Annotated in this window: 91 protein-coding genes and 8 tRNA genes; 27 read left to right on the top strand and 72 right to left on the bottom strand. The window is 30.6% G+C overall.

Annotated elements, in window-relative coordinates; translation table 11 throughout:
- Positions 1–142: 142 nt before the first annotated feature.
- Entirely contained in the window at positions 143–304 is a 162-nt protein-coding gene (locus tag LGK95_RS14235; RefSeq protein WP_226125446.1) for a DUF1540 domain-containing protein, read from the bottom strand.
- Between the two features lie 249 nt (positions 305–553).
- Here LGK95_RS14235 and LGK95_RS14230 point away from each other — a divergent pair, with 249 nt between their 5' ends.
- From LGK95_RS14230 to LGK95_RS14205, 6 genes are all read left to right on the top strand, one after another.
- Positions 554–1,102 (top strand): hypothetical protein, encoded by a 549-nt coding sequence (locus LGK95_RS14230; RefSeq protein WP_226125445.1) that lies wholly within the window; start codon positions 554–556, stop codon positions 1,100–1,102.
- A gap of 39 nt (positions 1,103–1,141) precedes the next feature.
- Positions 1,142–1,726 (top strand): 2'-5' RNA ligase family protein, encoded by a 585-nt coding sequence (locus tag LGK95_RS14225; protein ID WP_226125444.1) that lies wholly within the window; start codon positions 1,142–1,144, stop codon positions 1,724–1,726.
- Positions 1,680–2,165, top strand: coding sequence for a dUTP diphosphatase (locus LGK95_RS14220; protein WP_226125443.1), 486 nt, complete (start codon positions 1,680–1,682; stop codon positions 2,163–2,165). Before LGK95_RS14225 ends, LGK95_RS14220 begins: the two co-directional genes overlap by 47 nt.
- 56 nt (positions 2,166–2,221) lie before the next feature.
- A complete protein-coding gene (locus LGK95_RS14215; RefSeq protein WP_226125442.1) occupies positions 2,222–2,650 on the top strand; it encodes a DMT family transporter in 429 nt (142 codons plus the stop codon).
- Positions 2,651–2,727: 77 nt separating this feature from the next.
- A complete protein-coding gene (locus LGK95_RS14210; RefSeq protein ID WP_226125441.1) occupies positions 2,728–3,921 on the top strand; it encodes a S8 family serine peptidase in 1,194 nt (397 codons plus the stop codon).
- 170 nt (positions 3,922–4,091) lie between these two features.
- Positions 4,092–4,601 (top strand): ferritin, encoded by a 510-nt coding sequence (locus LGK95_RS14205; protein ID WP_226125440.1) that lies wholly within the window; start codon positions 4,092–4,094, stop codon positions 4,599–4,601.
- Positions 4,602–4,726: 125 nt separating this feature from the next.
- On the opposite strand, the gene LGK95_RS14200 is transcribed toward LGK95_RS14205, so the two are convergent.
- From LGK95_RS14200 to LGK95_RS14190, 3 genes are all read right to left on the bottom strand, one after another.
- Positions 4,727–5,956: a competence/damage-inducible protein A gene (locus LGK95_RS14200; RefSeq protein ID WP_226125439.1), complete on the bottom strand. Its 1,230-nt coding sequence runs from the start codon at positions 5,954–5,956 to the stop codon at positions 4,727–4,729.
- A gap of 70 nt (positions 5,957–6,026) precedes the next feature.
- Complete coding sequence (locus LGK95_RS14195; RefSeq protein ID WP_226125438.1) at positions 6,027–6,974, bottom strand: phosphoglycerate dehydrogenase; 948 nt, start codon at positions 6,972–6,974, stop codon at positions 6,027–6,029.
- A gap of 38 nt (positions 6,975–7,012) precedes the next feature.
- Positions 7,013–9,943 carry an insulinase family protein gene (locus tag LGK95_RS14190; protein WP_226125437.1) on the bottom strand — a complete coding sequence of 977 codons (2,931 nt, stop codon included), beginning with the start codon at positions 9,941–9,943 and terminating at the stop codon, positions 7,013–7,015.
- Positions 9,944–10,517: 574 nt separating this feature from the next.
- Here LGK95_RS14190 and LGK95_RS14185 point away from each other — a divergent pair.
- On the top strand, positions 10,518–10,862 hold the full coding sequence (locus tag LGK95_RS14185) for a protease inhibitor I42 family protein (RefSeq protein WP_226125436.1): 345 nt from the start codon (positions 10,518–10,520) through the stop codon (positions 10,860–10,862).
- A 130-nt stretch (positions 10,863–10,992) separates the two neighbouring features.
- Here LGK95_RS14185 and LGK95_RS14180 read toward each other — a convergent pair whose 3' ends face one another.
- From LGK95_RS14180 to proC, 3 genes are all read right to left on the bottom strand, one after another.
- Positions 10,993–11,856 (bottom strand): methionyl aminopeptidase, encoded by an 864-nt coding sequence (locus LGK95_RS14180; RefSeq protein WP_226125435.1) that lies wholly within the window; start codon positions 11,854–11,856, stop codon positions 10,993–10,995.
- Positions 11,857–12,228: 372 nt separating this feature from the next.
- Positions 12,229–12,528, bottom strand: coding sequence for a hypothetical protein (locus LGK95_RS14175; protein WP_226125434.1), 300 nt, complete (start codon positions 12,526–12,528; stop codon positions 12,229–12,231).
- Between the two features lie 404 nt (positions 12,529–12,932).
- The gene (gene proC, locus LGK95_RS14170) at positions 12,933–13,742 is read right to left on the bottom strand and encodes a pyrroline-5-carboxylate reductase (RefSeq protein ID WP_226125433.1); all 810 of its coding nucleotides are present in this window, start codon (positions 13,740–13,742) and stop codon (positions 12,933–12,935) included.
- Positions 13,743–13,931: 189 nt separating this feature from the next.
- On the opposite strand from proC, the gene LGK95_RS14165 reads away from it, so the two are divergent.
- Positions 13,932–14,078, top strand: coding sequence for a small, acid-soluble spore protein, alpha/beta type (locus tag LGK95_RS14165; protein WP_226125432.1), 147 nt, complete (start codon positions 13,932–13,934; stop codon positions 14,076–14,078).
- Positions 14,079–14,229: 151 nt separating this feature from the next.
- Here LGK95_RS14165 and LGK95_RS14160 read toward each other — a convergent pair whose 3' ends face one another.
- From LGK95_RS14160 to LGK95_RS14095, 14 genes are all read right to left on the bottom strand, one after another.
- Positions 14,230–15,111 carry a DegV family protein gene (locus tag LGK95_RS14160; RefSeq protein WP_226125431.1) on the bottom strand — a complete coding sequence of 294 codons (882 nt, stop codon included), beginning with the start codon at positions 15,109–15,111 and terminating at the stop codon, positions 14,230–14,232.
- Between the two features lie 129 nt (positions 15,112–15,240).
- On the bottom strand, positions 15,241–16,191 hold the full coding sequence (locus LGK95_RS14155) for an acetyl-CoA carboxylase carboxyltransferase subunit alpha (RefSeq protein WP_226125430.1): 951 nt from the start codon (positions 16,189–16,191) through the stop codon (positions 15,241–15,243).
- A 43-nt stretch (positions 16,192–16,234) separates the two neighbouring features.
- Complete coding sequence (gene accD, locus LGK95_RS14150; protein WP_226125429.1) at positions 16,235–17,095, bottom strand: acetyl-CoA carboxylase, carboxyltransferase subunit beta; 861 nt, start codon at positions 17,093–17,095, stop codon at positions 16,235–16,237.
- A gap of 118 nt (positions 17,096–17,213) precedes the next feature.
- On the bottom strand, positions 17,214–18,560 hold the full coding sequence (locus LGK95_RS14145) for an acetyl-CoA carboxylase biotin carboxylase subunit (RefSeq protein ID WP_226125428.1): 1,347 nt from the start codon (positions 18,558–18,560) through the stop codon (positions 17,214–17,216).
- 51 nt (positions 18,561–18,611) lie between these two features.
- Positions 18,612–19,058, bottom strand: coding sequence for a 3-hydroxyacyl-ACP dehydratase FabZ (gene fabZ, locus LGK95_RS14140; RefSeq protein WP_226125427.1), 447 nt, complete (start codon positions 19,056–19,058; stop codon positions 18,612–18,614).
- A gap of 69 nt (positions 19,059–19,127) precedes the next feature.
- Complete coding sequence (accB, locus tag LGK95_RS14135; RefSeq protein ID WP_226125426.1) at positions 19,128–19,643, bottom strand: acetyl-CoA carboxylase biotin carboxyl carrier protein; 516 nt, start codon at positions 19,641–19,643, stop codon at positions 19,128–19,130.
- A 2-nt stretch (positions 19,644–19,645) separates the two neighbouring features.
- Complete coding sequence (fabF, locus tag LGK95_RS14130; protein WP_226125425.1) at positions 19,646–20,887, bottom strand: beta-ketoacyl-ACP synthase II; 1,242 nt, start codon at positions 20,885–20,887, stop codon at positions 19,646–19,648.
- 127 nt (positions 20,888–21,014) lie between these two features.
- A complete protein-coding gene (gene fabG / locus LGK95_RS14125) occupies positions 21,015–21,755 on the bottom strand; it encodes a 3-oxoacyl-[acyl-carrier-protein] reductase (protein WP_226125424.1) in 741 nt (246 codons plus the stop codon).
- Positions 21,756–21,823: 68 nt separating this feature from the next.
- A complete protein-coding gene (gene fabD / locus LGK95_RS14120; RefSeq protein WP_226125423.1) occupies positions 21,824–22,759 on the bottom strand; it encodes an ACP S-malonyltransferase in 936 nt (311 codons plus the stop codon).
- A 74-nt stretch (positions 22,760–22,833) separates the two neighbouring features.
- Positions 22,834–23,766, bottom strand: coding sequence for an enoyl-[acyl-carrier-protein] reductase FabK (gene fabK / locus LGK95_RS14115; RefSeq protein ID WP_226125422.1), 933 nt, complete (start codon positions 23,764–23,766; stop codon positions 22,834–22,836).
- A 176-nt stretch (positions 23,767–23,942) separates the two neighbouring features.
- The gene (acpP, locus tag LGK95_RS14110) at positions 23,943–24,173 is read right to left on the bottom strand and encodes an acyl carrier protein (protein ID WP_226125421.1); all 231 of its coding nucleotides are present in this window, start codon (positions 24,171–24,173) and stop codon (positions 23,943–23,945) included.
- Positions 24,174–24,192: 19 nt separating this feature from the next.
- A complete protein-coding gene (locus LGK95_RS14105; RefSeq protein ID WP_226125420.1) occupies positions 24,193–25,176 on the bottom strand; it encodes a beta-ketoacyl-ACP synthase III in 984 nt (327 codons plus the stop codon).
- Between the two features lie 16 nt (positions 25,177–25,192).
- Positions 25,193–25,645 carry a MarR family winged helix-turn-helix transcriptional regulator gene (locus LGK95_RS14100; RefSeq protein ID WP_226125448.1) on the bottom strand — a complete coding sequence of 151 codons (453 nt, stop codon included), beginning with the start codon at positions 25,643–25,645 and terminating at the stop codon, positions 25,193–25,195.
- 146 nt (positions 25,646–25,791) lie between these two features.
- Positions 25,792–26,865: an NAD(P)H-dependent flavin oxidoreductase gene (locus LGK95_RS14095; protein WP_226125419.1), complete on the bottom strand. Its 1,074-nt coding sequence runs from the start codon at positions 26,863–26,865 to the stop codon at positions 25,792–25,794.
- A gap of 413 nt (positions 26,866–27,278) precedes the next feature.
- On the opposite strand from LGK95_RS14095, the gene LGK95_RS14090 reads away from it, so the two are divergent.
- Positions 27,279–27,773, top strand: a complete 495-nt coding sequence (locus LGK95_RS14090) for a TspO/MBR family protein (RefSeq protein WP_226125418.1) — start codon at positions 27,279–27,281, stop codon at positions 27,771–27,773.
- A gap of 140 nt (positions 27,774–27,913) precedes the next feature.
- Positions 27,914–28,561 (top strand): tRNA-uridine aminocarboxypropyltransferase, encoded by a 648-nt coding sequence (locus tag LGK95_RS14085; protein ID WP_226125417.1) that lies wholly within the window; start codon positions 27,914–27,916, stop codon positions 28,559–28,561.
- A 42-nt stretch (positions 28,562–28,603) separates the two neighbouring features.
- Here the strand turns inward: LGK95_RS14085 and LGK95_RS14080 are convergent, their stop codons facing one another.
- Positions 28,604–28,918 (bottom strand): demethoxyubiquinone hydroxylase family protein, encoded by a 315-nt coding sequence (locus LGK95_RS14080; RefSeq protein ID WP_226125416.1) that lies wholly within the window; start codon positions 28,916–28,918, stop codon positions 28,604–28,606.
- 155 nt (positions 28,919–29,073) lie between these two features.
- Between LGK95_RS14080 and LGK95_RS14075 the strand changes: the two genes are divergently transcribed.
- Entirely contained in the window at positions 29,074–29,970 is an 897-nt protein-coding gene (locus LGK95_RS14075; RefSeq protein WP_226125415.1) for a radical SAM/SPASM domain-containing protein, read from the top strand.
- 89 nt (positions 29,971–30,059) lie between these two features.
- Here LGK95_RS14075 and LGK95_RS14070 read toward each other — a convergent pair whose 3' ends face one another.
- Together LGK95_RS14070 and LGK95_RS14065 are read right to left on the bottom strand one after the other, a co-directional pair.
- Positions 30,060–32,609: a YhgE/Pip domain-containing protein gene (locus LGK95_RS14070; protein WP_226125414.1), complete on the bottom strand. Its 2,550-nt coding sequence runs from the start codon at positions 32,607–32,609 to the stop codon at positions 30,060–30,062.
- 187 nt (positions 32,610–32,796) lie between these two features.
- The gene (locus tag LGK95_RS14065; RefSeq protein WP_226125413.1) at positions 32,797–33,360 is read right to left on the bottom strand and encodes a TetR/AcrR family transcriptional regulator; all 564 of its coding nucleotides are present in this window, start codon (positions 33,358–33,360) and stop codon (positions 32,797–32,799) included.
- 341 nt (positions 33,361–33,701) lie between these two features.
- Here LGK95_RS14065 and LGK95_RS14060 point away from each other — a divergent pair, with 341 nt between their 5' ends.
- On the top strand, positions 33,702–34,346 hold the full coding sequence (locus LGK95_RS14060) for an undecaprenyl diphosphate synthase family protein (RefSeq protein ID WP_226125412.1): 645 nt from the start codon (positions 33,702–33,704) through the stop codon (positions 34,344–34,346).
- Positions 34,347–34,564: 218 nt separating this feature from the next.
- On the opposite strand, the gene LGK95_RS14055 is transcribed toward LGK95_RS14060, so the two are convergent.
- The 5 genes from LGK95_RS14055 to LGK95_RS14040 all read right to left on the bottom strand — a co-directional run bounded on the left by LGK95_RS14055 (position 34,565) and on the right by LGK95_RS14040 (position 37,968).
- Positions 34,565–34,780: a hypothetical protein gene (locus tag LGK95_RS14055; protein WP_226125411.1), complete on the bottom strand. Its 216-nt coding sequence runs from the start codon at positions 34,778–34,780 to the stop codon at positions 34,565–34,567.
- A 190-nt stretch (positions 34,781–34,970) separates the two neighbouring features.
- Positions 34,971–35,645 carry a nitrite/sulfite reductase domain-containing protein gene (locus tag LGK95_RS14050; protein WP_226125410.1) on the bottom strand — a complete coding sequence of 225 codons (675 nt, stop codon included), beginning with the start codon at positions 35,643–35,645 and terminating at the stop codon, positions 34,971–34,973.
- A 62-nt stretch (positions 35,646–35,707) separates the two neighbouring features.
- A complete protein-coding gene (locus LGK95_RS14045) occupies positions 35,708–36,370 on the bottom strand; it encodes a hypothetical protein (RefSeq protein WP_226125409.1) in 663 nt (220 codons plus the stop codon).
- 213 nt (positions 36,371–36,583) lie between these two features.
- Positions 36,584–36,709, bottom strand: coding sequence for a hypothetical protein (locus LGK95_RS22455; RefSeq protein ID WP_264174567.1), 126 nt, complete (start codon positions 36,707–36,709; stop codon positions 36,584–36,586).
- Positions 36,710–36,771: 62 nt separating this feature from the next.
- Positions 36,772–37,968, bottom strand: coding sequence for a peptidoglycan DD-metalloendopeptidase family protein (locus LGK95_RS14040; protein WP_226125408.1), 1,197 nt, complete (start codon positions 37,966–37,968; stop codon positions 36,772–36,774).
- Between the two features lie 230 nt (positions 37,969–38,198).
- On the opposite strand from LGK95_RS14040, the gene LGK95_RS14035 reads away from it, so the two are divergent.
- Positions 38,199–39,185, top strand: coding sequence for a DnaD domain protein (locus LGK95_RS14035; protein WP_226125407.1), 987 nt, complete (start codon positions 38,199–38,201; stop codon positions 39,183–39,185).
- Complete coding sequence (locus tag LGK95_RS14030) at positions 39,178–40,158, top strand: ATP-binding protein (RefSeq protein WP_226125406.1); 981 nt, start codon at positions 39,178–39,180, stop codon at positions 40,156–40,158. The genes LGK95_RS14035 and LGK95_RS14030 overlap by 8 nt, the downstream gene beginning before the upstream one ends.
- A gap of 173 nt (positions 40,159–40,331) precedes the next feature.
- On the opposite strand, the gene LGK95_RS14025 is transcribed toward LGK95_RS14030, so the two are convergent.
- The 7 genes from LGK95_RS14025 to LGK95_RS13995 all read right to left on the bottom strand — a co-directional run bounded on the left by LGK95_RS14025 (position 40,332) and on the right by LGK95_RS13995 (position 40,993).
- Positions 40,332–40,406: transfer RNA gene (locus tag LGK95_RS14025), tRNA-Thr, on the bottom strand.
- Between the two features lie 5 nt (positions 40,407–40,411).
- Positions 40,412–40,488: transfer RNA gene (locus LGK95_RS14020), tRNA-Asp, on the bottom strand.
- A 5-nt stretch (positions 40,489–40,493) separates the two neighbouring features.
- Positions 40,494–40,569 (bottom strand) — tRNA-Val (locus tag LGK95_RS14015).
- Between the two features lie 14 nt (positions 40,570–40,583).
- A tRNA-Glu gene (locus LGK95_RS14010) sits at positions 40,584–40,658 on the bottom strand.
- Between the two features lie 90 nt (positions 40,659–40,748).
- Positions 40,749–40,825: transfer RNA gene (locus tag LGK95_RS14005), tRNA-Asp, on the bottom strand.
- Between the two features lie 5 nt (positions 40,826–40,830).
- A tRNA-Val gene (locus LGK95_RS14000) sits at positions 40,831–40,906 on the bottom strand.
- A 12-nt stretch (positions 40,907–40,918) separates the two neighbouring features.
- Positions 40,919–40,993 (bottom strand) — tRNA-Glu (locus LGK95_RS13995).
- A 339-nt stretch (positions 40,994–41,332) separates the two neighbouring features.
- On the opposite strand from LGK95_RS13995, the gene LGK95_RS13990 reads away from it, so the two are divergent.
- Entirely contained in the window at positions 41,333–42,562 is a 1,230-nt protein-coding gene (locus LGK95_RS13990) for a BaiN/RdsA family NAD(P)/FAD-dependent oxidoreductase (RefSeq protein ID WP_226125405.1), read from the top strand.
- 200 nt (positions 42,563–42,762) lie between these two features.
- Here LGK95_RS13990 and LGK95_RS13985 read toward each other — a convergent pair whose 3' ends face one another.
- Positions 42,763–43,512: an acyl-[acyl-carrier-protein] thioesterase gene (locus LGK95_RS13985; protein ID WP_226125404.1), complete on the bottom strand. Its 750-nt coding sequence runs from the start codon at positions 43,510–43,512 to the stop codon at positions 42,763–42,765.
- 149 nt (positions 43,513–43,661) lie between these two features.
- Between LGK95_RS13985 and LGK95_RS13980 the strand changes: the two genes are divergently transcribed.
- Positions 43,662–44,252, top strand: a complete 591-nt coding sequence (locus LGK95_RS13980) for an ECF transporter S component (RefSeq protein WP_226125403.1) — start codon at positions 43,662–43,664, stop codon at positions 44,250–44,252.
- Positions 44,253–44,283: 31 nt separating this feature from the next.
- Here LGK95_RS13980 and LGK95_RS13975 read toward each other — a convergent pair whose 3' ends face one another.
- From LGK95_RS13975 to LGK95_RS13950, 6 genes are all read right to left on the bottom strand, one after another.
- A complete protein-coding gene (locus tag LGK95_RS13975; protein ID WP_226125402.1) occupies positions 44,284–44,469 on the bottom strand; it encodes a DUF1858 domain-containing protein in 186 nt (61 codons plus the stop codon).
- A gap of 251 nt (positions 44,470–44,720) precedes the next feature.
- Complete coding sequence (locus LGK95_RS13970) at positions 44,721–46,007, bottom strand: adenylosuccinate synthase (RefSeq protein WP_226125401.1); 1,287 nt, start codon at positions 46,005–46,007, stop codon at positions 44,721–44,723.
- A 142-nt stretch (positions 46,008–46,149) separates the two neighbouring features.
- Positions 46,150–47,562, bottom strand: coding sequence for an NAD(P)/FAD-dependent oxidoreductase (locus LGK95_RS13965; RefSeq protein WP_226125400.1), 1,413 nt, complete (start codon positions 47,560–47,562; stop codon positions 46,150–46,152).
- A gap of 250 nt (positions 47,563–47,812) precedes the next feature.
- The gene (locus tag LGK95_RS13960; protein WP_226125399.1) at positions 47,813–48,025 is read right to left on the bottom strand and encodes a DUF3006 domain-containing protein; all 213 of its coding nucleotides are present in this window, start codon (positions 48,023–48,025) and stop codon (positions 47,813–47,815) included.
- A gap of 29 nt (positions 48,026–48,054) precedes the next feature.
- On the bottom strand, positions 48,055–49,017 hold the full coding sequence (locus LGK95_RS13955) for a 3'-5' exoribonuclease YhaM family protein (RefSeq protein WP_226125398.1): 963 nt from the start codon (positions 49,015–49,017) through the stop codon (positions 48,055–48,057).
- A 463-nt stretch (positions 49,018–49,480) separates the two neighbouring features.
- Complete coding sequence (locus LGK95_RS13950; protein WP_226125397.1) at positions 49,481–50,638, bottom strand: SH3 domain-containing protein; 1,158 nt, start codon at positions 50,636–50,638, stop codon at positions 49,481–49,483.
- 598 nt (positions 50,639–51,236) lie between these two features.
- Between LGK95_RS13950 and LGK95_RS13945 the strand changes: the two genes are divergently transcribed.
- On the top strand, positions 51,237–51,395 hold the full coding sequence (locus LGK95_RS13945) for a hypothetical protein (protein ID WP_226125396.1): 159 nt from the start codon (positions 51,237–51,239) through the stop codon (positions 51,393–51,395).
- Positions 51,396–51,913: 518 nt separating this feature from the next.
- On the opposite strand, the gene LGK95_RS13940 is transcribed toward LGK95_RS13945, so the two are convergent.
- The 17 genes from LGK95_RS13940 to LGK95_RS13860 form a co-directional block, all read right to left on the bottom strand.
- Positions 51,914–52,510: a sugar O-acetyltransferase gene (locus tag LGK95_RS13940; RefSeq protein WP_226125395.1), complete on the bottom strand. Its 597-nt coding sequence runs from the start codon at positions 52,508–52,510 to the stop codon at positions 51,914–51,916.
- A gap of 138 nt (positions 52,511–52,648) precedes the next feature.
- Complete coding sequence (locus tag LGK95_RS13935; RefSeq protein ID WP_226125394.1) at positions 52,649–52,801, bottom strand: hypothetical protein; 153 nt, start codon at positions 52,799–52,801, stop codon at positions 52,649–52,651.
- A gap of 157 nt (positions 52,802–52,958) precedes the next feature.
- Positions 52,959–53,034 (bottom strand) — tRNA-Thr (locus LGK95_RS13930).
- Positions 53,035–53,062: 28 nt separating this feature from the next.
- Complete coding sequence (locus LGK95_RS13925; protein ID WP_226125393.1) at positions 53,063–53,392, bottom strand: zinc-ribbon domain and TM2 domain-containing protein; 330 nt, start codon at positions 53,390–53,392, stop codon at positions 53,063–53,065.
- Positions 53,393–53,536: 144 nt separating this feature from the next.
- A complete protein-coding gene (locus LGK95_RS13920; RefSeq protein WP_226125392.1) occupies positions 53,537–53,914 on the bottom strand; it encodes a hypothetical protein in 378 nt (125 codons plus the stop codon).
- Between the two features lie 2 nt (positions 53,915–53,916).
- Positions 53,917–54,972, bottom strand: a complete 1,056-nt coding sequence (locus LGK95_RS13915) for a ParM/StbA family protein (RefSeq protein WP_226125391.1) — start codon at positions 54,970–54,972, stop codon at positions 53,917–53,919.
- 346 nt (positions 54,973–55,318) lie between these two features.
- On the bottom strand, positions 55,319–56,650 hold the full coding sequence (locus LGK95_RS13910; protein WP_226125390.1) for a replicative DNA helicase: 1,332 nt from the start codon (positions 56,648–56,650) through the stop codon (positions 55,319–55,321).
- A 97-nt stretch (positions 56,651–56,747) separates the two neighbouring features.
- On the bottom strand, positions 56,748–58,646 hold the full coding sequence (gene lonC / locus LGK95_RS13905) for a Lon family ATP-dependent protease (protein WP_226125389.1): 1,899 nt from the start codon (positions 58,644–58,646) through the stop codon (positions 56,748–56,750).
- A 70-nt stretch (positions 58,647–58,716) separates the two neighbouring features.
- Positions 58,717–59,160: a 50S ribosomal protein L9 gene (rplI, locus tag LGK95_RS13900; protein WP_226125388.1), complete on the bottom strand. Its 444-nt coding sequence runs from the start codon at positions 59,158–59,160 to the stop codon at positions 58,717–58,719.
- Positions 59,160–61,151: a DHH family phosphoesterase gene (locus tag LGK95_RS13895; RefSeq protein WP_226125387.1), complete on the bottom strand. Its 1,992-nt coding sequence runs from the start codon at positions 61,149–61,151 to the stop codon at positions 59,160–59,162. The genes rplI and LGK95_RS13895 overlap by 1 nt, the downstream gene beginning before the upstream one ends.
- Positions 61,152–61,164: 13 nt before the next feature.
- Positions 61,165–62,172, bottom strand: coding sequence for a DUF2232 domain-containing protein (locus tag LGK95_RS13890; protein WP_226125386.1), 1,008 nt, complete (start codon positions 62,170–62,172; stop codon positions 61,165–61,167).
- 15 nt (positions 62,173–62,187) lie between these two features.
- Positions 62,188–62,502, bottom strand: a complete 315-nt coding sequence (locus LGK95_RS13885; protein WP_226125385.1) for a MazG-like family protein — start codon at positions 62,500–62,502, stop codon at positions 62,188–62,190.
- 330 nt (positions 62,503–62,832) lie between these two features.
- Complete coding sequence (rpsR, locus tag LGK95_RS13880) at positions 62,833–63,096, bottom strand: 30S ribosomal protein S18 (RefSeq protein ID WP_165411833.1); 264 nt, start codon at positions 63,094–63,096, stop codon at positions 62,833–62,835.
- Between the two features lie 25 nt (positions 63,097–63,121).
- Positions 63,122–63,562 (bottom strand): single-stranded DNA-binding protein, encoded by a 441-nt coding sequence (locus LGK95_RS13875; protein WP_226125384.1) that lies wholly within the window; start codon positions 63,560–63,562, stop codon positions 63,122–63,124.
- An 11-nt stretch (positions 63,563–63,573) separates the two neighbouring features.
- Positions 63,574–63,861: a 30S ribosomal protein S6 gene (rpsF, locus tag LGK95_RS13870; RefSeq protein ID WP_226125383.1), complete on the bottom strand. Its 288-nt coding sequence runs from the start codon at positions 63,859–63,861 to the stop codon at positions 63,574–63,576.
- Positions 63,862–63,954: 93 nt separating this feature from the next.
- A complete protein-coding gene (locus tag LGK95_RS13865; protein WP_226125382.1) occupies positions 63,955–64,176 on the bottom strand; it encodes a DUF951 domain-containing protein in 222 nt (73 codons plus the stop codon).
- A gap of 46 nt (positions 64,177–64,222) precedes the next feature.
- Positions 64,223–64,483, bottom strand: a complete 261-nt coding sequence (locus LGK95_RS13860) for a putative Se/S carrier-like protein (RefSeq protein WP_226125381.1) — start codon at positions 64,481–64,483, stop codon at positions 64,223–64,225.
- 306 nt (positions 64,484–64,789) lie between these two features.
- Between LGK95_RS13860 and LGK95_RS13855 the strand changes: the two genes are divergently transcribed.
- From LGK95_RS13855 to yyaC, 3 genes are read left to right on the top strand one after another with little or no spacing between them, the layout of a single operon-like run.
- Positions 64,790–65,944 carry an aminotransferase class V-fold PLP-dependent enzyme gene (locus LGK95_RS13855; protein WP_226125380.1) on the top strand — a complete coding sequence of 385 codons (1,155 nt, stop codon included), beginning with the start codon at positions 64,790–64,792 and terminating at the stop codon, positions 65,942–65,944.
- A gap of 10 nt (positions 65,945–65,954) precedes the next feature.
- On the top strand, positions 65,955–67,007 hold the full coding sequence (gene ytvI, locus LGK95_RS13850; RefSeq protein ID WP_226125379.1) for a sporulation integral membrane protein YtvI: 1,053 nt from the start codon (positions 65,955–65,957) through the stop codon (positions 67,005–67,007).
- A gap of 50 nt (positions 67,008–67,057) precedes the next feature.
- Positions 67,058–67,660: a spore protease YyaC gene (yyaC, locus tag LGK95_RS13845; protein WP_226125378.1), complete on the top strand. Its 603-nt coding sequence runs from the start codon at positions 67,058–67,060 to the stop codon at positions 67,658–67,660.
- Between the two features lie 227 nt (positions 67,661–67,887).
- Here the strand turns inward: yyaC and LGK95_RS13840 are convergent, their stop codons facing one another.
- The 12 genes from LGK95_RS13840 to rpmH form a co-directional block, all read right to left on the bottom strand.
- Positions 67,888–68,391, bottom strand: a complete 504-nt coding sequence (locus LGK95_RS13840; protein WP_226125377.1) for a DUF4446 family protein — start codon at positions 68,389–68,391, stop codon at positions 67,888–67,890.
- A gap of 39 nt (positions 68,392–68,430) precedes the next feature.
- Positions 68,431–69,279 (bottom strand): ParB/RepB/Spo0J family partition protein, encoded by an 849-nt coding sequence (locus LGK95_RS13835; RefSeq protein ID WP_226125376.1) that lies wholly within the window; start codon positions 69,277–69,279, stop codon positions 68,431–68,433.
- 6 nt (positions 69,280–69,285) lie between these two features.
- Complete coding sequence (locus LGK95_RS13830; RefSeq protein WP_226125375.1) at positions 69,286–70,053, bottom strand: ParA family protein; 768 nt, start codon at positions 70,051–70,053, stop codon at positions 69,286–69,288.
- 162 nt (positions 70,054–70,215) lie between these two features.
- The gene (gene noc / locus LGK95_RS13825) at positions 70,216–70,995 is read right to left on the bottom strand and encodes a nucleoid occlusion protein (RefSeq protein ID WP_226125374.1); all 780 of its coding nucleotides are present in this window, start codon (positions 70,993–70,995) and stop codon (positions 70,216–70,218) included.
- 182 nt (positions 70,996–71,177) lie between these two features.
- Complete coding sequence (gene rsmG / locus LGK95_RS13820; protein WP_226125373.1) at positions 71,178–71,897, bottom strand: 16S rRNA (guanine(527)-N(7))-methyltransferase RsmG; 720 nt, start codon at positions 71,895–71,897, stop codon at positions 71,178–71,180.
- Between the two features lie 23 nt (positions 71,898–71,920).
- The gene (gene mnmG / locus LGK95_RS13815) at positions 71,921–73,813 is read right to left on the bottom strand and encodes a tRNA uridine-5-carboxymethylaminomethyl(34) synthesis enzyme MnmG (protein WP_226125372.1); all 1,893 of its coding nucleotides are present in this window, start codon (positions 73,811–73,813) and stop codon (positions 71,921–71,923) included.
- An 8-nt stretch (positions 73,814–73,821) separates the two neighbouring features.
- Positions 73,822–75,198, bottom strand: coding sequence for a tRNA uridine-5-carboxymethylaminomethyl(34) synthesis GTPase MnmE (gene mnmE / locus LGK95_RS13810; RefSeq protein WP_226125371.1), 1,377 nt, complete (start codon positions 75,196–75,198; stop codon positions 73,822–73,824).
- 217 nt (positions 75,199–75,415) lie between these two features.
- The gene (jag, locus tag LGK95_RS13805) at positions 75,416–76,042 is read right to left on the bottom strand and encodes an RNA-binding cell elongation regulator Jag/EloR (RefSeq protein WP_226125370.1); all 627 of its coding nucleotides are present in this window, start codon (positions 76,040–76,042) and stop codon (positions 75,416–75,418) included.
- A 46-nt stretch (positions 76,043–76,088) separates the two neighbouring features.
- Positions 76,089–76,754: a membrane protein insertase YidC gene (yidC, locus tag LGK95_RS13800; RefSeq protein ID WP_226125369.1), complete on the bottom strand. Its 666-nt coding sequence runs from the start codon at positions 76,752–76,754 to the stop codon at positions 76,089–76,091.
- Between the two features lie 20 nt (positions 76,755–76,774).
- Positions 76,775–76,984 carry a membrane protein insertion efficiency factor YidD gene (yidD, locus tag LGK95_RS13795; protein ID WP_226125368.1) on the bottom strand — a complete coding sequence of 70 codons (210 nt, stop codon included), beginning with the start codon at positions 76,982–76,984 and terminating at the stop codon, positions 76,775–76,777.
- On the bottom strand, positions 76,956–77,315 hold the full coding sequence (rnpA, locus tag LGK95_RS13790) for a ribonuclease P protein component (protein WP_226125447.1): 360 nt from the start codon (positions 77,313–77,315) through the stop codon (positions 76,956–76,958). Before rnpA ends, yidD begins: the two co-directional genes overlap by 29 nt.
- 64 nt (positions 77,316–77,379) lie before the next feature.
- Entirely contained in the window at positions 77,380–77,514 is a 135-nt protein-coding gene (gene rpmH / locus LGK95_RS13785) for a 50S ribosomal protein L34 (RefSeq protein WP_071614800.1), read from the bottom strand.
- A gap of 543 nt (positions 77,515–78,057) precedes the next feature.
- Here rpmH and dnaA point away from each other — a divergent pair.
- The 7 genes from dnaA (at position 78,058) to gyrA (ending at position 87,204) form a co-directional block, all read left to right on the top strand.
- Positions 78,058–79,410, top strand: a complete 1,353-nt coding sequence (dnaA, locus tag LGK95_RS13780) for a chromosomal replication initiator protein DnaA (RefSeq protein WP_226125367.1) — start codon at positions 78,058–78,060, stop codon at positions 79,408–79,410.
- Positions 79,411–79,680: 270 nt separating this feature from the next.
- Positions 79,681–80,787, top strand: coding sequence for a DNA polymerase III subunit beta (gene dnaN / locus LGK95_RS13775; protein ID WP_226125366.1), 1,107 nt, complete (start codon positions 79,681–79,683; stop codon positions 80,785–80,787).
- Positions 80,788–80,832: 45 nt separating this feature from the next.
- Positions 80,833–81,039, top strand: a complete 207-nt coding sequence (locus LGK95_RS13770) for an RNA-binding S4 domain-containing protein (protein WP_226125365.1) — start codon at positions 80,833–80,835, stop codon at positions 81,037–81,039.
- Between the two features lie 140 nt (positions 81,040–81,179).
- Complete coding sequence (gene recF, locus LGK95_RS13765) at positions 81,180–82,271, top strand: DNA replication/repair protein RecF (RefSeq protein WP_226125364.1); 1,092 nt, start codon at positions 81,180–81,182, stop codon at positions 82,269–82,271.
- Positions 82,272–82,307: 36 nt separating this feature from the next.
- The gene (remB, locus tag LGK95_RS13760; RefSeq protein WP_226125363.1) at positions 82,308–82,571 is read left to right on the top strand and encodes an extracellular matrix regulator RemB; all 264 of its coding nucleotides are present in this window, start codon (positions 82,308–82,310) and stop codon (positions 82,569–82,571) included.
- Positions 82,572–82,591: 20 nt separating this feature from the next.
- Complete coding sequence (gyrB, locus tag LGK95_RS13755; protein ID WP_226125362.1) at positions 82,592–84,496, top strand: DNA topoisomerase (ATP-hydrolyzing) subunit B; 1,905 nt, start codon at positions 82,592–82,594, stop codon at positions 84,494–84,496.
- Positions 84,497–84,639: 143 nt separating this feature from the next.
- Entirely contained in the window at positions 84,640–87,204 is a 2,565-nt protein-coding gene (gyrA, locus tag LGK95_RS13750; protein WP_226125361.1) for a DNA gyrase subunit A, read from the top strand.
- Positions 87,205–87,730: the final 526 nt, after the last annotated feature.

The raw sequence follows: 87,730 nt of genomic DNA, 5'->3' as shown, positions 1-87,730 counted from the left end.
CAACTAAAAACAAAACTGACACCATATGAAAAACGGTGTCAGCTTACGTAAATTCAAGATATTCTATGGTAGGGGTTTATTTTTAGTGTCCATTAACCATGGTTCAGTTCAATATCACGGGTGATCTTTTATATTGTTTTAACTATTGCATGCTCTTAAAACTTCCACAGTCTGTACACTCTGTTGTTTTAGCAATATTTTCATGTTTAACAACTTCAATTTTGTTTAGAGTACAAAAATTATCATCCTTACAATGAAATTTACACTCACTAACTACACAACCTATACTGTCATTATGATTCATCGAAAAAGCACCTCCATTTATTAATTACAACTATTATTATTATTAGCATAAATAAAATAGTTATGCGCATAAACAATAAAAAATAATTAAACCACCTGTATTTAATTTATATAAATGTTAAATCGCATTATTGATACAAAATTTTACATATAAAATACAAAAGTTAAATATTATGTTATAATACTCTTATAATTTATTCGTAATAATTAATAATCAATATTGGTTATTAATTTCGCTTGGAGGAGAAATATGAAATATTTTTTAGTTGCACTATTTGATGATTTATCTAATTCTACAGTTCAAAATATACAAAGAGATATTTGTAAAAAATATAAACTATATAAGAGCTCGCCTAGTCTATATATAACTATAAGTGCTATAACAAATCCCGATATTGAAAAATTAGATGTAGTTATTTCTAAAATCTTAGTTCCTTATAAAAAATTTAAGGTGGGCATAAATAATAGTGTTGTTTTAAGTGAAAATCTTAGTCAAGTCAACCTCAAAGTTGAGGACAAAGGATATATATTTCGACTTGCAAGAAATATAACAGAAACTTTAGATTTACATAGTTTTAACGTTAAAACCGATGATGATAACATTGATTTGCGTATTCTACTTGCTAATGCTAATCACATAATCAAAAAGTCTTATAATGGTGGTTCAATTCATATTGATGATACTTTAAATATGGATGATTTTTATAAATTTGTAAAGGTTTCTAGACTTGAATTGTGGAAGCAAGTTAGTAATAAAAAAGAAATGTTAGTTAAAACTTATGCATTAAGAGAATACTAAAAACTATATATACATGTTTTAGGTTTGAGGGGGATGGCAATGGTATACTATTTAGTCGGCTTATTTGATGAAGTTTCTTATAAATACATGGAGTCTATTCAAAAATCACTCTGTAAAAAATATAACCTATACAGCTCTGACGCAAATTTACCTAAACTTCATATAACTCTAGAAATAATAACTGATCCTAATCTTTATGATCTAGATATTTCATTAAAAACTATTCTTAAGGAATATACTAAATTTGAGTTTGAATTGAATGGTGTAATATGTTTTGACCCTCCCTATAAATCTGTAAACCTAAATATTAGAAACGCAGGTACTATATATGAATTATCTAAAACGATAAATTCCAACTTAAATGTACAGGGCTTTGATGTTAGAAAGCATATTGAAAATTGGAATTTACATATTTCATTAGCGAACACTACCTTTGCAGATAGGGAATGGTCTAATAGCGAATATTTAGCGGCATGTAATTTAGCTAAAGATGAAAATTTCACAAGAACTATAACTATTGATAGTGTAGAGCTTTGGAAACCTATAAATAATAATGATGAAATGGTGGTTAAACAATATGAACTTACAAAATTTATTTCAGATGCAAAGCACCTTAGACAATAGAATTCAAGCAGAACATCACCTTGAAGGAGTACCATTATTAAACAAAAAAATACTATCACTTCAGGTAGAACTCGGTGAGCTAGCCAATGAAACCCGTTGTTTTAAATTTTGGAGTAACAAAAAACCATCAAACGACAATGTGATTCTTGAAGAGTATGTAGATTGCCTTCACTTTATATTAGGTTTAGGAATCGAAAAAAACTTTCAAGACATCACTTTAGATGTTAAAGATATTTCTTGTGAACTATCTCAGCAGTTCTTAAACATATATATATATGTTTCAGATTTTACTAGTTGTCCATCTATTGGTAACTATTTAAACATTTTTCATAATTTTTTAAGTTTAGGTAAAAATTTAGGTTTTTGTGAAGATGATATAGAAAGTGCCTATTTATATAAAAACAAAATAAATCATGAAAGACAGGACAATGGATACTAATTTTTTAATATTGCAATGCATTCTGGGTAAACTAACCTAGAGGAGTGTGATTGTAATTGGGTGTGATATTTTCTATAATTGCAGGAATATGTATGAGTCTTCAAGGTGTTTTTAATACAAGGGTAAGTGAAAAAATTGGGCTTTGGGAAACTAATGTATTTGTTCAAGGTACTGGGCTAATTCTAACCTTAATAATACTACTAATAGCTGGCAATGGTAATTTCAGAGCGATAAAAGAAGTTAATAAATTGTATTTATTAGGTGGAGCTTTAGGTGCTATCATTATATTTTCTGTTATGCTAGGAATATCGAACATGGGACCAACTTGTTCTATCGCAATTATATTAGTTGCTCAGTTACTAGCCGCTGGTGTAATTGATAGCTTTGGGATGTTTGGCGCCGATCAAATTAAATTCGCCTTATCTAAATTTATAGGTATTGGCATAATGATTGTAGGTATAATAATATTCAAATTGAAATGCTAGTTTTTTTGTAAATGCATTAACATATTTTAATAATTTGCATATACTATAATATTGTAACAATACACTAGGAGGCATACATGTTTTCCTTCAAAAATAAATTGGACCCTACCTTAAGACACGCTTTGCAATGTAATCTATATGAAAACTATAGGGTAATAATACATTGCAAATCTCTTGAGGATAAAACTATTAATAAAATTAAATCTTTAAAATGCGATATTATACGAAATATTCCTTCAATAAGCTGTATTTGTGCTATTTTAACTTCTACTGCTATTAATAGACTACTAGAATATCCTCAAACAGCATATATTACTTTTGATTCTTATGCACATTTGTGTGGCAATAGTGTATTATCATCCAATGGCATATCCTTCCATACAAACTACGAACTATCTGGAAAAGGTATTGGTGTTGGAATAATTGACAGTGGTGTGTATCCACATTGTGATTTAATAAATCCCAACAATAGAATTAAAAAATTCATAGATGTAGTTAATAATTTAAACTATCCTTATGATGATAATGGACACGGCACCTTTATTAGTGGATTAATTTGTAGTAGCGGTTATGGATCAAGAGGTATGTACAAAGGGGTTGCAATAAATAGCCATCTTTATATGATCAAAGCCTTTAATAGACTAGGGAAAGGTTTCATATCCGATATCTTATTTTCTTTAGAGGCTTTAATTAATGAAAGTAAGGAATTTAATATAAAAATTATCTGTCTCCCTTTTGAAACTCTAGAGACTAATGAATTTACACTTTCTTTATTCTCAAATCTTTTTGACCTTGCAATATCAAAAGGGATAGTGATAATTGTCCCAAGCGGTAGCAATCAAAATATTAAAAGTTCTATAAGAGGCATAGCTACACTTAGTAATTGCATAACTGTTGGTGGTTATAATAGCACAAGCGATGCTAAGATTTACGAATATTCCTCCTGCGGTCCTTTTCAAAAACTTGATAAACCAAACTTAATTGCTGCCTGTGTTGATATTTGTTCCCTTATTTCTGATACGCAATTCATATCGGAGAAAAATGGCGTAAAGCTCTATCCTCAATCCATAACTAATCTATATACGACCTACACGGGAACTTCCTGCTCTGCTGCTTTTATAAGTGGCATATGCGCTCTTCTCTATGAGAACAATATAAATTTATGTTTCAAGGACATATTAGCCCTACTAAAAGTATCTTCGAGTTTAATAAATTTTCCTAAATATATGCAAGGTTCAGGTATTTTGGACATAGAAAAATTATTACCTTGATCAATTGATTAAAAATACTTATTAGGTGTATAATATATATATATTGTTAAATATTGATAATTACTTAAAAACTATTATTAGTATCATTTAATATTATAAACTAATAAAAACTGCATTTCTAAGGGTATAATTATTACTTTGTGTGCCTGAAGAATAATAGGAGGATTAATATGATAAGCGAAAGATTGTTCACTGAACTAAACAAACAAATGAACTTTGAATTTTATTCTGCACACCTTTATTTAGCTATGGCAGCTTATTGTGCCGCAGAAGACTTTGATGGTTTCTCAAATTTCTTTAAAGTACAAGCTGAGGAAGAAAAGTTCCATGCTATGAAATTTTATAATTATGTAAATGAAATGAATGGACGGGTAACTCTAGATGGAATGCCTGAACCTCAAAATAATTATAAAACGCTTCTTGATGTTTTTAAAATAGCATATGAACATGAAAAGATTGTAACTAGTAAAATTTATAATCTTACTGACATTGCTACAGAGGAAAGAGAGCATGCTACTATCAGCTTGCTTAAATGGTTTATAGATGAACAAGTAGAGGAAGAAGCTACTTTTAATGGTCTTATAAAAAGACTTGGAAGAATTAATGATGATCCTACAAGTATTTATATGCTTGATAATGAACTTGCAACAAGAGTTTTCATTCCACCTATTACTAAATAAATTATATATATTCATTCAAAAACATATAAAATTTTAAAGGCACATATCAATATTGATATGTGCCTTTAAAATTTTATAATCATGTCTCTTCTTTGAATTATCATGAATCTTTTAATACTTAAAAGCTATAATAATTCTCTCCTAAGTAAATCTAGTAGCTGCATAGTTGCTCTTTCTCGTATTTTCTGCCTATCCCCTACTAATTTAAGCATCTCAGTTTTAACTTTCCCATTTATATATAACCCTACATATACAAGTCCAACTGGTTTATCTTCGCTTCCACCATCTGGACCTGCAATTCCAGTGGTCGAAATTCCAATATTAGTTCCTGCAGCTTTTGCTATACCTTCTGCCATTTCTCCCGCCACTTCACTACTAACTGCACCATATTTATCTAAGGTTTCCTGCTTAACTCCTAATCTTTTAACTTTAGCTTCATTGCAGTAAGTCACTGCGCCCTCAACAAACGCAGAAGATATACCAGGATAGTTTATAAGCCTTGCTGCTACCATTCCTCCTGTGCAAGATTCAGCTGTAGCTATAGTTAACTTTTTATTTACTAACATTTCTCCAAGTACATGTTCTAAAGTAATATTTCCTTCTCCATAAATATTACTGCCAAGTCTTCTACGTATTTCTTTTTCCATAGGCACAATCAGTCTCGTGCCTTCCTCCTGAGTATTAGCTTTTGCAGTAATTCTAAAGGTTACTTCCCCTTCTTTAGCATAAGGTGCTACTGTTGGATTGGTTTGATTATCCATTATATCTTCTAATATACTTGCTGCCTTGCTCTCACCCACTCCAATAACTCTAAGAACCTTTGACACTAACACTCCTTGCTGAAACTTTTTAAGATAAGGAACTACAGATTCCTCAAACATAGGTTTCATTTCCCAAGGTGGTCCAGGTAAAAGTGCAACTATGTTTCTATCTTCATCTATTATACATCCTGGTGCTGTACCATTATTATTTGGAAGAATTACAGCATCTACTGGGAAATAAGCTTGTTTTTTAACGCTTTCTGTCATTTGTCTATTTGTGTCTTTATAATATTTCTCAATACTTTGCAGTGAAGGTTCATGCACCACACTTTGTTTTTTAAAATACTCAAAAGCTACTTCCTTAGTCAAATCATCCTTTGTAGGTCCAAGTCCCCCTGTAGCTATAACTAAATCAGCCCTACTAAACGCTAAATTATATGCCTCTAAAAGTCTTTCTGGATTATCTCCAACTACTGACTGATGATAAACTGATACCCCTAAATCTGCGAGTCTCTTAGCGATATATTGCGCATTTGTATTGATTATATCACCAAGTAATATTTCTGTTCCTACTGCTAATATTTCAGCTTTCATAATAAATTCCTCCTATTAGTTATTTCCCATGTGACTTTTCCAGTTAAATATTCATAATTCCACATAGCATTTAGTAACCTTTTTTTAAATCTACTACATTTACCAATTCTTCGCAAGCTGTATACCTTCTCATATTTTCTAATATGGTCACGAATCTTCTTTTATTTTTCATCTCTGATACCCATGAATTATGGGAAGTTAATATAACATTATTTAAATCCCATAATTGATTATGCTGCTTTAGTGGTTCTTCTTCATATACGTCTAGTGCAGCCCCTGCTAACTTACCATTCATTAAGCTACTAATTAGAAACCTCTCATCGACAATACTTCCTCTAGCTACATTTATAAAATAACTTCCATCCTTCATTTCACTGAATGCATCTTCATTAATTAAATGATAAGTTTCCTTAGTATATGGTAACGTAACCACAACCACATCACATAACTTAAACATTTCAAAACGTTCACCCATAGAATAACATCTATCGAAATGCTCGATATTTCTACCATTAGTATTTACACCTAATATGGTTACCCCAAAACCTCGAAATCTTTTAGCAGCCTCTAGTGCTATGGTACCTGTTCCTATAAAACCTATAGTTTTACCATATAACTCATGAATGCTTGTATCTATTTTCCACTTTCTATTAACTTGGTTTTCATATAGCCCCTTACTATTTTTTAAAAGCTCTAGCGTTTTTAATACAATCCACTCCCCCATAGGTATACTATACCCACCATTATTATTTGTAATTATAATAGAATTGTTTTTAACATACTCCACTGGCAGTTGGTCAATTCCTATGCTAGATAATTGAATCCATTTTAGCTTTTTCATTTTTTCTATCTGTAGCGTTTTAAAAGGATCATAACAAACTAAAACTTCTACGTCTGCAAGTTCTTCAGAATAAAATAGATTTTGCTCTGGTATAAGCTTTATATCATATCCAAATTCCTCTATAGCTTTTCTTTTATCTCCTCCGTAGTTATATGTGAAAAGTGCCTTGATAGTCATTCCTTTCCCCCTTTGAAAAAAAGGTGCCATAAGGCACCTTATTTAAATACATTTACAATGCTTGTAAATATATCTTTGTTATCTTTAAGTTTAGTTTCATTTCCTAAAATGCAGAAGCAATCCTCATTTATAATATCACTTAATAAATCGTTGAAAGCCTTAATGTCTTCAGGCTTTGTACTTAATACTTCTTCCCTTTCCTTTTGTCTTTGAGCTTCTGTAATACCTCTTATATAATATGCTGTAGCGCGCTCGCCCTTCATAGAAGGCGTTAATGGCGAATCAAGATCACTAATAGTTCCTATAATGTATTTTGTCATTTCCCTTTCAGATGCCTCAAAGCTCCCTATATAATCACATATTCCATCATATGCTTTCAAAGTCTCTTGAACATTAGGATCACGATAAGAAACAAAAACTATGTTACCACTTCTTGCTAAGTTTGCAAACCCACCATAGGCTCCACCTTGCACACGAACTCTGTTCCATAGATAGTCAAGACTTGCTATAGTTTTAAGTACTAGCATCTTGCCTGAATAAGTATAGCCTTTCTTAATGAAATTATAGCCTTTAGCTACATACTGAACATCTGATGAAGTTAATAGTCCTTCATTGTCTTTGCTTAGCTCGAAATCATATGAAGCATCTGGCAATTTTTTATTTTCTAAAATATTTATGATTTTAGGAAGTTCAGCTGCAAAAGTAGTATATATATCCTCTTCTCCTGTAACACTTATAATAAGATTATTCTTGTTAAATATAAGCTTTGATACCTTATTTAGATTTTCAATAATCTCTTCGAATTTATTGTCAAAATCCATTTCAATTTCGTTTATAAATTTATAAAAAGATATTCCTGTTGTTTTTTCAATATATGCTGATGCTGGTGAAAAATAAGAAGTAAGTCTTCCAGCTGCTACCATATGTCCTCGATCAAGAATTTTCATTTCATGCCTTGATTTTAGTTGTTGAATTAATTCCTTCACACGCTTTTTTTCATCAAACTTAGTAGTGCCTATTATCTCAGCTATAATATCAAATAATTTAGGAATTTTTTCAGACAATGCTTTAGCTTTTATTACTAATTTAGGACTATATTTTTCAAAATTTTCATTTTCACCATATACATCTGTAGTAAAATGAATTCCACCAGTATTAATGTTAACTTCATTAGATAAATCGGAGTAGTTAGTCTTTTCAGTACTTACTCTTCCTAAAATAGTTGATAGTAATGTTATATAAGGTATTAACTTCATATCTACTTTTTTAGCGTCAAACAATATATTTATATAAGCAATCTTATTAGTAAATATATCATGGGATAATACCTTTACTCCTTGCTCCTCTTTTTCCTCTATTGGTAAATGTTCTACATTATTTTCAATATCTGAAAGTTCAAGTAGAGGGATAGTTTCAAGCACTTCTTTCTCATCTGGTGTCATTTGTCTTTTTTTAAGAGATTTTGTTTCTTGTATAATCTCATCTATCTGTTTTTCAGAAAGACTTGCCTTAAACTTTGCTAGTTTCTCATCTGCTGCCTTAGATTTTAGTTCTGCCAAGCCTTTTTTACCATTTAAAATCACCATAGAACTATGGGTATTATTTAATAGATACTTCTCTATAAGCTCTTCAAAATAATTAGTAGTTAAAGCCGCTTTTATTTTACTTAAATAACTTTCATACTCTAAATGTATAGTAGGATCTTTGTCATAAAGCCAACTATCCATACTAGTTATATAATAGTATAATCCCTTTGGAAAACCACCTAGGTCAGCTTCTCTTAATTTAAATTCAGTAATATTAATGCAGGCTTCTATTAGTTTCTTGTCTATTCCCTCTTTAACTATATTTTTTAAAGTTGTAAGAACGACGTCTTTAAATTTTTCTTTTTCACTTTCATTAGAGTTTTTTACTACTATACTAAACACTGGTTGCAATATACTATTATCAAAACTTCCAAATACATCTTTACCTATCTCAGCGTCTACAAGTGCTTTCTTTAAAGGTGCAGCCGCACTCTCGAGTAATAAATATTCTAAAATTTCAAATGCTAAATGTAATTCTGGCTGGCTAATATTATCTCCTGATACAAAGTTCAAACTTAAGAAGGTTTTTCCCAGTTCATCATCATCGCAGGAAATAGGATAATCCATCTTAACTTCTTTCATTTTGCTAAATGGCTTTTGAAGCTCAATAGCTGATTCTACTGAAATTTTATCAAAATTATTTAAATATTCATCGCTAATAAATTGTAACTGCTTATCAATATTTCCATCTCCATATAGGAATATATAACTATTCGACGGATGGTAATATTTCTTGTGAAAATCTAGAAATTCTTTCTGAGATAATTCTGGTATACATTCAGGGTCTCCACCGGACTCTACACCATATGAAGTATCTGGAAATAGCGATTCTTGAATTTTTCGCATAAGGCAACCCTCAGGGGACGAAAATGCACCCTTCATTTCATTATAAACTACACCTTTATAATTTAGTTTGTCATCTTTGTTCTCTAATTCATAATGCCACCCTTCTTGCATTAGTATTTCTGGTTGCGTGTATATATTGGGATAGAAAACCGCATCTAAATACACATTCATAAGATTAAAAAAATCTTTCTCATTTTTACTAGCTAGAGGGTATATTGTTTTATCTGAAAAAGTCATAGCATTTAAAAACGTATTTAAAGATCCCTTTATTAGCTCAACAAAAGGCTCCTTTGTTGGAAATTTTCGAGAACCACAAAGTACCGAATGCTCAAGTATATGTGGGACTCCTTTACTATCTTTAGGGGGTGTTCTAAACCCTATAGAAAACACCTTATTATCATCATCATTTTGTAAATGCAATAGTCTAGCTCCGCTTTTCACGTGTTCAAACAATCTTGTCACTGAATTTAACTCTTTTATATTTTTTTCCTCGATTAACTTAAAGCCATGATATGTACTGCCAATCGTAAATTTCATTTGTCTCCTCCTCATACTTTCATTGAAAGTTTAAAACACTTATTAGATGTTTCATTTCCTTAAATCTTGCTAGATTAACTATGAATAACATCATATAACAGTAAAATTTCCCTATTATATTAATTATACACCATTTTATTCCTGGTTACTAATAACACAAGTTATTATATATACATATATTCTTCCTTATTTCAATTTTCTCTATACTATAATTAACCTAAAAATTTAATTGTATTTTAACTATTTAATTGAACTACGATTATGTATATGTACAAATCAGTTTTTTCATTATACTTTTAAATAATTTATTGAATGCTCTTAAAAGAAACGTTTTTCTTAAGCTACACTTAATTATACTAAATAATTATAATTTACCTATTTCCAAATAACCCATCACATATTACTGATAAAACTAAATTTGTAATACTGTTGTTGCATGAATAAAAAGAAATATTAAAGAAACAATAGTAACTATTATATATATTTATAATTATTGTTAATTAATGTGTTATGTATTCTAACTGCTAAATCTATAACGTATTTCTTATATAGCTATTATAAAGGTGGTGATTACTTGACTGATGAATATGAAAATTCTAAATTAAATGCTACTGTTTTGAGCCATGATTTTATAAATGTGATGACACTACAAGAACATATGCTTATTGAATTAGATGAGTCTCCATCGACTGGATATTGTTGGTACTACAATATATCAGATCCTTCCATCCTTGATTTAGATTTTAAAAAAATATTTGATTTTAACAAACCAAATATAATTGGAGGAAGTAAGCAAATCATTTGGAGATTTAAGTGCTTGAAACACGGAGAATGTAGAATACAATTTGCTTACTATAAAAGCTGGAAAAGAGAGAATTGCTCCTTAGATGAATACACATATATAATAAAAGTAGAGTAGTAATTCTTATTAATATAACACTAAAAAACACCCCCATTTCTGAGAGTATTTCATTATATAATTTGCTTTTAATACCCATTACAAAAAATAACAAGCTATTTATACCAGCTTGTTATTTTTTTACGCGAGTCTACGTTAGTATTTCATATCCGGTTTGAGTAACAAGTATAGTATGTTCCCATTGTGAAGACAATGAACCATCTGTTGTCACAGCCGTCCAATCATCATCAAGTACAGCCGTATCAGGACTCCCGATGTTAATCATAGGCTCAATAGTAAATGTCATGTTAGGAAGTAATATTGTACCTTCTCCCTTATTACCAATATGCGCTACAAATGGTTCTTCATGAAACTCTAGACCAACACCATGACCACCATAATCGTATACTACTGAATATCCAAGACCTTCCGCATGTTGTTGAATAGCATACCCTAGATCTCCGAGTGTATTGAATGGTTTTACCTGTTCTATTCCTTTTTCTAGGCATTCCTTTGATACACGTACCAAGTCTACGGCCTCTTTAGAAGCTTCCCCTATTATATACATTCTGCTAGCATCGCCATAATAGCCCTCTAATATGCAGGATACATCTACATTAACTATATCGCCATCTTTTAAAACTGTATCACTTGGTATGCCATGACATATTACATCATTAATTGATGTGCATACGCTCTTAGGGAAGTCGCCATAGCCTAATGGTGCTGGATATGCATTATGTGCAACTGTATATTCATGCACCCAAGTATTAATTTCGTCTGTGGTTATTCCCACCTTTATTTTCTCGCCAACCATTTCAAGTACATCATGAGTTAATTTACAACTTTTTCTTATACCTTCAACTTGTTCATCTGTTTTCATGATATCTCTAGGAATACTATAACCTACTTTTTCTTCTATATTACTTATAAACGCATCTTGATCCATATGACATTTTTTATATTTTTTACCACTGCCACACCAACAAGTATCATTTCGTGATAGTTTGTTCATTATATATCCTCCCATCTAAAATTATTCAAAGCATAAATTTGACTACAATTAACTACAAATTAATAATAAGGCATCCTATACTTGTTATTCTTTAAGGTGCCTAAGTATATCTTTATTTTTAATGAATCTTGAATTTTAAAGTTCATATTGTATATTTATGATTCACCTTACATTATAGTTCATAATTCTAAGTATTCAACATTATTTCCAAAACTCTTTTTAAATGTAACCTTATATCCGTAATTTCAATAAATTATATTTAATTAAATATGCAATAAATAAATTAGATATATAGCATTTTAATTACATGTTTCTTAAACGTCTTAAAGGACATTCTTAAATTAAAGAATGTCCTTCTATACTAAAAGTATACTAATATGACTTTATCGAATTTATTTCCTGCATATCATTTACTATATAATCCCTTTTAAGATACTCATATTTATTAGTTCCTGCTTTAACTACCAAATTATTATTAGCTATCTCTGTGGCTTCTTCTATATTTTTAGCCTTAAATATTATAGTGCCACCATTTCTATTATACATTCCCCCGCAAATTAAATATTTAGAAGAATGATTAACCTTATCTGTATTCGTAGTATAAGTTATTGCTAAACTGTCATTACCTTTTTGCGAATAATTAATCTTAACTAATAAATCTTTTGTTTCCATTTATTTTACCCCCAGTTAAATAATATACTAAACTAGCTTTTAACTACTCTATTAATTTTTTCAAATGCAGTTTAGCTGTAAAATAAAGCTGCTAGTAATGAGATTTTTATATATTTTTAAATACTTTACAGGTATTTTGTCTTAATATGTTGTATTTATATTGTATCGAACATTTGTTCGTAAGTCAACAGATTTATTATATATTAGAGTCTTAATATATGCATATGTTATGTATGCAATTTTTATTACTCGTAATATTTATAAGGCATAATATTTAAATAAATATTATGCCTTATAAATGGGTACAAGCTTTGAGTTATTTTTACTCTAAACTTGTACCCAGTCACCCCAATATATTTCTATGTATTAGGATATTCCTTATTATTTAATTTTTATATAGCTAATCATTTTTTACCCATTTTAATTGCCTTCTGAGTGCAACTCTCCATAGCTGAAATTACTGATCCACGAAAATTATTCTTTTCTAATGAATATACTGCCTCTATAGTAGTTCCCCCTGGTGAACATACATCATCTTTAAGTTTTCCTGGGTGCTGACCGGTCTCAAGCACCATTTTCGCTGCGCCGAGCACTGCTTGAGCCGCCATTTTATAAGCTTTTTCCCTTGGCATCCCTTGAAGTACAGCTCCATCACCTAGTGCTTCAATAAACATATACACATATGCAGGGGATGACCCACTAACAGCTGGAACGACATCAATAAGTTTTTCTTCTAATATCTCTATCTTACCAAAGCTTTCAAAAATTTTTACTACGTCTTCCAATTCATCCTTAGTTATGTTCTTATTGGCGCATAGTGCACTCATTCCCTCTCCAACAAGTGCTGGAGTATTCGGCATAGTTCTTACAACCTTCGCCTCACTGCCTATTGAATTACTCATATGTTCAAGTGTTATCCCGGCCGCTATAGTTACTATAACTACCTCTTTTTTTAAATATGTTTTTATCTCATCGATAACTTCAAAATATTTATAAGGCTTTACAGCTAATACTACTATATCAGAAAGTCTCGCAACCTCCTTATTATCATTTGTTACTATAATATTAAGTTCTTCTTTTACCTTACTTAAACTCCTATTTGATGGATTACTAGCTATTACCTTTTCGCTAGAAACTAAGTTTGATTTTACTATTCCACTTATCATAGCCTGAGCCATATTCCCACAGCCTATAAATCCTATTGTTTTATTCATATCATTAATTCCTCCTATATAATTTATTATTAATATTAATTATATCATTAAAATACACATTCAAATAAAAAACGTTTTTACCACATACATTTCATAAACTTGGTTATATTAATATTGAAATATTTAATATTAAGAGGCAATAATTAATAATTATTTTGTCCCCTTAAGCAATACAAGGAGGATCTTGATATGTCACATAAAAACAACAAAAACAGTAAAGATAATAAAAAGGCTAGTCAAAAAACAAAAAAAGAATTAGATAAAATGAGAATGGAAACTGCCAATGAAATAGGTGTTTCTAAAGAATCTAAAAAATTGGGAAAAGAAACAAAATAGATTAACATACTGATTAGTTATTTTTTATAAATACCTAAAAAATAAAGATGTCCTATGACATCTTTATTTTGTTTACCAATATTATGAAGTAAAAATATAATGCAATCAAAATAGAGGGGCACTTCAGGTGCTCCTCTAATATATCTAACTATTATCTTCTCTCAGCTATAAAGTATAATCCTAATATTTCTGGTCCAGTATGGGATCCTATTGCGGTACCTACATAACTTAAAATAACGTCTTTAACATTTCCATGCTCGCGAAGCAATACCTCTAGAGCTAATGCATCTTCAAGACAATCGCCATGGCCTATAGCAATAACTTGCTCCTTTTTAGGGTCTGTTCTTTCTTTATATATTTGGACTAAAGTATTTATTGCTTTTTTTCTACCTCGGCATTTAGAGTAAGAAATAAGTCGTCCTTCATTGTCAACAAATAAAACCGGTTTTATATTTAATAAATTGCCAACAACTGCAGCCGAACTGGATATCCTCCCACCCCTTTTAAGATGATTTAAATCATTAACTGTAAACCAATGATTAATCTTAAGTTTGTTTTCCTCAAGCCATTCAACTATCTCTTCTTTAACGCTCCCCCTCTTTAACATTTCATAAGCATAATAAACTAATAGTCCTTGTCCGAGGCTTGCACATTTACTATCTACTATGCTTATATCGGCCCCAGGTAACTCTTCAAGTATAGTTTCTCTTGCTATATTCGCGCTATTTATAGTTCCAGTTAGGGCAGAAGACATTGCGATGTATATTATAGATTTTCCCATATCTATGTACTTTTTAAAAACATCAACAAATCTTTGACTATTAATTTGTGATGTAGTAGGCATCTCTCCCTGTCTTAAAGCATCATAGAAATTTTTACGAGTAAAATTCTCACCAAAGTCATCCTCAATTGATTGACCTTTAAAGTTACATATTAAACCTAATGGCACTATATTATCTTGTTTAATGTACTCTAAAGGTAAATCGCATCCTGAATCTATTACTAGAATTATCTCACTATGTGTTTTACTCATACCTTAATTCCCCTTCACCATTCTCATAAATATTATTCTCATTTTCTATTATGTATGATTTATATATACACTTTAATACCAAAAAAAAGAAAAGTATATTAACTTTTCTTAACTTCTCCAAAATAAGAATTATTCCACGACCTTACCTATTTTTCTAAATTTATAATATCTCTTGGTAAGTAATGATTCTATTGGTTCATGTATTAATCTACCAATTGCTTCCTCTAAGTTGCGTTTAATGTTTGTTGCCATTTCATTAACATTTGTATGCGCTCCACCCAAAGGCTCTTTTATAATTCTATCTATTACTCCAAAACCTATTAAGTCCTGGGCTGTTATTTTCATCGAATTTGCCGCTTCTTTAGCACGACTTGCGTCTTTATACAATATACTAGCAAAACCCTCTGGTGATAAAATAGAATAAATTGCATGCTCTAGCATCCAAACCTCATCGGCCACAGCCATAGCTAATGCCCCTCCACTTCCACCTTCTCCTATAACTATCGAGATGATCGGCGTTTTTAAAGTAGACATTTCCATGAGATTTCTAGCAATCGCTTCGCCTTGGCCTCTTTCTTCTGCACCTAGTCCACAATATGCTCCTGGAGTATCTACAAAACAAATAACGGGCCTTTTGAATTTCTCTGCCTGTTTCATAAGTCTTAAAGCTTTTCTATATCCTTCTGGATTTGGCATTCCAAAATTTCTCTTTATGTTTTCCTTGGTGTTATTTCCCTTTTGCTCGGCTATAACCGTTATAGGTATACCATTAAATAGTGCAATTCCACCAACAATGGCAGAATCGTCTCCATAATATCTATCTCCATGTAGCTCCATAAATGAATCAAATATTATATTAATATAATCAAGGGCAGTAGGACGTTCCACAAGCCTTGCAATGCTTACTTTATCCCAGGCAGTTAAATTTTTATAGGCTTCCTTTTGCATATTGTAGAGCTTAATTTCCATTTGTCTTATTTCTTTATCCAGATCCATATTTTGATCTGTTGCTAAATTCTTTAGTTCATCTATTTTACTTTTTAACTCATACATGTGCTTTTCAAAAGGTAAAGTTACCATAAAATTCCACTCCCTACGTGTTACATTTGTCTTTCTCTTGATACTATGAATGCATTTCTAATATTTGAGTTAATGTATCTTTCATGACTTTTCTATCCACCACTTTATCTATAAAACCCTTTTGGAGCAAAAACTCTGCTCTTTGAAATCCCTCAGGCAATTGTTGCTTTAATGTTTGTTCTATAACTCTTTTTCCTGCAAAACCTATTAGTGCATTAGGTTCTGCGAGAATTATATCCCCCAGCGTAGCAAAACTTGCCGTTACCCCACCTGTAGTTGGGTCTGTTAGAACAGTTATATAAAGGCAACCTTTTTCATTATGCCTAGCAATAGCTGCACTGGTTTTAGCCATTTGCATTAGTGAAAATATTCCTTCCTGCATCCTAGCACCCCCTGAGGCTGTAAATATAATGATTGGTTTTTTATTCTCTGTTGCTTTTTCAATGGCCCTCGTTATTTTTTCTCCAACAACGCAACCCATGCTTCCCATCATAAAATTACTATCCATCACTGCAATTATAGTTTCTTTTCCATTTATCTTTCCTTCTCCAGTAATTACACCTTCATTTAGTAATGTTTTTTCTTGTATTCCTTGAACTTTCTCTGTATATCCTTCGAAATTAATGGGGTTTTCTGATGTCATAAACTCATCGTATTCTATAAAAGTCCCTTTATCTATTGTATAATTTATTCTCTCTCGACATCCAATTCTAAAATGGGTTCTACAATTATCACAGGTCATTATACTACTCTCTAAATCCTTATTATAAAGAATTTTACCACAGGTTTCGCATTTAACCCACATTCCTGAAGGGATATTAGGTTTTTTCTCACCATATTCGTTTTCTAAATTTTTAACTTCAATATATTTACTTTTTTTAAATATACTTTTAAACTCAAACATATAGCTACCCCTTTCTACAAACATACCTACACACTAAAATTTATAGCCTCCATAATAGAAACCATACTTATAGTATAAAACTTTTAATGGATTAATTCCAGTATGCGTTTAGCTACCTTTACAGATTTTGAAATTCTTTACTAATAAAACTTGTATCAAAGTCACCTTTTATATAATTCTTATTATTTACTATTTTAAATTGAAAGTCTATATTAGTATCCACGCCTTCTATTATAAACTCTCCGAGTGCCCTTCTCATTTTGCATATCGCTTCATCTCTATCTCTTCCGAGTACAATAAGTTTTCCTATCATAGAGTCATAAGTAGGTGGAATTTTGTATCCTTGATATGCTGCACTATCAACCCTTACTCCATATCCACCAGGAATATGAAGTGTTTTTATTTCACCTGGACAAGGCATAAAATTTTTATTAGGATTTTCTGCATTTATCCTACATTCAATAGCATGCCCTTGAATTTTTATATCCTCTTGTTTATAAGGAAGCACTTGTCCCGAGGCAATTCTTATCTGAGCTTTAACTAAATCTACTCCGGTAATCATTTCTGTTATTGGGTGCTCCACCTGTATACGAGTATTCATCTCCATAAAATAGTATTTTCCATACTTATCTAATAAAAATTCTATAGTTCCGGCATTTTTATAATTAATAGACCTAGCCGCTTTAACTGCAACCTCACCCATCTGTTTTCTAAGTTCATCCGTCATTACGACTCCAGGAGCCTCTTCTATTACCTTCTGATTCCGCCTTTGAATAGAGCAGTCTCGCTCTCCAAGATGGATCACATTTCCATGCTCATCTGCGAGTATTTGAAACTCTATATGCCTTGGCTCTTCTATGAATTTTTCCATGTACATTGTTCCATCACCAAAAGCAGTTTCTGCTTCTGTTTTTGCAGTATTATATGCTGATACAAGGTCTTCTTCTTTGCTAACAACTCTTATACCACGTCCACCGCCTCCTGCTGAAGCCTTTATCATTACAGGGTACCCTATTTTTTCAGCTTCCTGTAACGCATTCGTTTCATCAACAATCTCTCCATCTGAACCTGGAACTACCGGTACACCAGCATTTATCATCATTTCTCTTGCTTTTAGTTTGTTTCCCATATTATCAATATTGTTTGAATCTGGTCCTATATATTTTATATCACATTCCTCACACATCTGTGCGAACTTACTATTTTCAGATAAAAACCCATAACCAGGATGAATTGCCTCTGCACCCGTAAGCACTGTGGCACTTAAAATATTTTGCATATTTAAATAACTATTCTTAGATTTGGCAGGTCCAATGCAAATGGCCTCATCTGCCATTTGAGTATGAAGGGCATCTTTATCTACCTCAGAATATACTGCCACAGTTTGAATACCCATTTCATTACATGCCCGAATTATTCTTACCGCTATCTCGCCTCTATTAGCAATTAATATCTTCTTAAACATATTGTTTACCTTCCCCATACTTAAAATTATTGACTAAAGTGTTTAAAGGATCTAAATACCTACTGCAAACGTAATTTCAGCTTGCGCAGCCTTTACTCCATTTACTGTAGCTACTCCTAACCCTATTCCAACAGGTCCCTTCATCTTAATTATTTCTACCTCGAGCTTAAGTACATCTCCCGGAACAACTTTTTTCTTGAATTTTGCTTTGTTAATACCACCAAAGTAAGCAATTTTCCCCTTATATTCTTCCATACTTAAAAGTGCTACTGCTCCAACTTGTGCAAGAGCCTCAATAATAATCACTCCTGGAAGTATAGGCTCTGTAGGGAAATGTCCTTGAAAAAAATACTCATTCATAGTAATATTCTTATACCCAACGGCTCTTTTACCTGGATCTAATTCCTCTACTTTATCCACAAATAAAAATGGATACCTATGAGGAATAATTTCTTGAATTTGTTTTATATCTAAAGTTGTACCTTTTATATCTTCCATATTGATACCTCCATCTTATGCGTAATTAAACCAGTAGATAGATGATAGTTTTAAGCTACTTACTAACCACTAGTTTTCATTTATCTTAAATAATGGCTGTCCGTACTCTACCATATCTTCATTAGCAACTAATACTTCCATGATTTCTCCATCTACTTCGCTTTCAATTTCATTCATAAGTTTCATAGCTTCTAAAATACAAAGTGTATCACCCTTTTTAACCTTAGAACCGACTTTCACGAAGTTCTTTGAATCCACACCAGGTGCTGAATACATAGTTCCAACAATGGGTGATTTAACTATATATGAATTTTCTTCAGGTATTGTCTTTGCAGCATTTTGTATTGTTTTAGCTATATCATTCTGTAGTTTTTCTACATACACTTCATTTGTAGATATATTATCTCTACTTATTGCATTCTGAGTAACTTGGTCTACAGATGTACCATTTACAGGCATTCTTTCTACTACCTGTTGCTCTTTCTTTTCCATCTTTATTCTCATGCCTTCTGTTTCGATTTCAAAACAAGTAACCTCAGAATCACTAACAGCTTTTATTAACTCTTGTATATTTTTATAATCCATAATTATCTACCATCCCATTTTTGTAATATAATAGTAGCATTGTGACCACCAAATCCCAAGGAATTTGACATTGTATATTTGAGTTGCTCTTTTCTACCTATGTTTGGAACGTAATCTAAATCACAATCTTCATCTGGTACTTTATATCCTATAGTTGCTGGTATAAAACCTTCCTCTAGTGCTTTTGCACATACTATAGCTTCTATAGCTCCTGATGCTCCAAGCAAATGTCCTGTCATGGACTTTGTTGAACTTACGGGTACTTTATATGCGTAATCTCCAAAAGCAGCTTTTATAGCTACAGTTTCAAATTTATCATTATATGGAGTACTTGTTCCGTGTGCATTAATATATGATATATCTTCTGCCTTTATATCTCCATCTTTAAGAGCCATTACCATTGATCTTGCTGCACCTTCACCATTCGGTGCTGGTGATGTTATATGATAAGCATCACAAGTTGCTCCATAACCCTTTACCTCTGCATATATATTAGCATTCCTTTTTTGTGCATGCTCTAAAGATTCGAGTATAACTATTCCTGCACCGTCTCCCATAATAAAACCATCTCTCTCTTTATCAAAAGGAATTGATGCTCTTAAAGGATCTTCACTTTTGCTTAATGCAGTTAAGGAAGCAAATCCTGCCAAAGCAAGTGGACTTACCGACGCTTCTGCACCTCCTGCTATTATTATGTCTGCTCTTGCATCTTGAATTAGATGAAAAGCATCTCCTATTGCATTTGTTCCTGTAGCGCAAGCCGTAACAACACTTGAGCACATACCTTTAGCGCCATACTTTATTGCAATGTTTCCAGCTGCCATGTTACCTATTATCATAGGTATTAAGTAAGGCGTAACTCTACTCGGTCCCTTTTCAATAAGTTTTGTATGTTCTCTTTCAATAGTACCAATTCCACCAATACCTGAACCAACTATTACAGCTATTTTTTCTTTATCTTCGACTTCTAAGTCTAACCCAGAATTCTTAACCGCCTCATCCGCTGCAACCATTGCATACTGACAATATTTATCCATTTTCCTAGCTTCTCTTTTGTCTAGTGCTACCGTTACATCAAAATCCTTAACCTCTGCAGCTAGCTTACATTTGAAGTTCGTAATATCAAAAGACTTAATTACATCTATGCCGCAAGTGCCTTCTTTTATATTGTTCCAAAAACTATTTACATCATTTCCTATAGGAGTAACTGCTCCCATACCTGTAATAACAACTCTATTTTTCATAAAGTATCTCCTCCTTTAATTATCACCTAAAGGTGCTACCTCACCTAAACCATATAAAATAAATATTATGATAAGTATATTATTTTATTTTCATATCCCTAATGGGACTTTATTAATTGTCTTAAAACTACATTACCATTCCACCATCTATATTTATAACTTGACCTGTTATGTATGATGCTTCATTGGATGCTAAAAATGCTACTACATTTGCCACATCTTCAGGGGTTCCAAGTCTCTTTAGAGGAATAGTACTCATTATAGCCTCTTTTACCTTCTCGGGCAAAGCATCAGTCATATCTGTTTGAATATACCCTGGTGCCACTGCATTACATGTAACTCCGCGGCTTGCAAATTCTCTAGCCACAGATTTTGTCATGCCTATTATACCGGCCTTCGCAGAAGAATAATTAACTTGACCTGCATTACCTGTAAGTCCAGTAACTGAAGATATATTTATTACTCTTCCACTTCTTTGCTTAAGCATTATTGCTGATACATGCTTTGTACAATTAAAAGCACCCTTAAGATTAATATCTATAACACTATCAAAGTCCTCTTCCTTCATTCTCATTAAAAGACCATCTTTTGTTATTCCAGCATTATTAACTAGAATATCTATAGCCCCAAATTCATCCATACATTTTTTCATCATATTTTCTACATCACTATAACTACTTATATCAGCTTTAACCGCTAATACCTTAACTCCTAAAGCTCCTATTTCTTTAACTACATCCAACACTGCATCTTCGTTTTTTCTATAGTTAACAACTACATTTGCTCCAAGTTTTGCTAGCTTTATAGCTATTGCGCGTCCTATACCACGACTAGCTCCTGTTACTACTGCTGTTTTCCCTTTTAACATAAATTTGTGCTCTCCTTTGCATTTCTAATATATCTCTATTTATTAAGAATCTAAATGCTTAACAAATATTATTGTCTAAGTATTTCTACTGCTTTATTTAAAGATGCCATATCTTCTATATTAAGGACCGTAAGTTTTCTATCTATTTTTTTAACAAATCCACAAAGCACCCTACCTGGTCCTATCTCTACGAAAGTATCCACACCATCTTTTATCATATTTCTTATAATTATTTCCCATAGAACAGAACTCATAACCTGAAGTACTAAGTTACCTTTTACATCATCTTTGTTCTTTATATAATCACCATTCACATTTGTCATTACTGGAATAGTGATATCTTTAAGGACTATGTTTTTAAGTTCTGTTTCTAACTTAGCAGCTGCTGGTTTTAACATAGATGAGTGAAAAGGTGCACTTACAGATAAGAGCATAGCTCGTTTTGCACCCTTTTCCTTTGCTTTTTCACAAGCAAGTTCTACCGCCGCTATTTCCCCGGCAATTACTACTTGTCCTGGACAGTTTAAATTAGCAATTTCAACTATCCCAGAAACTCTAGCCTCAGTGCAAGCTTCTTCAACTAAATTTGCATCAAGTCCTAGAATTGCTGCCATGGTTCCTATCCCTACAGGAACTGCTTCCTGCATGAATTTCCCACGTTTTTTAACAAGCTTTACAGCATCTTTAAAGTCCATAACTCCGCTACAAACAAGAGCTGAGTATTCTCCAAGACTAAGTCCTGCAGTTACATCACATTTTATACCTCGCTGTTTTAATGCCATAAGAGCTGCTATACTAGTAGTTAAAATGGCTGGTTGAGTGTTTTCTGTAATATTTAACTCCTCATCTGTTCCTTCAAAACAAAGTTTACTTAATTCAAAATTAAGCTCTTTATCTGCTATGTTAAATATGTCTTTGCATTCTTCTATATTATCAAATAATTCCTTGCCCATACCAATGTATTGAGCTCCTTGTCCAGGAAAAATAAAAGCAATTTTACTCATAATTTCTCTCCTTAATTCATCACCTTAGCATTTCAATATCAAATAATTACATATATTAAGTAATAATATTAATTTTATTTAAATTTTATAATAGCTTCTTCTGCCTGATTAAACATTTCTTCTATAATTTCCTTACAACTTTGTTCTTTTTTAACAAGACCTGCTATTTGTCCTGCCAAAATAGATCCCATTACTATGTCGCCTTCTTTTACGGCTTTTTGTAGGCATCCTCTTCCAAGTTCCTCTAAATCCTCTATAGTTGCATGTTCTTTTTCAAGCTTTTGAAATTGTCTTGCTAACTTGTTTTTTAAAACCCTAACAGGGTGACCTGTTGGTCTTCCTGTAACTACTGAATCTATATCTTTTGCAGCCAATATCTTCTTTTTATAATTTTCATGTATTGTACATTCATTGGCTACTAAAAACCTTGTTCCTACCTGAACTCCCTGCACACCAAGCATAAATGCTGCTGCGACGCCACGTCCATCTCCAATACCACCTGCCGCGATTACTGGTATATTAACACCATCAACGACTTGAGGAACGAGTGCCATGGTTGTAAGTTCCCCAATATGTCCACCAGATTCGCAACCTTCTGCAACAACGGCATCCGCTCCTGCTCTTTCCATACGCTTAGCCAAGGCAACAGAGGCCACAACTGGTATCACTTTAATTCCGTGTGACTTCCAAAGTTCCATGTATTTACCTGGGTTTCCAGCCCCTGTAGTAACAACTTTAATACCTTCTTCACATACAAGATGTGCAATTTCTTCTGCATTATCACTCAAAAGCATTATGTTAACGCCAAAAGGTTTGTCTGTTAATTTCTTTGCTTTTCTAATTTCATCTCTTATATAATCAGTTGGTGCATTGGCCGCAGCTATAATTCCTAGTCCCCCTGCATTAGATACTGCAGATGCTAGGCTACTGTCTGCAACCCAAGCCATCCCACCTTGAATTATTGGATATTTCACACCTAAATCTTCAAAAAATACGGAATTAAACATTTTACCCCTCCTTGATTCCTTAAAAGCATATAGCTAAAGTCAGATAATTACAGAAAAAAAGTATATATTACTACAACATCTCAATATGTAATATATACTTTTTCAACTTACTGAATGAAACTAAATTTTTATACTTAGTAGTTCAGCTCTTTAATCATCTAACTTTATAATTTTTATTATTTCAGTTTTTCTTCTATATATTTAACAATTCCCTTAACATCTTTAATGTTTTCTATATCCTCATTTGGTATTTCAATTTCAAATGCTTCTTCGAGCGACATTACTATTTCAAATATTTCAAGGGAATCTACACCTAAATCATCTGCAAATTTTGCCTCCATTTTAACCTCTGCCTCATCTATTCCTAATTGTTCAACTATTACACTTTTAACTTTTTCAAATACCATTATTAATTCCTCCTAAAATTTATTTATTAATTGTCCATTCTATTAATGAAGCTCCGTAGGTTAATCCACCGCCAAAGCCAACAAGTATAATTTTATCTCCAGCTTTTAATAACTTCTTTTTATTCATTTCGTCCATAGCTATGGCTATACTCGCTGCCGATGTATTTCCATATCTCTCTAAATTAACGAAAAACTTGTTTTTATCAGCCTTTAATCTCCTAACAACTAAATCTATTATTCTAGCGTTTGCTTGATGACATACTACATACTTAATATCGTCAAGCGTATAATTATTTTCTTTTAGTATCCTATTTATGCTACTTGCAATAATTTTTACTGCAAACTTAAATATTTCTTTGCCATCCATACTTATTGTAGATTTAAAGTCCTTATTTCCTTTTGCGAATGTGTTTTTCACATCTACAGTAGGGCAAGTTAGAAATCGAGCCTTCTGACCTTGTGAAGCTGAATTTATAGAAATTATACCTTTTTTAGTACCCGCCTCAAGTATTGCTGCCCCTGCACCATCTCCAAAGAGTATGCAAGTATTCCGATCTGTCCAATCAACAATTTTTGATAGTACTTCAGCACCTATTATTAAAGCTCTTGTTCGTTCTCCAGTTTTAAGAAACTGTATTGCTATATTAAGGGCAAATATAAACCCTGTACATGCCGCTGATACATCAAAAGCCATAGCATTAACTGCTCCGATATTTCCTTGAACTAAACATGCAGTAGCTGGTACAAATTGATCTGGCGAAGTACTTGCAACAATTATTAAGTCTATGTCTTCGGCTTTAACATTTGCATCCTTTAATGCCTCTAAGGCAGCTTTTGTAGCTAAGTCTGAAGTGTTTTCACCTTGTGATATATGTCTTTCCTTGATACCTGTCATAGAAACTATCCATTCATCAGAAGTATCCACAAGTTCTGATAACTGATGATTAGTCATTATGTTTAACGGAGCATAACTTCCTGTACCAATTATTTGTACCTCGTTCATTACTTATTTCCCCCCATTAACTTTCTAATCTGTATTTGTCTTTAAAGAAGCCATTTAATTTTTCTAGAGATTTTATTAATATTTCTTCTTCTTCCTCATTTAGACCATCTATAGTTGCGTGCACCATATGAGAATGGAATGTATCATGTATCCTATATGCAAGTTTTCCTTTTCTAGTAAGCGCAATCATTACTGATCTTCTATCTTCTTCCCCTCTTTTTCTATCAACATACCCTTTTTTCAAGAGTTTATTAATAGCAGTTGTAAGAGTACCTACAGTAATTCTAAGATCTTGAGCCACCTGTGACATAGTTCTGTACTCATACATACCTATTGCATCAATAGTATGTATTTCGGTTATAGATATATCTTTAAGTATTCCTTCTTTAAGTGCCTTCTGTTCTATCTGTGATATATCACTAAAGGTCTCTACTAAAAGTTCATTAACAACCCCAACAGATTTCCTCATATTTATCACCATTTCCCATACTTTACTTTTCATATACTCTATTATTCATATACTTTGATAATCAAAGTATATCTATGGAATGGTAATTTGTCAATATTTTTACCATAAATATGAAAATTTAGTATTCAAATGTTTGCATATCAAAGTTAAAAAACGCGTTCAGCCTCTTCAACCAGTTCCCTCATAAGTTCTTTAACTGAAACAATTTTATTTACTTTGTAAGCATTACTTCCCACAAAAATAAGTCCTTTATCTAAATTCCCTTTCACTGCTTGTATAAGTGCTTCTGTAATACAATAAGGTGTAGTTTTAGGATTACAATCCTTAATACATAAATAGCACTTACTCACTTTGCAGCCCTTTTCCTCTACAACTTTCATAAAACTATTGTTAATAGCTCTTCCAGGCATACCTACAGGACTTTTTACTATCTTTATATCTTCTTTTTTTGAGTTAATATATGCCATTTTAAAAGCTAAGCTAGCATCACATTCATTAGTAGCAACAAATCTAGTTGCCATTTGAACCCCTGCTGCACCGATTTTCATGAGTTCTGCAATATCGGTTCCAGTATAAACTCCACCAGCAGCTACTACAGGTATTTTCTTATTATACTTCTCTTCGAAAGGCTTAATTGCTTCTATAACTTCTTTAACTATTTGCTTCAGGTCTTGTGTTGTCTTCTCAAGTAACGATTCCAAAGAGTAACCAAGATGTCCCCCAGCTTCTGGGCCTTCAACAACTACTAAATCTGCTGCACAATTGTTTTTTCTGTCCCACATTTTTGATATAACTGTAGCTGCTTTTGCTGATGATACTATAGGTGCAAGCTTTGATTTAAATCCTTTAGCTATTTTGGGTAAATTAAGTGCAAGTCCTGCCCCTGATATTATTAAATCTATGCCTTCCTCTAAAGCAACCGTTGTTAGTTCCTCATAATTATTCATAGCTACCATAATATTTATCCCAATAATACCCTTAGGGCTTAATTCTTTAGCTCTTCTAATCTGATTTCTTAATGCTCTTTTGTTTGCTTCCTTTGCATTGGTTCCAAAGTCTTCTTCATTATATCCAATTTGAGCAGTAGATATTATCCCAATCCCACCTTCATTTGCAACAGCTGATGCAAGAGATGAAAGAGATACCCCTACCCCCATACCGCCTTGAATTATAGGAATACTTGCTATTAATTCTCCAATTTTTAAAGGAGGTAACTTCATAATTATCCTCTCCCTTTGCTTTAATTTCAACTAGTTTGATAGTCAAAGTATATATATTTTTATATTCTATGTCAAGACAAAAGTAACTTGTAGCTATTTTGGTTCATTTTTCCATAATACTTATATACAATCATATACAGTTTTAGCATTTACTAATTTTGATAATTTTTTTATAAACCAAATATTTGTTTGTCATTATAAACGTTTGTTTGTCGTTATAAACATTTGTATTATAATGAAATTATTGTTAATTAGCACTTTTGTGTACTTTTTTGTAATTTAAAAATAGAAAGCTTCATTAATTAATATATTTTATATTAGGTATAAAATAACTCTTAAATAAATATATTAGTAATATATAATTATATATTCTATAGAAATTTTAGAAATAATAATAGAAAGGATGAAATAATATGGTTAATATCTTTAAAGTAAATGGTAAAAAGAGCTTTACTTCTCTTATTATTAGTATAATACTTGCAGAAGGCGTAGGGTATTTAAGTGCTTTGCTAAGTATGAGCGCATCAAACACCTATAAAAATTTTAACAAACCATTTTTTTCACCACCTGGTTGGGTTTTCCCTATAGTATGGACAATACTATTTTTTATAATGGCTCTAGCTTCCTATAGAGTTTGGATGGCTGGGAAGTCTGGGAAGGATGTAAAAAAAGCATTGCTTTTATACAGTATTCAGTTATTTGCAAACTTTCTTTGGTCCATTATATTCTTTAGATTTAGACTATATGCAATAGCTTTTTTAGAGTTACTTTTATTATTAATATTTATTCTTAGAACTACATTTGAGTTTTATAAGGTGGATAAAATTGCATCTTATCTTATGATTCCGTATATCGCTTGGGTATCCTTTGCCGGCGTTTTAAATTATACTATATGGATGCTCAATTAAAAATCTTTTTTGAGTAAATATTCATCCGCATTTTAAAGAACCTGTAGTTTTAGTGTTTGCTTTTTAACAAAGAAGTTACTACGTGCTCTACAGGATTCTTTTATTAATAATCCAGGTCATTAAATTATTTAGGAGGAAATATGAACTCAAATTACATAGTAAAACAAATAACTAGTTTATATAATAGTTGTAATAAGTGTGGGTTACCTTCCCTCAATTGTATTTGTGAAGGAGCACCTAATATTAAAACCAAGGCGAAAATTTGGATTCTCTCTCCTGAAAAAGAATTTTACAGACCATCTAATACCGCCAGAATATTAGCACTCGCAAATCCAAGTTCAACAGAAATATTTCTTTGGGAAAGAACGAAGATACCTAAAAAGTTAATTTCTAATTTAAACAATGACATATATGATGTGTTTTTACTTTTTCCTATAGAAGACATCGAAACACAGTCCCGAAAAGTTGAATACAAAAACAAAGGCAAAATCCCTGCATTTATAATATTAGACGGTACATGGAAGGAAGCTCGAAAAATAATTAGAAGAAGTTCATATTTAAAAAAGGTACCAATTATCTCATTGAATCCAAATTTTAAGTCAAATTATGACTTAAGAAGAGGTGCAAGCTCTGGTAACTTATGCACCATAGAGGCAGCAATTGAAGTCTTTAAAATAAACGAAGAGATTGAAAATTCACAAGTAATAGATGAATTTTACAATTTATTCTTAAAAAGCTATAAAGCAGGTTCAAGTGGTCATAAAATTATGCCTTCTAACAAAAAATGAAAATACCACCCAAAAGGATGGCAAGTATATCAACTGTAAAAATTACTGTATTGGTTGCTGAAAGTTTTGAGATTGCTGTTGCTTGATTTTCTGTTTACCCTCTTCAATGAATTGTGAGTCCTTTGGAGATAGCATATACAAAACTTCTTCAAGTTCTCCAACATGCCTTCTTTCTTCATCTGCAATGTGTTGCAGTACCTTCTTAACTCTTTCATCGGCCGTAGACATTGCATGAGCTTCATAACCTATGATTGCTTCAAGTTCACCAGCAATGTCGACACGAATTGCTTGCGCAAGCTCCTCATTAGACATTTGTCTTGGTACATTAGCAACGAATGGATTTCCTAATAACGCCATATTTTCTTCCTCCTTTTCAAGCTTACATGTATTTTTAGCTTCATTCTGTATTTTTATTCATTTAATAATTTATAGTTCAGAATTTTTTATGCTACAATATATATATATTTATCGTATAACTTACTTAACATTTAGTTATGATTGGAGTATCTCAAATGAAAAAGTTCAAAAAATTTTATATAGAAATTACAAATGTATGTAACCTTTCCTGCAGTTTTTGCCCGCAAACATGTAGGGCTCCTGAATTTATGAGCATAGAAACATTCATCAAAATATTAGACCAAATAAAACCTTATACGGATTATATATATTTCCATGTTAAAGGTGAACCACTTTTACATCCAAAATTAGATGAATTTTTAAACTTAAGCTATAAGAAAGGTTTTAAGGTTAACATAACCACCAATGGAACTCTTATAAGTAAAGTTAAGGACAAACTAATACTTGCACCTTCACTAAGACAAATTAATTTTTCCTTGCACAGTTTCGATGGAAATGAATGTTCTTCTAATAAGTATGAATATATTAATAATATTATTTCATATGTTAAGGAATCTATAGATAAAACTGATACTCTATTTTCTCTAAGATTATGGAATTTAGATAAAGATAATATTACAAATCTAAAAACTAAAAAAAATTGCGACTTACTTTTCGAAATTGAGAATGCCTTTAATTTATCATATAAAATTGAAGAGGAAATAATTCCAGGTAGAGGTATTAAAATTTGTGATAAAGTGTATTTAAATCAAGATTATGAATTTCAGTGGCCAGATTTAAACGCCATTGAGGACATTAGCCCTGGGTTTTGCTATGGACTTAGAAACCAAGTAGCTATATTAGTAGATGGATCTGTAGTTCCTTGCTGCTTAGATGGAGACGGTATAATTAACCTAGGCAATATTCATGGAACCAATTTCTCTGAAATAATTGAAAGTCAAAGAGCAAGTGACATTTTCAATGGTTTTTCAAGGAGAGAAGCTGTTGAAGAATTATGTAGAAAGTGTGGATACAGAAAAAAATTCAATGAAATTACAGATATAATTAATTGATCCCTTTTAATGTATATTCAATAAAAAAACACACAACTTTTTTACAAGTTAACGTGTGTTTTTTGTAGTATAATTATCTTTTATTCACATTATGCAATCGTATTTGTTGCTTGTTCTTTTCTCTCTTGTATAAATTTTTGTGCTTTATCTGCATGTCCTTTCATTAATATCGATGTGAATAAGAATACAAACAATGTTGCTGCAAGTACTGTTACATCTTTTGTAAATACCCCATAATCAACACCTGATATTACTTCTCTTAAACCGGATACTGCATAAGTAAATGGCATAAATGGATTTAAAACCTTAAACAATTTAGGTACAATTTCTATTGGGAATGTACCTGCACAAGAAGTAAGTTGAAGAATTAATAAAACAATCGATATTAATCTTCCTAATTGCCCAAGTAAGAATACCATACACTGAATAATCGCTATAAATACATATGATAAGAATATATTAAATAAGAAATACAACAGTACATTATCCGGTCTAAGCCCTAGTAACATTACAGCTCCACTTGCAAGTATTGCTTGCATAAATCCTATTACCCCATATGATAAGAACTTACCAGCTACAACTGACGCCGGGCTTGCTGCAATATCATCATCTACCTTATCCGTAATTACGAAGAACATCATTAAAGCTCCTACCCATAATGATAATGGAATGAAATATGGTGTAAACCCTTCACCATAAGTTTTAACAGGATCTATGGCTTTCTGATCTATAACTACAGGCTCTGAAAATGAAGCTGCCATAGTTTTACTATCATTTTTCAAGCTACCATTAAGGTCATTATACCCTTTTGTTGTCTTGTCACTAAGTTCTTTAGAACCATCTGCTAATTTTATCATACCACCATCTAATTTATTAACACCATCATATAACTTATTTACCCCCTCTTTAAGCTCAGGTAATTTTCCATTTAAGGTAGTAATTCCTTGTGTAAGTTGAGCGGAACCATCATTTAGTTTTGATGTCCCATCTGCTAGAGCTGGCATCTTTTGATTAAATTGTGCTAGTCCTCCTGATAAAGCTTCTGAACCTGTCGCTAACTTCTGCACTCCTCCAGTTAAAGCAGGAATTTTATCATTAATTTGTGAGAGTCCATTTCCAAAATCACCATTCATAGCCACATATAGCTTATCTAACCCTCCACTAATTTGATTTGCTACCCCCGTGGCGGCTCCCGTTTGTTCTGCAAAACTTCCAGCTCCTTTTGAATACTGATCTGCACCTTTTGCAAAAGTGGCAGTACTTTGTGCTAATTTTTGCGAACCATTTATAAAGGCTAAAGATCCGTCCTCCAATTGTTTTGATCCTTTTGCTACAGTATGAGCACCAGTTTGAAGCTCATTCATCATCGCTACATTCTTCTCGTCTGTAGCAGTTTTGTTTAATGAATCTAATGCAGATACAAATCCTTGCATATTTGGATCATCCATAGCTTTTGGATTAGCTTTTAAATATGCTCTGAACTTAGTATCTACCGCTTGCTGCAATGCCACTTGAGATTTTTTACTATTATTTAATAAAACATCTACTCCTCCAGCAACTTGTGCACTTCCTTCCGTAAGATCACTCATACCTTTTTTAATTGGTGCAGATCCTGCAACAAGTTGGGTAGAACCATCTGTAAGAAGTTTTGATCCATCATTTAACTTAATTGATGCATCATTTAACTTAGTTGCTCCCCCTTTAGCTGCTCCAAGTCCTGAAGCAAGTTGTGCTGCTCCATCTTTAAGCTTTTTAGTTGAAGGTACAATTTGAGTTTTATATGCCTCATTAAGCTTTTGTACCCCAGTAGCCATAGCTGGTACTTGGTCGTTAAGCTCAACTAATCCATTATTTAGCTGATCTGCACCATCATGAAGCTGATCTACTCCACTTACCATTGCGGGCACTTGAGATTTAAGCTCCCCTAGTCTACTAGTTAATGTATTAGAACCAACTAATAATTTCCCTACACCATCTGACATTTCTGGGACACTACCATTAAGTTTTCCTGTTCCATCTTTTAACTGACTCGTACCATTCTTCGATGTAACCAACCCGTCAGTGAGCTTTTTATTCCCTTCGGAGGCTTTTTTCATGCCATCCTTAATTACATATAAATTGTCAAATACCACCATTGTATATTCCTTTGACATATTTTTTGTTAACTCTGATTTAATCTGATCTAAGACTTTTCCATTAATTTGCGCTGCTAAAAAATTTTTCTTTTCATTTGCACTGTATAATATTTTAGCTTGTTGTGGTTTACCTTTAGTAGCGCTTAAAGCATTTTCTGAAAAATTTACTGGAATTACGAACATAGCATAATAATCTTTGCCCTTAACTCCATCTTCTGCTTGTTTTTTTGTAACAAATCTCCAACCTACTGCTTTCTTTTTTTTAAGATTATTCACCAAATCTTGACCATAATTAACTTTTTCTCCATCTTTTATGCTTCCATTATCTTGGTTTACCACCGCTACAGGCATATCCGTAATCCTAGCATATGGATCCCAAAAAGCATCAAGATAAAGTAAACTGTACAAAAGTGGAACTATAATAATTGCGATTACCGATACTCGTATAAATCTATTTTTAACTATACCTGAAATATCTCTTCGAGCTACTTTTAAAAAATTCATATTATCACCTCATCCTCTAAATTTAATTATTTTTTAAAACAATCCAAGTAAAATATTTTGTATACTGACTGGTCAGTCTATATATAGTTTACATTTTTAAATTATAAAGTCAATGTATTTTTTATAATTTTTTTAAATAAAAAAAAACAGCTATATATTCTATTTTGTAGAATTATATTGCTGTTTTTTATTTTATTCCATTTAATAAGTGTTCCATGAAGTTATCAGTAATTTCATCTAATTTCATACTATCATTATTTATAACATTATAGACTGCTACCGATACCAATGTCCCAAAATATATGTATGTTAAAAAAGAAGATTCACATTTTTTTATAGTACCATCATCCATAGCCTTAATTAAAAAATTTTCAATATCTTCCATATAAACCTTAAGCAATTCCCTGAGTTGAAAATGTCTTATCTTCCCTCCCCATGCTTGACTCATTATAACCTTAAATAAATCTCTATTTTCATATACCAATTTTAACTGATCCTTGCTTAGTTCTCTTAATTTATAATCATAGTTACCCTCACCTATATTAATGCTTTCTATTTGTTGCCTTAGTAATCTTACTCCTTCGGTAATTATGTATTTAAAAACCTCATCTTTGCTTTTAAAGTAATAATAGACCGTACCTTTAGCCACTCCTGCACTTGCTGAAATTTCATCCATAGTAGCTCCATCATATCCATTAGTGGAAAAAATTTTAATAGCCGATTGAAATATAGCTCGTTTTGTTTTATTCATTAATACACCTCGACTTATCATAAAATTTATGTTACGTTGCCACAATAATTTTAACTACATTAATCAATATTTCAATAATATTATACTATATAACGATAAGTTAAAATCATTTTTATTAATTATTAACAATTTTTAAATTTCTATTTCTTTGGAACATTTAGTAGTCTATATAGATGTCTACCCTAAGTTTATCTTTTTATGGACTATATATCTATATTAAAAATGATATTAACTTTTTAAGAATAAACAAATAATAATATATAATTTAATGGATTAATATAGCATTAATGGATATACTATGATTTATAAGTTATAAAAATTCATAATTAAAGGGTGATAATATGAGAATACCAAATCATATCGGAATAATCCCCGATGGGAATAGAAGATGGTCTGTAGATAATGGTTTATCAAAAGACAAAGGGTACACCTTCGGACTAGATCCTGGTTTATCTTTGTATAAACTTTGTAAGGAGATGGGTGTAAAAGAAATAACATATTACGGCTTTACTACCGATAATACCAAAAGACCAGCCCTTCAAAGAGAAGCTTTTGTTAAAGCTTGTGTGGATGCAGTAAAACTTCTAAGTACTCAGGATGCTGAATTATTAGTAGTAGGAAATAGTGACTCACCTATGTTTCCTAAAGAACTACTTCCCTATACCACGCGAAAAACCTTTGGTAAGGGTGGTATAAAGCTAAATTTCCTTGTAAACTATGGTTGGGAATGGGATCTAAGCAATCTTTCTCAAAACAAAAGTAGTAAAAGAAGTACTATAATGAGTTGTATAAAAACCAATCAAATTTCTAGAGTAGATTTAATTATACGTTGGGGTGGACGAAGGCGTCTTAGTGGATTTTTACCGCTACAATCCATATATTCTGACTTTTATATTATAGATGACTTTTGGCCTGATTTTAAACCCGAACATTTATCAAGCGCTTTAAACTGGTATAATGAACAAGATGTAACCCTTGGTGGTTAAGGTATCTTTTAGAAAATAACTAGTCACTATGATAGTCTATTTTTTTAAGGTGCCTTAGTTAATTTAACTAAGGCATATAGATATAAGTCCCTAAATTTACATAAAAAATCAAGTAAGTTTTTATGAGAACCCAAATATACTGTTTAATCATTTACAAAGCATATAACTAAACAGTATAAATTATACTTCTAGTTATATGCTTTGTAATTTTGTTTAATCTAGTCCGTAAATCTTTCGTCCTGCTCAACTACCTCATATGCGTAGGGCTGAATTTCTTCTTGCCTTATAGTACCATCATCATTAACCCCTGTAACTATTGTGGGTATATTTACAAGCTTGCTATCTACACCTTGGATATTAACATACCTATCTAATTTCTCTTTAAATTCTTCATATTCATCATTACCTAATTCTCTTCCCTTCATAATTTTCAAACTTTATCCCTCCTTTTAAACATTAGGCTATCCATATATAATTGCTTATATACTCTTTCATTTCTATTTAATTCTTTAAATTCATTTTCAAAAAAACTCGTACAGATTGATGCGTCAAATTTAACCAAAAGTAAGATAGCGTTAGGAATTCTAAAAGCATTCCTAACGCTATCTTACTTAGATTTTATTTTTATTTATTAAACTTATTAAACTTATTAAATATATAATTTTTAAATTTATCTAACCCTATTCGCAAAATAAAATCCCCTAGTTTTTCTCCCATGTTTCCATCAGCCTTATAATACTCTATCAAAATATCAACCACGAGTAATACCTGCTCCTCTGTTAATTTATCTATAATAATATCAGCAACCCTAGGGGTAAATCCTCCACTCCCACCTGCAGCTATCATATATCCTTCTTTATCTCCTATTACCCCTATATCCCTTGCATAAACACTAGTACACGCATTTCTACAACCAGCCACTCCAATTTTTGTTCTACAAGGCATCTGCATACCATGGTAGCGTTTGTCTAAAACCATACCAATCTTTAAAGAATTTTGTTTTGCTCTTTTGCAAAAGGCTGCGGGACACATATGAATATTTTTCACAGAGTTTAAGGATTTAACACCTGGATGCATATCTAATTCTTCCCACACTTTTGCAACATCGTCAGCTTCTAGTCCTAAAATTGCAATTCTCTGTCCAGAAGTCATTTTTAATATTCCCTTGTACTTTTCGGAAACTTCAGCTATTTTCAAAAGTTGTTTTGAGGTTATAAATCCCCCTGGAATATGAGGGGTTACACCATAAGTTCTTTTTCCATTTCTCACCTTTTGAAGTACAGCATATTTAGGCTCCATCTAATTTCCTCCTATCCCATGGGGATTGTAACAACTATTAGTTATTATGTTCCTCACTACATTTACTTACTTATAATTTGATTTATCCCAATTATACCACTATGTTCTGATCCTTTAATAAAATTATAAGTATATTTATCGTTCGAGTTTTCAATGAATGCTTTAGTCCATACATGTCTTAAATTATAAAAAATATTTACATCTCCATTTACCATTTTCCAATAATCTTTATGAATGCAACTTGTAGTTTCCCATTCGTATATGTCACTCTCTGATTTAGTAAGTCTTGTTACTCTATCACAAGGCATACCCTCTAATAAATAATTATTAATGGCATTATATACCTCTTCAGGACTTTCTACCGTCTCTTTTCCTTTTAAAGTTTCCCCAACAATTGTGCCTTGAAGGATAAAACATTCCTTAGCAATAACTTGTGCTTCTTCTCCATATTTTTTAACCATTTCGGTTATGATAAATGCCGTTCTAGTTTCAACTTTTCCGATTTTATCCTGTAACCACCCATGTATATTAGATACATCAATAACATCTTCTATATCTTTTGTGGTGTCTATTGGGTTTCCGTAAACTAAAGATTTCTGGACAATATCTTTTGCAATATCTTTGTATTTGTCTATATAACTTTTTTTCAAATTAGCCTCTAGTTTCTCTGCCAATAAAATTTTACTAAATAACCATGTGTGAATAGGTGCTAAAAAAGCGCTCATTATTATTCCTCCAATATCTATTTATTCTCTCAAATTATAAATCTATAATTTATATAATACTATATTGGGCCTATTCTTACAGTACCCTATGTTACCATATAAAATATAAGTATGAGTTAGTTATTATCGTCGTGAAATTACTTAACAAGAATTTTAAAAAAAATAAAAAGAGCATTAAAGCTCTCTTTATTAAACATTCAAAAATTAATTTAATTATTCATCAAATTTTATTGCCGACTTACGTTTTTTCTTTTTCATATCGGAAGCTTCTATAATTTCTGGTTTCTTAGGTTTATTATCTTTTTCCTTCGCTGGTGTTTTCATTTCTTCATATGGCATAAAATCACTCCTTTATAAAATATTTTTCACTTGTAGATATAATTTTATTCATATATTTATTTTTACTTTATGTATTTTTGAGGATTTATAGGTTCGCCATTCTCTCTTACTTCAAAATGTAAATGAGGACCTGTACTATGACCTGTGCTTCCCACTTGACCTATTTTCATCCCTCTCTTTACTAATTCACCTTTTTTTACAATAATAACGCTACAATGTGCATATGTAGTTTGTAAACCTTCTCCATGAGAAATCTTTATCACATTGCCATAACCATCTTCCCAATCTGCATAAGTAACTGTGCCATCTAATGCGGCATTTATTGCTGAACCAAAATTCGCCGCTATATCAATACCTTTATGCATTTTACCCCATCGCGTTCCAAACCCTGAACTTATACTACCTCTTGATGGACTGTTTATAGATGCTGCTTGAAGTATTATTGGTCCATTAGTTCCTACGTATATTTCTTTATTTTGCACTTGCTTAATAGTTTCTGATTTTAAAACTTTTTCAGAGACTACAATGTTGTTAAGTGCTATTACTACGCTTGTAACCTTTCTTATTCCATTAATACCCTTATGTTCAACCTTGCTAACACCATACATGACTTGATTAGATGACTTTATAATTGTAGTTGGGTATATTGTTTGATTTTTAGTTATATTTCTTACTATTTTTACAGCTATTAATGGTATTTGTGAACTATCATTATATTTTATTACAGCCTTAGTAATTTCAGAGTTTTCATGTATTTCCCCGATCCTAACTTTGACGGGTTCATATGTGATACTATTTTGTATATTTATACTTTTAGCACTTTTCAGCCCCGCTTTCTTATAATAATTTTTTAAAGAACTTAAAATTTCTTTTCCTTGATTCTCAGATGCGACATATGCTATTTTTTTATCATCTGATTTCATGACAAATACGTCTACACTTATATTGAAGTTTTTTAGCATTACCTTCTTAAGGTTATCCCCATTTATAAACATAACATCATCATCTACTTTTACTTTGTTTAAAGTAAAATCTTTTATTGTAATTGAGTTTCCATATTTAAATTTAATGTCTCTTTGTAATTCGTTATATGTTTTATTAAATTCTCTCTTACTTTTTACAAAAGTTATAGTACTACTTCCTACAGATACCTTATATCCATACATTTTGTACACATTTAAATACAAAATAGTAGCAGTAAGTACAAGTGTTGTAATTAGCACCCATATAATCTTTTTGTCTTCCTTTAAAATATTCAATACTATACCTCCTGTTACACTTACTTAATATGTCCTTTATACCAAATATTAATCATTATCCAATATTTTTTTTATTAGTAACTTTAACTATATGGTATACTATAGGTTGAATAATAAAATTTTTATAGACTAAGATATTAAATATAATTACTATACACATTGTATAGATAAACTAAATCATAAATTTTAAAATCATAGCTCTATATTATAAAAAGGAAGGTAGTGACTTTATGAGCACTTTCATGTTTAAAAACGAAAATTATAAATATACTCCTGTGAGTAATATTTTTATAGATAAGTTTATGCCAAGAGCTAGAGGAGAATTTGTTAAAGTCTATCTTCTTGGGCTAAAATATTGTACCTCAGGAGAAATTGGCGCTACCTCTTCAGTTATAGCGAATACCCTTGGACTTTTAGAAACTGATGTTGTTAATGCTTGGAACTATTGGAATGATGAGAATTTAATTAAAATGACCCCTATTGATAATATGGGTAATTATAACATTGAGTTCTTAGATTTAATAGATGTTCCTACTGAACATATAACGAATATAAATTTACTTGAGGAATTAACCAATTCCTCAATAAAAGGTATGCTTCAAGACATTGAAAAATTATTGGCTAAACCTCTTTCACCAAAAGAAATGACTATGTACCTAAGCTGGCAAAAGGATTACAGCTTTCCACCAGAACTAATATTACTCTTAGTTCAATATTGTGTATCAAAAGGGAAAGTTGATTATAGATATATTGAAACTATTGCAATTGCATGGCATGAATCTAATATTAAAAATATTGAAGATGCACAATCATATATAAAAAAACATGAGGATAAATGGATAAATATAAGAAAAATATTAAATTACTTAGGAATAAAAGCTCCAGAAATAATGAAACCTCAAGAACAAATATTAGATAAATGGATAAATGTATATAAATTTTCTCTAGAAATTATATTTAAAGCTTGCGATATATGCTTTGATAGGCTTAATAGAGCTGATTTTAAGTACATTGATGGAATACTAAATAGTTGGTTTAAAGATGACATAAAATCATTAGAGGACATAGAGAAAAAGGATAAAAAACGATTGGTTACTAATAAAAACAAGACTGCTGGTGGTAAACCAACTAAGGGAAGTTTTAATGATTATGAACAAAGAGCATATGACTTTGATGAACTAGAAAAAAAATTACTAGGATGGGATAAAAATGATTAAAGGTTATCAGACAAAAATATTAGCTATTTATGATGGAATAAGACAAACAGAAGAAGCTGATTTTAGAAAAAGAAAAATTCATATAGAAAAGACTCATCCTGAAATTATTGGGCTAGATCAAAAAATAGGTAAATTATGCATAGAATTATCTATTAGCGCCTTGAAGAGTATTGATGATAGAGATGAATATTTACATAATTTAAAAGAAAAAATAATGGATCTAAGAGTGAAAAAATCTGAATTATTAGTTTCTAATGGTTTTGACATGGAGTACTTGAATTTACATTATAGATGTAACAAATGCCGTGACACTGGATTTATCGGAAACACAAAATGCTCTTGCTTTAAACAAAAAGTTATAGATGTCTATTATACTGGGTCTGAATTGAAAAGCATGTTAAAAACCCACAATTTTGATAATTTTAAATTAGATTATTATCCTTCTAGAAAAAGTGAACTCCAATCAGAATCACCAAAAAAGAACATGGAAAAGATATTATCTAAATCTATGAGCTTTTTAAAAAACTTCTATACAACTGACGAAAACCTATTATTCTACGGAAGTTCTGGCACGGGAAAAACATTTCTGTCTCATTGCATTACAAAGGAACTAATTGATAAAGGCTCTTTCGTAGTATATAGGACAGCCGAGGAATTAATAAGAGCATTAAAAGATATTCGATTTAATAATAACAGTTCTTTAGAGGAACTTTTAATAGACTGTGATCTACTTATTATAGATGATTTAGGAACTGAGCAACTTTCAGATTTTAATAAAGCAGAAATGTTTAACTTACTTAACACTAAATTATTAAAGCAAAAGAAAATGCTAGTGTCCACTAATTTAACTCTTGAAAGTCTACTTAAAACCTATTCAGAAAGAATAACTTCTAGGTTAATGGGAAACTTTACACTTTGTAAATTCTTTGGAGATGATATAAGAATAAAGAAAAATTTAAGTAAATCAAAATAATAAATAGCATATGTTAGTATAAATACATTTCTAATAGTGAAGTATTTCATGATCTGTTAAAATGAATTTTACGTAATATGTGCTTTTTAACTTAAATATATTATTAAATCCTATGACGATTTACAATTTTCTAGCAAATAAAAAAAAGTCCTAAACAAATGTTTAGGACTTTTTGGAGCTGGCAATAGGAATTGAACCTACAACCTGCTGATTACAAGTCAGCTGCTCTACCGTTGAGCCATGCCAGCAAAAATGGCGACCCAGAAGGGACTCGGACCCTCGACCTCCGCCGTGACAGGGCGGCACTCTAACCAACTGAGCTACTGAGCCATATATGGTGGGAACAACAGGGTTCGAACCTGTGACCCTCTGCTTGTAAGGCAGATGCTCTCCCAGCTGAGCTATGCTCCCATATATGTTTTATGTGGTGACTCCTAGGGGAATTGAACCCCTGTTACCACCGTGAAAGGGTGGTGTCTTAACCGCTTGACCAAGGAGCCTTATTAAATCTTTAATGATCTTACGTTAATGGTTAATCTGATAATTACAAATTATCTTACCTAACATTAAAGTATACTACTTAAAAAACATGGCGACCCAGAAGGGACTCGGACCCTCGACCTCCGCCGTGACAGGGCGGCACTCTAACCAACTGAGCTACTGAGCCATATGTGGTGGGAACAACAGGGTTCGAACCTGTGACCCTCTGCTTGTAAGGCAGATGCTCTCCCAGCTGAGCTATGCTCCCACATATGTTTTATGGTGACTCCTAGGGGAATTGAACCCCTGTTACCACCGTGAAAGGGTGGTGTCTTAACCGCTTGACCAAGGAGCCATATTCGTTGTCACTATATATGTTATGTACTTGGCTTTCGCAACCCGACAAAGACTATAATACCTAATTTATCTTAAAGTGTCAACATATTTTAACGTTTTTTTTTATTTTTTTTTTTATTGAATGAACAAATCCAGCAATATCAACGGTTGCCCATATTAATGATCTATTATTTTTTTCTCATGATACTCGCCTATTTATTAATTATTCAAAATGTATTTTATAATTTATTATACAATTAATTAAAAACTTATGTTCAAGCTAGCCATTTTAGGGTAAGATTATAGACAAAACACTATATAATACAAATACAATTTTTTCTCGAAAGGAGAGATTTGCTTGAAACATTCTCTTATAATAGTTGGTGGAGGTGCCGCTGGTTTAACCTCTGCTTTGATATCAAAAGATCTTGGAATTGATGTAGCAATAATAGAAGCAACCGATAGAATAGGTAAAAAATTATTAACCACTGGTAACGGGAGGTGTAATATTAGTAATGCTAATATTACTAACGATAGGTACCATAGTGAAAATCAATATTTTGCTAAACATATATTAGATTGTTTTACTAAAAATGATACTGTAGATTTTTTTGAATGTTTAGGGATACCTTTAGTAACAATAGATGGTGGTAAAATGTTTCCAATGTCCATGCAAGCATCGTCTGTACTTGATATATTTCGTTTTTCTATAGAAGAAAAAAAAATTCCTGTATATATAAACACAAAAGTTAAGGAAATTATAAAAGAAAAAAACGGCTTTAAAATTTATAGTTCAAATAATAGTACATATGAGTGTGAAAAATTGATTATAACAACCGGTGGTAAATCAGCCCCTAAAACGGGTTCTGATGGCTCCGGTTACATGTTGGCTAAACAGTTAGGCCATAGTGTAATTCCACAAGTACCCTCTCTTGTACAGCTTAAATTAAACTATGATAGACTAAAGGCTTTGTCTGGAGTTAAATTTGATGGTTATGCACAAATATCTATAAATGATGAATGCATTCAAAAGGAATTTGGTGAAATACTTTTTACTGACTACGGAATTTCTGGCCCTCCAATTCTCACGCTTAGTCGAAACGTATCATATGGGTTATCTAAAAATAAAAAAGTTTCTTTAACTATTGATATGTTACCTACCCTTAGCTACGAGGACCTAAAAAAGTTTTTAAACAAGCATTGGTCATTACTTGAAAATAGAAGTGTTATAGATTCTTTTATTGGTATAATAAACAAAAAAATCATTCCAATAATGTTAAAACAAGCAAATGTTTGCGATATTCATAAACCTTGCTGTAACCTACTAACTGAGGAAAAGAATGCTATCTATAATTTGTTAAAGAGATGGCAATTTGAAGTTTCAGGCACTAATTCTTTTGCAAATGCTCAAGTAACAGCAGGTGGCATTAATACAGAAGAAATTAACGCTAAAACTTTAGAATCTAAAATCACTAAAAATCTATTCTTTGCCGGTGAAATATTAGATGTAGATGGCGATTGTGGCGGTTTTAACCTTCAATGGGCATGGAGTTCTGGTGCTATTGCTGGGAGAAACGCTTCCAAATAGATAGCCCTAGTTTTTTTTATATTATGATATAACGAAAAGTATATATTGCTGGGATTGCTTTAACTTCACCAAATAATTCTAAAATAAATTAAGAATTACTATGTTTGTTCAAATGCATCCTACGCACTATATACTTTTGTTAGCATAATCCAAGAAAAAATACTGATTCAAACTGACCATTACTTAAAAGTTTTAAGCTATTATATCCAAGTACTTTCTAAAAGGGTGAGCTCTGATCCCTCTTTATTTATAATTTTATGTCTACATATTATCTTATCTTCTTCTCTTAAAACTTCCGTGCTTACCTTTATGGTTTCTCCATATGTTGTTTCCTTCTCGTAAGTTATCTTAATATTTTTTAGTTTATAATTTAGTACTATATCTTTAGGGACTGTTTCTAAAGCCCATGTAGCATACTTAACATTATTTACATGCATATTAGTATCAATATCGCCATACCTAACTTCAAAACTTTTTTCGATATCCACCTTAGTTATCGATAATATATCATCAATGTCTATAGATATATTATTGCTATCATCTATACCATAAGCTGCATATATATCTTTCGTAATTCTCATTGGCCTTTTCCTATCTGTATTTATTAAAATCCAAACAGAATCGGCATAACCAATATTATTTCCCTTGACATCCATAATCTCGTATTTTCTATATGCATAAAACCCTCTAAAAGAACATGCAAAAGTTTTTACCTTTACAGTTTCATTTAATAAAGGGTATGACTCCATTTTTATGTCCCATTTATATAGTACCCAAGCCATTTTATTTGCACTAAGCTGTTCAATTCCAACGCCCAATATTTCACTTTGGTACATTGCCATATCTCCAAGATAATTCATAATACTTGTCATTAAGACTCTTTTATTAATATCTACTTCATAGTAATGAATGGTATAATCTCTATCTGTAACCACTGGACTTTTGCTCATACTATCACCCCTATATTTTTTTATCTATGTAATTGTTATCAAATACGTGCTAAACTGTTATTGTCAGTATTCATTATGAAACTGAACTATAAATAAGGATTATGAATAGGACGACTTATATCCTTATGGAATAAGAGCGGAGGGAAAAAATGATTAACAATTCTATTAAACTAAGACGAATAAAGACAAGTGAACTCACAACTATTGGTATGCTTTCAGCTATTTGCGTAGTACTTGGACTAACTGGATATGGTTTTATTCCACTTCCTGGTGCCAAAGCTACTATCATGCACATTCCTGTTATTATAGGTTCAATAATAGGCGGCCCTATGGTAGGAATGACTATTGGTTTCATATTTGGGGTTTTTAGCGTTATGCAAAACATAACAGCTCCTAATATACTTTCTTTTGCTTTTATAAATCCTTTAGTATCCGTATTACCAAGAGTTCTTATAGGCCTTACTTCTTACTATGTTTATAAACTAAGCTATACTAAAAACGAAGGTTTAAGAATTGGACTCGCTACCGTTATTGGTTCTCTAACTAACACTTTTGGCGTTCTTACTATGGTTTATGTTTTATATGCAGCAAAATTTGCCGTTTCTAAAGGCATAGATCCATCTATTGCTGCAAAGACTATTTATGGCATAGCAATAATAAACGGTGTTCCAGAAGCCATTATAGCTACTGTAATTACCATTCCTGTAATACTTGCCATTAAGAAAATAAAGAAAAAATAAGACACTTAGCATTTGCTAAGTGTCTCCTTTTTTATACGTTTAATGCAGTCATCAATTCTTCTAAATTAAGACCATGAACCATTGCTGCTTCTTCTAATGTTTCAGCTTGTGCTGAAGGACATCCTACACAACCCATTCCAAAATTCATTAATACTTGAACTGATTCTGGACTTTGTCTTACAACTTCACCTATTGTCATATCCTTAGTTATTTTCATATTATCTACCTCGCTTTATGTTAATTTTGATTCATTTTATTAGAATAAAAGTTAACTGAATAAGAATAATTGTTTAACTTTAATTCTCATTCTCATTATAATCTATATATTTGTATTTTACTAGTACGCACTTTTATAATCTTTAGTATACATTTGTATACCTTAATATATTTCTACAATATTAGAATTTCCTATAAAATAAAAAACATACATGTCGAAAAAATAAACTCTATATTATATGTAATCATATTCTATATTTCAGTTAATACCATTGTTTGATCTCTTTTAGGCCCAACTGAAACTATTGAAACTTTAACTCCTGTAAAGTCTTCAATTTTCTTTAAGTATATTTTTGCATTTTCAGGAAGCTCATCATAACTTCTTGCATCAGCTATATTTTCATCCCAACCATCGAATTCTTCATATACTGGCACGCAACACGCTAAATCCTCAAGGCTTGCTGTGAAATAATCTATAATGTTACCTTCAAATTCATATCCTACACAAATTTTAATTTTCTCAAGTCCTGCTAATGTATCTATTTTAGTTACAGCAAAGCTTGTAATTCCTGAAACTCTTGCTGCAGATTTTAATATAACAAGATCAAGCCATCCACATCTTCTTGCTCTGCCTGTTGTTACACCAAATTCAAAACCTTTTTCGCGAATCCATTCTCCTGTTTTATCCTCAAGTTCTGTTGGAAATGGTCCTTTTCCTACTCTTGTAGTGTAAGCTTTCGCCACTCCTACAACACTTGTTATCATAGTAGGACCTATTCCTGCTCCAACACAAACTCCACCTGCAATAGTGTTTGATGAAGTTACAAAAGGATATGAACCATAATCTATATCAAGTAGGGTTCCTTGTGCTCCTTCAAATAAAACATTTTTTCCAGCTTTTATTGAATCAAAAACTTTAACTGATATGTCTTTGACATATGGTCTCATTCTTTCTGCATACTCTAGGTACTCGGTATATATTGTATCAAAATCTAAAGCTTTTCCACCCAAAACTTTTGTTATTATGTCATTCTTAATTGTTAGGTTAGTTTTAAGTTTTTCTTTCAAAACATCCTTTTTCATTAAATCACAAACTCTAATTCCACTTCGCTCGAACTTGTCAGTATAACAAGGGCCTATACCTTTTTTTGTAGTTCCAATATCATTTTTGCCTCTAGCTATCTCATATAAATTGTCTAACTCTTTATGGTAAGGCATTATAACTTGCGATCTATCACTAATCATTAGTCTCTCAGGTGTTATATTTTCACCTAACGCTTCTAAGTAGTCAATTTCTGTGAATAAAGCTTCTGGGTCTACAACAACACCATTACCTATTACATTCAATTTCTCCTTATATAATATCCCTGATGGTATTAAATGAAGTTTATATTCCTTTTCTCCTACAACTACAGTATGACCTGCATTGTTTCCGCCTTGGAACCTGACTACAACGTCTGCTCCCTGCGCAAGATAATCTGTCATCTTACCTTTACCTTCGTCTCCCCACTGGGCCCCTAAAACTATAAATGCTGACATATAAATTCCTCACTTTCTTTCAGTTGACAATATAATCACTTATCTACTGAGATTAAATAATTTTGTTATTTATTACGTTTACACTACATCTGAATTATACACGTTTAACACTCATATAACCAATTATTTAGGTTATATACTTTTAGTTTTCTTTATTAGTTATGTCTCTTGCTACTACAACCCCTGTTGTTGATGCTTGCATTAATCCTCTAGTTATTCCTGCTCCATCTCCTATAGTGTACAAATTGCTAATTGATGTTTCAAACTTATTATTTGTGCTGAACTTACTAGAATAGAACTTCACTTCTACTCCATATAGTAATGTATTTTTACTATATAGGCCAGGTGCTAACTTGTCAAAAGCCTTTAATGATTCTACAATAGAAGTTAAATGCCTTTGAGGCAACACAAAGCTTAAATCACCCGGTACTGCCGATTTTAAAGTAGGAATTGTAGTTGATTTAGCTAATCTAGAATAATCCGTTCTTCTTCCTTTTAGTAAATCCCCAAGTCTTTGAACCATTATGCCCCCGCCAGTTAACATATTACCTAGCTGTGCTATATATTTTCCATACCCAATTGGTTGGTTAAAAGGCTCAGTAAAACTAGTAGATACAAGCATAGCAAAATTTGTATTAGTTGTTCTAAGCTTTTGCTCTGAATAACTGTGACCATTTACAACGGCAATTGTATTATCATCATAATACTCTGCTGACACTACTCCACCTGGATTCATGCAAAAGGTCCTAACTTTATTGTCAAATGTATCAGAATAATATACTAATTTTGCTTCATATAAATCCTTTGTTAGATGATCCATAACAGAGTTAGGTACCTCAACTCTTACTCCAATATCTACTGCATTATTAGTAACCTTAATGTTATGTTTTTTAGCTTCATTTGCAACCCATTCTGCCCCGCCTCTACCTGGCGCCGCTACAACATACTTTGCAGAAACCTTAAACTTACCTTCTTTATTATTTAGTAATATTCCAGTAACTTTATTGTCGTCTATTAATATTTCTTCAACTTCACTAAGTTCAATAAATTCTGTATTTGTATTATCAACTAAATGATGGTACATAGATTTTAAAACCTCATAGGCAAGTTCTGTTCCTAAATGCCTTACTGGACATTCAACAAGACGAATATTGTGTTTACTTGCTTCATATTTAATTTCGTCAACTTTATCAGAATTAAGTCCATATACCTTTTCATTTGCTCCAAATTTTATATAAATATCATCACAATATTTTATTAATTCCTTTGATTCATCTTCAGAGAAATATTCAAGAAGTCTTCCACCCACCTCTGGGCTTAAGGAAAGCTTACCATCTGAGAAAGCACCTGCACCTGCCCATCCAAACGTTATCCCACAAGGGTCACACTTAACACATTTGCCGGTAACTCTAGCTGGACATTTTCTTTTCTCTATATTTCTACCCTTATCAACTATAAGTACACTAAGTTTAGGTTTTTTGTTAGAAATTTCTAGTGCCGTAAATATTCCCGCTGGGCCAGCTCCTACAATAATTACATCGTAATTTTTTTTCATTATATGAACCCTCCTGTATTTCTCCTTGTATTGCTCTGTAGGGAATCGTAATTATTAATGGTCACCATACTTCTTAATAATATCAGAGCAGTGTAAACCAGTCAATATTAAATGCGAATATTAATAATACATTTTAACTAATAGTTCGTATATTTACACCTAGAACTAAATAAATACACTTACTCATACTGGCTGAGCAAGTGCATTTTTCTATTAACAATCCTTTATACTATCTTTCTATTTAATATTTTTACTCCTCCCATAAATTCTCTGTCAATTTTTCTATCACTTCTTTTCTTTTCTTAGTCTCCTCAATATTTATAGTTATAGTCTCCGCTATTTGTATAACTATTCCCTCGTGTACTCCTATCGGTAATTTAATTTTATCTATATTAATCATTTTTCCATCCTCAAGCTCAACTACCGCATATTTTCCTTCAAATCTATCTATTATCCCCTTCATTTTCATCACCTTATTACAGTATTTTATATTTATCTTTTAACAAAAGTCTTATAAACATTTATATTATCTAGGGACCTTATTCTTTCTGAAAATTTTCCTTCCTTTGTATCACTTAATGCCTTATTCATATCATACATTCTTGCATCCATTATATCTAAATGATGTAACATTTCTGCCTCTGGTATCATAGGCTTTTTAGGACTTCCATACTCTGCTTCGTAGTGATGAGCAAGAACCATATGCTGTAATAACATAGTTACTTCCTTGTCCGCTTCAACTTCAATACTTGCTGTTTCTATCATCTTAACTCCTTGAACTATATGTCCTAGAAGTTGACCCTCAACTGAATACTCACTTACAATTCCGAGCTCACTAGCATTCATTTCATATATTTTGCCAATATCATGAAGTATTATACCTGCATATAGTAAATCTGTATTTAGAAATGTGTAAATCTTACTTAATTTTTCTCCTGCCTTAAGCATGGTAGTTGTATGATATAAAAGGCCTGATCTCACTGCATGATGATTAGATTTAGCTGCAGGATAATGCATTAGCTTTTCCTCATTATTACTTAAGATATTAGTAACTATATTTTGAATATCTGTATTTTGTATTTTAGATAAATAATTTAAAATATCATCATACATTATTTCTGGCGTATATGGTGCCACCGCAACATAATCACAAACATTCACTTCATCTTTTTCCTCAGTTAATCTTATCTTTTCAATTTTTAGTTGAAGTTTTCCTCTCCACTCATTTACAGTTCCTTTTATCTTTACTAATTTGCTTTGTTTAAATGCATTTTCTAACTCTTCATTGCATTCCCATAGCTTTGCATTAATGTCACCTGAGGCATCACCTAAATTAAAATCTAAATACTTATTTGTATTACTATTGTTAGAGACCTTGGTATCCACAGATTTAATAATAAAAAACCCTTCAACCCTATCTCCCTTTTTTATTTCACTTATTTTCTTCATTTCCATATTTATCTCCTTATATTGTATTAATTGATATCATAACTTTAATCTATCTTTCAATTATACATCATTATTGTTTATATAAATAAAATAATTAGTTTTGCTTAGTTTTATTACACTTAGTAAATTGTAATTATTAATTTATATTTTTTATAATAAACAAATATTTATAATGGTATACTATTTTTTATATTCTTACAATATATTTATTTTATTAAAAAAAATGTAATATATTAACCCTATACCAAATAATTATATTATAAAGGTAAGTTAAACAAGTAGAAATTCAATCTATAATCAAATACAAAAAATGAATGTATGATTTTTATCAAAATCGTACATTCATTAATGACTAGATATATTATATTTTTTTTATAATATTGTACAATTACTTGTAATATATTATTGTTATGTAAAATTAATAAATTTCATATTTTTCAGACATATAATGATAAGCAACTTAATATACCTATTTTATAACTCTATTTCCTGTTACAAAATTAGTTCTAAAATATCCTGATAAATCAGTTATTTTTACAACATCACCAGTTTTAGGTGATTGCATAAATTTATTATTCCCCACATATATTCCAGCATGAGATATTTGATTAGGTTCTGATGAATTTGTCCTAAAAAATACTAAATCTCCTTGCTGAAGATTATTTATACTAACTGATGTACCCACATTTACTTGATCCATAGTTGTTCTAGGTAAATTTATACCCATGCTTTTATAAGCATATTGAATAAGGCCTGAACAATCAAAACCGCCACTTACATATTTTCCAGCAGTATTATATTTGGCTGGTGATGTTCCGCCCCATAAATATGGTGTTCCTAAGAATGTATTTAAATATGACATAAAGCTACTAATACTTTTAGTTCCAGTATTTGAAGAATTAATTACTGCTGAATTAGATGTACTTATGTATGTTTTGGATACATAGCCTACTTGTCCATTGCACATAATTTTATAAAAGCCATCTTTCGCCCCATATAATTTTACTTTTAGACCTTTTTTTACAGTTCCCATAATGTTACTACCCATAGAAGCTGATTTTCTCACATTTAAACTAGCTGCTGTAACATTACCAGTTCCTGTAGATTCTAATACAGGCGTAGACGCAGTGCTTGTACTATTTGTGGTTGTACTTGATGCTTTCACATATAACTCGCTTATATACCCAATTCTACCACTATAATTTATTTTGTAGAAACCATTTGATTTTTCATACATTGTCACTTTATTTCCTAGTCTAATAACACTAATCACTGGATAAGTTAACCCAGATCCGGATCTTACGTTTAAACATCCAGTTGTTATTACGCCATTTTTCCCATTCGTTGTTGGTGTAACGTTTGTTGTACTTGTAGAAGTACTTAGTTTTACATACGAACTGTGTACGTATCCAATTCTTCCATTATAACTTATTTTATAAAAATTTCCTTGTTTACCAAGCGTGTTTATCTTCGTATTTCTCGTCAGTGAAGCTATTATAGACGATGAAAGTGAAGGACTTTGCCTAATACGTAATGAACTTGCACTTATTGTTGCGCTCTGCGCAAACGCAATAGATGAACTGGCCATAGTTAATAACATTGCTATAAAAGCTATTCTCTTTTTCATATAATTACCTCCAATATTTTAAATTAATATAAATCTTAAATAAATTAAAAAATAAAAAATGCAATATAATTCAATATTTAAAGAAAAATAATAATAAATTTTTCAACTTTTCAAACTAACTTTATACAATGCATAATTATTTTCTACCACATTTTAATGAAAAAAATTCAAAGAAATGTTTTGAAACTTCTGCTTATCCATTAGTTATATATAATGAGTCCATGTATTTACATTAATTCCTCCTTTGTTTAACACTAATATCAAATCTACTAATATCATAAATTTTTCCTTTTTTTTTACATTACTATTGTAACAGAAAATAATGACTTTTCATATACTTATAGTTTATAAAAAATACACAACTCATAATTTATAACTTTTTCAAATTATGTTTACTAATAGAGGGTTATATTCTGTAACACGTTATATACAATTGTTTTTAAAGCTTATTTTATGAATTTAATAAATAATATAGCTGGAAATATTATTGTAATTTTTAGTTTAAAATTGTGGAAATATGTGTAAATGTATATTATAATGATATTGTAATACATCATTGATCTTATTTATGTAACTCAAATATTTTGAGGTGATAATCATGCCTAGAGGACGAAAAAAAATTGAAAATTCTAAAAGCGAATTAATTCATGTGAGAATAAACGAAGAGCTATCAAGCTCTTTAGAAAGTTTTTGCAAAGCAAGCAATATTACAAAGAGCGAAGGGATAAGACTTCTCCTTGAGAGTATCTTAAAATAATAAACATTTTGTGTAAATTATATGCTATTCATAATTTATACAAAAATATCAGACATCCATAAACACACAACATAAAAAGTAGTCAAGATATAACTCTCAACTACTTTTTTGCTACATGCAATATTGGATAATTTATTAATTAATTTTCAATATCTTTCTATACTTTTAAAAATTTTTACCACAAGCAACTAGTTTCTTGTCACTTTTTATTAACTTACTTTTATCTATTCCAACTTTAACTTTTATCTTTTTCATACACATTTAACCTCACCTTATATATAATTACACTTATAGTGCTCATAAAAAAGAATAAATTATTTATATATTATTAATATAATTCCCTTTTTTATCTTCTTCTATATTAGTATTATTAACCAATTATTATTATGTTAATCATTCTTGAATATAATAATTTATTATAGGTAATATATTTAGGCAATATTAAAACACCAAATACTAATGTACTTGGTGTTTTAATATAATAACTAATATAGCTTTTTTAAATATATATATGTGTTTTATTTAATTTTTAATTTCTTAAAGTAATATTGCTTATCATCATTTGTAATTTCCCGTATTACTCTGCAAGGATTACCTACAGCTATTGAATTAGACACAATATCTTTAGTTACAACACTACCCGATCCAATTACTACATTATCACCAATTGTAATTCCTGGGTTTACTATAACGCCGCCTCCTATCCAAACATCATTGCCAATATTAATTGGAAAGGCATATTCAATGGATTGATTTCTTAATTCAGGATGAATGGGATGTCCTGCTGTAAAAATGCTTACGTTCGGTGCAATCATAACATTATTACCAATTGTAACCTTAGCACAATCTAAGATAGTACAATTATAGTTTGTATAAAAATTTTCTCCAACAGAAATATTATACCCATAATCACACCTAAACGGTGGTTCTATATAAAAATTTTTACCTATATTATGAAATAGGCCCTTTATAATTTCATTCTTCTTACAATCTTCGTTTGGGTGTAGCATGTTATAATCAAATATCATTTCTTTTGCATATTGCCGTTCAGATACTAATTCTTCCCCAGATGCTTTATATGGTTTTCCATGTAACATTTTTTCCTTTTCGCTCATAAAAGATACCTCCATATTATATAATAAAATTCATAACTATTAAGACATTCAATTTAAGCTAAACAAACATATATTAAGTTATCCTTAAAATCTTGTACAAAAAATCAGAAAGCTCCGAGATATTAGTCTCAGAGTATATTAACTATTTTTTAATTTTATAAAAACAACCTCGTTACATTTTTTACAAATTAATGCTATAGTACCATCATCACAATTTCTAAATTCAAAACTTACTATTTCATTGTCCGTTTTTAAATCTTCTATGTTTCCACATTTACACATTAATTTCATTGTCTATCTCCAATCTGTAATTAAGTTTACATAGTTTAATTATACCTCAAATTTCATATAAAAGCGTATACTATAATATATTTTATATCAAAGAATAAATTGCTAAAAAATAAAGCTTAATATGTATACTTTAAGCTTTATTTCTATAATGCACAACTGGAGCTGAAAAAGGGAGTTGAACCCTCGACCCACGCATTACGAGTGCGTTACTCTACCAACTGAGCTATTTCAGCATATATAAAAAGTTTTAAAACTTTACATTTATTTAATAACATATAAAGACTTATTTAGTTTTAATCCATTTACATCTGTAAATAAATTAGTAACAATTAAAATCAAATCAACTACCACCCATATTCCAAAACCACCAAAGGTTAACATCATTAAAATCCCTGTTCCTATTTTGCCTACATAAAATCTATGAATACCAATTGCACCAAGGAAAATACACAGAAATAATGCAACTAAACTATTTTTTTCACTAATATTACTCGTCTCAGTCATATTACATTGAATTAATAGATTGGTACCACAGTTTTTACAAAAATTTAATCCATCATCATTTTGAGATCTACACTTAGGACAAAACATTAGATCACCCTTTTCACATTACTTAGAATGCTACATTTATATTTTATCATATGTAACAACATTTTACTATATGTATGTAGAAGTGTTTTTTCTAACAATGATGGATTATATAAAGTAAAAAACAATGTGGAGTGGTACTCCACATTATAACGACATATCTTTAACACAATTAAGCCTTTTCATATAATCACTTTCAACAGAATCTAGATCCTTGTTTTGTTTCTTTTCATCTGCTTTTTCATCAGTAATACCATCGTTAATTTTTGACATAGAACCTTTGATAAGCTCCCCCACTATATTGCCTATATATTCTTTAACTTCAGGGTTATCTAAAATATTTGCAATATCTACAGAATCTAATTGCTTTACTTTATCTCCGTAGTCTCTATAAAACCTTAGGGCCTGCTTTATAAGTTTAGAGTTATTAATACCTTTCTTCTCCATACTGCTCACATAATTAATTAAATCTTTATCTGTTTCCTCTCCTAGGTTTGATGATACAGTTTTACGGAGTGCTCCCATAATTATTGTCCTTCTATTGTTGTTGCGGCAACTTCTTTATTTCCATCTAGGTAATCAATAACTAATAGTTCTTTATATCTCTCAGCAAATAATATAGCATTAGCACATTGTGGGTTTTTATCATCTATTAGTTTAGGCTCAGTTTTTATAAATTCACTTTGTAAGTATTCTAGTAATAATTCTGCAGGCCCTCCTATTATTCTTATATCTTTACAAGTATTCGGTTTAAAAGAACTATTAATTGAACTAATCGCTTTCTCTACATAAGGCCTTAATACTAGGTCTTTAATGTCTTGTAAGACGTTTTCCTCTCCAAATGGTAATTCATTGTCCTCTAAATATTCAATGGCATCTGATATATCATAATTACCATCAGAACCTTCAGCAGAATTAAACTTTGTAAGTAGTTGTTCTATTGTTGGCTCAAACCCATGTTGCGCAAAACTACTAGCCTTTGTCATTCCGAGGACCTTATTACCAAATTCATCTTTTTCATATTTCCAATGAGATACATCTAAAGTACCACCACCAAAATCTAGAAGCAACATTGGATAATTAAATGTTTCCATTGTTTCAGCACTTAATGTACCCCCTTGTTTAAACACTTGTACATCTATAATTTCTATATCATACGTTATATTATTTATAGTTATAGATTGCTTTTCCATTTTCTTAATTTCATTCTTAAGTGGAATACTGTGATCTATATAGTACTCCGCAGGAAGTCCTACAGCAAGTCTTACCTTTATCTTAGTCTCACCTTTAAAACTTAGTGCAATTGCGTTAAGCAAATTTAACTTATAATGATCTGACATATATTTATTAGCTTCCATATTAAGCTTACCTTCTTTATTACCTACAGTATATAGTTTACCATTCCAGGTAATATTACTTATTCCAGTTGCTCTCGAACCATGTTTGCTAACGGCCGATACCCTACTTGCAAAAATTACATTAGTACTTGATTTCGTAAATGTATTTCCTATATCTACAGTTAGTACAGATGCTAACATCTTATTTAATGCAGGATATTTTTTTGATATTTCTGTTAAGTTCATTATTTTTTTCCTCCTAAATATTTCATATTATACTATATTATTATATATTCTATATTTTGTATGAAAATCCTTCTTTTGTAATGAAATATTTATTTATATTTATAAATTTATTTGTATACATCTATCTGATTACTTGTAAATGTATATATATCTCTCTACAAATGTAGATATATATATATACAAATGTAGATATATATATATAATTCGAATAAAGCTGCCTTAATAGCATTTCTGTTATAGCAACCTCTTCCACATATCTATGCACGAATAAAATAGGATAACAAAACTTATAAGTTTTGTTATCCTATTTTAAATTTTACTCTTATAAAATCTTTATGAATTACATTTAATCTCTATGAATTACATCAAGTCTTGCAAACTTACTGAATTGACCTATCCATGCAAGTTTTACTGTCCCTACAGGACCATTCCTCTGCTTTGCTATTATAAGTTCTGCTACGTTTTTATCTTCTGTTTCCTCGTTATAATACTCATCTCTATATAAGAACATAACAAGGTCAGCATCCTGCTCTATAGATCCCGATTCTCTAAGGTCAGATAGCATTGGCCTATGGTCAGTTCTCTGCTCTGGCGCACGTGATAGCTGTGATAATGCTATAACCGGGCATTGCATCTCCTTTGCAAGGGCCTTAATAGATCTTGATATTTCTGAGACTTCTTGTTGTCTACTTTCTGAATTGCTACCAGTCATAAGTTGAAGATAATCTATAACTATCATATCTATACCATGTTCCATTTTTAATTTTCTACATTTTGAACGCATATCCATAACAGAAGTTCCTGCTGTATCATCAATAAATATTTTAGCAGCAGCTAGCGGTCCTGATGCTTTTGCTATGTTTTCCCAATCCCTATCTTCTAAATCACCATGTCTAAGCTTTGACATATCAACATTTGCTTCTGAACAAAGCAATTTATAGGCAAGTTGTTCCTTAGACATTTCAAGGGAAAATACAGCTACACTTTTTCCTTGCCTAAGAGCCGCATACTCAGCAAGATTAAGTGCAAATGTAGTTTTACCCATGGATGGCCTTGCTGCAATAAGAATCATATCTCCCTTTTGAAATCCAGCTGTTTTATCATCGAGTTCTGGAAACCCACTAGATATTCCAGTTGTTTCCCCTTTATTATTAAAAATTCTTTCTATTTCTAAGAAACCTCTCTCTAGCACCGTATTCATTGGTTCAAAATCACCAGTATTTTTTTTCTCTGATATATTAAAGACCTTTTGCTCTGCAAGATCCATTACTGCATCTACATCATCCTGCTTATTATAACAATTTTCCATGATTTCAGTAGATGCTCTAATAAGTCTTCTTAAAATAGATTTGTCATCTACAATCTTTATATACGAGCTTAAATTAGCAGTGGATGGTACTGAGTTACTTATCTCTGATATATAAGTAATTCCTCCTGAAGCTTCTAACTTTTCAGCAGAACGTAAATGCTCAAGTAAAGTAATCATGTCAATAGGTGTGTCCTTTTGATATAAATCAAATATGGCACTAAATATAACTTTATGTGAATCTCTGTAAAAATCATCAGCTTTCAAAACCTCAACGACGCTTGATATAGCTGTTTTATCTATAAGCATTGATCCAATTACAGATTGTTCTGCTTCTAAGTTATAAGGCAGACTTCTAAGCTGTGTATCCATTTTTTTATCTCTCCTAAACTAATGTTTTATGCCCTGCTAAAAATGCAGCACCTAAGGTGATGATTTAACAGGGCCATTAATTATAATTAATTGTACTTTACATAAAAACTAATTTCATTAGTTCTTCAATGTTTGATGCAGTTTTTGTTTCAATATCTTTTAGACCTGTAGGTACTTCTTTTTCATTATCTTTAGGAAGGATAACAAGCTTAATCCCTTTTCTTCTTGCGCCATAAATTTTTTCAAATATGCCACCTACTGGTTTTATAATTCCTCTTAGGGATATCTCCCCAGTTACTGCAACATCCTGCCTTATAGGTCTATCTATAAGTGAACTAATTATACATACAGTTATAGCTGCTCCCGCAGACGGTCCATCAATCTTACCTCCGCCTACTATATTTACATGTATGTCATAATCCTTAATATCCTTATTGGTTGTTTTTCTTATTACAGATGCAGCATTAAATACCGAATCTTTAGCCATACTTCCAGCAGTATCATTAAATCTTACTTGACCTTTACCTTTTTCCTTAGCCTCAAATACTGATGTTTCTATTTCTATAGTTGATCCTATATAACCTGATACTCCAAGACCATATATGTGACCAACTTCAAATTTTACCTCATCACTTAATTCCTCATAAGGTGATAATCTACTTATAGATATAACATCTGACAAATCCTCCATCTCAATTTTAACGTGTGAGTCATCTGCTTGCTTTCTATTATGCAAAACATATCCATAAGCATCTGCTAATATATTTATAGCTTTTCTTCCTTCAATAGTATATCTTCCAATAGTTTGTGCTACTCCATCTCCAATTTCAACTTTTAATTTGTCAGCAGCATTTACTACGATATTCTCTATGTCCATTGCAGTTAATGGTTCAAAATAAACTTCAGTACATCTCGATCTTAATGCTGGGTTTATTTCTGATGGTTCTTTAGTGGTAGCCCCTATTAAAACAAAATCTGCTGGAGCCCCTTTATCAAATAAATATTTTATATATTTAGGTGTGTTTTCATCTTCAGGATCATAATAAGATGATGAAAACTCAACTCTTTTATCTTCTAATACTTTAAGCAACTTATTTTGAAGTATACTATCAAGTTCTGCTATTTCATCAATAAATAATACTCCTCCATGTGCTTTTGTTACAAGTCCTGGTTTTGGTTCAGGAATTCCACCCTCAGCAAGGTCTCTTTTACTTCCCTGATATATTGGGTCATGAACTGAACCTAACAGTGGATTTGTTATTTCTCTTGGGTCCCATCTTAGTGTTGTACCATCCACTTCTACAAATTTAGCATCTTCATCATAAATAGTGTAACTTAGCTTTTTAGCTTCCTCAAGAGCAAGTCTAGCCGCAGTGGTCTTACCAACTCCTGGCGGTCCATAAAGAATAATATGTTGAGGATACGGTGATGCCATTTTTGATATAAGAGATTTTATGGCTCTTTCTTGCCCAACTATTTCACTAAAATTCTCTGGTCTTAACATAGCTTGTATATTTTTAGTAAGTTTTCTACTATCAAGTGCTTTTAATTCATTATACTTCTTTTTTGTCTTAGCATTTTCAGGACCCTTTTGTTTCTTGATTATTCCGAGTCTTATTTCATCAATATATTTATCTTGCTTTTCCATTAGATTTTTTTCTACATCTGCTTCTATTTTATTTTGAACATATCTTTTGGCTATTTCATCAGTCAACCACTCGTCGGTGCTGTTTAGCACCTCTTGTATATTATTTTCATTAGGGATAGCTTCAATACCTTTACCGTTACTAATAATCTTGTTAAGTGCATATACCCTTTTATATATATCTTCGCTTTTAACGTATTTTTGGAGTTTGAATTTTATAGTTTTAGCTTTTATACTGCCCTCGTCAAGTACATTCCTCATTATTTCATATAAAACGTCAATTTGTGTGTCTAGTGGTAATGCATCTTTCACTATCTGTTCTGCGCTCTGATTTTCAATTAATGTCTTCAAACTTGATCCGCTTTAATAAATAAAATTATCGCTTATTTACTAGAGCGTTTCCTCCCTTCGTTTTATATGATTATTGCTCACAAACAAGAACTTTTATCTTAGTAGATATTTCTGGATATATTTTAATCTCTACATCATAAGTTCCTAATAATTTTATTGTGTCTGTTACTATTTTCTTTTTATCTATATCTAAATTGCATTGTTCACTTATCGCTAACGCTATATCTTTGCTTGTAATTGCACCGAAAAGTTTACCATTTTCGCCGGCTTTACCAATTATTTTTACAACCTTATCTTTAAGTTCATTTGCTGATTTCTGTGCATCTTCAATTTCAGATGTTTTCTTTTTTCTTTCTATGTCATTTTTCTTAGTTAATATGTGCATGTTTGGTTCTGTAGCTTCTTGGGCTAATTGCCTAGGAAATAAATAATTCCTAGCATATCCATCTGCGGCATTTACCACATCACCCTTTTTACCCATACTTTTAATATCTTTTAATAATATAATTTTCATTATTTTTCATCCTCCTTTATGTATTCTTCAATTGCTTCATCTAATTTATCCACTACTTCTTCAAGTTTCATCGAAGTGAATTTAGTACCCGCCATAGTCATGTGTCCGCCTCCACCTAATGTTTCCAGTATTAACTGAACATTTATTTTACCAAGAGACCTTCCACTTATAAATACTTCATCTTCTATTTTAACAATAACAAATGATGCTTCAATACCAGTGATATTTAAAAGTTCATCCGCCGCCTGAGCTGCTATTACAGAATCTTCTATGTCTTTCGGACAAACTGCTATGGCAATTTCATTTTTAATTTTTGCAGATCTTATAATATCAGCTTTCTTTAAGAAAACATTCAAGTCGTCTGAAAACATCTTTTTAACATCCATAGTATCTGCGCCATGACGCCTCAAAAATGCTGCTGCTTCAAAGGTTCTAACCCCTGTTTTAAAACTGAAATTCTTTGTATCCACACATATTCCTGCCAAAAGACTAACTGCTTCTATATGTTTAAGTTTTGGCTTATCTACCATGTATTGAATCATTTCAGTAACTAATTCTGCAGTAGACGATGCGTAAGTTTCCATATAACTGAGCACTGCGCCTTGTATAAAGTCTTGTGATTTTCTATGATGATCAATTATAACTACTTTTTCTACTTCTTTAACTATTTCTAAACTCTGCACATGGCTTTCATTATGCACATCCACTAATATTATTAGGCTATTTAAGCTTTTAACACTTTTAAATCTTTCAGTTGTTATAAAAGTGTTCTTATATTCTTCATCTTCTAGTATTATGTCCATCATGCTTTTTATACCACTATTAACTCCCTCAAGAATAATATAGCATTCTTTATCTAATCTTTTTATAATACTATATAGACCAATCGCAGAACCTAAACAATCAGGATCAGCATTTTTGTGCCCCATAATAAATATTGTATTACTCTCATTTACTAAATCCATTAGTGCATGTGCTATGACTCTCGCACGCACTTTAGTTCTTTTCTCAACTTCTTTTGTTTTCCCTCCAAAGAAAGATAATTTATCACCCTTTTTTACTACTACTTGATCGCCACCGCGACCTAAAGCAAGTTCTTTCGCTGATGTCGCAAATTCATAGTTTTTTAGAGGTGTATCTTCTCCCCTTCCTACACCCACACTTAAAGTAACTGCAAGCTTATTACCATTACTTATTTCTCTTATACTATCTAGTATATCAAATTTCTTTTCTATTTCTTTTTCAATATACTTGTCTTGAACTATAATAACATATTTACTTGATGTATACTTCTTTACTACAGCATTTACACTCTGACTATAGCTATTTATTGTTCTCTCAATATCTGCTACGAGTAGCGGTGCCTTATCTTCTTCTGTAGTTTTAACAACATCATCAAGGTTATCAACTTCTACTAACATAACACTTTCACGATTACCGTTGATGCCTTTTATTAAATTGGTTTTTTCAGTTGTATCATAAAAATATAAGAGCATAATCTTGTCTTTAATATTTTTATTCTCATTTGTATCCACAATATTTGTGTAAATCTCATAACAATTATCTTTTATTTTAATATTTGGAAACAAATTCTTTTTTCCTTCTAAAACTTGTTTCAAATTTAGTTCCTTAATTATGTCTCTAATATTTTTGTTTAAAAGGTCTTCTCCCTCAAGCATTGTTGTTACACTTTGATTGTACCATAAAATGTTTCCCATATATCCTATTATTATTAAAGGAAATGGAAGTTTAACTAAAGTACTTGTAGTTGCTATATCAAGTTTAGAAGAAAAATTTTCTATAAACTTTTTCCATTCGCCTTTTTTTATTTTCGAGTTATATATATTATACACTACAAGTATTGCGTATAGTCCGAGTGTTACTAATCCTACTTGAAAATGTCCATAATAAAATATTATATATATGAGTAGGGCCATTGTCACCATATATATTTTATTATTTACATTAAAGTAATTATATTTATTGTCCATAATTAGCCCCCAATTATTTTCTTTTAATTCTATATGGATCTAGCCTTCTAAAATCAAATGCCATTTCCATGAGTCCTATTGAAAAGTAAATATTACAAAGAGGCGAAAGTATTGTTAAAACCAGAATTAATATTACTAAAGGCTTCGATATGTTTCTTTTAACCCTTAAAAAATATGTACTTGCCGCAATTCCATTTATAATGAATACAAAGAGTATTAGGAATTCAGAGGACTTTTGTATATACTCCCCACCAGGAATATTCCTTGATGCGAGTATTATTCCTATGCAAACTATACCTATTAATACAGCCCCCACAATGTTCGAAACGTAAACTCTGCTTAAAGGTAATACTGCATCCATTTTATAATTTAACTTTTTTAATATTGCTCTAGCCACTATATAATTTAAGTAGGCTGATATAAAGGAAAAAATTAAAAGACCTGCAGGTATAAATGCCAAAATTAAAGCAACATCTATTTTGTTCATCATTTCTAAATTTTTATCTAAAAGCTTTAATTGCTCTGGCGTTATTCCGGATTGTAAATAAAGGCTCTTTGTGCTATCAAAGGATACTTTCATTGCCCTTTTCATAAATTCCAAATTTTTAGAAAGAAAATCTACAAAACCTACTTTTTCTATAAATAACATAGAAAAAGCTACGGTTAATATATTCGATATTCCAGAACCGATAGCTAAAAATATTAAAGTTATAGATGATTCCTTATTTTTCTTAACACAGTACCCAAGTACAATACCAATAATACTATAAGTTATAGCAGAATATATTGCCATTATTGGATTATAGACTAAAGATACTAATATTATACTTACAAATGTAGCAGTGATTGTTATTTTTTTATTATGCCTTATGTAAAGCACCGCTACAGGAATTGGTAATATTAATGATCCTATAAATGATACAATTGGCAAGTATCCTGTTATAATCATTATCACTGATATTATAACAGATATAAGTGAAGCCTCTACAATTGCCTTTGTACTATAATTATTATTCTCCATTTTTTCCTCCAGTATTTATCTTCCCTTTATATGCGTATATAACTTGCTTAAATCCTTTCCATCCTTTTCTATATTATCTCCTTCAACTATTCCTATCTTGAGTTTCTTTTTCATACTCTCATCCACAGCCACACTTGAATAGCCTAACCTTTCACCTAATATATATAAAAGTATTATTGCCCCTGAAATGCAATCGAGTATGGCATCTTGAGCAACATTGCTCCCTTTACTTAGCAACTTGAAGAAATCTCCTATTATACATAGTAGCTCAGCCTTCAAATTTTCAATTAACTTAACATTAGACATAATATTAAAATCATCCTTTTTCATAGTATATCATCTCCCCTTGTAGGCTTATGCTTATAACTCTATTTTAGTTAGTTTTCTAAATTTATGCAACTAAAGTTTGTTTTTATATAAACAATTCATAATCTAACATATCTTACTCTTTATGTTTACATTATATGGGTTACAATTATAAGTATACTACAAATCACACTACAGAATATACAATTTTATATTTATATTTATATTTATATTTATATTTATATTTATATTTATATTTATATTTTTATTATATATTAATTATTTTCTAAAAACTTTCATTTTATATTAAAAAAATAAAAGCAGCTACCTTAAGGCGCTGCTTTCAATCATTTACTATTCAGTAGTAAATGGTAATAATGCTATGTTTCTTGCTCTTTTAATAGATACAGTGAGCATTCTTTGGTGTTTTGCACAGTTTCCAGAAATTCTTCTTGGAAGAATCTTTCCTCTTTCTGTAACATATTTTCTCAATTTATTTATATCTTTATAGTCGATTGCAGTTGCTTTATCCATACAGAAAGCACAAACTTTTCTTTTCATTCTCTTTCTGTTTCCACCAGCACCGCCGCCGCTTCTTTTATGTTCATTCATAGCCATTGATTTTTTCCCTCCTTACCTAATATTAGAATGGTATATCTCCATCATCAATTGGTGTTATATCGCTATCACTGCCAAAATCTTGAGATTTAGCATTTGATTCGCTTCTATTTCCACCTTGATTAGTATTCGTATCTGATGATTTATTTCCTCCCCATTCAAGGAAGTCAACTTCATCAGCAATCACTTCAGTAACATATCTCCTATTTCCATCTTTAGCCTCATAATTTCTAGTTTGAATGTTCCCAGAAACGCTTAAAAGTTTGCCCTTACTCATGTAATTGGCAGTGGCTTCCGCTTGCTTTCCAAATACCACTATTGGTATAAAGTCTGCATCTGGTTGACCTTCTCTTTTAAATCTTCTATTAACGGCTACAGTGAAAGTGGCTACAGCTGTTCCTGTTCCTTGAGCAAACTTTAGCTCAGGATCTTTTGTCAATCTACCAACTAAAACAACTTTATTCATAAAAACACCACCTATTTTTCTGGATTTATTATGATATGTCTTATAACACTGTCAGTAATTCTGAATACTCTATCTAATTCTTTCGGTAAATCAGGGTTTGAATTAAAATTTATCAATGTATAGTGACCTTCACTTACTTTTTGTATCTCATAAGCTAATTTTCTTTTGCCCCACGCATCAACATTTTCAACTTCTCCACCATTATTTTCTATTACACCTTTAAACTTTTCAACGTTAGCTTTAACAGCTTCTTCGTCTAATGAAGGATGTAATACGAATATAGTTTCATATTTTCTCATTAATTTCACCTCCTCCCCTCGGACTAACGGCCATGCATTGCACGGCAGGGATTACAATAATAAATTATATCACTTAATTCTACATTAATCAAGTTATTCTTCTTTTTTAAGTATACTTTCTTTGTTTAGTGCATTATTTTTTATAATTTTTCTCACTCCGGAGTCAAACTTAATTCGTGGAAGCATTACTATCCTTCCACACCCTAAACATTTTATTTTTATATCGGCACCCAATCTTATAATTTCCCAATTTTTACTACCGCAAGGGTGAATTTTTTTCATTTCAACAATGTCACCTAAATTAAATACTTTCATTAACCATCCCACCTTTAACTCTTGCTAAATATTTTATGTTATATACTTATATTAACTCGATACTCATAGTTCTTATACCTTCTTCATCTACGGCAAAAATTTTTTTTACTTTTATGATATCTGCCTCAATAAGTTTAATTGTGCTTTTAATATTCTCGTCGTCTATTTTTAAACTTATACCACAACTTTTAGTTATATGCGTAGGTGTAGGTACAACTACTACCTTAACCCGTTTTCTCAGAGCTTCTCTCTCAGCTTTCATAGCTTCATGTGTATTTTGAAATGTTACCAAATAATATTTTTCCAATGTTTTCACCCTGCTTTTTATTTTATAGTTAACATGTTTGTTAAACCTTCTCATTTCATATACAATTACAAAACTTTAGATTATAATATTATATTATATGTTAATTTGAAAATATACAGTTATGATGTATGATTGTGCCTTATATAAAGTTATATATTATACATTAACTAATTTTATTATAAACTATTTATAGTTTTAATCATATGGAAACAAAATTAAACATGTTTTTATAATGTTGATCGCTACTGTATTTTTCTATAAAATATAGTAATACTATTAACTTATAGTATTAAACTGGAGGGAATCATGAAAGTATATTTAGATAACGCAGCAACTACATTTCCCAAACCGCCAGAGGTATATTCTTCAATGATGAATTATATGATGAATATAGGCACAAACCCCGGAAGAGGTGTATCAACTGCTTCACTCGCCGGAAATAGAGTTATTTTAAATTGTAGATACGCAATTATGGATTTTTTCCACTTTGATAAAGTTGAAAATGTAATTTTTACACCAAATATTACTACTTCATTAAATACTCTTATAAAATCATCTGTACAAACCGGATGGCACGTAATAACTTCTTCAATGGATCATAATGCTACGTTAAGACCATTAAACTCTCTTTTCCAAAAAGGTATTATAGAACTAGACATTCTTCCTTGTTCAAAAGAAGGTTTCATTAATGTAGATGATTTTATAAATAAACTTAAACCTAACACAAAATTAGTAGTTTTATCACATGCCTCTAACATCATTGGAAGTATTCAACCTCTAGAGGCCATAGGTGAAATATGTAAGAATAAAAATATTTATTTTATTATAGATGCAGCTCAAACTGCTGGAGTGCTACCATTAGACTTCTATAAATTAAATTGTAATGCTTTAGCTTTTACAGGGCATAAAAGTTTGCTAGGCCCTCAAGGCACAGGTGGTTTCATAATTGACGATAAATTAAATCAGCAGTGTACTTCATTTATAGAAGGCGGTACTGGTAGTCTTTCGTCTAGTATTGTTCAACCAGATTTCTTACCTGATAAATTTGAAAGTGGAACCTTAAATGCCCCAGGTATAGCAGGCCTTTTAGAAGGTCTTAATTTTATTAATTCCGAAGGATTAGAGTCAATTCGCAAAAACGAAGAATATTTATGTAAATCTTTTATAGATGGGCTATTAAATATATCTTCAATTAATGTTTATGGTTCCAAATGTTCATCGAAGAGAACTGCTACCATTTCTATCAATTCATCAAAAATTGATAATTCAGATTTAGGATTTATTCTAGATAGTGAGTATGGAATTACAACAAGAACCGGACTTCACTGTGCACCAAATGCTCATAAAACTATCGGGACATATCCATCTGGTACTTTAAGATTTGGCATTGGCCCTTTTAACGATATTAAAGATATTAATTATACCCTAAGCGCTCTCAATACTATTATTAGAAAGGTGTGATTTAAAATAGATGGAAAATATTTTTAAAAAAATCGATAAATTATCTATTTTTTTTGTTTTGTATACATTTGTTTTTGTAATTTTCTTTGGAACTATAGGTTACACGCTCCCCTTTGTATTTGCTCTTATTTTAGCTTCATTCCTTAAAATACCAACTATATATTTAATGAGAAAACTGAAGATTAAAAATACTATAGCTTCATTATTTACTACTACGATATTCTTTACTATAATTGTCATATTATTGTCTATAATAATCACTACTTTAACCTCAGAATCAATACAACTTGTTAAATATATTCAATCGTATATTACCTTAAATAAAGACATTATACTTAATTTTTTCAGTAATTTACAAAATTATTATAAAAATTTAGATCCTACTATAATTAACAATATAGAATCAAATATTACTAACTATATAACTAAAACCATAAATATTAGTATGAATGCATCTACAAAAATATTTTCACAAACTCTAGATTTTGTATCTGCCATACCATATGTTCTGATGGTATTATTATTTACTTTACTTACTACATATTTTTTCACAAAAGATTTATCATCAACAGATAGAAAAAAGTTTAATTTGATTCCATCTAAAAATGAAGACAGAATACATTATATATTTGATGAATCAAAAAAAATGTTGAAAAACTACTTACTTTCATATCTATTAATAATAACTATAACATTTTTAGAAACATTAGTTGTTTTTTTAATTTTTAAAGTTAAGTATGCTGTAACCCTAAGTGTACTCTGTGGTATATTTGATTTACTGCCTATTTTCGGTATTGGAACTATATATCTTCCTTTAATAATTATATTTTTTATATCTAATAATTATATATCCGCTTTAGGACTTTTAATATCCTATATAATTATTACAATTGTAAGACAAATTATTGAACCTAAGATTGTATCATCTTCACTAGGCATCCACCCTGTGGCTGTTCTTGCTTCTATATTTATAGGACTTAAAGCAAATGGTATAGTCGGTATGTTATTTTGTATGTTTTTATTGGTATTTTATAATATATTAAGAAAAGTTAAAGTTTTATAGAATAGAAAACCTCCTACCTGGCTAAAATCCAAATAGGAGGTTTTTTATATATGGTAAATAAGGTTATTTTAGACTCTATGTCAAATGATTGCACTTTTAAATTAAGAGATACTATAAGTCAATATATTTTTCCAATAGCTAAATGTTCACGCCCTATTGTTGTTTTATGTATCGGAACCGACAGATCTACTGGTGATAGTCTAGGACCACTAGTTGGAAACAAGCTTAAGTTTTTAGTTAGAAACAAGATTCATATATATGGTAGTCTTGAGTGTCCCGTACATGCGAAAAATTTATGTGAAACAATTGATGAAATTAATTATTCGTACACCAACCCCTACATTATTGCAATAGATGCTTGCCTAGGGAGTTTACAAAATGTAGGTAAAATCATTGTTGAAGAAAAACCTTTAAGCCCCGGTGCAGCTATGAATAAAAATTTGCCTAAAATAGGTAATCTAAGCATAACAGGAGTAGTAAACATATCCGGAGCTTTTGAATTTATGGTTCTCCAGAACACGAGATTATATACTGTAATGATGCTTGCTGATGCTATTTCAAAAGGTCTATATCATTCAATACTGAAAACTGTAGGTGAAAAAAAATATAGCTCTATTTATGATGAGTTTAATATAAAGGATGTTGAAGGTTAATTAGATTTGGTAATTACTTATATTATTTTGATTTAATTAAAATATAAAATTAAAAATTAGTTTTAGCACATTTTTAATTTTATATTTTTTTGTGTTATCTTTTACTTTAGATTTAGATTTAGATTTAGGTTTTGAAATAATCATGTTTTTATATTATCTTTTAATTCACCTTAATATGTATTCTATAATAAGTTTTCTATGACAATAATTAATTTTATTCTTATTACTTATTCTTTTGAAATTATAGCTTGCTCTAACACTTTATTTTCTTCATCAGATAATTCGTACCTAGATATTCCTTTATTTATTGGTTTTGCATAAGTCGTACTCTCATTTCTACCGTAAATACTTGTTAATATAACGCCATTTATGTCTCCATCAAGTAATGCTATAGAAAAACTTAAATCACTTCCCATATCGTCAAAGGCTTTGTATCTTATCATTGAAGTTTTTTGCACACAACCCGATAATTTTCCATTTATTTGTTCATAAAGTTGTTTCATAATTCCATTTTGTTTTTGTACTTCATCTATTTTATCTAAATAAGATATAACTATGTCTTCTAAATTTTTTGTACTTGCACCTCTCATTAGTTTTCGGTATCTTGATTCTATTTTAATTAAAGATGTATAGGTAATTATAACTATTATAATTAAAATAAATACAAGAATCATAAGAGCTATTGTTATATATATTTGTGCACTATTTATAAAATTAATTATATTCTGCATTAAAAATTACATCCTTTCCATTATGTTTCACGTGAAACATTATATATTAAAAACTTCTAAAATCCTTTCAAAATCTTCTTCTGAATAATACTCAATTTCTATTTTACCCTTATTTTTGTTTTTAGAATTTATTAAAACCTTAGTTCCAAAATGATTTTCTAATTTATTCATTATGTCTTTATAATATATATCATTTTTATTTTCAACTATTCTTTCTTGATTTTCTTTCCCCAAATTTTTTACTAATCTCTCAGTTTCCCTAACACTAAGGTTGTTTTCAATCACTTTTTGAGCAACCTCATATTGGAGCTGCTTATCATTTATTCCCAATATAGCACGTCCATGCCCCTCTGATATTACTTGATCTACTATGTACTCTTGAACTCTTTCATCTAAATTTAATAATCTCATGCAATTGGTTATAGCAGTTCTTGATTTAGATACCTTCTTACTTATTTCTTCCTGTGTAAGACCAAAATCTTTTAACAGTTTCTTATAAGCTATTGCTTCTTCAATAGGATTCAAGTCCTCTCTTTGGATATTTTCTATTAATGATATTTCTAATACTTCTTTATTATCTAACTCCATAATGATTGCAGGTATTTCTTCAAGTCCAATACTTTTTGCAGCCCTAAACCTTCTTTCGCCCGCTATAACTATGTATATATTTTCTTGTTTATTTAAAATAATAGGTTGAATAACTCCATGCTCTTTTATTGACTGTGCCAATTCCGATATTTTTTCAGGATCAAAGTTTTTTCTTGGCTGATCTTTATTAGCTTTAATTAAATTTATAGGTATCTTAAAAACAGTGGAATCACCTTCAATAATTTCTTCTTCTGGTATTAAAGCGCTCAAACCTTTACCTAATCCAAATTTTTTACTCAACTTCTATCATCTCCTTTGTCTATCTAAAAACTCAATTGCTAAATCTTTGTAAGCATCTGCTCCCTTGCATTTATCGTCATAAAGCATAATTGGTAATCCAAAACTTGGTGCTTCAGCTAATCGTATATTTCTAGGTATAGTTGTAACGTATACTTTATCATTAAAATATTTTTTAACTTCTAATACAACTTCATTACAAAGTTTGGTTCTGTTATCGTACATACTTAAAATAATACCCTCGAATTCAAGATTTTTATTTAAAGATTTTTTAACTAATTGTATTGTATTTACTAATTGGCCAACCCCTTCTAAAGCATAATATTCACATTGAATAGGTGTTAACACATTACTAGCTGCCGTAAGTGCATTAATAGTTAAAATTCCTAATGAAGGAGGACAATCTATAAAAATATAATCAAATTCTCCTTCAATTTCTTTGAGTTTCTCTTTTAATATGTTTTCACGATTACTTTTATTTATCAATTCTATTTCTGCACCCGCAAGTTCCATTGTAGAGGGTACTAGGTATAAATTATTTACAAGTTCGCATTCTTTTATAGTTTCCCTAATGGAAATATCAGATATTAATAAATCATATGTTGATAAATTAATATTTTTTTTATCAAATCCTAATCCACTTGTAGTATTTCCTTGAGGATCAATATCTATAGTTAATATTTTTTTACCTTGCATAGCTAAATAAGAGCATAAATTTATATTCGTAGTAGTTTTACCTACTCCCCCCTTTTGATTAAAAATACATATTGTTTTCATGACTACACCTACCCTTCAAAATAATGTATATATTTCGACATGTTATTTTTGCATATAGTTCATTATATATTTATGTTATATGTTTTAATAGTGCTTTTAAAGATATTTAACATAAATATAAAAAAAACAGAGTGTTTCACGTGAAACACTCTGTTTTTTTATTTATTTTTTTGGTATTCTTATTATTACCTCTATACTGTCTTCTAATTCTTTAGATTTATATTCTGCATTAATGCCATATTTATCAAAAACTTGTTTAATAGTATTTATGTATACTCTAGGTGCAAAAATCCCTTTTATTTTTTTCTTTCCGCTAGTAGATACTTCATCTCTACATAACTTCAACAATTCTTTTTCAATAAGTTCTTCAGTCTTTTTAACATTAAGCGACTTATCAACAATTATCTTAAGTACTTTCTTTTGGATGTTCACATCAGATAGTCTTAGCAAAGCTCTAGCATGCCTCTCAGTGAGCTTATTTTCAACTAATATATTGGTTATTTCATTATCTAACTTAAGTAGTCTTAATTTATTTGCAATAGTTGATTGTTTTTTTCCTATCATTTGTGCCAAATGTTCTTGTGTGTAAGAATGATCTTTAATAAGGTTATAATAAGCCATAGCTTCTTCAAAAAAGTTTAGGTCTTCCCGTTGTAAATTTTCGAGTAGTGCAATTGCTGCAGAATCTTTGTCTGTAATATCTATAATAATTACTGGGACTTGTTCAAGCCCTATTTTTTTCGCTGCTCTTAATCTTCTCTCGCCGGCTACTAATTCATATCTGTTTTCCCCACTTTTTCTAACTGTTAGTGGTTGAATTATTCCATATGCTTTTATTGACTGAGATAGTTCCTCAATAGTTTCTTCATTAAAATGTTTTCTAGGCTGATAAACATTTGGAGAAATCAATTCTATAGATACGTAATTTACATTATTTTGCATAATATACCATCCCTCAATTTTTCCTTTTCCTTTTGTATTTTCTTTTTACCTTTTTTTACCTTTTATTAACAATTCTCTATTTTTATGTTATTTCCTTCTTTTTTTTATATATTTCGTACGACAAATTATAACATTTATCATCAATTGGCATGGTGTTCTTAACCTATGGTTCTCCAACAATATTATAATAAAGGACTTTTAGCAACCATTCCTGCTTTTCTAGGATATTTTTTATTGGTAGACGTAATTTTACTTATTATTACTAGATTATGATCTAAATCACTATCTTCAATTTGTACTTTTTCTATATGTTCTATCCGTCCACCAAGAAGTCTTATTGCATTCCTCGATTGCTTTATTTCCTCTTCAACCGCTGGACCCTTCATTGCAACAAAATATCCTCCAACCTTTACATAAGGTATACAATATTCACTTAAAACTGTTAAATTAGCAACAGCCCTTGAAACTGCAACATCAAATTTTTCTCTATATTTCATTTCTTGTGCAAAATCCTCTGCTCTACCATGAATAGCTTTAATATTCTCTAATTGCAGTGATTTAATTACTTCATTTAAAAAATTAATCCTCTTATTAAGTGAATCTAATAAAACTATATTTATTTCTGGTTTTATTATTTTCATAGGGATACCTGGAAAACCTCCTCCAGTACCAATATCTATTATATTTTTTGCATTCTTTAGCTGATCAAATTTAAAAACCTTCATAGAATCAATAAAGTGTTTTTTTACTATTGCCTCATCTTCTTTTATAGCAGTCAAATTAACTTTTTCATTCCATTCCTTTATAAGCCCTTTATATTTCATAAACTGTTCATGCTTTTTTTCATCATATTTAAGTCCTACATTATTGCTTGCTTTATTTAATATATCAAAGTATTCCATATTTCACCTCCGTATTTATAAGACTATTCCTTTGAAATGTTGTTAAGCCTCTTTTGTTGTTCTAGGTATATCATTAAAACAGACATATCAGCGGGTGAAACCCCAGATATTCTAGAAGCTTGACCTATACTTTCCGGTTTAATTTTACCTAGTTTTTGCATAGCCTCTATTCTTAATCCCTTTACTTTGTCATAATTTATGTCTTTTGATATGATTTTATTTTCAAACTTCTTAAATTGTTTGATTTGATCTAACTGCTTTTGGATGTAACCTTCATATTTTGAAACAATATTAACCTGCTGTTGTATATACTTATTTAATTTAGGTCTATCCTTGTCCAATTTTTCAATTATATAATAATCAAGTTCCGGTCTTTTTATAAGTTCATATAAACTTATAGGTTTCTTTAGAGGCGTTGAATTAACAGAAATTAGAAATTCTTCAATTTCCTTTTTGTTTGTAATCTGCAAATGTTTTATTCTTTCAATTTCCTCTTCGATCTGCGTCTTCTTTTTTGTAAATATTTCGTATCTATGTTCTTTAACTAGTCCTACATTATATCCAATTTCAGTTAATCTTAAATCAGCATTATCCTGTCTTAATAACAATCTATACTCTGCCCTTGAAGTCATCATTCTATATGGTTCATTGGTCCCTTTAGTAACTAAATCATCAATTAGAACACCTATATAACCATCCGACCTTTTAAGTATTAATGGTTCTTTACCTTGAATAGTAAGTGCCGCATTAATTCCTGCAATAATGCCTTGAGAAGCTGCTTCTTCATATCCTGAGCTACCATTTATTTGACCAGCTGAAAATAATCCCTTAATATTTTTAAATTCCAAAGAGAGTTTTAAATCCGTTGAATCTATACAGTCATATTCTATAGCGTATGCTGTTCTCATAATTTCTACATTCTCAAGTCCCTGCACTGTTTTTAACATTTCTACTTGTACTTCTTCAGGAAGTGAGCTAGACATACCTTGAACATACATCTCCTCTGTATTCTCACCTTCAGGTTCTATAAATATCTGGTGTCTTTCCTTATCTGTAAATCTCATTACTTTATCTTCAATAGATGGACAATATCTAGGTCCTGTACTTGTAATTGAGCCATTATAAAGGGGGGATCTATGAATATTCTTTCTAATTACGTTATGAGTATTCTCATTCGTATAAGTTAAATAACAACATAGCTGATCGCGACTTATATCTTCACTAATAAATGAAAATGGAACTATTTCTGAATCACCATTTTGAGCTTCCATTTTAGAAAAATCTACTGAACGTCTATTTATTCTAGCAGGAGTTCCTGTTTTAAATCGTCGAAGTGTTATTCCCAGTTTATCTAACGAATTAGATAGTTCGTTCGCCGGAAGCAATCCGCTAGGGCCTTCACTATAACTAAGATCTCCAATTATAACTTTTGATTTTAAGTATGTTCCAGAAGCTATAACAATTGCTTTTGTAGTGAAATATGCACCATGTTTTGTAAGTACACCCTTTATTTTTCCATCAGCTACATCTATTGATATTATTTCTAATTGTCTTAATTGTAAATTTTCTTGATTTTCCAATACATTTTTCATTCTAAGACCGTATGCTTTTTTATCCGCTTGAGCCCTTAATGAGAACACTGCTGGACCTTTAGATTTATTTAGCATTCTTGATTGTATATATGTATTATCAATATTTATTCCCATTTCACCACCAAGTGCATCTATTTCCCTTACTAGATGTCCTTTGGCAGTGCCGCCAATATTAGGATTACATGGCATTAAAGCCACGCTATCTAAATTAATAGCACAAATTAAAGTTTTGCATCCTATTCTTGCAGATGCTAGAGCTGCCTCACAACCTGCATGACCAGCTCCAATAACTATAACATCAAAATTTCCTGCATCGTATTTCATATTTATCCCTACTTTCCTAAACAAAATTCTGAAAATATCTTGTGTATAATATCTTCCTCTAAAGCTTCTCCCGTAATCTCGCCTAAATTCACCCATGCATTTCGAATGTCAATTGATGCCAGATCTATAGCTGATGTATATTCTAGTGCATTTAATGATGATTCTAAGTTTTCTTTTGCTCTTATTAAAGATTGTTTATGTCTATTATTTGTAACGAACACACCTTCAGTTTTAATTTCTCCATTAAAAAACAAATCTTTTATATGATCTTTAACATAATGTAACCCTTCACCTGTTTTTACTGAAATATTAGTTATATATTTTGACTTTAGAGTTTTTAATTCACTTATATCTATTTTACCACCTAAATCGCTTTTATTTAATAATACTATATATTTTTTTTCTTTAATATATTCAATAATTTCTTTATCCTCATGACTTAACTCCATACTTGAATCTAATATTAAAATAACTAAATCTGCTTCATCTATTTTTTCTTTTGATTTTTCCACTCCAATTTTTTCAACTTTGTCATCAGTCTCGCGAATACCTGCAGTATCTACTATCTTAATTGGTATCCCTTCAATACTTATATACTCTTCTATTGCATCCCGAGTTGTACCTGGTACGTCTGTAACAATAGCTCTTTTCTCTTTAACAAGCGCATTTAAAAGTGATGATTTTCCTACATTAGGTTTTCCAACTATAACAGTGCTAAGCCCCTCTCTTAAAATTTTGCCTTCATCAGCTGTGCTTAAAAGTAGATCTATATTACTTATTACTTTATTAACATCTTCAATAACATCTTTTGCAGTTACTTCTTCAATATCCTCTTCTGGGTAATCAACCGTAACCTCAATACGCGCAATTACAGTAAGTAATGTATTTCTAATCGCTTTTATTTCCTTGGAAATAGAACCTTCTGATTGCATAAGCGCTGACTTCATACTAAGTTCTGTCTTTGCTCTTATTATATCTATAACTGCTTCTGCCTGACTTAAATCAATTCTTCCATTTAGAAATGCTCTTTTAGTAAATTCTCCAGGTTCCGCCATTCTCGCTCCTGCGCGAATAATTTCCTGTAATATTCTATTAGTCCCAACTACTCCTCCATGACAATTGATTTCAATTGTATCCTCTGCAGTAAAACTTCTAGGCCCTTTCATATAGGAAATAATCACTTCATCTAGTCTACTCCCATTTTTATCAACCACATGGCCATATCTCATAGTATAAGATTTGAAATCATTAAGTTTTCTATCATTTTTACCTACAAATAGACTTCCCACTATTTCTATTGACTTATCACCAGATATCCTAATAATAGATATCCCACCTTCTCCTATACTAGTTGATATCGCAGCTATAGTATCAAATTCTTTCATTAAATATGCCCTCCTAATTTTATAAGTATTTATTATTATATCCATATTAATTACATTATATCTAAAATCTTTGTTATTTGTATTGCCTCTTTATTAGCATTTTAATTGTATTCGTAAAATTCAACGTTAGATTATTAACTTAACTGTATATTAGTAACTTTGGATTTTAAGAATAGAATCACCGTTACAATTATTTTTTAATTTAAAAAGAAAGCCCTTAGGCTTTCTTTAAATCAACTACAACTCTTCTATAGGGCTCTTCACCTTCGCTAAATGTGTAAATATATGAATCATTTTGAAGCGTAGAATGTATTATTCTTCTCTCGTAAGGATTCATAGGCTCAAGTTTTAACACTCTACCACTAACCCTTACTTTATATGCAATTTTAGATGCAAGTCTTTTCAAAGTCTCTTCTCGTTTTGCTCTATAATTTTCAGTATCTAATACTACTCTTTTATACTCTTCATCATGATTCTTGTTTACAACTAAACTTACAAGGTATTGAAGTGCATCTAAAGTTTCGCCTCTATATCCAATTAATAATCCCATGTTAGGTCCAATTAAATCAACCTTAATCTCATTATTTTCATCCTTAAGATTCACTTCTGCTTTCATGTTCATTGAATTTAATACTTCTTTTAAAAAAATTTTAGCTTCATTTAAACTATCTCTTTTAACCGTAACTCTAATTTTGGCAGGTTTTACCCCTATAATATTTAAAAACCCTTTACTTCCTTCATCTATAGTTTCCACTTTTACTTTGTCTATTGTAACTTTTAATTCCATAAGTGATTTACTTATTGCATCATCTACGGTTTTTCCCATCATTTCTATAATTTTCATATAGTGCTACACCCGCCTTTCTATATATCAAAATTAGGCACTTGTGTTAACTCTCTTTGTTTTTTAATTCTAATTTATTTATAGCTACAGTTTGAACTATTTGTACTACATTATTTATTACCCAATATAACACTAGTGCACCTTTAAATTTAAGACTCATAAAACCCATAAAGATAGCCATTCCAGTATACATTGTTGAAGTTTGTTTTGATTGAGAACCATCCGCTGACGGCGGTTGCATAAGCTTTGATGAAAAATATGTTGTAACAGTAGACAAAATTGGTAATATGTACATAGGATCTGCTTTTGTTAAATCCTTCATCCATAAGAAACCAGCACCCTGCATATTTAAATTTTGAAACACAGCGTATAAAGCAAATAAGATAGGCATTTGAATAAGCATTGGTAAACATCCACCCATTGGATTTACTCCATTTTCCTTATAAAGTTTCATTACTTCTTGCTGAGCCTTTTGGGGATCACTTTTATATTTTGCTTGAACTTTCTTCATTTCTGGTTGAATTGCACCCATTTTAGCAGTTGATTTAAGTTGTTTAATACTCAATGGTAACAATATTAATCTTATTATAACAGTGAAAATAATTATTGTCAGTCCAAATGATAAATCATTATTTGGTATAAGTGTATGAATGCCGCCATGTATAAAGAAAAAGAACTTTTGAAGCGGATCAGTTAAAAAAGTAAATTTCAAATATAAAACCTCCCAAATGTTTATTTAACTGGATCAAAGCCGCCCTTATTATAAGGATGACATCTAAGTATTCTCTTTATTCCCATAATTAAGCCTTTTATTGCTCCATACTTTTCAATAGCCTCTAAAGTATACTGAGAACATGTGGGGTAGAAAATACAACAAGGCCTCTTAAGAGGTGATATATAATTTCTATAACAATTAATACCCAGTATAAGTATTTTTTTCATTATTAATTAAACCAGCTTTCTTAAGCAATTTCTTTAAAGCACTCTCTATTTCTTTGTAATTTTTAGTATTAGAAGGATTCCTTGCAATAAAAACCAGATCGTATCCTGTCTTTAATCCTTCAGTATTAAGCCTATAACTTTCACTTATTAATCTTTTAACTCGACCTCTAATTACACTGTTTCCTACCTTTTTACTTACAGATATTCCACATCTATTAATATCTTTACCATTTCTATAAATGTATAATACTAATAATAGGTTAGAAAAAGATTTTCCTTTTCTATATACTGTTCTAAATTCAGTATTCTTTCTAATTCTGTATTTCTTCACATCACTCTTCATATTAGCCGCCCTCTTTTCCGCAAATTGCAGAAAAAGGCCACATTAGCGGCCTTTATGCTGTCAATCTTTTTCTACCTTTTTGTCTTCTTTTCTGAAGAATATTTCTGCCAGAAGCGGTTTTCATTCTCTTTCTAAATCCGTGTTCTTTTTTTCTTTGTCTTTTTTTAGGTTGGTAAGTCATGAACATATCTACTACACCCCCTTCTTTTAACTCATACATTATAGCAACCATTATGCAATTGCATACGTATGGTTTTACTATTAGATTATATAGTGACACTCTCATAATGTCAAGATAAGCATTTTTATTAATATTGTTGATGTTTTTTTTATTTATATGTTTTTTTGTGGATAACTTCTTGAACACCTTGTTATTTTTTGATATTATATAAGAAAGAACTGTGAATAACTTAATTATAAGTAAAGTTATTCACAACTTGTGGACAAAATTGTGAATAACTATTACAATGTTATCTTAAACTTCTTTTTACTTATCTATTTTTGACTATATTAGCAGATTTATTCCTTTTTTAATATGTTAATAACTTTTTCACCTAAATTGTTAATACTTTAAGTCACCTTAAAGATATAAACATAGTTATTAACATGTGCATATTTTTATTGCTATTTATCAACAACCTACAATATATTAATTTATTGTTTATAACTTTGTTAATACATTGTTTGTTTTTACATAAAAATTTTTTTTATTTGAACTGGAGGGTAGGAAATGAGCACCCAAATTAAAGATATCTGGGAAAAAACCTTAAATATAATAAAAGGCGAACTGACAGAAGTTAGTTTTAATACTTGGATTAAAAGTATAGAACCTATGGCCTTAGATAATAATACATTTAAATTAGGTGTTCCTAATAATTTTACCAAAGATATTCTTGAAAATAGATATAAGGATTTAATAATGAATGCTGTTAAATTACTTACTTCTAAAACATATAAAATAGAATTCTTTATATTATCTGAAGAAGTAGCTGAAATTGAAACACCTAAAGCTAAACGAGAATCAGAAAGACATAACCTAATAGTTAATGACGAAATGTCTGCAACACTAAATCCAAAGTATACTTTTAATTCTTTTGTCATTGGTAATAGTAATAGGTTCGCCCATGCTGCATCACTTGCTGTAGCCGAATCCCCTGCGAAAGCCTATAATCCACTATTCATTTATGGTGGAGTTGGTCTTGGTAAAACACATTTAATGCATGCCATTGGTCATTATATATTGGCAAATAACCCAAAATCTAAAGTTGTTTATGTATCTTCTGAAAAATTTACAAACGAACTTATCAATTCTATTAAGGATGATAAAAATGTAGAATTTAGAAACAAGTACAGAAATGTAGATGTGCTTTTGATCGATGATATTCAATTTATTGCTGGTAAAGAACGCACGCAAGAAGAATTCTTTCATACATTCAATGATCTACATGAAGCCAATAAACAAATTATTTTATCTAGTGATAGACCTCCTAAAGAGATACCTACTCTAGAAGATAGATTGCGCTCTAGATTCGAATGGGGTCTTATAGCTGATATACAACCGCCTGATTTTGAAACTAGAATAGCTATTTTAAAGAAAAAAGCAGATGTAGAAAACTTAAACATTCCAAATGAAGTAATGGTGTATATCGCTACTAAAATTAAATCAAACATTAGAGAACTAGAAGGTGCTCTTATTAGAATTGTTGCTTTTTCTTCGCTTACCAATAAAGAAATTGGCATAGACTTAGCATCTGAAGCACTAAAAGATATTATATCTAGTAGAAATTCGAAACAAGTTACTATTGAATTAATACAAGATATAGTTTCTAGCTATTTTAATTTAAAAGTTGAGGATTTTAAATCTTCAAGACGAACTAGAAACATAACATTCCCAAGACAAATAGCAATGTATTTGTGCAGAAAACTTACAGACATGTCTCTTCCAAAAATTGGTGAGGAGTTTGGAGGTCGAGATCATACAACTGTAATTCATGCATGTGAGAAAATATCTAATGGTCTTAAAGTAGATGAAAATTTACAAGATAACGTAGCTGAACTAACTAAGAAAATAAGTCAAAAGTAAAACAATACTGTTACTAACAAGTGTTGATACTATATATATATAATCCTGTGCATAAAATAATACATAAAATCTAACTGTTAGTATTGTGGATAACTATGATTTTTTTTTGCATACTTATCCACAATTACTTTTACTGAGTATCACTGAATCCTAAAGGCTAAGATAGGTTTTTAACATATCAACAGCCCCTACTACTATTACTACTAGTTTTAATTATTATCTTACCTATCTTTAATCAATTTCCCATGTGGATAAGGAGGTCTTTTTTTTATGAAGTTTATATGTGAAAAAAGTATATTACAAGAAGCAATTTCAAATGTACAAAAAGCTATTACTGGAAAATCAACAATGCCCGTATTACAAGGTATTTTAATAGTTGCAAAAGATAGTGAGGTTACTCTTATAGGATCTGATATTGATTTAAGTATTGAGGCTAAGATTAATGCAGACGTTATGGAAGACGGAAGTGTAGTACTGGACTCTAAGTTGTTTGGTGAAATTATAAGAAAATTACCCAATAGTGCAGTTGAAATAACTTCTGAAGAAAAAAACTCTATTAAAATAGTTTGTCAAAAATCATATGCTACTATAATACATATGAATAGTGATGACTATCCTAATTTACCTAATATAATAGAAAATATGATTTTTTCTGTTTCTCAAAGAGTATTAAAAAGTATGATGAAAGGTACAATATTTGCTGTTGCTCAAGATGAGACTAGACCAATTCTTACAGGGGTCTTATTTGAAATAAAAGATAAAAAACTTAATCTTGTAGCACTGGATGGCTATAGAGTTGCATTTAGAAGTGAAGACGTAGATAACGACAATAGTATAAATGCTGTAATTCCTGGTAAAACATTAAGTGAGGTTTCAAAAATATTAGAAGAAACTGATGAACCAGTTAATATAACATTCACAGCGAATCATATTTTATTTAATCTTGGAAAAACAAAGGTTATATCAAGATTACTAGAAGGAGAATTCATAAAATATAGCTCAATAATACCAGAAGAATATAATTTAAAAATAACAGCTAAAAGATCTGAATTATTGAATTGTATAGAAAGAGCATCTCTCATGGCCAAAGAGGGAAATACTAACTTAGTTAAATTTAACATAGAGGAAGACAATATGGTTATTACCTCTAATTCTCAATTGGGAAAGGCTAGAGAGGAAATAAATATAATTTTGCAAGGTGAGCCTCTTCAAATTGCATTTAACTCAAAATACCTAATAGAACTTCTTAAAATAATGGAAGAAGAAGAAATCATCATGGAGTTTTCAAGTGGGGTTAATCCTTGCGTAGTAAGAAATAAAGAAAAAAATAACTGCACATATATGGTATTACCAGTAAGAATAAGGACGACTAACTAATTAAAAATAATATATATTATAATATTAAAAAAAGGTGGTTTTAAAATGAATGAAATACAAGTAGATACAGGAATAATAAAATTGGATGCTTTTCTAAAGTGGGCTGGAATAGCAAGTTTAGGTTCAGAAGCAAAATTTTATATTAAAAATGAGGAAATAAAGCTTAATGGTGAAGTAGAAACCCAAAGAGGTAAAAAATTAGTTAAAGGTGATATAATTGAATTTAATGGCGAAACTTATAAAATAGTATAAAATATATTAATGCACCGGAAAATTTTAAAAAATCTCCGGTGCACAATTTATGTCAATATTAAAAAAAATTATATATATATATTTATGATTATAAAATAATATAAATATATATATATGTTATAATCATAATAGGTGATTGTATGTACATAAAATATTTACAACTTAGAAATTTTAGAAATTATAATGAGTTAGTTATACAACTTAATAAAGGCACTAACGTATTTGTAGGAGATAATGCACAAGGGAAAACAAATGTTTTGGAAGCAATTTATTATTGTAGTCTAGCTAAGTCTCACAGAACTAATAGAGATAAAGAATTAATAAATTGGAATGGTACAGAAGCATACATAAAACTTTATGTATGTAAAACTAGGTTAGATAAAAAAATAGAGATAAAAATTTTTAAAGAAGGTAAAAAAGGCGTTAATATAAATTCAATAAAAGTTCAAAAGATGTCCGAACTAGTAGGAAGCTTCAATGTGATTATGTTTTCTCCAGAAGATCTAAATATTGTTAAAGAATCACCATCTTACAGACGAAAATTTTTAGATATAGAATTATGTAAATTAAACAGTCGTTATTATTATAGTTTATCTCAATATAAAAAAATTTTAAATGAGAGGAACTTAGCTATAAAACAATGGAACACTAATATTGATATTATAGATGTATATGACAAACAACTTAGTGAATTTGGCGCAATTATAATAAAAGATAGAATTAATTACATAGAAAAATTGAATAAATTAGGAAAAGTAATACATAGCAATATAACATCTAAAAGTGAAATTATAGATATAAAATATTTAACCCCTATAAAAGAATTGGATAATATACAAGAAAACTTTTATTTGCTCCTATGTAAAAATAGAAAAAGAGATATAGAAACTAAAACTACTTCAACAGGGCCACATAGAGATGATTTTTCTATAGAAATTAATGGTATAGATGCTAGAATATTTGGATCCCAAGGGCAGCAGAGAACTTCTGTTTTAACCATTAAGTTTGGAGCACTAGCAATAATAAAAGAACTAACTGGAGAGTACCCAGTATTGTTACTTGATGATGTTTTGTCTGAACTTGATACAAAAAGGCAAGAATATATATTAAATTCAATAAAAGATGTTCAAACATTAATTACATGTACTGGTGTTAATAATATAAGAAAATATTTAAATCCTGAAAGTAAGATATTTGAAGTTATGTCAGGTAAATTAAAAGAAATTATATAAGTTCAAACGAAAAAAGATTATAAAGGAGGATATTATATGTTTTTACATTTAGGAGAAAATGTAGTAGTGCCTATAAAAGATATTATAGGTATATTTGATATAGATACTACTATGTATAGTTCGGACACTATCCAATTTTTAAGAATGGCTGAAGAAGATGGTTTTGTAGAGCGGATAACAAATAATATTGCTAAATCTTTTGTAATAGCTGAGGTAGATAAAAAAAGTAAAATTTTTTTATCACCAATATCATCTTCAACTTTATGCAAGAGAACAGAAACTGTATATTATGAGCTTTAAAGTGAATTAGGAGGATATGCATGGAAATAAATAATGTTTATGACGAGAGCCAAATACAAGTACTTGAAGGATTAGAAGCTGTAAGAAAAAGACCTGGTATGTATATAGGAAGCACGAGTATTCGCGGTCTTCATCATCTGGTTTATGAAATTGTAGATAATAGTATAGATGAGGCTTTGGCAGGTTTTTGTAAAAATATTAATGTATTTATACACCAAAACAATTCTATAACTGTAATAGATGATGGTCGAGGTATGCCTGTAGGAATACATCATAAAATGAAAATACCTACTGTAGAAGTTATAATGACAGTACTACATGCAGGTGGAAAATTTGGTGGGGGAGCATACAAAGTATCGGGTGGTCTTCATGGTGTTGGGTCATCTGTAGTTAATGCTTTATCCGTTGTTTGTGAAGTAGAAGTCAAAAAAGATGGGAACATATGGAAACAAACTTTTTCTAAAGGAAAAACTACTAGTACACTTGTAAACATAGGAACAACTGAGGAACATGGAACGAAAGTCTTTTTTACTCCTGACCCGGAAATTTTTGAAGAAATTAATTTCGATTATGAAACACTTTCTCAAAGATTAAGAGAATTAGCCTTTTTAAATAAAGGCTTAAGAATAACACTTACGGATGAAAGAGACGATAAAAATCAGGAGTTTTGGTATGAGGGTGGAATAAAATCCTTTGTAGATTATTTAAATAGAAATAAAGGAACAATTCATGAGACTATATACATGGAAGGACGCAGGGATGATTACGTTGTTGAAATAGCTCTGCAATACAATGATACATACACAGAAAATATATTTTCATTCGCAAATAATATAGATACCGTTGAGGGTGGAACGCACTTAGTTGGTTTTAAGACAGCATTAACAAGAGTAGTAAATGATTATGCTAAAAAATTTGGTTTTCTAAAAGATAATGATAAAAATCTATCAGGTGAGGATGTACGTGAAGGGCTTACAGCAGTAATATCTATAAAGCTTACTGATCCTCAATTTGAAGGTCAAACAAAAACTAAACTTGGTAATAGTGAAGTAAGAGGCATTGTCGATAGTATAGTTGGTGAGGCAATTAGTAATGTTTTAGAGGAAGATCCTCAACTTGGTAAAAATATAATAGATAAAGGATTAAATGCAGCTAGAGCCAGAGAGGCAGCAAAAAAAGCAAGAGAATTTACTAGAAGAAAATCAATACTTGAGAGTACTACTCTTCCAGGTAAATTATCAGATTGTGCATCAAAAGATCCTATGGAATGTGAAATATATTTAGTCGAGGGTGATTCCGCAGGTGGTTCAGCAAAACAGGGTAGAGATAGAAAATTTCAAGCTATACTCCCACTTAAAGGTAAAATAATGAATGTTGAAAAGCAAAGAATTGATAAAATGCTTGCATCTCTTGAAATTAGGGCTATGATAACTGCTTTTGGTGCTGGTATAGGTAAGGATTTTGATGTGAAAAAAATAAGATATGATCGTATTATTATTATGACAGATGCAGATGTAGATGGGGCTCATATTAGGACTTTATTATTAACATTTTTCTATAGATACATGAAGGAATTAGTAGAACAAGGGCACGTATATGTAGCTCAACCTCCACTATTCAAGGTTTCTAAAGGTAAAAAAGAACATTATGTATATACCGAAAAAGAACTTCAAGAGACACTTGTGGAATTTGGTGGGAAAGATAGTAACACTGATATACAAAGATATAAAGGTCTTGGGGAAATGAATCCAAATCAGCTTTGGGATACAACAATGAACCCTGAGGAGAGAACTATGCTTCAGGTCCATGTAGAGGATGCAATGGCGGCAGATGAAATATTCACTATTCTCATGGGTGATAAAGTAGAACCACGTCGGGAATTTATACAAGAGAATGCTAAAAGTGTGCTTAACTTAGATATATAATTTACTAAAGTAGACTAATTCACTTTAGTGGATTAGTTAACTATTACTGAGGTTAATCAATTAAAGTAATTACCGTCATTCTTGGAATATGTTGATATTTTTTTCAGAGTGACATTAAAATATTTTGTTTAAAGAGGTGTAACATGATTAATAATCAGGGGAATATTTTACCTATTGATATAAGATACGAAATGAAAAAATCTTATATAGATTACGCTATGAGTGTTATTGTAAGTCGTGCTCTTCCAGATGTGCGAGATGGACTTAAACCTGTTCATAGAAGAATATTATTTTCTATGCATGAACTAGGGTTAACACCGGAGAAGGGATATAGAAAGTGTGCCAGAATAGTAGGAGATGTTTTAGGTAAGTATCATCCACATGGTGATACTGCGGTATATGGTGCATTAGTTAGAATGGCTCAAGACTTTTCCCAAAGATGTACTTTGGTCGATGGTCATGGAAATTTTGGTTCTGTAGATGGTGATGGGGCAGCTGCAATGAGATATACAGAAGCTAAGATGAGTAAAATTACAACTCAGATGCTTCGCGATATTAATAAAGATACAGTAGATTTCATTCCTAACTTTGATGGAGAAGAAAAAGAACCATCAGTGCTGCCTTCAAGATTCCCTAATCTTTTAGTTAATGGATCAACAGGAATTGCAGTAGGCATGGCAACCAATATACCTCCACATAATTTAATAGAAGTTATAGACGGAGTGCTCATGGTTATTGAAGACTCAGAAGTTACTATAAGTGATTTAATGACAAAAATAAAAGGGCCAGATTTTCCTACAGGTGGAATTATTCTAGGAAGAGCGGGAATAAAAAGTGCTTATGAAACAGGCAGAGGAAGAATACTCGTAAGGGCTAAAACAGACATTGAAGAGAATAAAGGTAGAAATGCAATAATAGTAACAGAATTACCTTATCAAGTTAATAAAGCAAAACTTATAGAAGGTATTGCAGATTTAGTAAAAGATAAGAAAATAGATGGAATATCGGACTTAAGAGATGAATCAGATAGAGAAGGTATGAGAATTGTTATAGAACTAAAAAGGGATGCAAATCCTAATATCGTATTAAATAGGTTATTTAAACATACTAGGATGCAAGATACTTTTGGAGTTATAATGATAGCTCTTGTAAAGAATCAACCTCAAACTTTAAATTTAAAACAAGTTCTAGTTTATTATTTAGAACATCAAAAGGATGTAATAAGAAGAAGAACTCAATTTGATCTTGATAAAGCATTGGCTAGAGCTCATATTTTAGAGGGTTTGAAAATTGCTTTAGATCACATTGACGAAGTAATTCGATTAATAAGAGCATCTAAAAATATTAGTGAAGCTAAAGAAAGTTTAATAAATGCATTTAATTTATCTGAAAAACAATCAACTGCTATTGTTGAGATGAGACTTGGAAGACTTACAGGTCTTGAGAGAGGTAAAATTGAAGATGAGTATAATGAATTAATTAAAACAGTAAATTATTTAAAAGGAATTTTAGCAGATGAATTAGTATTATTAAACATAATTAAGGATGAGTTAATAGAAGTTAGAAATAAATATGGTGATACTAGAAGATCAGCAATAGAAAAAAATCCATATAGTTTAGATGAGGAAGACTTAATTCAAGAACAAGATATCGTAATTACTCTAACTCATGCAGGTTACATAAAGAGACTACCGGCTGATACTTATAGTGCACAAAAAAGAGGGGGTAGAGGGATACAAGGTGTTACTACAAAAGAAGATGATTTTGTAGAACATATTTTTATAACTACAACCCATAATAATATTTTATTTTTCACAAACAAGGGAAAATCATTTAAGTTAAAGGCATATGAAATTCCCGAAGGTGGAAGAACAGCTAAGGGAACAAACTTAATAAATATTATACCTTTAGCTAGTGATGAAAAGATTCAAGCTGTTATATCTCTTAAAGAGTTCGCTGAAGATAATTATCTTGTAATGGGAACAAAACATGGTTTAGTTAAAAAAACATCACTTGATAAATATTCAGCAATTAGAAAAAATGGTTTAAATGCAATTAATTTAAGAGAAGATGATGAACTAATTGGAGCTGCAATAACTAATGGAGATAGTGAGATGCTGTTTGTTACAAGAAACGGTTATTCCATAAGATTTAGTGAAAAAGATGTAAGAGGTATGGGAAGAACTGCAACTGGAGTTAAGTCCTTAACCTTGAGGCAAGAAGATATTGTAGTGTCTATGAATATTGTTACACCTGAGGAAGAACTTCTAGTTATAAGTGAAAATGGTTTTGGAAAAAGAACCTTAGTTTCAGAATACTCACTTCAACATAGAGGTGGTAAAGGAGTAATAACCTATAAGGTATCCGAGAAAACAGGCAAACTTGTAGGTGCTAGAATAGTAAAAGACGGAGACGAAATGATACTTATAAACAGTAATGGTATTGTTATAAGATTAAGCGTAGCTGGAATATCAACTACAAGTAGGAATACTATGGGAGTAACTTTGATGAAGAATGGTGAAGGTGATAACATAGTTGCTATAGCTAAAATAAATTGTAGTGATGTAATTAGCACAGATGAAGATTCTAATCAAGAAGAAGTGAAACCTTTGCAAATTGAAGCAGATTCTGCTCAAGAAGAAACTAAGGAAACTTCTGTTAAAGAGGATCATGAACCAGAAACACATGAGGAACCTAATGATAAATAATTTAATGAAGTAAATGATAAAATTAGAAAGTACTTATTTGAAATAACTTCAAATAAGTACTTTCTTTAATTCATATTAAAATATAACTAACCTAGTGTATCTCAAGCAGTAAAACAGTGAAAAATAAAGATAGGTAAAGTTGTAGCAGTATAATCTATTGAGGTATAGAATAATACTGAATACAGTATCTTATAGATTTGATACAATACATCTTGTCGTTACGAATGAGTAACAACATAGGTTTAATTTTAAGAGTTACTTTTTTTATTATTTTAAATAATAATTTAAATAAATAAAAAAATATATTGACAACGTTAAAGTTAAACAGTAAAATAATAGAAGTCATCATATGATGACAAGAAGTATTTTGGTCTTTGAAAATTAAACAGAGAAATAGGTAAAGAGACGAAATAATATTTTGTTTTAACCAGTTAATTACTTTAGTAAAAGTAATATTTTAGTCGTAAGACTAAAAAGTATGTAATGAGCTTGCGAATTAACTTAACAGTTGTCGCAGATTATTCAT

Source organism: Clostridium algoriphilum, assembly GCF_020443705.1.
Lineage (GTDB): Bacteria > Bacillota > Clostridia > Clostridiales > Clostridiaceae > Clostridium_AD > Clostridium_AD algoriphilum.
This window is presented reverse-complemented; position numbering and strand designations above follow the sequence as displayed.

Bases quoted from the DNA above. Each gene is read 5' to 3' on its own strand.
- LGK95_RS14235 (WP_226125446.1), bottom strand. From the start codon at position 304: ATGAATCATAATGACAGTATAGGTTGTGTAGTTAGTGAGTGTAAATTT.
- LGK95_RS14230 (WP_226125445.1), top strand. From the start codon at position 554: ATGAAATATTTTTTAGTTGCACTATTTGATGATTTATCTAATTCTACA.
- LGK95_RS14225 (WP_226125444.1), top strand. From the start codon at position 1,142: ATGGTATACTATTTAGTCGGCTTATTTGATGAAGTTTCTTATAAATAC.
- LGK95_RS14220 (WP_226125443.1), top strand. From the start codon at position 1,680: ATGAACTTACAAAATTTATTTCAGATGCAAAGCACCTTAGACAATAGA.
- LGK95_RS14210 (WP_226125441.1), top strand. From the start codon at position 2,728: ATGTTTTCCTTCAAAAATAAATTGGACCCTACCTTAAGACACGCTTTG.
- LGK95_RS14205 (WP_226125440.1), top strand. From the start codon at position 4,092: ATGATAAGCGAAAGATTGTTCACTGAACTAAACAAACAAATGAACTTT.
- LGK95_RS14200 (WP_226125439.1), bottom strand. From the start codon at position 5,956: ATGAAAGCTGAAATATTAGCAGTAGGAACAGAAATATTACTTGGTGAT.
- LGK95_RS14195 (WP_226125438.1), bottom strand. From the start codon at position 6,974: ATGACTATCAAGGCACTTTTCACATATAACTACGGAGGAGATAAAAGA.
- LGK95_RS14190 (WP_226125437.1), bottom strand. From the start codon at position 9,943: ATGAAATTTACGATTGGCAGTACATATCATGGCTTTAAGTTAATCGAG.
- LGK95_RS14180 (WP_226125435.1), bottom strand. From the start codon at position 11,856: ATGAACAAACTATCACGAAATGATACTTGTTGGTGTGGCAGTGGTAAA.
- LGK95_RS14175 (WP_226125434.1), bottom strand. From the start codon at position 12,528: ATGGAAACAAAAGATTTATTAGTTAAGATTAATTATTCGCAAAAAGGT.
- proC (WP_226125433.1), bottom strand. From the start codon at position 13,742: ATGAATAAAACAATAGGATTTATAGGCTGTGGGAATATGGCTCAGGCT.
- LGK95_RS14165 (WP_226125432.1), top strand. From the start codon at position 13,932: ATGTCACATAAAAACAACAAAAACAGTAAAGATAATAAAAAGGCTAGT.
- LGK95_RS14160 (WP_226125431.1), bottom strand. From the start codon at position 15,111: ATGAGTAAAACACATAGTGAGATAATTCTAGTAATAGATTCAGGATGC.
- LGK95_RS14155 (WP_226125430.1), bottom strand. From the start codon at position 16,191: ATGGTAACTTTACCTTTTGAAAAGCACATGTATGAGTTAAAAAGTAAA.
- accD (WP_226125429.1), bottom strand. From the start codon at position 17,095: ATGTTTGAGTTTAAAAGTATATTTAAAAAAAGTAAATATATTGAAGTT.
- LGK95_RS14145 (WP_226125428.1), bottom strand. From the start codon at position 18,560: ATGTTTAAGAAGATATTAATTGCTAATAGAGGCGAGATAGCGGTAAGA.
- fabZ (WP_226125427.1), bottom strand. From the start codon at position 19,058: ATGGAAGATATAAAAGGTACAACTTTAGATATAAAACAAATTCAAGAA.
- accB (WP_226125426.1), bottom strand. From the start codon at position 19,643: ATGGATTATAAAAATATACAAGAGTTAATAAAAGCTGTTAGTGATTCT.
- fabF (WP_226125425.1), bottom strand. From the start codon at position 20,887: ATGAAAAATAGAGTTGTTATTACAGGTATGGGAGCAGTTACTCCTATA.
- fabG (WP_226125424.1), bottom strand. From the start codon at position 21,755: ATGTTAAAAGGGAAAACAGCAGTAGTAACAGGAGCTAGTCGTGGTATA.
- fabD (WP_226125423.1), bottom strand. From the start codon at position 22,759: ATGAGTAAAATTGCTTTTATTTTTCCTGGACAAGGAGCTCAATACATT.
- fabK (WP_226125422.1), bottom strand. From the start codon at position 23,766: ATGTTTAATTCCGTATTTTTTGAAGATTTAGGTGTGAAATATCCAATA.
- acpP (WP_226125421.1), bottom strand. From the start codon at position 24,173: ATGGTATTTGAAAAAGTTAAAAGTGTAATAGTTGAACAATTAGGAATA.
- LGK95_RS14105 (WP_226125420.1), bottom strand. From the start codon at position 25,176: ATGAACGAGGTACAAATAATTGGTACAGGAAGTTATGCTCCGTTAAAC.
- LGK95_RS14100 (WP_226125448.1), bottom strand. From the start codon at position 25,645: ATGAGGAAATCTGTTGGGGTTGTTAATGAACTTTTAGTAGAGACCTTT.
- LGK95_RS14095 (WP_226125419.1), bottom strand. From the start codon at position 26,865: ATGAAGTTACCTCCTTTAAAAATTGGAGAATTAATAGCAAGTATTCCT.
- LGK95_RS14090 (WP_226125418.1), top strand. From the start codon at position 27,279: ATGGTTAATATCTTTAAAGTAAATGGTAAAAAGAGCTTTACTTCTCTT.
- LGK95_RS14085 (WP_226125417.1), top strand. From the start codon at position 27,914: ATGAACTCAAATTACATAGTAAAACAAATAACTAGTTTATATAATAGT.
- LGK95_RS14080 (WP_226125416.1), bottom strand. From the start codon at position 28,918: ATGGCGTTATTAGGAAATCCATTCGTTGCTAATGTACCAAGACAAATG.
- LGK95_RS14075 (WP_226125415.1), top strand. From the start codon at position 29,074: ATGAAAAAGTTCAAAAAATTTTATATAGAAATTACAAATGTATGTAAC.
- LGK95_RS14070 (WP_226125414.1), bottom strand. From the start codon at position 32,609: ATGAATTTTTTAAAAGTAGCTCGAAGAGATATTTCAGGTATAGTTAAA.
- LGK95_RS14065 (WP_226125413.1), bottom strand. From the start codon at position 33,360: ATGAATAAAACAAAACGAGCTATATTTCAATCGGCTATTAAAATTTTT.
- LGK95_RS14060 (WP_226125412.1), top strand. From the start codon at position 33,702: ATGAGAATACCAAATCATATCGGAATAATCCCCGATGGGAATAGAAGA.
- LGK95_RS14050 (WP_226125410.1), bottom strand. From the start codon at position 35,645: ATGGAGCCTAAATATGCTGTACTTCAAAAGGTGAGAAATGGAAAAAGA.
- LGK95_RS14045 (WP_226125409.1), bottom strand. From the start codon at position 36,370: ATGAGCGCTTTTTTAGCACCTATTCACACATGGTTATTTAGTAAAATT.
- LGK95_RS22455 (WP_264174567.1), bottom strand. From the start codon at position 36,709: ATGCCATATGAAGAAATGAAAACACCAGCGAAGGAAAAAGATAATAAA.
- LGK95_RS14035 (WP_226125407.1), top strand. From the start codon at position 38,199: ATGAGCACTTTCATGTTTAAAAACGAAAATTATAAATATACTCCTGTG.
- LGK95_RS14030 (WP_226125406.1), top strand. From the start codon at position 39,178: ATGATTAAAGGTTATCAGACAAAAATATTAGCTATTTATGATGGAATA.
- LGK95_RS13985 (WP_226125404.1), bottom strand. From the start codon at position 43,512: ATGAGCAAAAGTCCAGTGGTTACAGATAGAGATTATACCATTCATTAC.
- LGK95_RS13980 (WP_226125403.1), top strand. From the start codon at position 43,662: ATGATTAACAATTCTATTAAACTAAGACGAATAAAGACAAGTGAACTC.
- LGK95_RS13975 (WP_226125402.1), bottom strand. From the start codon at position 44,469: ATGAAAATAACTAAGGATATGACAATAGGTGAAGTTGTAAGACAAAGT.
- LGK95_RS13970 (WP_226125401.1), bottom strand. From the start codon at position 46,007: ATGTCAGCATTTATAGTTTTAGGGGCCCAGTGGGGAGACGAAGGTAAA.
- LGK95_RS13965 (WP_226125400.1), bottom strand. From the start codon at position 47,562: ATGAAAAAAAATTACGATGTAATTATTGTAGGAGCTGGCCCAGCGGGA.
- LGK95_RS13960 (WP_226125399.1), bottom strand. From the start codon at position 48,025: ATGAAGGGGATAATAGATAGATTTGAAGGAAAATATGCGGTAGTTGAG.
- LGK95_RS13955 (WP_226125398.1), bottom strand. From the start codon at position 49,017: ATGGAAATGAAGAAAATAAGTGAAATAAAAAAGGGAGATAGGGTTGAA.
- LGK95_RS13950 (WP_226125397.1), bottom strand. From the start codon at position 50,638: ATGAAAAAGAGAATAGCTTTTATAGCAATGTTATTAACTATGGCCAGT.
- LGK95_RS13945 (WP_226125396.1), top strand. From the start codon at position 51,237: ATGCCTAGAGGACGAAAAAAAATTGAAAATTCTAAAAGCGAATTAATT.
- LGK95_RS13940 (WP_226125395.1), bottom strand. From the start codon at position 52,510: ATGAGCGAAAAGGAAAAAATGTTACATGGAAAACCATATAAAGCATCT.
- LGK95_RS13935 (WP_226125394.1), bottom strand. From the start codon at position 52,801: ATGAAATTAATGTGTAAATGTGGAAACATAGAAGATTTAAAAACGGAC.
- LGK95_RS13925 (WP_226125393.1), bottom strand. From the start codon at position 53,392: ATGTTTTGTCCTAAGTGTAGATCTCAAAATGATGATGGATTAAATTTT.
- LGK95_RS13920 (WP_226125392.1), bottom strand. From the start codon at position 53,914: ATGGGAGCACTCCGTAAAACTGTATCATCAAACCTAGGAGAGGAAACA.
- LGK95_RS13915 (WP_226125391.1), bottom strand. From the start codon at position 54,972: ATGAACTTAACAGAAATATCAAAAAAATATCCTGCATTAAATAAGATG.
- LGK95_RS13910 (WP_226125390.1), bottom strand. From the start codon at position 56,650: ATGGATACACAGCTTAGAAGTCTGCCTTATAACTTAGAAGCAGAACAA.
- rplI (WP_226125388.1), bottom strand. From the start codon at position 59,160: ATGAAAATTATATTATTAAAAGATATTAAAAGTATGGGTAAAAAGGGT.
- LGK95_RS13895 (WP_226125387.1), bottom strand. From the start codon at position 61,151: ATGGACAATAAATATAATTACTTTAATGTAAATAATAAAATATATATG.
- LGK95_RS13890 (WP_226125386.1), bottom strand. From the start codon at position 62,172: ATGGAGAATAATAATTATAGTACAAAGGCAATTGTAGAGGCTTCACTT.
- LGK95_RS13885 (WP_226125385.1), bottom strand. From the start codon at position 62,502: ATGAAAAAGGATGATTTTAATATTATGTCTAATGTTAAGTTAATTGAA.
- rpsR (WP_165411833.1), bottom strand. From the start codon at position 63,096: ATGGCTATGAATGAACATAAAAGAAGCGGCGGCGGTGCTGGTGGAAAC.
- LGK95_RS13875 (WP_226125384.1), bottom strand. From the start codon at position 63,562: ATGAATAAAGTTGTTTTAGTTGGTAGATTGACAAAAGATCCTGAGCTA.
- rpsF (WP_226125383.1), bottom strand. From the start codon at position 63,861: ATGAGAAAATATGAAACTATATTCGTATTACATCCTTCATTAGACGAA.
- LGK95_RS13865 (WP_226125382.1), bottom strand. From the start codon at position 64,176: ATGAAAGTATTTAATTTAGGTGACATTGTTGAAATGAAAAAAATTCAC.
- LGK95_RS13855 (WP_226125380.1), top strand. From the start codon at position 64,790: ATGAAAGTATATTTAGATAACGCAGCAACTACATTTCCCAAACCGCCA.
- ytvI (WP_226125379.1), top strand. From the start codon at position 65,955: ATGGAAAATATTTTTAAAAAAATCGATAAATTATCTATTTTTTTTGTT.
- yyaC (WP_226125378.1), top strand. From the start codon at position 67,058: ATGGTAAATAAGGTTATTTTAGACTCTATGTCAAATGATTGCACTTTT.
- LGK95_RS13840 (WP_226125377.1), bottom strand. From the start codon at position 68,391: ATGCAGAATATAATTAATTTTATAAATAGTGCACAAATATATATAACA.
- LGK95_RS13830 (WP_226125375.1), bottom strand. From the start codon at position 70,053: ATGAAAACAATATGTATTTTTAATCAAAAGGGGGGAGTAGGTAAAACT.
- noc (WP_226125374.1), bottom strand. From the start codon at position 70,995: ATGCAAAATAATGTAAATTACGTATCTATAGAATTGATTTCTCCAAAT.
- rsmG (WP_226125373.1), bottom strand. From the start codon at position 71,897: ATGGAATACTTTGATATATTAAATAAAGCAAGCAATAATGTAGGACTT.
- mnmG (WP_226125372.1), bottom strand. From the start codon at position 73,813: ATGAAATACGATGCAGGAAATTTTGATGTTATAGTTATTGGAGCTGGT.
- mnmE (WP_226125371.1), bottom strand. From the start codon at position 75,198: ATGAAAGAATTTGATACTATAGCTGCGATATCAACTAGTATAGGAGAA.
- jag (WP_226125370.1), bottom strand. From the start codon at position 76,042: ATGAAAATTATAGAAATGATGGGAAAAACCGTAGATGATGCAATAAGT.
- yidD (WP_226125368.1), bottom strand. From the start codon at position 76,984: ATGAAAAAAATACTTATACTGGGTATTAATTGTTATAGAAATTATATA.
- rpmH (WP_071614800.1), bottom strand. From the start codon at position 77,514: ATGTTCATGACTTACCAACCTAAAAAAAGACAAAGAAAAAAAGAACAC.
- dnaA (WP_226125367.1), top strand. From the start codon at position 78,058: ATGAGCACCCAAATTAAAGATATCTGGGAAAAAACCTTAAATATAATA.
- dnaN (WP_226125366.1), top strand. From the start codon at position 79,681: ATGAAGTTTATATGTGAAAAAAGTATATTACAAGAAGCAATTTCAAAT.
- LGK95_RS13770 (WP_226125365.1), top strand. From the start codon at position 80,833: ATGAATGAAATACAAGTAGATACAGGAATAATAAAATTGGATGCTTTT.
- recF (WP_226125364.1), top strand. From the start codon at position 81,180: ATGTACATAAAATATTTACAACTTAGAAATTTTAGAAATTATAATGAG.
- remB (WP_226125363.1), top strand. From the start codon at position 82,308: ATGTTTTTACATTTAGGAGAAAATGTAGTAGTGCCTATAAAAGATATT.
- gyrB (WP_226125362.1), top strand. From the start codon at position 82,592: ATGGAAATAAATAATGTTTATGACGAGAGCCAAATACAAGTACTTGAA.
- gyrA (WP_226125361.1), top strand. From the start codon at position 84,640: ATGATTAATAATCAGGGGAATATTTTACCTATTGATATAAGATACGAA.